Source organism: Photobacterium ganghwense (genome assembly GCF_003025595.1).
GTDB lineage: Bacteria > Pseudomonadota > Gammaproteobacteria > Enterobacterales > Vibrionaceae > Photobacterium > Photobacterium ganghwense.
The window spans coordinates 345,737-461,079 of record NZ_PYMI01000004.1 but is presented as its reverse complement, the minus strand read 5'-3'; the positions used below and the strand labels follow the sequence as shown (position 1 = coordinate 461,079).

The window sequence follows — 115,343 nt, the reverse complement described above, 5'->3', positions numbered from 1 at the left end:
GCGCATAATAGACCCCGGCATGGATGACTCCGCTGTTATGTCCGGTCTGATGGCGGGCGAGAGTATCCTCTTTTTCGACCACCAGAATACGTTTATCCGGGCAGCGTTGCTGCAGTTGCCACGCGGTGGAGATACCGACGATCCCGCCGCCGATAATGATGTAATCGTAAATCTGTTCCATAGTTATCCTTCTTTGTCAGCAGTAGTTGTAAGACATAACATTATGAATTTGCTTTAGATACTGCCGAAACCTGTGAGGCATCATGCCGTCGGGTGATAAAAAATAGTGTGATAAAGACAGCAACTCAGGCGATTCTGATCACCAGCCCGATTCCGATCAGTAGTAACGCTGTGGTCGACATGTTGCGGTCTCCCTGAAACTCTCTAAAATCCTTAATATATTCTGCTGCTTAGACTTTACTGAAGGTCTTTTCCGTGAGTTTTTTTATTGTGATGAGTCAGGCGGTAAAGCGTGGAAAACGATGAGGAAACTGTGAGAAATCTAACAGCCGATAGTTGAATAAATAGACTGGGATCAGTCTGTGACTATGGTCGTATTGCAATACGGGGATATCAGGTTATGGGCTTAGCTCAGCATGTGGTGGGTGCTTGGTCATTGTCCGGAAAATGTATGTCCAGACATAAATTGTTACAGCATCATGGCAGGTCACACCAAGGCCGCACATACTCAAAATAGCCCGCTAAGGATTATCCGGTATGGGGGAATGCGGCCATGTTAAGAAATCTGAACGATAGTCATCTGTACAAGCTGTTCATTGTGATTTCACTGTATTTTGTGTTGTTTTATAGCGGTTACCTTCTGTTTCATAACAGTCAGTACGGAGAGATGTTGCTGTATATCTTTGTGGTTGCCACGGTTGCCGTTGCCTCGGTATTACTGATGGTACTGTACAAATTGCGCCGTAAACACTGAGAGGGAACCCGAAATGGAGCACAGGAGAAGCACTGAGAAGACGCTCAGAGATGATGTGCTTAAGAGTGAAGTGTGAACGGAACAAGTTATTATGACGCACGAAAAAGGGCCCGGAGGCCCTTCAGGTTATGCGAAGATAGAATTCAAACAATATTGAAATCAGAATCTTAGAATGCGTTGTTAAGAGTATAACCAGTGAGTTCCAGTACTGCCGATTGCTGACGGCTGGCGTTAGTTTCTACGGCTTTAACAATTCCGATGGCTGGGTGGACCCAGATGGCCATGCCTTCGAGATTGTCATTGGCAAACTGACCAAATTCGATCTCATCGCCATCAAAAAGTCGACATTTGCCTTCAATCCGGTCGATAACATGCATTTTCATCGTCTCGATGCCTTTACCATTCACCATCACGACCTCTGTGCTGTTGTTCTCAACTTGCAGAGTGCGGGTCACATCGAGCGTTGAACAAGTATTAATAGCGGCGGTTTCACTGTTATCAATCTCTTTATCTTCCATAAAATCAATAACTTCTGCTCGGGTCATTGCGCTGAGATCCATGTGGAACACTTCGCGACCACTTTCAGCCAGTTGTTTTGCGGCTTCGCTGGTGGCAGGAAACTCCGGCAGGGCCCAAGGCTGGCGGAATAAAGAGGTATTGTCCAGGAATGTCAGGAAGCGACCATTTTCAATTCGGGCCCCAAAATGAGTGTCACGTTCCTTTTCTTGTGTCAGTTCGGCGTTGTTGTAATCGATGCTGGTCACTTCAAACAAATCGGTCCCGAGCCCCTGGTTTTCCAGCTCGTTTAACACGCCAATGCCTGCTACCTCATCAGCCGCTAGCTTGCGATATACCTCTTTGAAAAATATGGTATTATCTGGCTTTGTAGTGTCAGTGGACTGCGGTGGAAACGCCGAACTGTACTCGCTCACCCGGTACTGTAAAGAAGCCAGTGTCGCCGCGTCGAAGGCGGCGCCCTTAAAGGCGACATCGATGGTGGCTTCCGGTTTGACTGGAGGCGGGGGTGTGATTTTTCCCGGCTCAGACGGCTGACCGGAGCCCCCGCCGCCGCAGGCTGTAAGTGAAATAGCAAGAGAAAGTGCGATAACGGTTTTGTTCATGACATTGCTCTGAAAAATATGCGTATAAGAATAGGATGAGCGATTGCAACAGAGATTTAAAAAACACCTAGCAATTGAGGTGGATTGTAATGGCTCGGCATTGTCGTTTTTGTATTGATGTGTATGGCGATGTCAGTGATGAGAGGAAACAGCGATGAACCGTATTCACCCTAAAGCCTTGTACGGCAGCAAATGGACCAAGGTGGAAGTCAGTGACAAAGAGCGCCACTTCATGGTGATTGACGTGGAATTTGATGAGCACCAAAAGGTGACGCGCTGTGTAATTCAGGCTGTGATGAACCACCGTATGTGTGAAATCAACTGGCGGGAACTGAAAGACAGCAGCCAGTGGTTAATTGGATGGAAATAGCCCGTTTTTACTGAAGGCGGGTCAGGATGGAAGTGTAGACTATGAGCCCCTTTACTTTGCTCAAACAGGGAAGAACAATTCCCCTCGGTACTGAATATACAGCCCGTCTTATCCGTAGTGATGACGTGAATGACCTGATTGCGATGTTGGATAACCCGAACGTTGCGGAGTATCTGTTTTTCGCACCGGCACCAGAAGAAGTCTACCGGGCTTATTTTGAATCGATGATTACGGATACCGAGGAATCCATTGCAACGGCAACCTGGCCGGAAAGCCCGACAGTGATTGTGCGCGATCAGCAAGGGCGGTTCATGGGTATGGGCGGTCTGGCACAAGTCCTGATGCTGGAGGGCAATTATGACGTTGGTTATCAACTGCCGGAATACGCCTGGGGGAAAGGGATTGCGACCGCGCTGTGTCATTTTCTAACTACGCTGGGCTTTGAAGCACTCGGTGCACACAAGCTGGCAGCTGATTGTTACAGCCGAAATGTCGGCTCCTATAAAACTCTGGAAAAATGCGGGTATCTTAAGGAAGGCTGTTCTCCGGCGTATTACAAGCTGGAAAACGGGTTTGATGACCGCCTGTACTACGGTTTATCACAGGCGGACTATCACAATCTGAAACAGACGGTTTCAGATAAATTTCAGCATTCGCAGCACGAGTACCTCAAGCGCAATAGTGCCCATAAGACCTAATGTGAACCACAGGAAGGCATAAGGATTTTCAGTGCCAGGCATACCGGCAATGTTGACCCCCAGTAATCCGGTCAGGAAACCCGCAGGTAGGAAAATCCCGGCGACGACTGAAAACAGGTAGGTGTTTTTGTTCATGCGCTCTGATTGGTGCTGTGACAGGGCGATAAAGAATCCGTTGATTTGCTCAATGTAAAACTCCACCGATTCCAGGGTACGCTGAGCCACGTCGTTGCAGTTTTTCATGATCAACCGCTGTTCATGCAAGCAGGGTAGCTTGGCATTGAGCAGATCCTGCAGCGCGTACTGCTGAGGTTTCAGGTAGCGTCGGATCCGTTGCAAACGGTGTAAATTGTGGTTCAGGTTTTCGGCTTCCTTTTTCGCATTGCCGATGTTCAGAACATCCAGTTCATCAATTGTGTCTTCAATCGGATCCAGAAAGTTGGCAATCAGCTGGTGCACTTCCAGCAGCAAGGTGCTCAGAATGGCCGGTAAGGTCTTCGGTCCGCTGCCGGCTTTCAGCAGATCCAATACCATAGAAACTGCACGGGATGAGACTTTTCGGGTGCTGATCAGCATGCCTTTGTACCATAAAAAGCGCAGGCTCAGCATATCGTCGGGTTTGGCATCCTGATTTAAATTGATACCACGTACGATGATTAAGAAGACGTCCTCGTCGATTTTCTCAAAACGAGGGCGGGTGTCATTGGCCAGCAAAGTATGCACAAGAGGCACGGGAATTTGTAAGCTGGTCAGCCAGGCGGGCAAATCGGGGTGGTCACGCTGACAGTGAAACCAGATACCGGGCTTGAGCTGTGGGGAATCATCCTGATTCGGGGAGGGTGTCGATTGGGTAAAGTCCCAGCTCGCAATGATAAAGTCTTTCATAGTTCTTCCCTTGCAGTGTGGCGGCGCAATGACTGACGGTCAACATGGCTTGGTATATTTGATGGATTATTGTTTGTGGCTTCAGGTTGTTATCAAACCGGACTTTTTGTAATTAACCATATATTTGCGTAATTAACCATATAACAGCAGGTTAGCAAAATCATTTCTTAATGGTTTAACACGGAAGACGAAGATAAACATCGGGGAATTGCATGGGGAGTAAGAGATAAAACAGAGAAGTAAAACCGATACAGCTCATGGGTATGAGCTGAATAATGTTAATTCAGATTCGGCGTGCCCCAGCCTGATTGTGCAACCGGCTGGAATCAACCCGGTTCACCAGGCTGCTACTGAATCCAGAATCCGGCCAGTGTTTCTCCTTCCAATACCATGCGGTACTGATTGCTCGCACCACCTTGAAAATAAGAAACTTTCCAGGAATATACGTCGTAACCTTTTTGTTCAGTCACACCTTGGTATTCCACCTGATAACCGCCGGTCAGTTTTTTTCCGTAGATTTTAGTCAGCATGTTGAAGCGGGACTCTGCCAACGCTTTTTTAAATTCAGGCGTGGTCTGGTCAGTAAATTGCTGGTAGTCACTGGTCATAAGAGCTTGAATCTGACGTTCAAAAAGTTGCTGTGTTTGGGTAATTTCATTGGCCTGCACTGCGCTTGAAGCCATTATGGCAACCGACGTTATGATGGTACCTGATGCCAGTATCCCATTGGCCAGCAAGGCAGCAGTTGCAAGTTTCGACCGCTTTATTAACCGTATTGGTTTTAGCATATTGCTCTCCTGAACCGATTCCCAATCAGATAATAAAATTGAAATAAGTTTCATATCATTGCGGATAATCTACCATTGCCTTTCAAGGAATGAAAGGGCAAGACGCGGCATGAGGGCCTGACAAATTAAATGGCAGTCTAGTTAAAGCATAAAATTGTTATCTTAAGCCAGTAATCTCCTGAATTTTTTGACTTATTACGGCTAATCATCACTATTAGCAGCGATATTAATCAAACAGTAAATAACAATAAATACAGGAGCAAATATGCAACTGAGGTTGGCAATAAAGCAGTTGTTACTTCTCGGGGCGCTGACTCCTCTGGCCGCATGTGGTGGCGGGGGTGGAGACGAGCCGGTGACAACGGATAAAGAAACGGGTGGAATTGTTCAGAACGGTAACGAGTCAGAAAATCAGGGCGATAATCAGCCGGAAACGCCATCAGAACCTGAGACTACACCTGATCCGGATACCACTCCAGAGCCCTCTTATCTGATCTCGGTAAAGGTGTCTGATAAGGTCACTATCACGCCGGAATCAGTAAAGGCGAAAGCGGGAGAACGCTACACGTTTGATGTTGCTGTTGATGAAGGCTACAAACTGAATGGTATTGCAGGCTGCAACGGTCAGTGGCAACCGGATAGCCAGCAGTATGTGACCGGTGCAATTGCCGGTGATTGTGAAATCACCCCTTCACTGACATCGCTGGTTGAACAGGCGATTTCCCAGGAAGATCATACGCTGGCATCGGCAGATGCATTGATTGAATACAGCCTTGACCAGCTAAAGCTTGCGACGGCTCGTCAGGCGTCACTGATTCCACAGTTTTACCAAGGTGTCGGCGACACCATCTCCTGGCATCCGACCCATGACAGTATTACTTTCACTTCTTTCCTGCCGGAGTCTAACGTCGAAGTATTGCGATCAACGCAGAATGAAGCCGGTAAGCCCTCAGCGAAAGGGCTGATTTATGCGGGTGAGCAAAATGGTCATCGCTATATGGCAATGGCTGGCAACATGTTTTCGGTCGACCGGAATGCGCAAACCGATACGTTACTGAATAATTTGGTCGTTTGGCTGACTCATCGCAATGAAATGACTACCGAACCGTTGAAAGTGATAACCAGCCACGTTTCGAGCCGTGCTGACAGCTGGTACTTTCCGCACAATGAGAACATCCGTAAATGGCTGAATGAGTTTTACCCGAATAACCACACGATAAATACGTCTAACAGCTGCGAATATGAAGCGCTGTCAGCCTGCATTGATACCCAGCAACCGGATATGATCATTTTCAGCGATATTGATCGGGACGGCAGGGGTTACGCAGGCGTGGCTGCGGCGATAGAAAAGGCCAAGCAGCGGCAGATCCCGATTATCGTGGTGAACCATGAACGCTTTGCTAGCCCGATGGCTTCGCCGCTATACAGCTACATGGGCCTTGCCGGGGAAGGGAATTACTGGAGCGAGCACCATGCTGCCAACGCGTCAGTTGAAGAGCAAAAATCACTGCCGGCAACTCTTCGCGCAGTCTCTGAACTGTTACCGCGACTGGAGCAGGGCGCGTTTGATATCTCGGTACTGGATAGCTGTAACAAAAACTTCCTGTATTGTGATGACGTGGCCTTCAATCAGGCATTTAAAACTGCAGCAGACTGGTACCGTCAGTCTGTCTCTGCCATGGACAGCTATGGCTTGGATGCATTTACCAAAGACGAGTTTCGGTTGATCAGTGCCGGGCTGTTGTTGGCCGATAAGTACCGTGCATCGATTGATTACCCGATTGACCAGTCAGAGCAGGGAGCCTGGCAACAGGCAATGTTCGCTGACTGGGTGGTCAGCTACAAACGGGCTCATAACCTGGCGCAACCGGATCTGGGAGAGTTTGTCACCGATAAAAGTCAGGTTGTAAAAGGTGCAAATGCTCATTACCGCTACCCTGCAGTCGTGAATACCCAACAAACTTTTTCGGTACCTTATACGAAACAGTGGACAACCACAGGCTGGTACGCGCTGCCGGGGCAGACAATTACTCTGACCCGTCAGGACAATTCTTCTGCTACTGCCAGCATTAAGCTGAATTATCACCGCAGCAATACAAACCGTGCTTACCAGCAGAAAGTGTACCGTGGTCCGCTAGAACTGGCACAGCAGCGTTTGTCCATTGCTTCTGGTGAAACTGTCACCTTTTCTACACCTTACGGTGGTCCGGTCTACCTGTATCTGGAAGGCTCGGCTTCTCCGGTCAGTGTCACAATTGCAGCGCAAGGTGTCGCAAAGCATCCGACGATCATGGATTTCAGTGATCCGCACGAAATTGCCCGCTTCAATGACACGCTGAACACGACTGAACTGCCGCACGTTGATCTGCGTACCGATGGTGCAGAGCAGCATTTACGTCGAGATCGTTTTCTTGATGCCTTGGGCGGCCAGATGCCAACCGTTGATGACTTACTCAAAGCGATTGAAGAAGATCACCTCAATGCCGTTTATACACTGGCAGGGTACAAGGTACAGGGGAAAACATTGGAGCAGTCGTTACCTGTTGACGTACGTATGAACTGTGAAGCCCTGTTTGGCCGCGATGATTGCTATGACACCAAAATGCATACTCGCACCATTATTCAGCATGCCAACTACGATCAGAACGCGCACTGTGGCAGTGGGTGTAGCGGCAACCCGTGGGATGCTGCTTGGGAGATTGATCCGACCGGCTGGGGTGACAACCATGAACTCGGCCATAATCTGCAAACCAAGCGTCTCAATGTGCACTATGTGACTGAGGGAAATCGTGATACCTGGTCGGAGTATGGTTCCCGTGCCGGTGAAAACTCCAACAACATTTTTCCTTATTTCGTGAAGTGGAAAACGCATTACGAGCGTGATGGGCAAAGTACGACAATCACTGATGGCCACATGAATCATAAAGACCTGTTTTATGTGTTCATGTCTGATGCTGCTGGTGTCACGAATACCCAGGGTGAGCGAGTGGTTGTGGATAGCCGTTGTCAAGTCATGGACAGTGGAGCGGATCGGTTCACTGTACCTTGGCAAAGCAATGATTATGCCGTTCACAATGGCTACCGGATGGCTTTCTACATTCAGATGGCACTGCGGCTTGATAAGCAATTGCTGACAGGCGGTGCCCGTCTGGATAACGGCTTCCATGTCTTTACTTTGCTCTACCAGCACAGCCGTATTTTTGGTCAGTTTGCCGGTAACGAAAATGACTGGCTGGCCAACCGTGAACGCCTCGGATTCAGTCTGTTCCCGTATTCGGGGCATCTGACCTACGGTAATAAGACGGTGCAGGAGATACCGGGTAATGACTTCATGCTGGTGGCCCTGAGTCAACTGACCGATCAGGATTGGCGGCCATATTTTGACATGTTCGGCTTGCGCTACAGCAGTCTGGCGGCCTCACAGGTTGCGTTGAATGCGAAATCTGGAGCGGTCACACCGGGAATGTACGTGCTGGAAACCGATCTGCCATCGGCAGGGATGAGCGCAGACCTGGAGTTTTTGCCGCTGAACATTACCGACGGAACAACACGCTGGCCGCGTGACCTGTCATCTCCGACGCAATGTCAATTATGATAATGTACCTCAGCTGTCTGTAAATTTTGAAAAAAGCCGGAAGTGTTCTTCCGGCTTTTTTGTGTAATGTTGTACCGAATGATAGGCAGAGTGAGTCGGGTAGCAGAAGCACCAGATTTTAATCCGCGGGAAGGAAGTAGCGGCAAGTCAAAAACTGGGAACGTATGAGTAAATAGACAGTCGTACTCATATTGGCGAGCAACAGAATACTGGCAACACATGTTAGCCATTGTTGTAAAACTGGATTTGCAAAACAGGGTTTGTGGGCACGAGTTGATTAGTAAATGCTGCTAAAATGTCTGAATAGGAAGACAAGGCTAACTGTCTATTCACCCGTTTTTTCTCGGAGCTAGCCAACTCCGTTGAACCAGATGGAGAAAGGATAATGGAAGGAAAAACACACCTGAGCGGCCACTGTTTGTGTGGAAAAGTCGGGGTTGCAACGCGCAGTGGTACACTGCATGTTGGTGCTTGCCATTGTGGTATGTGCCGTAAGTGGGGCGGTGGTCCGTTACTGGCGGTTGATGGCGGGCAGAATGTTTCTTTCACCGGAGAAGAGTATATCACCCGTTATTCCTCGTCAGAGTGGGCAGAACGTGCTTTTTGTAAGGAGTGTGGTACCCACCTTTTTTACAAATTGAAGGCAAATGGTCAGCATATTTTGTCTGCCGGGTTATTAGACCAAGAGCCGGAACTTGTCATGGATCATCAGATCTTCATCGACAAAAAACCGCAATATTACACATTTAGCAATGAAACTGAGGTCATGACGGAAGCCGAAGTTTTCGCCAAGTTCGCCCCGAATTAAGGGAAATTTTGCAGAATCCTGACGTAGTTTTACATTGGGCAAACATTGTTTTTCACTAGGGCCGCTATCCTATCGTTATAACGTTAGGAGTAGTCGTATGAAACCTTGGTTTACTATCAACCGGAGCCAGCATGACCCGAGCAAATCCAGCTCTGCAGGTCGCTCAGTGCTGAAAGGCGGTATGCTGGCCACAATGATTCTGACATTCGGTTTGGCGGTTCCTGGTGAGGCGATGGCGAAAGGAAATCATCACCACAAGCACCATAAAAAACACCACCATAATTACCATCATAGTCACCATGATCACTACCGTCATCGTGATGTTATTGTGGTAAAAGAGCGTCCACGACATTATCACTATCACCGTAGTCGTTTACCGGAAATTGCGACATTTGCAATTATAGCCGGAGCCACTTACGCAATTATTGATAATCATTATTACAAAAAACGTGGCGATAATTACGAGTACGTAAACCGCCCAAGATAATTTTTTAGCTCGTTCTTTTAAGGTATCTCTTAAAGACAGCTTATTTAAATCGCTCTTTAGAAACAGTCTTTTCAGACAGCCTCTACAGACAACGTCAGCATGAACAACGCCCGGTATCAGCCGGGCGTTTTCATTTGTGATTTGTTATCTGTACAACTCGCTATCTATATAAATCGCGACCGCGTCATGGCGCCAATGCTCATATTCACAGTCAATGATTGTGCCATGCTGGTTGTAGTTGATACGGCGTATCTTCAGTACCATTTGCCCTTCGGCCAGGTTCAGCTTTTTGGCAACAATACCTTTGGCGGCCGTGGGGAAGACGTCAAATCGCGAACGGCAGGTCGTATAGCCATATCGCTCCCGATAGAGTTCAGTCAGTGAGCGGGTCAGGTCTTCATTCAGAACATCGGGAAAGTGGCTGGCAATCAGGCAGTTTTCAACATACAGCACCGGCCTATTGTCGAGGAAACGGAGCCGGTGGACATGGTGAATTTTTGTCAGCCCGTGCAGTTCCATCGCGGTCATCAGCTCTTGGTTAGCAGGGGATGAACTGACAGAAAGCAACTCGGTTCGGGCATCCCGGTTTTGTTCCGTTACCATCTTATGAAAGTGAGAACGGCTAAGCGGGTTATAGCGAAGACGTTCTGACGATGCCACAAACCAGCCGCGTCGTTCCTCCCGGTAAATGCGACCCTCGGCTTCAAGCGCCATCAGTGCATCTTTGACGGTGATACGGCTGGTTTCGAATATATCGCTGAGCTCTCGTTCCGAAGGCAGCTTAGCACTTGCCGCGAAGAAACCACTGTCGATTTGCTGCGTTAAGGTATCCCGAATCGTGGCCAGTTGTGACGTGCCGTTTTTTTTCATCATGTCTCCGTGCGTGGCTCAGGGTAAGGTTTTGTCTTTAGTCAGGAAGGTCATCGCATAAAGGAAGCCGTGGTGCGGCTGTAAAGACCGTGGAATCGAATGTGTCTGCAGAAAAGCGTGTGTGGACTAGTCCAGAGCGTTTTATTCATTCGTAAATTGGGACTTATTTATACCTGCTTAATGTAACGAAGGGATGTCAGTTGTATGACAACGTTTATATTGAACCCTGCGTTATTTTCGGGGTGATGCCGCTCACTCATAACTTACCCGCTTTTAAAATCCGTTATTATAATCAACTCTGACGTCATGCTTCTTTTAAGGCATTTTCTTTAGATGTTTTCTGCGTCAGCGCCTTATCCATCAAGACAAGATCCCAATTTTTACCTCGAAATGATCGGGTTCCTATTTCAATGGATACGGTTTTGAATCCCAAGGATTCATAACAATGTTTGGCGGCTATATTATGTTCAAAGACAGCCAGACTCAGGTGCGTTGCTTTGAATTCTGTTCTGGCCTTTGCTATGAGCTGGTTAAGCATTTTTGCCGACAATCCTTGCCCACGGTATTGATGAGCGATGAATACCCGGCAGATACGAAAATGGTGATCAGTCTTTTTGATTAATTCCACAAAGCCAACGTTTTGCCCTTTGAACGTACACAGAAAAGGAAAAACATCTTGTTTGCTACAATGCTGGCGGATCTTTTGATGGGTCAGCGGGAATGTATAGTTTGGACCGCCCCATAAATAATTTAATTCTTCTGAATTGATCCATTGAATGAGTTGGTCAAAATTCTGTTCAGTAAACTCATCTAAGCGCATCGATTCCCTCTTCACGAAAGTTAATTCACAGAAACAAAATGGCGAAATCGCCAGGCGGATTTATCATAGCGAATGACAGGAATAAAGTAAGACTTTGTCTCTGATCTTGGCGTTAAATTTGTGTCTCGATGATTGTTGTGTATGAAACCTTATTTAAAGAATGGTCATACAGACAGTCAGGTTCCGATCAGTTATCGGGCATCTGTAAGTTGAAAAAACAATCATAAAAGAGAGGGGAACTGCATAATTATTGGTTGTTTTTTCAGCGGTTAGATGGTCGGGGATGCATTTTTGCCTGCTAAACGTCGTTTAAGTCACTAAAAAATAATAATTAGCTGTCTACACTGATCGAAAAGAATGTAATGGAGGGAGCCATATGACAATTAAAACACTGAGCAGTGACAAACTGTATCGGGTATCAGAATTACATGGCTTACCTGAAGATTGTAAGTCGACCAAGAATTTAACGCCGTTGGACGAGATAGTCGGGCAGGAACGTGCGCAGCAAGCGGTTGAGTTTGCCATGTCCATTAAGGAGAAGGGCTACAACATTTACGCGATTGGGCGCAATGGTCTGGGCAAGCGTACGATGGTGCTGCGTTACCTCAATCGCCACGATCCTAATGGCAGCGGTCATCCGCAGCATGATTGGTGTTATGTCGCCAACTTTGAAGAATCACGCAATCCTAAAGTCCTGAAGATGCCGGCTGGCCGTGGTACGCAGTTCAAAAAAGATGTCGAAAAAATGATGACCAAGCTGGTAAAAGCTTTGCCGCTCGCATTCGACAATGAGGTGTACTATAGCCGTTCTGAAAAGCTGAAAAACCAGCTTGATCAGAAACAACAAGGTGCATTGCTGGCCCTGACTCAGGAAGCCAAGGAACACAGTATCAGCCTGACCGTGACTATGGCCGGTGAATACCAGCTGGTTGCGCTGAACGGTGAAGAGCCGCATACCGAAGAATCATTTGCCCAGCTGTCAGATAAAGAGCAAAAGGTGTTTGAAGACACGATCAACGCGCTGGAGAAAAAGCTGCGCAGTATTGTTCGAGAGCTGACGGAACTGGAAGAAGATTTCTCTGAGAAAATGCAAAAGCTAAATGAAGAAATCGCACTGGAAGTGGTGTCGCATTTTATTCATGATTTGCTGATTGAATACAAATCCTTACCGGAGGTGAAAAACTACCTTAAGGCGATGCGTAAGGATATTCTGGAAAACCTCGATATCTTCCTGGAAGAAAGTGAGGAAGATGTGGCACTGGCGTATGCAACGCTGGATAAGAAAATGCCGCGGCGCTATCAGGTGAATGTGCTGGTGGCGAATGATACAGAAACCAAATTCCCGATTGTGGTGGAAGAGAGTCCGAACTATCACTCGATTTTTGGTTATGTGGAAAATGCGACATACAAAGGCACCATTTTTACGGACTTTTCATTGATTCGCTCTGGCAGTCTGCACCGCGCAAATGGTGGGGTATTGTTGATGGACGCGGTAAAAGTACTGGAGCGTCCGTATGTGTGGGATGGCCTGAAACGGGCGCTGCGTTCGCGTAAATTGAGTGTCAGTTCGTTGGAAAAAGAGGTGACATTGTCCGGTACAATCTCGCTGGATCCTGAGCCTATTCCACTGTCGGTAAAAATTATTCTGTTCGGCGATTATCAGACTTACCAGTTGCTGCAACATTATGATCCGGAATTCAGTGAACTGTTTCGGGTCACGGCGGATTTTGAAGATGAGATGTGTCGTACTGATGAGTCCGAAGCGCAATATGCGAAGTTCATTTCCAGCATTGTGAATGACAACAACATGCTGCATTGTGATCGTAAAGCGATTGCCCGAATCATCGAGTACAGCTCTCGTCAGGCGGATGATCAGAATAAACTCTCACTGCATTCTGCAGATATTGCTAATCTGCTGCGCGAATCTAACTATGCGGCGAAGTCGTCGAATGCCACCATGATTCGTGCGAACCATGTTGAACAGGCGTTGCACAGTCAGGAAAAGCGGGTAAGTCGTCTTAAAGATCATGTAATGCAGACGTTTACCAACGGTACCACCTTGATTGACACGGAAGGGGCAGTTGTCGGGCAAATTAATGGTTTGTCTGTTATTTCTACCTCTGACTATCAGTTTGGTGCACCGAATCGGATCACGGCAACAACCTCCTACGGTGAAGGCGGGGTGTTTGATATTGAACGCAGTGTCGATCTTGGCGGGCGGATCCACTCCAAAGGCGTCATGATTCTCTCTGCTTACCTGGCCTCTATTTTTGGCCGCAGCAGCCGGGTGCCGTTGACGACTCACCTTACGTTTGAGCAGTCTTATGGTGGGGTAGACGGTGACAGTGCCTCAATGGCAGAATTGTGTGCAATTGTGTCAGCATACTCGCAAATCCCGCTTCGTCAGGATGTGGCGATTACCGGCTCGATGAACCAGTTTGGTCAGGCTCAGCCAATTGGCGGCGTGAATGAGAAGATTGAGGGCTTCTTTGATGTTTGTACCATTAAAGGGCGACATGCCGCACAAGGCGTCATTATTCCACAGTCGAACGCGCACAATTTAATGCTGCGTAAGGATGTGGTTGAGGCTGTAGAGAAAGGCGAGTTCCATATTTGGGCAATCAGCCATGTGACTGACGCTATCGAAATCATGACCGGGAAACAGGCGGGGCAGGCATCGTTGGATGGCACCTATCCGGTCGAGTCGGTGTTGGGGCAGGCACAGATGAAACTGAATGCTCTGAGACGTTGATCCTTTGGTACGTCACTGACTTTCTCTGAGTGAGATGAAACGAAAAGGTTCTGGAGCTGCTCCGGAACCTTTTTTAATGTTTCTTTCCGCCAAATAGCTAAGGCTATTTATGAATAGCGTTAATTGAATAGTGTTAAATGATGAGCTTTTATGCTCAGATTTCTAAGACGGAAACAGGTCAAAACTCGGTAAATCATCAAGATGTGCCGCCCAGCCAGGTTTTCTGCTGGTAAAAATAGCCGCTGTGGGCCGAAGCTCAACATTTGTGTCAAGGCACCCCGCCGGAACCACAATGCCCAATGTTTCAGATTGATAGGGTAACGCTGAGCCACATCTACGGCAAAAGCACTTTATATGTTGCGTATCTGGCAGTTGAAAGGTCGTTGTTGAGTCAGCACCTTGCAACCAGTTCAACGTGGCAGTATTGGAAAATAAGTTGGATGCATGCCCTGAGCCTGTGTCTTTCCGGCAATGTTGACAGTAGCAAAGATAAAATGACTGAAAGCTACCCGTTATTTCAAATTGCACATCGCCGCACAAACAGGAACCTTTATATGCTATACGAACCAAATTGCCTCCTGTCTAAACACCCATGATAAATAAGTATTAGAAAGCTATTGCAGAAAGCGACGTCTAGGCATGCTTTTTTAGATGTTACTCACAAATTTTCAAATGAAAAATAAAGTGTGATCAGAGTTTGGTTAATTTCGATGATTATATTGCTTTGTTTGAAAATAAAAAAAGGCAGCCATTTGGCTACCTTTAATAAATAAAGCAGGTAATGAAATTATGCTTTCTGTAGATCTTTTGCAGGATAAGTCAGCGTCATGCCTTCAACATTAACATGCACGTAGTAGCCGCCACTGCTCAGGCCAGCAACAACCATTTTACCAAGATCAACGCCTTTAGTTGCAACAACAACTTCATCAATAGAAAACATTTTATCACCTTGATTAAGAAAATAGATTATATGAAGTATCTATTCGCGCATTTAATCAGAAGTTATATTTCTTATCTAATCAATGTATTTATCACGGTGATGAAATTAATTTATCTGATTTTTGTTTTTGTCTTTTATGAATAAAATAATCGGTAATAAAAGGATGAGCTCTAATTAATTTAAAGCTTTATTAATACATATTCGCTGTTTCTGGGAAGCATAATTTCGCTGTATTTTGTCATTTTCTATAGTGTACACAGTGTCTTAGTGGTATGGTGTGAGATGATTAAATATCAATGATAACAGGCACTAACCGTTACTAAAGTAAGATGGTTAGTCGTTACTGAGGAAGGTAATATGGATCCAGTATTCCAAATTCTCGACGTTGTTCTGAATGTTGAGGTGTTCCTATTAATTTTTGTTTTAGTTCTACTAAAAAATAGCGTTAAGTTTGTGCCACAGAACCGGGCATGGTTAATCGAACGTTTCGGGAAGTATCAGTCGACCAAGGAAGCCGGACTAAACTTCATTGTACCGTTTATCGACCGGGTTGCCGCAGACCGCAGCCTGAAAGAGCAGGCGCAGGACGTGCCGTCGCAATCAGCAATCACCAAAGACAACATTTCACTGATCGTCGATGGCGTGCTCTATTTCCGAGTGCTTGACCCATACAAAGCGACTTACGGTGTCGACGATTATGTGTTTGCCGTTACGCAACTGGCGCAAACGACGATGCGTTCTGAGTTGGGTAAGATGGAACTGGATAAAACCTTTGAAGAACGTGACATGTTGAATACCAACATTGTGACAGCAATAAACTCAGCCTCTGAGCCTTGGGGGATTCAGGTATTGCGTTATGAAATCAAAGATATAGTGCCGCCAAACTCAGTTATGGAAGCCATGGAAGCGCAAATGAAAGCTGAGCGGGTCAAACGTGCCCAAATTCTTGAATCAGAAGGTGACAGACAAGCAGCTATTAACGTCGCTGAAGGTAAGAAACAGGCGCAAGTGCTAGCGGCAGAGGCTGATAAAGCAGAGCAAATTCTGCGGGCAGAAGGTGAAGCCAAAGCTATTCTTGCGGTTGCTGAAGCTCAGGCGGATGCGTTGCGAAAAGTAGGTGAAGCGGCTAACACAGAGGAAGGCCAGAAAGCGATTCAGTTGGATCTCGCGACCAAAGCGATTGCGGCGAAAGAAGCGATTGCCAAAGAGTCTTCCGTTGTTCTGCTGCCAGATAGCGGCACAGACGCCAGTGCACTAGTGGCACAAGGTATGTCGATTATTAACTCGATTAATCAGAAACAGAAACAGTAAGTCTCTGGAGTAAGCGATGGAATTCATAACCAACAATTTACCCGAAGTATTAATGATCTTGGGCGTGATCGCCTTAATCATTGAGGTAGCGGTGCTGGGTATGTCGACCTTTATCTTACTTTTCCTCGGGCTCTCGTTGCTTATATCCGGGTTGCTGATGAACTTCTCTGTACTAGACAGTTCATTGACTACAGCGCTCTGGAGCAATTCCGTGATCACCGCCGTGTTGGCTGTGATTCTGTGGAAACCGTTAAAACGGCTGCAAGAGAACCGGGGGACACAAGATATTCAAACGGATTTTGCTGAGTTGACCTTTACACTGGAAAGTGATGTTGATGATAAAGGGCTGAGCCATTACGCCTACTCTGGCATTAACTGGCAACTGAAAAGCCGCTCTCCTCTGAAAGCGGGAACGCAGGTCACCGTCATCAAAAAAGAGGTGGGGGTGATGTGGGTGGATGCGACTAAGTAAATCCTGAACCGATATTGTAATTAAGCGCGTTAGAGAGACATTTTTAACGCGCTTATTTATTTTTTTAAAACAGTCTGGAGTGATTTGGACGTTTTATCTACCTGAATGTGGAGTTTTATGTCTATTAGAAACGTATTAAGCACGTTTTATCGCGACAACGGAATAAATGTGCCAATGTTTTGATTCGCCTAACATTGTTGTTCCGTCCTCATCGCGTTCGTGAAGTTGAATAATGTCAAAGTTTGTGAAGAGTGCAGCGATATCTTCTTTAGTGAGTGACGTGATAGCCTGGTTGTAATGAGAAGACCATGAGTCATTTTTACCCATAAAATCACCGACAAATACACCGCCTATTTCTAGACAAGAGGTTATCTTTTTCCAAGTAGTTTGAAAATGCACTTTCTCTACGAAAAACAGACTGGCATTTGCGATTACCGCTCCGGACTTTGGGTAGTTGAAGCGATCGAATGATGACTCATAAAGATGAACTTGTGAATTACCCTCGAAGCGTTCTCGACAAATGGCTATTGAATCCGGATTGAGGTCAAATCCATGAACCAGATATCCCTGACTGTTCAAATATTCTATATCACTGCCGGTTCCACAGCCGCAGTCAACGGCAACCTTTTGTGATGACATATTCAATTTAACCGCTTGTTCAGTTCTTTTTGAATGAGGACGGTTTAAAGCTTTTTCGTAGAACTTTCGTCATTTATCTCTATGTTCATCCATGTTAATACATTCCTGAGTTAACCATGACATTATTGTCGTTATGAGCGTGTCCATCGCATTGGCACAAACCTGATGCCATTAACTTCAGATTCAGGAGCCGTTGCTTCGAAACCTTGAGCTTGATAAAAATTGACGGCGTTCACGGAAGCCCTTAACCGCACTTCACCGGACGGTGACTGTTTCAATAGGTGGTGAAGCAGTCGTTTACCTAACCCGGTTCCCTGATAATCATCATCAATGAACAAATGCGTAATATAGTCATGGTCTCTCATTGCCCCATAGCCGATTAGTTGATTATGTTCAGTGAGTTTGAAGCGTTGAAATCGAGTATCGTCAAAAGTCGTTTTGATGTCAGGGAGCACTTTTGATGTAAAAAACAGTCGTCCTTCTTCACTAAAATGCGGGAGGATGTTTGAGTTAGATACCCGCTCGACAAGCTCAACGATTGAATCTAAATCTGAGATTTTTGCTGCCTCGATGTTTGTATCATCGATGTTTATTTCTTTGATGTTCTGTTTTTCGATGTCCATTTGTTCCTTCCCGGAGCAGGGGCCGTATTCAATGGCTTTGAGGTAGATATGCCAGCCAAGAGTGGCTACATCCCTTCTTTTGCCCGAGAAATAGCGGCTTCAATTGCTGCTTTAGCTTGTGGACTATTTTTCCAACACGTTGTTCTCAACATGGACGCCACTCTTTCTGTAATTTCATCAGCCTGATAAGTAGCTAAGTCAGAAAGAGTATCTATTCCAATTTCTTCAAATCTTTTCAATACGGTAGGGCCAACGCCCTTGACCGCTAATAGTGCCTCTCTTTCGGTATCTGAAAACGCCATATGCTCTCCTTAAGAACAGATAAAATGGGTTAGACGACTGCACTCGATTCGCCTGTCATAAAATGATGCCTGACCATCGGCGATAATTTAAATTTTTGTGTGGCAGTAAGCAGTAATACAGGAATAACGGATGCTGGTCATTATAAAAAAGACCTTTGCAGAGCCACTTCAAAAAATAGTGATTAACTTGACCTGTTGCCAATAAAACCTCTGAGAAGTTTCGGTTTAGATCAATTAATCATCTGCGGAGCCACGCATTTATATAGCATTGAAATGGGAGAGGAGAGTCAGGCGTTTTAGATGGCCAGTAGGTATCAGCCTGCTGGTATAAGTCGGTAAGTCTTAGTCGGCGTATTTCCTTATATCGAGGCAGTCCCCCAATTTAATTATTACGCTAATTGTAAATAAAGGGAGATGCCACCAAGCGGAGACAACCCCTGTTTAAGTGGCGAACAGGGGCTGAAAGGTAGCGCTAAAACAGGATCAGACCACCATATTGGCGCTGTGCGAAAAGGCACAACGCGCTCAGTGAATCAATGATTTCTCTTTGAGCCACTCAGCGGCAATCCAGGCTGCTTTGGAAAAGACAGCTTCGTCGGCAGAGCTCAGATAACGTAATTCTTCAATTTCAGCATCAGGCTTGAGTTCGCCGCTGAAATTGGCAAAGTAACAGGTCAGCTGAACAGAAACATCGTCGGCTTTTCCGTCGGCCGGACCGACAAAGGTATCGGCATAACGGATACTGTCTGGGAGCAACTCAACAGACAGTTCTTCGCGAATTTCACGGATTAGCGCCTGCTCATCGCTTTCACCTGGCTCGCGTTTACCGCCTGGCAGATAAAAGAGGGTTTTGCCCTTTGATCGCACTGTCAGTAATTTACCGTCCTGAATAATGATCCAGGCCAGTTTATCAATCAGTTTACTCATCGTGTGTTTTCTCTCTTTCTTTTATATTTCAGCCAGTTACCAGCACTTAGTCGGCCAGGTATTCTTCACCGGCTGCAGCAACAAAAGCAATTTCTACTAGATAGTTCGGATCAGCCAGCTCGGCTTTCACACAAGCGCGGCTTGGCGCACAGCCTTCCGGCAACCAGGCTTCCCATGCTTCGTTTAGTGCATCAAAGTTAGCAAAGTCAGTCAGGTAAATAGTAACTGACAGGATACGAGATTTATCACTGCCGATTTTGGCCAGCATTGCTTCTGCTTGCTGGAAAATTTGCTGTGCCTGACCGCTTACGTCGGCACTGGTGTCAGAGTCCGCCACTTCTACAAAGTGAGCAATGCCGTTATAGACTGTGATATCTGACCAGCGTTTTGAAGGGTTAATACGGTGAATCTTCATGGGAACTTCCTTTTGTGTTTTTAGATGTCGCCAATTTGGCAAAACTTATCAGCGGCTTATCTCTGAATAGGGGGAGAAGGATAATTCAACCAGCCCGGGTTCCGTTTGGCAGGGAGGATTCCGGCATGGCCAGACAAGGGATGACACCGTCGGCATACCCAATGTCAAAAAGCATGCCCTGCGATAATTCCCCCGCCATTTTGCGTTCCGGTAGGTTAACCACAAACAATGCCTGTTTACCGGTGATTTCTGCCGGATTGGCGCGTTCTTGTTTGATTCCGGCTAGAATCGAACGGGTGTGATCGCCGAAATCGACAGTCAATTTCATCAGCTTGTCTGATTTGGCAACGTCGGCGACGGCGGTGATTGTACCGACGCGGATATCCAGCTTGTCGAGGTCATTGATGGTAACAAGGGGTTTGACCGGGGCGGGTGTCATCAGAATATCCTTCTTCCAAAATTGCATTATGCGCCATTATCTTATACCCAATGGGGCGCCGGTTAGAAGACCTGCGGTACAAATTGGAACAAAACGAACGTTTACCTTTACTTCAATGATAATGTTTGATGTGTGATCTCGGGCTCACTCGGGTTCGTCCTGTTTGGCCAGTTGCAGAAACGTTGCCATGCCCTGAATATCGAGATAGCCATCGGCTTTCTTGTGGGTGCGTAAATACTGATAGCCGGTCACCATTTTTATTATCTTTTCGGCTTCTGTTTCGCTGGGCTCTCGGCCATACAAGTGCGAAAAGGCAGCATACAGCGCGATTTTATCTACCACTTCAGCCTGACGATAAAGATACCCGCAGCCGGTTGCCAGCCACTCCAGGGAGCAATTGGCTTTCATTGCAATCTGGTTGGCTTTGGCGAGGCTTGGCTCACTGCCCTTTAGGTATTTTCGGATCAGCGCTTCGCTGATATCCACACGTCGGGCAAAGCCACTGACACTTTCTTCACCAATGAGGGATTTAAGGCGTTCGGCAAAAGACATAATTCGTACTCCGGTTCGAAGCTGAAGGGTTATAGCATTGCGACACGGCCGAAACAAGCCTAGGATGAGGGCAAGATTTATCTGCGAGTTCATCCCGAGAGGGTCGGGTGTGGACTCACTGACAAGGAGTTTACCAACATGGTAGCAAAGGTTGAGATTGCGCCTCAGGGGCCGCAATTTTCTGAACTGGTGCAGGGTTACTGGCGTACGGCGGAATGGGGAATGTCGCCTCAGGAGCGACTGACATTCTTAAAACAACACATTGAGCTGGGCATTACGACTGTTGATCATGCGGATATCTATGGTGACTACAGCTGTGAGCGTCTGTTTGGTGAGGCGCTGGCGTTAGAGCCGTCAGTGCGTGATCAGATTGAGATCGTGACTAAATGCGATATCAAGCTGTGCAGTGCTGCGTTTCCGGAGCGCAAAATTAATCACTATGACACCAGCAAGGCGCACATTCTGGCATCTGTCGATAATTCGTTATCCCGTCTGAATGTTGATCACATCGATGTGCTGCTTATTCATCGACCGGATGTGCTGATGGATGCGGATGAAGTTGCTGAGGCGTTTGCTGAACTGAAGCAGCAGGGGAAAGTCAGCCACTTTGGTGTGTCTAACTTTACGCCCGCTCAGTTTGACCTGCTGCAATCACGCTGGGATGCACCTCTGGTGACTAATCAGGTTGAAATTAATCCGCTGAATTTTGAGGTGTGCCACGACGGAACGCTGGATCAATTGCAAATGAAGCGCATCAAACCGATGGCCTGGTCTTGTCTGGGGGGCGGTGCGATTTTCTCCGGCCAGACTGAGCAACAAATTCGGGTGCGTGACGAACTGGAAGCCATTCGTGAAGAAACCGGTGCGGCCAGTATCGATCAGGTGATTTTTGCCTGGGTACGTCGACTGCCGTCTCGTCCGTTACCGATCATTGGTTCGGGCAAAATTGAACGTGTTCAGGCTGCCGTGGATGCGCTCGACATTGAGCTGACCCGCGAGCAATGGTTCCGCGTCTGGGCGGCCTCTAAAGGCCATGGTGTGCCTTAAGCCTGATTCATGGCGGTTGGCCAATCCGATGTCTAAGTATGCCGGTAACTGACCGGACAAAGAAAAGGGCCAGCAGGCCCTTTTTATTTATGTCAATCAAAGAGAGCGGTTTCAGCGTGTTCGTGGCAGCATCAATAACACAGTTTGTAACTCTTCTTCTGCGCACATTCAGCAGTTTTTAACGCATCCTGGAATCGTTCATCGTAAGGGTAGGCCTCAACCAGTTTGCGGAAGGTCTCTACAGCTTTGGTGTTTTGCTTCTGGTTGTAATATGCCCAGCCTTTAATCTCAGTCAGTCCTACTTCTTTGCCAAAACTGTCCTCAAAGGCTTCACTGTGTTCTATTACGAACTGATAATTCTGCTGCTCGTACGCGTTAAGAATGGCCTTGGATTCACGCTGCTTGGCATACAGCATCTTGCGCTGCGGATCTGCCAGTTTGTTCGCAAGGAACTCAGCATGTTGCTCAAAGCCAGCTTTGTTGAGGGCAAGCGTGTAGCCGTATTGTGTATCTTGAAACTGTTTGTCGCTGCCCGGCATCGCTTCAAGGGCTTGTTCAAAAGCACGTTTGGCTGTCAACGGGCGATCGAGCTTGTACCACTGCCAACCGGCCAGTGCGTACTGACTGGCGGTCATTGACGGTTGCTGATACAGCAGTTCCAGACAAGCCTGAGGTTCACTTTTGCACACTTTGGTGAGTTGTGGTGAGCCCTCGCCGGCATTGAGCTTTTTCAACGCCGGATACCGGCTGGCCCATTGTTGCTGCAACCGGGACGCGTCTTCGCTGCGACCCAGCTGTTGCAGGGTCAGAATTTTCCCTTCAATCTGCTTTTTGTTGGGTTGTCCCGTCCCCGCTGAACCCGACCGGGTCCATTGTATGGATTGGTCAAACCACATCAGCGCCTGACTGTATTGTTTCTGACGGTAATACTGCCAGCCCAGCATTTCTGCGCCTTTTGCATCACGGAGCTGTGTGATCTGTTTTCCGGCCGCGTCGGCATCTGCGGTGCTGAGTCTGGCCTGCCCGAGTTGCGTTAAATGCAACTGATAGGCCAGTTTGTTGTACGCCTCGGGTTGATAGCCAGCACTTTGGCGGTAGCGGGCCAGAATATCACTGCCATTGGTATTGCGGGTCCAGCCGAGCAATTTTTGTGTGGTACTCAGGCCGTGATCCGGGCAGGCCGTCAGAATTTGGGTGAACTTCTGTTTGGCTTTCGGGCCATATCCGGTTGCGACCTCCTGCTGCAGATCCAGCCACGCCCATTGGATTCGCTGGCAGCTGGCCCAGTCAGGATGGGCAGCCAGCAGTTGGCGGGCTTGCTCATTCTGATGAGTTTTGACGGCCTGAGTCAGTTGGTTAAGCGCCTCCTGATAGCTGATTTCAGTGTTCAGCTTTTCAGATGTTTTATTGTTTGCCGCTGCCTGCTGTGCGGCCTGCCAACCTTCTTTTTCCAGAATTTTCCAGATAGGTGTTTCATCAAACTGGGATTGAGTACGCTGCGGGGCGACTTCCACCGACACCTGGCGTTCCAGCAGTTGGACCTGAGCTTGCTCGGCGGCCATTACCGGAGTGGCCGCGAGCAACGCGAGAGTCAAAGGTTTCATTGGCAATACCTCTCGTGAAAAGCGATATGAGAAAAAATGATCAGGCTGGCAGAGTAATAATCGTCATTCGCGTCCGGATGGGGGAGTGCGTTGCGATGCTTGTATTTCTCCTGGCTGATTTGCACCAGTGTTGCAATGGCATTGGCCCCGTTAGGGGCTTTGTAGTCGGCCATCTGAGCGGAGTTAACATCTACCCAGGCGCGGTTATTTTGTTGCAACCAGCTGCGGTAATGGTCGTTAATCGCGCTGTCGTAGCCGCCCCAAATGAGATAAAGGGGGATTCGATAGCTGGAATAGCTGAACCGGGAAGGGAACTGCTGTGCCGGTTGCCAGCTGTCATTCTGAAATTCGAGCCAGTCTGCCGGCAGGTGATACTTCCCGAACTGATTTTTATCCAGTAATGCCAACCCACCTTCGCTGAGTGCGGACCAGCGCGGGCTGAATTGTCTGAACGCATTAAATGCCGGGAAAATCCAGTATGACGGATTGACCACTGTTGAGGTCGGGTGAGCAAACCCGTAGCTTGCCGGCAGTAAAGCCAGTTCATTATCCAGTGTCACAATATGGCTTTTCGCCAGAGCATCAATGATGGCTTTGGCCTGTTCCCGATATTGATAGTCCGGCCAGGCTTCATCGGCTTTCAGCAATGCCCATGCGATAAAAATGTCGCCATCACTGGCATTGTTCGGATCGGGGATATGGGGTGGTTGAGGCTGCCACTTCCAGGCAAACAGGGCATCCTCATCACGCTGCAAGGTAGAACGAGTCCACTGCCAGAGCTGTTTAAAGGTGTCGTGATCGTGGAAGAAGGCGGCCATTAACATGCCGTATCCCTGGCTTTCGCTGTGGCTGATACTGTCATTGCCGTTGTCCACGACTCGTCCCTGAGGCGTGATGTAACGTTGCTTATAATACGTCCAGAGCTTTTGATCGCCCTGAATGTTACAACCGTGCACCTTCGCTTCAACCGATGAGTGCGTCAGCATTGGTAACGTGGCCAGCACAAGCGGAAACCATTTCATCGCGTCTTCTCCAGGCTACGGTGCATCAGCAATGCCAGTGGCAGGATAAGCAGCAGCAACAGCAGTGGCAGCATGTACGGATAAGCAATGAAACCGGCCCGCGCCAGTTGCAGATCGTCCTGATAGCGGTGAACGGCCAGTTCAATACTGCCAGATGAAGCCGGATGTTCCTGGCTGAGATATAGCGCCATTTCTTCATTCAGTGCGGCTTCATTCATTGCGCTGAAGAAAATGTTGCGCCAGCCGTTGATGTCGGTGGTAAGACGAGCCATGGAATCCGCTTGTCCCTGCATACTCAGTGCTGGCTGCGACTGTGAAAACTGGTAGAAGGCCGCAGGCTGAACCCGATTGTCTGCATCAACGCTGCCTGCATCAACGCTGTCGGCTTCCCCTGTGCTATCTGCATTCATGGTGTGAAGTAGGAACTGGCGCAGACGACTGAACACACCGGTTTGATCTGTAACGGATGATTCAGTGCCCCGGTTTTCCCTGCCCACATCAAACGTCAGGTTCACTGGCCGGACTTGTTGCAACGTGGTGGTCAGCAGCAAGTCTGTCATTGGTTGCCGTGCCTGATGGGTCAGGTGACTCAGCAGTTGCCACACCGCTGACAGGGTGCTGTCTTGTTCATAGTGGAGAGTGAATTGTGCATCACGACCGTTGTTGGCACTGAGGAACAGCAGTTGTTCCGGCGGCAGCTGATGTTCATATTCCGCCAGATAATTTACCCAGGCACCCAATTTCAGGGTGGAATGGCTGTCAATCTGCGCGATAAACGGCGTATAGCTTGAGCCCTGATTGTATGTGACCCGTTGTTCGGGGCCGTACAGCTCGACGCTGACAGTGTTGAGTCCCGGACGCAGCTGGCGCATTGGGAACGTCAGGCGATAGTGCTGAGTGTGGCGCCAGAAACTGGCTCGGATAGGCATGCTGTTAGCATATTCACCATTGACTCGGATGATCATGGCGGCTTCACCGGGATCAACTTTCGGATGGCGCAGCACCAGATTGATCTGCGCGTTTTCGTCCTGATTGACCAGCATGTTGGCCGGCATCATCAGGGGCAGCATTAAAGGTTCGTCCCCAAACTGTTTTTGCTGAGTAAACATGCCGATGCGGAAATGATCCTGACTTGCCATTTGCATTGGGCGGACCAGCGGCTGTTCACTGATCTGAGTGAATGCCTGAGGGGGCAGGATGTAGTCAGGGGTCGCGAAATACCGTGATGCCTGTAACAGCTCCGCTGCATTGCGGCCAGAGATTATCAGCCGCCATTGGCGGGTTTCAGGCTGGCGGAAAACCGCCAGAAATGGCCCGTGGATACTGTCAGTCATGGTATCCGGGATGGCATGCTGATGTCGCAGGTTTTCTGGTAACCCGAAGACCAACTGGACTTTATCGCTGTCTGACAGTGCTGAACTGTTGTTCGACAGGCCAGAGTCTGAGCCGATCAGGTTGTCGTAGGCATACTGGTACTGGTCGCTACCGCTGCGTAGTGTCCAACCCTGAACCAAGTGAGAAGCGACAGTAAGCGCGGCCTGCGGGTTATCCTCCAGCAGATTGACGATCGTCAGTGTCTGACCATGCAGCTGGCCGCTTTTTATCAGCCCGGCCAACGTGGCCAGTGTCGGTGAGCTATTCGTGTCGCGGTAATCCAGTTCATAGAATGACTGCGATGCCAGAATTTCGGTTACAGCTTCTGATGCATCAATTCGCTGCTCGGTCATTGTCAGTGACGCAGGTAGCTGGTGGCGCACCGAAATAGTCATCATGTTGCCATACCGACTCAGCAGTTCGGGTGGCAGTGTCACCTTAATTTGCTGTGGCTCGCCGCTGGGGTGCAACTGAATATTGGCAAGTGGCTTCTCACCAAGATTGAGCCATAAATTAGCCAGATCAATATTGCCCGAATGACTGAGGGTCAGCGATAGCTGAATGGCGTTTGCTTGCTGGTGATCCAGCACCGTGATCGGGAAACTGATCTTATCCCATTGCCCGCGCAGCATCGGATCCCGGCCATCCGGTAACAGATATTGAAACGGCACCCGAATGGTTTCAGCCTGACTGGCGGCAGTGATCAGGAAACAGACAAGAAAAAGCAATATGCGTTTCATTGGCGTACATCCTGTGTTGGGTTGTCGTGGTGAACTGCTGAGCCGGAAGAGTCCTGACGATTGCCCGCTGAAGTGATGGCCTGGGTGAGCCCGAGGAAGGCCAGCTTGCAGAAACTGGCAAATGCATGGGGCAGACTTTTGCGCTGTTGAGCTTCAAACTCGCGGCGTTTCTCCCAGCGTTGGCTGTGGCCGAAGGTCATGCTGGTAAAAATCTGCGCGGCTTTGGCATCGGCATCCATCAACTCGCAATTGACGGTTTGTCCGGTTGCCAGGGCTTGAACTCGATGCACCCGTAGTGTCAGGCGATGCGGTTTCAGGTGCATTTTGTCTGAGCTTTTACCGGCGGTGTTGCCGTGAATGTTGTCACTTATCGGATAGCTCTCGGTATCAGGTTGAGGTGAAGACTTAGGCTGGGGTGAAGATTTCGGCTGAGGTAAAGACCTCGGCTGCTCAGCCAGACAAACTAGCTGGATTACATCGTTCGGTTGCAGCGGCTGACTCAGCGAAGGAATGGTCAGCCGGGCACCGCTGATCGATGCGTCTTCAATCAGTGCATCGGATGATTCTCCGTTGATGCTGACCGATGCCCGGGTTTCACAGCGAGTCCGGGGTTCAAAACGACGCTGACGTTTTTCCACCATGGCACCAAGGCAGACCAGGCACATCAGCAGGTTGAAGGTGTTGAAGACCAGTACGACTGTGAGTTGCCCTTGCTCGACCGGGTACTGGTAGATCCGATAAATCCCCCAGGCTTCTGCGGTACCGATGATCGCGATCAGTGCCAGTACCACAGGAGTTAATGACGAAAAGTGGGTATGGTCAGTGGTTTCGCCTTTCGGAGTTACGGTAAAGCTTGGTTTTCTCGGGTTCACCAGTACCGACAGCACTGGTAACAGCAGGAAAAGCGCCAGTATGGTCTCGTACAGCTCGGAGAAAAAGGCGTTACGCGAGTTGCCGAATAAGTGCTGGTTGATAGCCATGCTGATGATCAGATGAGGGATGGCGTAAGCGATAAAGTCGTTCGCGTTACCCACGAAAATTTGCAGGTCAAACAGCAGGTAGCACAAGGGGGCCAGTAGGTAAATGACCCTGAATAGCGGGAAAAACCAGAATAGGGTTGAGTTCAGGTAGCAGAGCTTCTGCGGCAGGCTCAGCCCACGCTTCAGCAGGGGATTGTTGCGCATGAAAATTTGCAGCATGCCTTGTGCCCAGCGGGTACGCTGGGTCACATACGCCCCGAATGTGTCAGGCGAGAGGCCTGCGATCATGGCCTTGTTGATATAGGCGCTGTCCCATCCGTTGGCGTGAATATTAATCGCGGTATCGGCATCTTCAGTGATGGTTTTGCTTGAGATCCCCCCAGCTTCAACCAGTGCCTTGCGGCGAATGATGGCGGCTGAACCACAGAAAAAACTGGCATTCCAGAAGTCCATACCTTTCAGAATGCGGTTATAGAACATTTCGTTTTCTGCCGGCACCTTGTTCTCTATGCCCAGATTGCGCTCAATGGGGTTTGGGGTGACAAAAAAATGCGGTGTCTGGAGAAATCCTAAACGGGGTTGCTGCTGAAACATGCCGACAGTATTGACCAGAAAATCACGGGTGGGCACATGGTCAGCATCCAGAATCAGAATCAGCTCTCCGGAGCTGTGTTTGAGCGCGTGATTGATATTCCCGGCTTTGGCGTTCAGGTTAGCCGGTCTGGTCAGGTAGTTGGCTCCCAATTCCAGGCACAGTTGTTTTAGGTCATTGGTCCGCTGACGAGCCGCATTGGCACGCTGAAGATTCGGGTCGTTCAGCTTTTGCGCCGTGCCGCCATCGTCCAACACCCAGACATTAACCGTCCCCGGATAGCGAAGCTGCATCGCTGCCGAGATTGTTGGCCGTACCACGCGAGGCGATTCGTTGTAGGTTGGAATGAATACATCAATGACGGGAAGAGGCTTGCTTTCGTCAATTGGTACGATGTCCCGCTCACGCTGGCGTACGTTCACGAACATACCTAGCAGGTAGATGGTGATGCCGTAAATTTCGGTGATGAATAGCGCCAGCGCAAAAGGCATATCAATGCTGCTTTCCCATGGCAGAGTTTGGTCGTAGCGCCACCAGATATAGCGCAGCGAAATCAGCGCGCCTGTGATCAACATGATCAGGTTCAGCATGTTTCTGTCGCTGCGGTTCATCCCCAGCATCACAATGACAAACGTAGAGGCTGACAGCCAGAGGTGAGTTTCCGTTGAGACGTTCACGGTTGCCAGGCCGGTAATCGCGACAAACAGCAGAATGGCAGCGAACCACTTCATTCCGGACAGTGCATTCGGGGTTTTCATGACGGAAAGTCCTCCAGATAGAAACTGGGTTTCAGCTCATCCAGCCAGGTGAGACTGTGACGGTTTTCAGGGGCGCAATAATGGATAAAGATGGATAACCACTGCTCCATCTTGCGGGTGTGCTGTTGGGCATAAACGCAGCGGTCACCGTTGGGCATGACGTTGACCCAACGCTGGTAGGGGCCGACTGCGTTGTACTTACGCTCACCGGGGTTTGACGGCATGGCAAAGGCGAAAAGCGAGGGAGGCTGTTCCAGTGGTTTTTTCGACACCACCTGTACGATCAGGTTTTCACCGCGCTGAAAAGTTGTATTGTCCAGCTCAGACCAGAACCATAGCTCTTCGTTTCTGCGCTGCCGGTAATTGGTCAGCAGTTTTTGCCCTTCTGGATAGACAGGTAGCTGATAGTCATGGATTGTGACGGGATCATTGAACGTATGACTGACTGTCTGGGACTGAGTCAGCTGACACCCGGTCAGACTGAGCGCCCCAACAACAATGCCAAGGATACTGCGTAAACTCATAAGTGCCTCCTTGATGCTCCTGAACGGGGCTATGCAAGAACGCCACCATATTTTCAATCCTGACTAGCCGACTGATTTATGAGAATTTTTCTTAATGCTGAACACGTTGATGACAGAAAGTGTAAAAGATACTGACATTTGAATCAGTAGAGAGAGGGGAGCTCGAAAGCCACGGAACATAACGAGTCGAAAAGTGGATAGCAAGAAAACAGCAGTTTAAACAAAATGGTTCAAGCAAAACAGTTTATGCAAAACGGTTCAAAGAAAACAGAGAGATGAAACAGCAGGCAGAGAGATGACAGGCAGCTTCAATAAAATACGTATTAAAAGCTGCCTGATGGCGGGTGCTTGATAGATCCAGTCTGATAGCAGCCTAATGACAGGCGCATCGGGCATGTACCGTACCGGGTAAGGCGTACTCAGTTTGGAGTTTGACCTGAAGTTTCTGACGCGCAAGAGCGTCTTGGTGACTAAATCGTCTTGCTAAACCGAACTTCCAGGCCAGAGTTTCAAGGCCAGACGCTCGAGGCCTGTAAACACGCCTTTAAGTCACTGTAGCTGACTCAGGAAAACCTGATTAACGCTCAGATCACCACTCGCCGGTGTTTTCCATGGATGCCCATGGTTCAGCCGGTGCCAGTGCTTCGCCTTTTTGCAGTAGCTCAATGGAAATGCCATCCGGAGAGCGGACAAATGCCATGTAGCCATCACGCGGAGGACGGTTGATTGTCACACCGTTGTCCTGAAGATGGGCGCACAGGTCGTAAATATTATCGACACGGAAAGCCAGGTGGCCAAAGTTACGGCCACCGGTGTACGCTTCAGGATCCCAGTTATAGGTCAGCTCAAGTAGCGGCGCATGATGTGCTTTTGCGTAGTCTGCGTCACCCGGTGCAGCCAAAAACACCAGCGTAAAGCGGCCTTTCTCACTCTCTTTTCGGTTAACTTCAACCAATCCCAGCTTGTTGCAGTAAAAGTCCAGAGAAGCGTCAAGGTCGCTGACGCGCACCATAGTGTGTAGATATTCCATTGTATTTCCTGTGGTTATCCAAATGGTTTTGATGTCTATTCTAACAGTATTTCGGCGACTGCTTCACCTACTCCGAAAGCGGACTGTGGGTTCTGGCCGGTGACCAGTTTGCCATCCACGACCACGTTCTTGGTCCAGGGGCTGGTTTTGACAAACACGGCGCTGGCTGCTTTCAGCTGATCTTCAAGGAGGAAAGGCACCACATCGGTCAGTTCCACCTCTTTTTCTTCCTCGTTAGTAAATCCGGTCACGCGTTTGTTGGCAATCAGGTACGTTCCGTCAGGGAGGGTCACATTCACCAATGCGGCGGGCCCGTGACAGATGGCTGCGACTACGCCGCCTTGCTGAGCCATATTTACCGCCGCTTGCTGGACGGTGCTGCTGTCAGGAAAGTCCCACATGGTGCCGTGGCCACCGGCGAACACAATCGCCTGATATTCGCCGATATCCACACTGGCAAGAGAGTCGCTGTTCTTCAGGTGTTCGACCAGTTCAGGCGTGGCGAGAAAACGTGCATTGGCGTGATCCTCTTCATCCCAGCTTTTGGGATCAACCGGTGTTTCGCCGCCGTCAATCGAGACCACATCGACCCGAATCCCCTGATCGGCCATGGCATAGTAAGGGTGGGTCAGTTCAGAAAGCCAGAAGCCGGTCTGTGTACCGGTATCGCCCATGTGAGCATGGCTAGTAAGGACTATCAGTGCTTTTTTCATGTTTGACATCCCTTCTTCGAGTGAGATACAGCGAAAGCTTAGTTGATCACGGCTGGGTTCGTTACTTTGAAGGACAACTCTGTGAACATCACGCAAGTAAATACTTACCTTTATCATCAGGATATGCTTGAGAAGAAAGGGCAAGTCTTGCAAAATAAAGCCAGTTTATACCCTCATAGTGAATGATTAAGGTAACGAGCATGATTTCTAAGTGGGCTGTGCGCTTTTTTCAGATGGCCGAGCTGGTTGGTTCATGGAGTAAAGATCCCTCGACGCAGGTTGGTGCAGTGATCACCCAGGGAAATCGCATTGTTTCTGTTGGCTTCAACGGTTATCCGCACGGTATTTCAGACAGTGCCGACACCGATGAGCGCGAAATGAAGTACCTGAAAACCCTGCACGCCGAAGAGAACGCAATTCTGTTTGCGAAACGTGATTTGGCCGGTTGTGATATCTGGGTGACGCATTTCCCTTGCCCGAACTGCGCCGCCAAAATTATCCAGACGGGGATTTCAACGGTGCATTGTCCTGAGCAGACGGACGATTTCCTGTCTCGCTGGGGTGAGAAAATCAAAGTCAGCGAAGAAATGTTCCAGCAAGCGGGTGTTGCGATTGACTGGCTGCCGCTGGAAGGACTGGCACTCAAGAGCCCGCAATAAACGTTTCACGGGCTTGGTCAGATAAATGACTGAGCCATCTCTTGTCAGTATGAAAGCCACCTTATGCCTCAGTAAGCAAAGGTGGCTTTTTTGTCGCACTGTTTTGCTGCTGTTAAAAGCAAAAGTGACAGTTTTCACGGGTCAGCCCGTATTTTCCCCGTAAGTTCGTGATGTGATCCTGCCCGGCTTTTATTCCCATCTGGTAGCCTTCATCGAGTCGCTCACGTTTCATAGTGAGGCGTTTGACGGCGAAGTTTTCCGGTGGGGCAATGACTCTGACTGTCGCGTCTTGCGGCGGGGTCCGAATAAACTCCAGTGATGCATTGTAGCGTTCAGCACGGTGTGCCATAGCCTCCGCTACACCCGGATACCGGGATAGCAGCGTTTTCATGACCCACGGGTGGCGGTTCGGCGGCATGTGATAACTGAGCGGATGAGATAACACCACGGTGATATCTCGTGCTCCGCGTCGGTAGGCTTCTTTAACCGGAATAGAATCAGCGACACCCCCATCGGTAAAACACCCCCCTGAAAAACAGGGTGTCGTTTTAAAAGCAATCGGTAGCGCTGCTGTCGCCACCATGGCTTGATGCATGTTGTGCTCGGTAATACGGTAGTAGTTGGCCTTACCGGTATTCACATCTGTCATGGTTGCCCAGAATGGAATTGCGCTAAACAGTTGCTGCTTGTCGAGTGGAAAGCGGCGATTAGACTCTGTCCACAGCCATTCCACGTCCACCAGATCGCCGCCTTTCAGAAAACGACGCGGATTGTAGAACCGTCGGCTGGTAGCCAGTTCAGTAATAACCTGATAACTGCGCTGAGGCGCATCGGCGACATAGCCCAACAGATTAGATGCCCCGGCTGAAACACCAATCGCAAAATCATAGGGTCGATGCCCTTCTGACATAAAGGCATCCAGGACGCCGCTGGCAAAAATTCCCCGCATTGCGCCACCTTCGACAATAAGCGCTCGGCTGTTTTCAAACTGCATACTGACCTCATATTCTTGTAATGCGAGAAGAATACGCACGAACTGCGGGCAGGAAAAATTGGTCGTGTTTATTGATTTGATAGGTAAAAACAAACAGCCATCAATCGATGGCTGTTGTGATAGAAAAGAGGGGGGGATCAGAAAGTTTTCAACGGTATTACACGCAAGGAATGACTTCTGTTGTTGGGCGGTCACCCACCTTCATTGCTCGGGTGTATTTGATGTAACAGCGCTTTTCTTTCAGTACTTCCTGGTTACTTGAATCTGTTTCTACATTATGACGGAAGGTAATGTAGGCGGATTCTATATCTTGGCTGTCGCCGTAGATCGCGACGAAATCATAATCGTCTGAACGGTAATCGCGAATCCCTTTCACCAGGTTCGATAAGGACACTGGGTCGGAATCAGGGTAACCAAACCGGAACACACAGTAGGTGTTGGATGTCATTTTGCAGAGGCTGAAAGGTAGGTCTGTAACCAATGCGTTCTCATGCCCGGCATTGTCATGGGTTGTGACATAAGGGTGATTTTCCAGCCCTTCGATAGCCATTTTTCCGTAAGTCGTTTCAGCGGTCGATTTGATGGTTCCTGCCATGCTTGCAAGTACCGCGTTTCTGGCATCGTCTTGTGCGTCCAAAAATTTAGGTGCGGCAACTACGGCAACAATACCGAGAATCACAACAACAGTGACCAGTTCTATTAATGTGAAACCTTTAGCTTTCATTCGGGGTTTATATCATACAAAAAATCAGTGGCCGGATTATACGCCACAAATACCATATGGCAATCAAATATGTATTAAGAGGAACTTAATCGCTTTTGTATGCAAGATATCGGTATTTACTGGGTTTTAACGCCAAAATATGCAGCGTCGGAATGAAAGTGAGGGATGGCCGATGATCTGATAAGTTAACCAGTTGATTTAATTGGTTGAGTAAGTGTTTGTAGATGGAAATGCCAGCTGATTCCCAACTTGCCGACATTGTCAGCGAGTCGCTTCTGCTAATGTCAAAACATTCAGGATAACAATGAAAGCAGGGCAGAGAAAGGTGAGTGGATGAGCCAAATCATGATCATTGAGGGAGACATCACCAAAGCGAAGGTGGATGCCATCGTCAATGCCGCGAATCCAGTTATGTTGGGAGGAGGCGGAGTTGATGGCGCGATTCATCAGGCTGCAGGCTCTGCATTGCGGCAAGCCTGCTTGCAAGTACCCGCCTATGGGGGTGTCCGATGCCCGACCGGGGAGGCGCGCATTACCAGTGCCGGCAATTTATCTGCCAAGTACGTGATTCACACCGTTGGCCCGGTCTATGATCGTGTCTCCAATCCTGCAGCGCTACTGGGAGCCGCCTACGAGCACAGCCTTCAACTGGCTCTGGAGCATCAGTGCCAGACCATCGCCTTTCCCGCGATTTCTTGTGGTGTGTATGGTTATCCTCACGATGAAGCCGCTGAAGTGGCATTCTCCGTCTGTCGTCGTGAGGCGTACAGTCATCTGCAAATCTATTTTTATTTGATGGGAAAATCGATGGTATCACTTTGGAAACAGATCCTGAGTTCGCAGCCCTGAACAAACAACAGACAGTTGTTAGGCTTGTATTATGAAATGGTGAACCTGAATTGGCCTAAAGCCTGAAAGCCTGAAAGCCTGAAAGCCTGAAAGCCTGAAAGTCTGAATGTATAAGAGGTTAAATCTGCAGGTGGGTGAAACGCGGAGTATATCATCGCGGATGAAAAATGCTGGTGGTGCTGACTGTCAGACAAATCAAGTGTGACGAAAAATGGGGAAGACCTGATGAGAATTACGTTTCTTGGTGGTACTGAAACCGTTACCGGATCCAAGTTTCTTGTCGAAACCAAAAATACGAGCGTACTGGTCGATTGTGGACTTTTTCAGGGGTACAAATGGTTACGGGAAAGAAACTGGCAAACGCTGCCGATGGATATCAATTCGCTGGATGCCGTCATCCTCACGCACGCGCACCTGGATCATTCAGGCTATATTCCGGTGCTCTATAAACGTGGTTTTCGTGGTCCGGTGTTTACTCATCATGCGACACAAGCACTGTGCCAAATCTTGCTGGTTGACAGCGGCCATATTCAGGAAGAAGACGCCCGTTATTTAAGCAAGCACAAGCTCGGTAAACACGAACACCCTGAACCGCTTTACGACCGTCAAACTGCCGAAGAGTGTATGACACTCTTTCAGCCAGTGGATTTCGATGAGCAGGTGGAAGTCGGCGATATCCGATTTCATCTGCAACCGGCCGGGCATATCCTTGGCGCGGCAAGTATTATTCTGGAAGCAGAGGGAAAGCGCGTCGGCTTTTCCGGCGATGTTGGGCGTTACAACGATGTGTTGATGCGACCCCCCCGGCCGTTACCGGAGCTGGATTTGTTATTGATGGAGTCCACCTATGGTAATCGCCTGCACGACAATCAGGACCCTGCCGAGCAACTTGCTGCGGTGGTAAACCGTGTCGCTAAAAACGGGGGAGTGTTACTGGTGCCCGTTTTTGCCGTGGGAAGGGCGCAGGCCTTTCAGCATTTGCTGGCAAAACTGATGGATAACGGGGAAATTCCCAGAATGCCGATCTATCTCGACAGCCCGATGGCCATCGAAGTGTCAGATATATTTTGCCGCTTCAGCGATCAACACAAGCTGAGTCATAATGAATGTCACCGTATGAGCCATTCCATTATTTATACCCGCACAGTGGATGAGTCGAAAGCAATCGAAGGGCAGGCGTTTCCTCATATTATTATTGCCGGCAGTGGCATGGCGACAGGGGGGCGCATTTTACACCACTTCAAGCGCTGGCTGTCGAGTCCGAAATGTACGGTCCTGTTCACTGGGTATCAGGTGGGGGGGACCCGCGGCGCGAAAATGCTTGAAGGGGTGGAATCAGTAAAAATTCACGGCGAGTGGATTCCGCTTCGAGCCTCGGTCACTGCGATATCCAGTTTGTCCGGCCATGCTGATTACCTGGAGCTTACCAAATGGCTGCAGGAATCCTCTATGGCGAAGAAAACGCAAATTAAGTTGATTCATGGTGACCATGAAGCGCTTGAAAGCCTGCGGGTGTATTTGCAGGAGCATACGAAATTTAATGTCAGCGTAGCGGGGTACTGGGATATTTTGCGCCTGTAGTTTATGTGTGCAGAGCGTTGTGCCAGTTACTTTTTATCTATCGCTTCAGGGGGAAGCTAAAACAGAGAGAGCGAAAGTCTGGCCACCTCTGTTCTATCTTCATAACAGCTGCACTTTTTAGTGTTAATTGATTGAATATATTCTGATTTGGCAGATATAGTGTCCAGGTACGGGTTATTTAATCTGCTGAAAGACAAAAGGATGTTATGAAGCTATCTGAGCTACAAAGTCACATTAAGGAATTCGATTACGCCCCAGAGCACTCTGAGCATTATTTTCTGAAGTTAATCGAGGAAGTGGGCGAACTGGCTGAGTCTATTCGTGCCGGAAAGGGTGGGCAGCCAGATTTGGCCGCATTAAAAGGAACGATTGCTGAAGAACTGTATGATGTTCTTTATTATGTTTGTGCGCTTGCCAATATCTATGACGTGAATTTGGAAAAGACGCACGAGTTAAAAGAAGTCTTAAACAAAGCCAAATATAACCGCTAATTGCCTATCGTAAAAAGCGTGTGAGTAAAACGAAATTCGGCATTCCATCCAATCTTTAACACGATGGTTAAAAGGGATGGTTGGTTTGTCATCGCACACTGGTTTAGCTCTCGTGCTTTGTTCTCACGCTTTGCTCTCCGCGATCTCTTTTTGCAGCAAGACGTAGAAAAGCACGAGTCTTGCTCGCCCTTTCTATACTCAAAGCTGTGAGCCTCATTATTCTGAGTCACTCCAGGACAAGTCACGGCCGACGAAGGCACTTAACTATAGCGATAAATGATAATTATCTGCTTTACCCTTCCTTTTTGGTGGTTTTTATATATAGGAATACGGTTTTAGGTTGTGCTTTTACCGTATCCTCATTACCATCTGGCACAAAATTCTTTCCTGGGTGAATTTAATGGAAGTACTTGCTGAAGTGCTGGGCTGGACCAGTGTTGCCTTCTATATCTCATTGACTATTTTCAACAGCATGAAAGCCACGCGGTTTGCCGCGTTTGCTTCAGCAGCGAATGACATCATCTGGTCGGTTCTGATGGGCTGGCATGCCAAGGTGATCCTGAATTTGTCTGTCGCCAGTATTAATGCCTACCGTTACGCTAAAGACTTTATGAATGTGCCAAAGTCTTGGTTGGCTGCATTGGGAGCCGCCATGGCTGCCGGCATTGGTTACATCTTGTACTTTGCGGTCACGGCGTTCATCGCGGAGCCATCGTTGGCGGTTGCCTTCCAGTTCGCAGATCTGGCGGTCATTCTGGCTGCGATTTACATGACGACCCTGCGTAAATACCGGGTGCTGATGTTGATTTCCGGGTTTGTCGGTATGGTGGGATATTACGGTAATCCGCAAATGATGATCATCAAAGCGATGGTGATTGGCATCATGTCATACAAGTTGATCAAAAATCCTGAAGAATCACAGTCTGCGCCTGCTGAGACGACTCAAGCGTAATTGACGGTTTGCTTACTATGACGCCCCGGTTTTCCCGGGGCGTTTTTGTTTGTGCTGACAATCCGTTGAATTGACAGGCCGAACATGGAGTAAGCGATGTTTATTGGGCGATATGTTTGAGTTTTTAACGGGTTAGGTGGATTTTATCCGGCTTCAACGCTACCTTCAGCTCATCACAATAGGATGATGCAAGGATAGGGATAGATGAAAGTTGCAGTGCTTGATGATTACCAGAATGCAGTGAAAGGATTGTCCTGTTTTGCGATGCTTGAAGGACATCAGGTGAAAGTGCTTAACAGTACTATTGCTGATCCTGCGTCACTGGCTCCGTTACTGGTTGATGTTGATGCTCTGGTGTTAATCAGAGAACGTACCCTAATCAATGAGGCTTTGTTGTCACGCTTGCCAAACCTGAAATTGATCAGCCAGACGGGCAAGATCAGTCATCATCTTGATCTGGAAGCTTGTACCCGTCACGGTGTGGCAGTAGCAGAAGGGATTGGATCGCCGGTGGCTCCTGCGGAATTATGTTGGGGACTGATGATGGCTGCGTCGCGCTATATTCCGCAATACAGTGCCAACCAGCAGCTTGGGCAATGGCAGCAATCTGGCACGCTAGGATTAGGTCGCACCCTCCATGGCCAAGTGATGGGGATTTGGGGTTATGGAAAGATTGGCCAGCGCATTGCTCGTTATGCACAGGTATTCGGGATGGACGTGCAGATATGGGGCAGTGAGTCATCGCGTATCCGAGCGATACAGGACGGTTTTAAAGCGGCAGACTCGAAAAAGGTGTTCTTTGCTTCCTCTGATATTGTGTCATTGCACTTACGACTCAATGCGGCAACGTGTGGGATTGTTACAGAAGAGGATTTGTTGGCCATGAAACCGGACTCGTTACTGGTGAACACATCTCGGGCCGAACTGATTCAGCCCGGAGCCTTGCATAACGTGCTGTCTGCCCATCCTTCACGTCGTGCCGCGGTTGATGTTTTTGAGCAGGAACCGGCCCTGCCTTCGAATGAACAACTGCTGGCGTTGCCAAATGTGTTGTGTACACCTCATTTGGGATACGTTGAACAAAATAGCTACGAGCTGTATTTCCGTAAGGCGTTTGAGAATGTCATTGCCTTTGCGAATGGACACCCTGAAAACATTGCTAATTCCGAAGTGCTTGTCTGAAATCAGGCGCTAAAGTCAATGTAAGCGAATGAATAGCCAGCGAGCCAACTCGGATGACTGATTCTAGGTGCTAGGTGCTAGGTGTCGGCTGTTAACTATCGGCTGTTAACCATCGATTGTTAACCATCAGCTATTTGACGTTAGCTGTCAGACGCCTTCCCGCTGGCCAGAGATGGCATGGGAAAGCGTCTGAGCGTAGAGGGGGCGGATAGAAAAGAAAGGGTGATTAATCTAGCCTTTTAAAAATCCGCTTCTACCTGAAATCGCATACGATCGTGGGTGATTGGGTGATCCAGTTCCAGCGTTTCCGCATGCAGGTGTAAGCGGTTTGCTTTCACGCCATACAGATCATCGCCGATAATCGGCATATTCAAGCCCAGGTTGTGGGCACAATGTACTCGTAACTGGTGAGTACGGCCGGTTTTTGGATAAAGATGAACTTTAGTATGGCGGTCAGTACGAGCAATAACTTCCCATTTTGTTTCAGCCGGTTTTCCGTGTTCGAAGCAGACCAGTTGGCGCGGGCGATCGTGCAAATCACCTCGCATTGGCAGGTTTATCATACCTTCGTCGGCGGTCAGTACCCCATCAATCAACGCGGTGTAGCGCTTTTGAACGGTACGCTGAATGAATTGTTTCTGTAGGCTCTTGTTAGCACGCTTGGTCAGCGCAATCACCATCAGCCCTGAGGTCGACATATCCAGCCGATGCACGATAAGCGGACCGGTTGCGTGTGGAAAGGCCAGCTGCATTCTGGTGAAGACCGAGTCATCAATGGTTTTCCCCGGTACCGACAGAAATTCGGCAGGCTTATTTACCACCGCCATATGCTCGTCCTGATAGATAATGTCTATGGATTTACCTTCTGCCGGATTGTTTAGCAGGGGATTGTCATCCACCTCCATGCCGTCAAGCATGTGAGTCAGAATCGGCTGGCATTTACCCTGGCACGCCGGGTAGTAATGCTGGTGGCGGCGAATTTCGGATTTCGGTGACTGTCCCCACCAGAACTCTGCCAGTGCCAGCGGTTTCATCCTGTTCAGAAACGCATATTGCAGCAGTTTTGGTGCTGCACATTCACCGGCACCCGCAGGCGGTATGCCCTGCGTCGTGGGTGCAAAAAGAGTGCCCAGCCCTTTGCTTTCACCTTTAATGTTGGAAAAACGGTATTGCTCGAACAGCTGCTGCTGTAAGGCTGAAGACATCGCCTTGCGTTTCTCTTTCAGAGGGGAAATGACAGCAAGATGTGCATCCAATGCAGCCTGAAGCTCAGCCAGTCGAGATTCCCAGTACAGTTTGAGATCCCGCAGTTGCAGTTTTTCAATCACACTTTCCTGGCTCAACTGTTTTTTCAGTGCATTGCGTTCGTCAGGTGTCATCTCCGCCGAGGCGGCGCGTTTGGCTTTACGGACTTTTCTGCCTTCTACCATGTTGCTGCGATGTGCCTGCAAAGCTTGCTCCGCAGCTTGCGTTTCCGAAGTAAGTAGAGCTTTGCATTCCGCTAACGCCGGGTCTGCTTCCAGCGCTTTTATTTCCGTCGTCAGTTGGTTGATTTCCTTCTGACCCGTCAGGAAAAAACTGTCTTCGGCCAGCATGTCGAACACCGGCGGGACAAAACCCGGCAACAGATTCTGATCTGCCATTTTCCCGGAAAAGGCGGATAGATAGCCGATTTCTCCGTCCTGATTTTCAACCAGCAGTACCCCAAACATTTTGCCGATGGCTGTGTCAGTATCGCCCGTCAGCCCAAAGTTATGCTGCCAGTTTGTCTGGTTGGCCAGATGTGCCTGAAGTTCTTCCGCAGCCAGCACACATAGAGGGTGAGGCTGATAATAAAACGGAAAGGTAAAACGTTCAGGCAGGGGGTAATCTGCAATGGAAGTTTTAAATCGGGTAAACAGTTTTTCCGGAGAATGCATAGGATTTCTGAATTCTGAGACGTAAAGCCGCGAGTGAGGCACTAAAAGGTGCACATTCTACCGCTTAGATGAGAAATTGGCACCAAATGACCAAAAGATTTTTAATGTCTCAGAGGACAATACAGGTGTCTCATTTGTGAGACATTAGCGAAACACTCTGCTTTTTTATTGATAAATAGATAAAATAATGGAAAATCCTGCTTCTATTCAGTTGGAATGTTGGCCTTGGCACAAAAAATTGTGACCTGTCCTATACTGTTGATGAGTGAGACTTCCTATGTGTGGTGTAGCGTTTATGGTTAGATTAACTATGTTCATGGAATGAATGTTTAGTGAATAACATACTAAGAGCCGGTCAGGAACTGGACCCCTATATCCGGCGCTCCGAAGACGGTGCTTTTTTCGCCACTTACAAGGATTTTGTGTTAAAAAGTGCGTTTCAGCCAATCGTAACGCCTGATGGTGAAATTTTTGCCTTCGAAGCACTGTTGCGCGTTGAGCATGCTTCTGGTTTTTGTCTGGATACCGGCAGCGTGATTGAAAGCTATCTGGAGCACACCGTTGATCTCATTAACGTTGACCGTCTGTCACGGAATGTGCATCTCCGAAACTTTGCCCGCCTTGGCCTGCCAACCAATTTGTTCATTAATGTCACGCCTATCGCGCTGCTCGACAGTGCAGCCAGGCAGGATACCGAATCCCTTCTTCTGACAACATTGTCTGCGATGAATCTTAACCCGTCGTGTATTTACCTTGAGGTTCTGGAACATCCGTGTGATGACGAACACTGCCTTACTCGCACATTGCATTCACTGCGCCGTCATGGTGTGAAAGTCGCGGTGGATGATTATGGAATGGGCGCTTCCTCAATGTCACGAACCACAGCGATGCGTCCGGATGTGCTGAAAATCAGTAAGCCTTTGCTTGATAGCTACGTGGCAGGAGACACGCAACCGATGATCGAAGCCCTGAGTGTGGCGGCTGCGATATCGGCTCAAGTACTGATTGAAGGGATTGAAGACCAACCGTCGTGTGAGTTAGCGAAAGCATTGGGAGCCGATTTATTACAAGGGTATTTTACCGGCCGTCCGTGCTCGATACCGGCGTATCGTCCGCAAACTGACTGCAAACTTTTGCCGTCGGGATCAGTTTCAGGAGGGGCTGTTACGGGATCGGTTTCGTCGTTAACGGTACCAAAATCTCCGTTCTATCCTTGCTGACAGATGCTTTTATGGATTCCTGTCACCCAGGCAGCCCGAGTACCCGGATACCCGCGTTGTGCTGAGGATCGCCGCGCTGTTTGGTACATATGGTGACGAGCAGGTGCCAATAGAAGCAGATAATAGACGTATGAGACAGGCAGCTTACGCGCTGCCTGTTAATGAAGTTATTTGATGGTGTTGATGTTAATACTGTCACCGAAGCCACTGAAACTGACGACATGCCGAGGTTTCTTTTAGGTGTCAAATTGGCATCTGTATGGCTAATGCTTACCGTCTTTCACCCCGCCTTGCGTCAGTAATGTTGGATTCAGCCACTGCTCAAGTTCTTCCCGTGAATACTCGGTCTCTTCAACCGCCACATCCAGAATATCCCGTTGTTCCTTGTAGGCTTTTTTCGCAATCTCTGCCGCTTTCAGGTAGCCGATTAACGGATTCAGAGCCGTCACCAGAATCGGATTTTTCGCCAGGGCACGTTGCAGGTTATCGTCCCGAACCCGAAAGCTGGCAATGGCTTTGTCTGCCAGCAAATGCAGTGCGCTGGTCAGTAACTCAATGCTTTGCAGCAGGTTCATCACAATAACCGGCAGCATCACGTTCAGCTGAAAGTTACCGGACTGGCCAGCAATGGTGATCGTCATGTCGTTACCAATCACTTGTGCTGCAACCATGGCTGATGCTTCGGGAACAACAGGGTTGACCTTACCTGGCATAATGGATGAACCAGGTTGTAACGATTCCAGTTCAATTTCTCCTAATCCGGCCAGAGGGCCAGAATTCATCCAGCGTAAGTCATTGGAAATTTTCATTAAAGCTGTAGCCGTTGTTTTCAGCTGGCCAGAAAGACTGACGATGGCATCCTGGCTGCTCAGGTTATAAAAGAAGTTGTCACTGACCGTGAAATCAACTTCGGTTGAAACTGAAATATTGTTGGCAAAAACCGCGGCAAATTCCGGGGCGGTATTGATTCCTGTACCCACTGCGGTGCCTCCCTGAGCAAGAGCCTTTACCGATTCCAATGATTGGCAAATGCCGTATTGCGCTTTTTCCAGCTGCGTTTTCCAGCCTTCCAGTTCTTGCCCCAACGTTACCGGCATAGCATCCATTAAATGGGTTCGTCCGGTTTTGACCACATGGCCCACGTCCGAGATTTTTTTATCCAGTGTTGCAATGATGTGTTCAAACGCCGGGAACAGGTGGTGGTGGCAAGCGAGTGCCGCACTGACTTGAATGGCCGTAGGAATCACATCATTACTGCTTTGTCCCATGTTGACATCGTCATTGGCGCTAACCGGCGCGTTGAGTTTTTCAGCGGCCAGAGTGGCGACGACTTCATTCATGTTCATGTTGGAGCTGGTTCCCGAGCCGGTTTGGAAGACATCGATAGGGAACTGATCTGCGTATTGTCCGTCAATGATTTCCTGACAACTGTCAATGATGGCGTGCGCGGTGTCGTGGGGTAATTGGGCCAACTCCAGGTTACTACGCGCGGCTGCCTGCTTGATAAAAGCCAATGCCTGAATAAAACGGGCGGGCATGGGAATGCCGCTGACAGGGAAGTTATTGATGGCACGCTGAGTTTGCGCTTTATACAAGGCATTTTCCGGAACCTGAACATCACCCATGCTGTCAGTTTCTGTACGAAAGCCGGATGTCATGTTGCCTCCCCGCCAAAGTGAACGCTTTGGCAATGTTGTTGTGGTTGTCATGAGCTTAGTGGAATTCGCCCGGAATAGAGAAGCTTGTCTTAGTAATTGGCTTTATTGACAGCGATTTTAGTGAGTTCATGTTTATTTATGCATGTTCTAAGAAATAAATCACTGGTCCTTACCAATGCGAGCCATGCTATTACTGTCTGCTTTGTATCAATATACCTCTGCAGCAGGGAGCTGCTGAAGAAAAGGTGAGGGGGAATGAAAGGGATAAAGGGTCAAGGATTAACCTTTTAGTGGACATGGATGTGATACGAATCAAAGAAAGCGCGTGCTTAGCAACATTTGGCTTTCATTTTGATATGATGAAGCGACATGAAGTACGGATGCAGGTGGAACATGACTATGAAGAACGTTGTAATGCCCGTCCTGATTTCTGCATGCATAGTAGCGGTACCGGCCATGGCGGATCCGATTGAGCCTTCAGTCGCACCAGAGCTGACGGTACCCAAAGCGATGAGACTGCTACAAAATCAGGGATACCATGATTTTCGCTCGATCAAAATCGAGCGGGATGACCATGAAATTGAGGTCGAAGCACGAAACCCTGAGGGAAAACGTGTTGAAATAGAGATGGATTTATTTAGCGGAAAAATTCTGGCTGTAGAAAGCGACTAGCCTGCAACGATGATGACGTTGTGCTGGGCGTATTCCGGTATTCCTATTCACGGCTTTGGATTTGGTATAAGTCCGTGATCGTTGAGTCTTTTGAAAAGCTGCGCTTTGGCGCAGCTTTTTTTCGCCTTTAGCTTTTATGTTGGCCAGCCGGTTTTGTGGTCGCAGGCGCTCCGCATTCAGTGCTGAAGATAGCGTTTCACTGCTTTTTCATCATCATCGCACAGCTTCCACCGGGAAGCAGTAAAACGTTTTTACTATCAGTTGATTGTAGAAACCTTTCAGTTTTTATGGGTAAATTATCTTCATTGGTCAGTTGTGCTTGTCGATCCTGCGACGTTGTCATTTCGACTCCGGGCAATGAGAGGCAATCCAGATAGTTGCCTTCCGGTAACTCAACGCAAACGGGTTGTTGTCCCCGGTTTATGGCGACGATGCCTTCGTTTCCCCTGGAGAAAACCAAGTGATCATCTCCGGCTTCCAGGATTTGCATAGGCAGGCTGTGCATCTGGTGATGGAAAGTAATCATGCGGCTTAGTATCGGATCCTGCCAGCAATCCAGCCAGCGTGGTTGTCCCGACTCATCAGTTATGCCACTGGTGTTCAGATCGCTGTATACCAGCGGTACACCACCGTCTCTCCCTAGTAGGTAACAGTAGGCCAGCCGCTCGCTGACAGGGGACATGACCTGATCCAGGAAGACATCGTTATTGGGAATATCATGGGTAATGGCAAAAGTGATTGCCCGGTCATATGCCAGTGCTTGCCCCACTGAATAGGGGTTGATTAATTCTGTCATTGGACGGCTTTTCTCCAGCACATTGAAGACTGAATGGAACAGTGGGAAGTCATATGCCCCGAGCGAAGTGCTTTTCAGATACGGCTCCAGAAATAATTCATACTCGTCACGGCTGGCTCCGCCATCGGTGATGATTTCACCAAAAATATGCATGCCTTTACTGACGTCTTCGTCCCACACTCGCTGAATATGTTCTAAAGTTAAATGCTTAGCAGCATCAATTCTGAACCCTTTTATGCCTAATTGTTTTAGCGCGCGCAGGTATTTCTGTTGTTGCTTTACTACATTTTCTGCGCATTTTAGCGTTGGAAGACCGGGATCATTGCTATCACCACTGATTCTTCCGTGCTGAACTTCCCAGGGATTGTGCCAATCCTTAATTGGGAAGGCGTTAACGAAGTCTTGTTCGGTAAATAAGGCTTTTGATAAATCACCAAATAAACGGATTTTTTCAAAATACTCTTCTTCATCCTTATATTGATTAAGGATTTTTTCTGAAGGGTAGTTCAGGTCTGTCCGATGGTCTGACTCGTTAGCCATGTGATTAAAGACCACATCGACATAAATGTGCAGATCATGCTTTTTTAATGCCTCTGTCATTAGGATGAAATCATGGGTGTTGCCTAATTGATTGTCTATCACCCGGTAATCCTGAGGCTGGTATCTCTGCCACCAGGGAGACCCGTTCCGGTGGTGGAGGGATTTCATCGGTGGGGAGACAAGAACGCTTTTAAATCCGGCATTTGCAATAGCTTCGGCATAGTGTGCAATCCGGGCGTATGGCCAGTCAAATGCGTGCAGGATGACATTACTGGCGCAGGTATTGTCCATATGTGAAACAGGGTTGCTCATTCTATATGTCCTTCTGATGAACTGAGCGCAGTCTACCCACTCAGTTTGCGAAAGTATTCAGCTTTTGCAATGGTTCAAGGGGGAGGAGGCTGGGGGAGTAGGGATTGCAAGCAAGAAAATACGTGGCAAACAGACGAAAGTGACAAAATTATAAAATTTTGTATCGGTTATTTTTTGTACTTGCTCGCAGTTTTATGTTTCGAATGATGCGCGTGTTCAAAAAGTCTGACGAAAAAAGATGTAACCCACATCGCTGGGTTTGAAAGAAAACAATATTTTTGAAAATACCTATCAATTTATACTGCATAGCCATTCTCCTCAGGTATGGCCGTGTGTTATATATGGCACAAGTTGCTTACTCACAAGGAGGTACACCATGGCAGGTGTCTTAGGAATGATTTTGGCTGGTGGTGAAGGTTCTCGTCTCAGGCCACTCACGGATTCACGCAGCAAACCGGCAGTGCCTTTTGGTGGCAGTTACCGTTTGATCGACTTTGCACTGAATAACTTTCTGAATGCGGATTTGATGCGGATTTTCGTGTTGACTCAGTTTAAGTCTCAGTCGCTGTATGTGCACATGAAAAAAGGGTGGAATGTTTCTGGGATCACAGGGCGTTTTATTGATCCTATCCCAGCGCAAATGCGGATGGGTAAGCGTTGGTATGACGGGACAGCTGACGCCATCTACCAGAATATTCGCTTTATTGAGCTGGAATCACCAGATCAGGTGTGTATCTTCGGCAGTGACCACATCTACAAAATGGATGTGAAGCAGATGCTGGATTTCCACCATGCTCACGAAGCGGATTTAACGGTATCAGCACTGCGTATGCCGATCAGCGAAGCGTCTGCCTTTGGCGTGATCGAAGTGGATCAGAACGGGCGGATGATAGGTTTTGAAGAGAAACCGGCAAATCCAAAGGCGATCCCCGGGGATCCTGAGCATGCTCTGGTGTCGATGGGTAACTACATCTTCGAAACCGGTGTGCTGTGTAAAGAACTGGAAGAAGATGCGATGAATGAATCGTCCAGCCATGATTTCGGTAAGGACATCATTCCAAAACTGTTCCCGCAAGGGAAAGTGTACGTTTACGATTTTACAACGAATATTATCCCGGGTGAGAAAACAGCAGGTTACTGGCGTGATGTCGGCACGATTGAATCTTACTGGCAGGCGCACATGGATTTATTGTCTGAAGATGCGCCGTTCTCACTGTATAACCGCCAGTGGCAATTGCATACCTATTACCCGCCACTGCCTCCGGCCACCGTTCTGGACGGTGACAACTGCAAGGTTGATATCAATAACTGCATGATTTCGGCTGGTAGTTACATTCGCGGTGCGCGGGTTTACAAGTCAGTACTGGGGTTCCGTACTAATGTGGATCATTGCACGACAATCAGCGAATCAATCATCCTGGGGGATGTGAAAATCGGCGCTAACTGCTCCATTCGCCGTGCTATTATCGATAAAAACGTGCAAATCGCACCGGGAACTGTCATTGGTGAGAATCCTGAAGAGGATCGTAAAAAGTACCATGTATCAGACGAAGGGATTGTCGTGATACCGAAAGGAGCGAAAATTGGCTACTAAGACTACACCTTCTTCTCAGCCTCTGAAAATTCTGTTTGTGGCTTCTGAGGTTGAGGGACTTGTTAAAACCGGTGGCCTGGCGGATGTGGCCAAGTCGCTGCCGGCTTCACTGAAAGCGATGGGGCATGATGTGCGTATTGCCATGCCGTACTATCGCAAAGTGGCAGAACGTGAGCAGGGTGACACCCTGCTGGAAACGGTACTCTATGTACCAACACAGCCTGAACCGGTGGGGTATGCGGTGAAGCGGCTGTACAGCGGTGAAGTTCCTGTGTACGCATTAGACGCGCCACAGTATTTTGACCGTGCTGAACTCTATGCGGAAAATAACGAAGGCTATGCCGATAACGGCGAGCGCTTTGCTTTTTTCAGTGCAGCTACGCTGGATATATGCGAAAAGCTCGGCTTTCAGCCGGATATTGTGCACTGTAATGACTGGCATACCGGTCTGGTTCCGTTTTTGCTGCGTACCCGCTATGCAGCAGATGACGCTTTTTTTGCCAACACGAAAAGTGTTATCACGATTCATAACGCCGTCTTCAAAGGCAATTTCGATTATGAGCAGTTCCGTTTAATTCCTGAACTGATCCAAAAGCGCTACGTTCAGGCTGAAATGGACAGTGCCCATATCAGTATGCTGAAAGCAGGCGTGGCTTTTGCCGATAAAATCAATGCAGTTAGTCCTAACTACGCGGCTGAGTTACTGACTGAGCTGGGTTCACATGGTATGGCAGCCGATTTTCGCAACCGGTCAGATGATCTCTACGGTATCGTCAACGGGTGTGATTACGGCGACTGGAACCCGGAAACTGATCCGTACATCGCCCAGAATTACAAAGCCAATAAAGTCAGTGTCACCCGTGGCAAGAAGGCCTGTAAGCGGGATCTGCAACAGCAGGTGAATCTGCCGGTTAAAGATGTGCCGGTCTATGGCATGGTTTGTCGTCTGACGGAGCAGAAAGGCATCCATTATCTGCTGCCGATTCTGGCTGATTTTCTGGTTCATGATGTACAGGTGGTGATTGTCGGGAGCGGTGATCCGGTTCTGGCGGCAAAACTGCGATCAATCAGTGACGCACATCCTGAAAAATTGGCGTTCGTGGAAGCTTACAATAATCCGCTGGCACATTGTGTCGAAGCGGGGGCCGATTTCTTCATGATGCCGTCCGAGTTTGAGCCATGTGGCTTGAACCAGCTTTACAGCCTGGTTTATGGGACATTACCGATTGTTAGGGCAGTGGGTGGGCTGATTGATACTGTGATTGACTATGATCAGACACCGCAGGTGGCAACAGGCTTTATTTTTAAAGCTCCGACACCGGAAGCTTTGCTGATCAAGCTGCAGCGAAGCTTACTGCTGTACTGCCAGCGCCCGCAGGAGTTTAAACGTCTGCAGCAAAATGCGATGGCTTGTCGGTTTGAATGGGATGAAGCGGCTGAACTCTACGTTCAGATGTATAACGGTCAGGAGCATATCACTGCCGTAAAAAAGCACCATCCTGAAACGGTCTGACTGGCCAGCCAGCATGCCAGCTTGAACTGAAATGAGTTGAAAACAAAAAGCCCTCATGATGAGGGCTTTTTCTATGGGTACGTGAAGAACGGAAGAAAGTGCTGATAACCGGTGGTATTGGGCAACCCACGTTCTCAGCGAAAAACGGACTCTGTTCGACAAGCTCGATTCAGCAAGGGGGATTTAATCAGCACTTGTTACCGGATTTTGTTATCGCTTTTTTGCTGTCGTTCGATGCCAATTTGTCATTGTTGGCTGTCATTGTCTGTCGTTGCGCTTAAAGCACGATAACATCATTCGCGAATTCGTCATCACCGTCATTCAGAAACAGATCATCCGGGCAACTGGCCAACAAATCTTCTTCTGTCGGGACAACAAAGGTTGTGAGGTGTAATGTATCCATACTGTCGTCTCAATGCTTTTCTTGTTTCTCCGAGTGCCAGAGCAAACTCATCGGTGTTTAAGTTGTAGTAGCAACACTAGCCTTGATAAATGACATTATGATGAAAGCGGGATCACGATCTCAGCCCTGCAAAATTTTGCGTATTAATCGCTGAATTATTCAACGATACACATCAGCAGGCTTATCGACTGAGTTTGTAATGAAGGCGGTGAATGCGCGCCGTTTCGCTTTGCGCGGCAGTTTGCATCGACATCAGTTGTTTGTAGATGGTGAAGTAACGGTTGATATTACCCACATAAGTGACAGGCTCCATACCGACCTCTTCTTTTACCACTTTCTCGACATTGTTAAACCATTTGGTCGGATCATAGCCTTGTTCCTTTGCGACTCCCCGTAGGCGGTTAATCCGGTTGGGACCGGCATTGTAGCTGGCGAGGGTAAAATACAGCTGGTTCAGCTCATCCGTTTCCTCATCCTGGAAGTAATTATTACGAATGTAGTCCATGTATTTCACCCCCGCGTGGATGTTGTTTTCAATATTCTGAATATGGCGGATGTTGATATATGGCTCATTGGCGGTCTGGGGAAGAACCTGCATGATGCCGATTGCACCGGCATGTGAACGTTTCGACTGATCAAACTGCGATTCCTGGTATGCCTGCGCTGCAATGATCAGCCAGTTAATGTCATACATGTTGCCGTAGCGAATGAATTTGTCCTGTAAATTCTTAAATTGCTTGATGCTGCTTGGGCTGATCACCTGTTTGAACCATTCTTTGCTGTTAAGGTAGCGGTTGAAGATCACGTTGCCGTTCAGGGTGCCGCGTCGGTTCTTTTCAATAAAGCTGTTGATGAGTTTGCTCAGTTTCGGACTGTTTTTGCGAAAAGCCCAACCAATCGAACCATGTTCGCGGATCGGATAACGGGTATGAAGCCGCAGATTACCAGTAACCAATGACCAGAACTCAGCTTTGTGAGAATCCAGTACGGTCATTTGGATCAACCCTTCCTGAATCATCTGTACCAACTCATAGTCTTCCAGTGTTTCTTCTAGAAAATGCACGTACATGGGCTCAAGATGCTTTTTGGCCAGTTGTTCATTGATTTTTCGGATGCTCTGGTAATAACTGGAACTGGCCCGAACCCAGACACTCTTTTCAGATAGCTGCCGAAGCCGGGTAATCCGGCGGCGCTTTTTCTCGGTCACAAACAGTTCGCTGACCTCAGTCAGGAAGGGGTCACTGAAATCCACTTTTTGCAATCGCTGTGGAGTAATGGTCAGATTTGCGGCAGCGATGTCGCCAACTCCGGCAATCAGAGACGGAAAGAGCTGATCCCGATCGATCGGAATGATCTGGAGGCGGTATTTCTGGCCGGTGGCTTCTGCAATGTAAGCTTCAAACAGCTCCAAGAGTTCAGAAGTTAAACCGCGGGGCTTACCCTGATCTAGGTAATAGAAGCCAAGATCCGCTGAAACCAGAACGCGAATGACGCCTTTTTCGAGTAAAACAGGTAAATCGCCGGTGTATTTGGTGCTGGGAATCGGGGTGATTTCAAACGTAAAACCGAATGAAGACAGGACGATGCTCAGACAGCAGCACAACCGCAGTACTGTTTTCATGGCCCATACTCAACAGCGTATTGCATTGAGTATAGGCTTTTCCCGGTCTGAACGGCCGGGAAAAGGGCGGGTGACGGGGGGATGATAAGGAAAGGGGATAAACAGAAATGGCTATGCTGCATTACTACGAGCAGGCCTGGTTTCTCCCTCGGGCTTTGGCTTGATACAGATTACTGTCGGCTCGTTGCAGTAATTGGTGGGTAATTTGTTCGTTCCCCACAGTGGCAATACCCTGGCTGACAGTGACATACGGGCTGACATCTGAAGCGGGATGAAGAATTTTTGCATCCGCCAGGCTTTTGCATATTCTGGCGGAGACAACCTTGGCGCCGTCTGCCGATGTCGCAGGTAATATTGCGATGAACTCCTCGCCGCCGAATCGCGACACACTGTCAGTTGGTCTCTTCAGGCTGGTTTTCAGTACTTGGGCTACCCGTTTCAGGCATTCATCGCCCGCCGGATGGCCAAGGGCATCATTCAGGGGCTTGAAATAATCAATGTCAATCATAATCAGTGACAAGGGCTGCTGTTCCCGTCGACACTGGTGAAACTGTTTTTCCAACTCATATTCGAAGAACCGGCGGTTGTTGAGCCCGGTTAGTTGGTCTTGCGACACCATCTGGTTGAGTTGTTTGACCAGTTGTTCTTTGTCGTACTCCTTGCTCACACTGCTGTTGAACCAATGCATCAGGGTTTGTCGCCCTGTATAAATAATCAGCAGCATGGCCAGCAGCTTGAGGAGGGGAATTTGTAAGCTCTCATGAACACTAAGATAGTTGATGTAAGTGCTCAAAAGGAGCATAGGCACAATGGCAAACGACGTGGCCTTTACCGAGGCGAAAAATCCAAGCAGACACAACATGATGACCAACTCAGACAGCACTTCCGCGCTGGTATAGAGCCGGGCATAGTGGATCAGGTGAAACACTGACATCATCCAGCTCATGCTAAACAGCAGCGAAAGTACGCAAAAGAGCAGATGCCAGTAGGGAAAAGGGCGACTACCGGGACGAAAAATGATCAGTCCCGTCATGTAACACAGTGATTGTATACCGTAGAGACTGAGTGCAGGGTGCAGCAGCACGGTAGGATCTCGTAGTGCATTGCCTAAAAATGTCGCGACAATAATGAACAACAAGATCAGTGACAAGGTGCATACCCAGCGCCAGCCACGGGTCAGTAGTTGATATAAAGCCTCTTCCTGAAAGGCTTCTCGAGAGAGCGTAGACATAAAAATACCGTTTTTTATCCGGTTAATAAGTCTACCTGATTGCGCAAGAATTCCCGCCGAATTTTTGTAAATATTCAGATTTGATGAATGTTTAATGTTGACTTTGTGAGCCAGGTAGGAATCAAAAGCAGAATTTTGAGAGCCTGTAGGAAACATCGGTTGCAACCTGTACGGTCATGGTAAAACCCTGACTCAGATCAATGTATTCAAAACTGAATTCTCGCTTAATACCCCACATCTTGTATTCCGCTTGTTATTGAATCCACTACATTTTGTGTTTTTCGTGACAGTGTCATTTTTAGGAGCCTTGTGTGAACCCGGTTGTGATTAAGCGTGACGGATGCCGCGTACCATTTAATACTCAGCGTATTAAGGAAGCTGTACTCAGTGCAGCTGAGTCTGTAGAAGCCATGGACGAAGCGTATGCACAGGATGTCTCTGAAGCCGTGCTGGCCCAGTTTTCAGAGCAAGCACTGGTCGATATTCATCAGATTCAGGACGCCGTTGAAAATCACCTGATGATGGGCCCTCACAAAGAAGTTGCGCGCGCGTATATTGAATATCGTCACGATCGGGACATTGCTCGCGAGAAAAAAAGTCACCTGAACAATGAGATACGTGGTCTGATAGAGCAGAGTAATGCCTCGCTGCTGAACGAAAACGCCAACAAAGACAGCAAAGTGATTCCAACACAGCGCGACTTATTGGCGGGTATTGTGGCTAAACATTATGCGAAGCAGCATATGTTGCCACGTGACATCGTCACGGCGCATGAGCGAGGGGATTTGCACTTTCACGATTTGGACTACTCACCCTTTTTCCCTATGTTCAACTGCATGTTGATTGATCTTAATGGCATGCTGACCCATGGTTTCAAAATGGGTAACGCCGAAATTGATACTCCGAAGTCGATTTCAACCGCAACAGCTGTTACGGCACAGATCATTGCGCAGGTGGCGAGCCATATTTACGGCGGCACAACCATAAACCGAATTGATGAGGTGCTGGCACCTTATGTAACGGTCAGCTATGAAAAGCAACTCAAGATTGCCCGTGAGTGGGATATTCCTGAACCAGAGAAATTTGCCCGCGCACGAACGGAAAAAGAGTGTTACGACGCGTTCCAGTCCTTGGAATATGAAGTCAACACGCTGCACACTGCGAATGGGCATTATGTAGTAAAGAACTTTATGAAACTACTATGTGTGTGTGCGTACTACTTCTCTCAAGGAAACTTTTCACTTGCACTACAAGCCTCTAAACTAGTGGGTTCAATGACACTACAGAATTCATTTCACCTTGCTGAACTGGCTGTTTTTTCACGAGAGCGCTCTCGTGATTTTGCGAAAAAGCAAAACCTTCAAAAACAAGCCTTTCAAATTGCAGCTTAAAAACTAAAACTATAAGGAGAAATGAACATGATTATGAAGCAACACGAATCAGCAGTTGTGGTTAAACGTGACGGTGCAAAAGCAACCTTTAACGCACAACTAATTAAGAATGCTGTTCAATCAGCAGCAAAAAGCATCAACTGCCCTAAGCGCGACCTTGGCGATATTGTTGCCGCAAACGTATGCGAGAAGATGAATGGCAGAACCGAGATCGAGATTTGTGAGATCCAATCTCTAGTAGAAAAAGAACTAATGCATGTCGATGAAGATGTGGCTCGTGCTTACATTGAGTATCGCCATGACCGTGATATACAACGTGAAAAAGCAAGTGCATTAAGTGCTGAAATTTCTGGTTTGGTAGAGCAAAGCAACGCTGACCTACTGAATGAAAATGCAAATAAGGACAGCAAGGTAATTCCGACACAGCGCGATCTTCTTGCTGGTATCATCTCTAAGCATTACGCAAAGCACCATATGCTACCGCGTGAAATCGTACAAGCACATGAGAATGGTGAAATCCATTATCATGATCTGGATTACTCTCCATTCTTCCCGATGTTCAACTGCATGATTGTAGATCTAGAGAACATGCTGAAGAACGGTTTCCGCATGGGTAACGCAGAAATCGACACACCTAAGTCAATCCAAACAGCTACAGCAGTTACTGCCCAAATAGTAGCGCAAGTAGCTAGCCATACTTATGGTGGTACTACATTGAACCGATTAGATGAGGTACTAGCACCTTACGTTACAGTAAGTCATGAGAAGCACCTTGCTACGGCAAAAGAGTGGGACGTGCCGAATCCTGAGGCTTATGCACGTAAACTTACAGAGAAAGAGGTCTATGATGCATTCCAATCTCTTGAGTACGAGATCAACACGCTTTTCTCAAGTAATGGGCAGACCCCGTTCTTGAGTGTGAACCTTGGTCTAGGGACAAGCTGGGAATCTAAACTCATTCAAAAGTCTATTTTCCAGAATAGAATAAAGGGATTAGGTAAAAATAAGAAGACTGCGGTTTTCCCTAAACTGCTGTTCACAATCAAAGATGGCATCAACCTTAAGAAAGAAGATCCAAACTACGATATTAAGGAACTTGCTTTAGAGTGTGCTTCAAAACGCATGTATCCAGACATTCTGAACTACGACAAAGTTGTAGAAGTTACTGGATCATTTAAGGCACCAATGGGCTGTCGTAGTTTCCTAGGTCGTTACGTAGATGAGAATGGCAATGAAATTCATGAAGGGCGTAATAACCTTGGCGTAGTGAGCCTTAACCTGCCACGTATTGCTATTGAGGCAAATGGTGACGAAGCTAAGTTTTACGAAATCTTGGAAGAGCGTACTGAACTTGTTCGCCGTGCACTAGAGACACGTATTGATCGACTTCGTGGTGTGAAAGCTCGCGTTGCACCGATTCTATACACCGAAGGTGCTCTAGGTGTTCGCCTAAACCCAGATGATGAAGTACTAGACATCTTCAAGAATGGCCGTGCCTCTATCTCGATGGGCTATATCGGTATTCACGAGACTATCAACGCACTATATGCCAAAGATGGTGAGCACATTTTCGATAATGAAGTTCTGCGCCAGAAAGGTATCGATATCGTTAAGTTCCTGAAGAACAAAGTTGATGACTGGAAAGAACAAAGCGGTTGGGGCTACAGCTTGTACAGCACTCCTTCTGAAAACTTGTGTACACGATTCTGCTCACTAGATACCAAGGAGTTTGGTGTGCTAGATAGCGTTACGGACAAAGGTTACTACACGAACAGCTTCCATCTTGATGTGCAGAAGAAAGTTAACCCATATGACAAGATCGATTTCGAGATGCCATACCCAGAACTAGCGAGTGGAGGTTTCATTTGTTACGGCGAGTTCCCTAACATGCAGCGCAATATCGAAGCTCTGGAGAATGTATGGGATTACAGCTACGACCGAGTTCCTTACTACGGTACTAATACTCCGATTGATGAGTGTTACGAGTGTGGTTTTGCAGGTGAGTTCGAGTGTACGAGCAAAGGCTTCACTTGCCCGAAATGTGGAAACCATGATCCTAAAAAGGTATCAGTTACACGTCGTGTTTGTGGATACTTGGGTTCTCCTGACGCTCGACCATTTAACTCTGGTAAGCAAGAAGAAGTAATTAGACGTGTTAAACACATGTGAAAACTAATGAATTACCATAAATATCAGCAAGTTGATGTTGTTAATGGTGAAGGTACACGTTGCACCCTGTTTGTAGCAGGGTGCGAACATAACTGCCGAGGCTGTTACAACAAATCAACGTTAAATCCTAACTCTGGCCACCCATTTACCCAAGAGATGGAAGACCAGATAATCAAAGACCTTAAAGATACACGTATTAAGAGGCGCGGATTATCACTATCAGGTGGTGACCCTCTACACCCTGCAAACACTGCGAGCATATATAAACTGGTGGTTAGAGTGAAAGAGGAATGTCCTGATAAAGATATTTGGATGTGGACTGGTTATACCATCGATGAACTGTCTTCAGAGCAAAGATCCATAGTAGAGCATATAGATGTTCTAATTGATGGTAAGTTTGAGCAAGATAAGTACGATCCTGAACTGTTATGGCGTGGAAGCTCGAATCAAATCATACATAAGTTTAATATTTAGTGCCAAAATTCTGAAATGTCGTTGTAGTTCCCGACCCCAGAAAAATTAGGGCGAATTTTTTCGAGCGGCATGCGAGGGTTGTAGACCTTGTTAAAGGCCTGGTAGTATCATTGCTCAGCCAACAGACGATACGGCATCGGCAGCGTGCGAATACTGGCGAAAATAAGCCTTTCGATTTGTAATTCCAAGTTGTACCTCCGATTGAACTTATAGTAGAAATTCAGCGAGATACCTTGGCAAGTGCTTTAGCCCTGTCGCGGATAAGTCTCATGGATTGAGTTTTTACATTGCTAATCATCGTCTCGACCCACTTAAAATAGAGCAACTCGACGCTAGTGGGGACAGCGCCTGTAATGAAGGCTTTGTGGAATGTCTGAGTATCTTCAATGCCTCTGAAGCATGCTAAACCGTCTGAAATTACGAGAGCTTGTGGCCTGAGGTGTTCTTGTGCCCAACGGCTTATCTCGCTTGTTTTGAAAACAATCAGTGCGCTAAACCGCATCGCGATCAGGTGAGTTTCCTCGTCCATGGCTACTGCGGCAACGAGGGCTTTTGCCCGAAAATGGGCCCATATTAGAAGACAAACTCTTATTCACCATAAGTAAGAGACTTCAAATAACATGGGCGACTACAGAAGTTCATCACACGCCTATTGGCGTTGCAAATATCATATTGTTCGGACTGGGTAGGAGGGAATTTACCACTTGTCGTTATAATCCGATATTCTTCAAAGCAAAGCCAGGCTAAAGAGGACACTCCCGAGTACGTTCGCGCAATCATGAAGAGCTATTCTGATGGAGGATGGTGCATGAACTCTCGAATTTTCCTAAATTACTGGGATAGAGCGTTAGTGTTCAAAGTTGTTAAAGATAGAACAATAGAAGATGTTACGTCACAGCAGCCTAGTTCAATAGACAATTACGTTTAAAGTCAATGAAGAAAGAGCCTTTGCAACAGCAGAGGTGAGTTGAATGTCGAGCAAGTAACTTTTTTATTCAAAATGAAGCTTTAGGTTTTTTGTCAAAATATTAACTAATTGCCTAATAAGTATCATTACTGAAGTTTTTTGCTTATTTTCACAAAAACATTTTAATGTACATAACTAATAGAATGTATCCAGAGATTTCTGACGTAGATGTATAACCTAACTAACACGAATCCAGTGATTGGAGCCGTAGGCATAACAAGAGAAAAAGGGGGCATTTATGCTGGAAAGTCGTAATTTTAATGGTGTTGAAATCTTTCGGCCCAGTAAAGAGCATGAAAAAAGAGTTTATAAAAGAATAAAAGAGTCAGTATTTAAACGCTTCAGTCCTGGAACATACACCGACAAGACCCAGGTTGTAAAAATCGTTAACTTTCTTTACCAAGAATACTACAAAATACTGGATGAAAACCTTCCTAGGGTTGCCCCTAGAGAGTTTGCAGCATTTCTAGCCACCGAATATGAACTCTACGGAAAGGTTTCAGATATGTATAAGCAAAAAAAACTTTCAGAGAAAGATCAAGAATTGTGGTTATCTTATGCTAGCTATGCAAGGAGGGGCATAAAGCATCTATTTGAGCTTCTTTGTCGCTCAAAGATGGACTACAGCGAAGTTGAGAGAACGCAAGAGAAGCAAGAAGATGCGATTTCAATGGCTTTCATTGCTGCTGAAGAGCTAGTAAGCTTATACATGCGAAGTGAAACTTACCGCAGTTTCTTAGATAGCATCACCCTAAGACTCGACCCCACCAAACACATATATTTTCATGTCGAAGAAGACAGTAGCATAAATCTCGACATCAGAAGTTCTGTACTGGATTTTAACAAGTACGTCCCTAGCAATATGCTACATAATGATATCAATGCTCAAGAGGAAATATTGGGCCAAAGCTTTGTTGAAACGCTAGGCTTGGGCTTTAAAGACACTATTGGTACGATAAAATGGCTCATCGTAACTTATAGTGATGAAAGCAACCCTGAACGCCTCGGGTTCTTTGAGTTGAAGGAGGCGGTTAGTATAATGATTAACCACTTTAGGCTTACAGCAGAACAGGCTATGCGTATTCTTGAAGGATTTTGCCTATCCAGTGAGACAATGATTGAACGTGAACTCTACAAGCCTAAACAGGAGTACCGCGCATATAAACGTGCATTTTTCAAAGATCAATGTGATGGTAAGGAACTTGTGTTCTTTTCCCGTAGAATGGCATTAGAATGCCTAGACTTATTGATATCAGATGTTCCATTTAAAAAACTACCAGTGGAGTGGAAATCAATTAATATCAAATCAGCTCTTGATGTGATGTCCTTGAAAGCTGGTCGCTGGTTTGAACATATAGTGACACAAAACTTAGAAATGCTAGGCATAATCGGCTCATCTTCAGTAAAAACACTTAGGCTTAGTGCCACCGAAAAGCTGAACGTTCCACCAGAGGTTGGTGAAATCGATTTTCTAGGCTTTCATGAAAAGCAAGAGTTACTCGTCATCATCGAAATTAAGCAAGTTGGATTTACGACTGAACCTAGAATGTACCTTGATGATTTGTCAAAATTTGTAACTAAATCAAAAAGCTACAGTGAACAATTCAGAAAGAAGTTCAACTGGGCAAGGAAAAACGTAGAAAGTATCGAAAAACACTTTTCACACAATTTTAATGTTGACGCGAAGTTAAATACTGCTGGTTATGCAATGATCACGCTTTACCCTACTGTGGCATCAACAAAAATTCATGATTTCACGTGCATTTCTATTACAGATTTCATGAATCAAAGCCTGGAAAGCACAGCTTGGCCGTTCAGCAAGGGTAGCGTCCATAAATCTGCGTCATTTCAGTATGATGTATAAAACAGGAATGACACATGACCAAAGACTTCTATCTAGGACAAGCTATTAATCAGGCAAAGGCGGCTTTTTAACTCCTCTTATCAAACAGTTCACCGAAGCTGCCTTGAGGGCAGTGTTGGTACAACATTTGGAAGAAGATGAGCAACCAAACCCTCCAGCAAGAAAACTCTTAAGTCTTCCATAGGCACTTTCGAACTGGATACCCCGCGTGATCGTCTGGTGTCATTTGGTTAAGAAGAATCAGACCAAATTAACTGACGAGATTGACCGTAAGATCTTATCCATTTTCTCGCTCGGTATGAGCTACCGTGATATCCGTGGTCATGTGGAAGACATGTACGATATTGATGTCTCTGAGGCCACTATCTCGGGTGTTACCGAGCGTTTGATACTTCTGAGCTAAAGGAATGGCAGCAGAGGCGCTCTATCCCTTAGTCTGGCTTGATGCTATTCACTATAAAATTAAAGAAGACGGGCGCTATGTCAGTAAAGCGATATACACGATCTTAGGGTTAAACGTGAAAGGTAAATGAAACATCCAAACGGAAAAATACGAGGAGAGTGGATCATGTTGTGTCTTGATAAGTCAAGTCAGACGATTTGTGAACACCGTAGAAATAAAATCTTTTGTTCCCGCTAAAGACTTTGAATGCTCCAAGCTCTTTTATCAGATGATTGGCTTGGAGTGCAGTTGCCTACTGAATTTGGGCATCTGAATTTGAAGGTATCGCTTATTTTACATATGGTTCTTGTTCTTTCTTACTTCAAGATTTCTACGAACCTGTTCACGGCAACAACGTCATGATGCACTTTTTAGTTGAAGATACTCGAATTTTGCCTTGTAGAACCAAGTAGTGTGTTGTTGCGCATAGCCGAGAATCTGTAGCCTAACAGCGACTATGGCCTCAACACCTTTCCTAATCTCACATCCCACAGAAACGCTGTAGATCATCTGACCTAGCTAATTTCTGTCCATAACATTCAAAGTTGGCACTAAGAAAAAATATGCTGCAAGTGTCTAGTTTTTAGAGTTATTTTCTGATGAATAGAAGGTATAGAGGATAAACTAAGCAAATTAAGATTTGATGATTAGTGAATTGCAACGCATAAATCAAAAGTATACGGGCGAATTATGAGCGCAAAAAAACAAACAACAGCTCAAAGTAAGTTAATCGGTGAACATCCTAAGTCGGGTTTGTTTTTTGATTGGTTCGAGTGTGAAGATACACCTGCAACAGCTAACAAAAAACATAGAAAGCTTACAAATAAAGGTATAAGCAGCGATACTCTAGTTGAGCATTTGTCGCAATGGGTAATTAAACATCATGCAACCGAAGCTCGTATCGCTAGGATAGAGAGGAAAAAACAAATCCTAGCTAAGCATGGCTTCGCTCAGTACATGGAAGGAAAAGTACCTTTTCCTATTAAGTCTGCAACTACGCAAAAAGGTAATCTAGGCGAAATAATCCTTGCAGAATACCTTACTGAAACATCAGGTTTAGAAATCCTTGTGTACAAATTGAGGTACAACCCGAATGTAGAGCAGTCGATGAAAGGAGACGATTTATTACTATTTGAAAAACAGAATATTCAAAATAGAGTAATAATGGGAGAAGCAAAGTTCCGTTCGACTAAAAACAAAAAAGCTTTAGATGATATTGTTCAATCGTTATCGAATAAGAATTTACCCATATCTTTGACATTTGTTAGTGACAGGCTGGAAGAAATGGGAGATGAACTTTTAGCAAACGAAATTGATGATTTGATCACGAACCTTCATGCCCAAAAAACTCCAGTTACATATGTTGGCTTTTATCACAGTGAATCTTCTGCATATCAGACCATAGAGAAACACTTAAACTCTAATAATAAAAACCTCGTCATAGTATCTTATGGTGAAGATAACCCAGCTAAGCTTATTAAAAGTAGCTTTGACAAAGCACTAAAAATGGTGATGGAGTAGAAATGGATACCGTAAAAGCTCGTAAGCTGTTTGATAAGCTTGAAAACGATGAATTCGCTCAGAACTTAATTGCACAATCCAACGCTAAGAATATTCTTTTAGCTGTCAAAGAAGACGAAGCTAACTTTCCAAATTTTACAGAAGGATTAACGGATAGGGTTAATAGTATTGCATTCGCATATTTGTCTATAGGTTGCGCCATAACTGAAAAAAGTAAAATTGATGATGTTGCTCTGCAAGCATTTGAGAAAGCGGGCGACATTATACATTACATTCACGCCCCTAATACTGAGCTTAGCAAGAAAAGTAGCTTTTACTTGGTTGTTAGTAGTTTATCTTTTTACCTAGCTTCTCAATATTCAAAATCGTTTATAGCGATTAAAAATGTCAAAGCTGGAACGCCATTAATTGGTCTGTTTAGTAGTTTTCTGAGAAAAGACCTACAAGCACTTATTCATGAAATTAACAATATTCAGTTTGACGATGAATATGATAAAGTTTCTGAGGATGAACTAGAGCAGAATAACAAGCATTATGCAATTATCTTATCTAAATCCCTTAATTTAGTGTTGGAATACATTTACTCGGGCAAAGATGAATATCTTTATCTCGGGAAAGAATCATTAGCTGACTTGAAAGAATTGGCTTCTATTGATGACGAACCCGCTATTTGGTGGTTGTCGAGGTTGTTAATAATATTACTTGATGTATTTAAACAGTACTCATTTTGGAATGTGATACCAAAATTAATCGAGAGTAATATTACAAATGATTATGTAGCACAACTAGCATTACGAACACCACCAATTACGGAGTTATTCTTTGCTCAATATAATGCACTACAGGCAATGCAAGATAAAAATGATATTGTCCTGAGTCTACCAACAAGTAGTGGCAAAACCAGAATAGCTGAGATCGCTATTTTGGAAGCTTTGATTGATAACCCTTTTTCCAAAGTACTATACCTTGCTCCTTTCCGTTCATTATCTTACGAGGTAGAGGCATCAATGGAGAAAACATTAGCCCCATTGGGGTTTTCTACTACATTCCTATATGGCGGTGGACAATTTAGTAAGCTAGATAAGGCACTAATCGAAAACTCAAATGTGATTATTGCAACCCCTGAAAAGGCCAAGGCGATAGTGAGGGCTGATGAAGATATCGCCAATGGTATTAGTTTGCTTATTATTGATGAGGGTCACCTGCTTGGGGCTGAAGAAAGGTTGATTAAAATTGAGTTGTTTATCGAAGAGCTAAAGCATCACGTACGTAAAAATGATGGCAAGATTATGCTTCTTTCTGCTGTCCTACCGAATACAAATGATATTGCCCAATGGATAGCCGAGGATGGTAGCAGTGTTTATCAAACCGATAAGACAATTGCAGACAAGCGATTTGGAATAATTAAGTGGACTCACGCTAAAAATGTAACAATAGAATGGTTTGGTGAACCAACCTCATTTAACAAAAATTTTGTCGATAAGTTCTTACCAGCTCGCGCAAGAACTAAATATTTTCCGAATGACAAAAATGAAGGAATTGCAGCTACAGCATTAAAGCTATCGCAACTTGGGACTGTCTTGATGTTTATTGCTCAGGCCAGATATGTTGTATCTTCAGCTAATAGGGTACTGAGAGCAATGGGAGGTACTCCCGAATTACATAACTATAACAATGAAGTACTTTTCGAGTCATTTAGGCTTGCTTGCGATGAAGCTGGTGTTAGTGACATATACGATCTGGCTCGATATGGAATTCTATGTCATTTCGGAAAATTACCTACCGATGTACGAATTTTGACTGAGCAACTAATGCGAACGGAGAATGTTAAAGTTATTGTTTCGACCACTAGTCTTGGGCAAGGAGTTAATATAGGCATATCAACAGTTATTTTTGCTGATGTTTTTATGAATCACCAAGACGAAGTTAAAATAGATTCAAAAGATTTTTGGAATATTGCTGGTCGAGCAGGGAGAGCCTTTACAGATATTGAAGGGAAAGTCTTGTATTGTATTGATGAGACTAATTGGAGTTATAAAAGGGATCTTGGATTTTGCCGTGAATATTTTGACTCTTCTAAAATGGAACATGCAAAGAGTGGATTGCTGGATCTAGTAAAATATTTAAAGAATATATCAACACGATGTAATGTTAGTTTTGAATTATTGCTAGATCTAGTCGCTTCTAATGATTTTACTCAGTTTAAATCTGATAATAAAGATTACTCAAATATATTTCCTCAAGTATTCGACTGGGTTGATGACACACTGTTAGCATTAGACTACAAAAATAAAGCATACGAATTACAAGATCCTTCGAACTGGATTGACACAGTTTTTAGGAACTCATTGGCTTATATTCAAGCAGGAGAGGATGAGATGGTATCTCAAGAAGATATCATTAATTTTCTCAAAAGTAGAAATAGAGCAGTGATCAACATGGCTGGTGATTATGTGAATTGGGAAGGTATGGTTAAGTCTGGCATTCCATTAAGCTCATCAAAAGCATTAGACGATTATATTGATCAAATAACAGAGAGCATAAAACTTTACAAGGAGTCAGAAGGTTGTGCTACTGATCTAGCAGAATTTTCAAAAAGTATTGAAAAGTTAGTTCAACAACTACCAACAGTTACTTTTAAGCATGGTTATGAAGAAGCCGAATTGGATGAAGTCCGATTGAAATGGTTTAGCGCAAAACCACTGTCAGAAATAGCTATTCACGAGAATGGTCAAGAGATATGTGTTTCTTATCTTTCAATGACGCTACCTTGGGCTATTAATGCAATTACAAGAAAGTTATTTGATTTAGAACTGGATGACGAAGCTAAATTACTCGAAGAATTGGCGCTTTATTGCGAAATAGGCGTTCCTAATATGGATTCGGTGAAGATCTATTTGGCGGGATTAAAATCACGAGTAGCAGCATTCGAACTTTCTAATGTACTCTTAGGAAAACTTACCAGTTTAAACAAACTAAAGTTAGTCAAGTTGCTGAAAGATAATTCAGTAAACATTGAATTACTCTGCGATGAACGGACAAAACAATGGGTAGAGTTGTTTACTAGGGAGCAAGATGGCAAAGTAGAAGATGAATTGACTAAAATTAGTAATTTTGTTTTAAAAAATACTGAGCCTGAAAGCGACCAGCTAAATGTTCGTAGTTTCAATGGTAGCCTATATTTATGCAATGCAGATTTGACTGAGAAAATTTTGATATCTTCCAGTAAAAAGTTCCCGTTTAAATCCATCGCAGACAATCCTAAAGTCTACTTTGAAAAAGAAGCTTCGCACTGGGCTATGAGAGTCAGAGCCAGTCGGAACTAATACACTTAAATGTATTAGTTCCGACTAGATCTGACACTTCAATTTGAAAAGAAGAGAGTTACCCACTTTGATTAAAGGTGCTTAATCACTAATCAAAGACAAAAAGAGGTAACTCTCATGCTTCATACTAGCAATCCAATCATCAAACACAAAGCTGGCCTTCTCTATCTTGCAGAAGAACTCGGTAATGTATCTAGAGCCTGTAAGGTTATGGGGGTATCAAGAGATACTTTCTACCGTTATCAAGAGTTGTTTGAGACTGGGGGTGTTGATGCTCTGATTAACCAGAGCCGAAGAGCACCGAATTTAAAGAACCGTGTTGATAGTGAGACTGAGCAAGCCGTTATCAAATACGCCATCGACTTCCCAGTTCATGGACAAGTTAGAACGAGTAATGAATTACGTAAACTGGGAGTGTTTATCTCTCCAAGTGGAGTACGCTCAATCTGGCTTCGCAATGACCTAGAGAACTTCAAGAAACGTCTTATCGCATTGGAGAAACAGGTCGCAGAGAACGGTATTATCCTAACGGACGAGCAAGTTGCGGCTCTTGAGCGTAAGAAGCACGATGATGAGGTTTGTGGTGAGATAGAAACAGCGCATCCAGGTTATCTCGGCTCCCAAGACACGTTCTATGTTGGCAACTTGAAAGGTGTTGGGCGCATCTATCAACAAACCTTCGTTGATACCTACAGTAAAGTCGCCTTTGCCAAGCTCTACACAACGAAAACACCAATCACCGCAGCGGATATATTGAATGATAAGGTTCTACCGTTCTTTGAGGCGCATGAACTGCCAATGCTGCGAATCTTGACTTACCGAGGCACTGAATACTGTGGTCGTGTTGAGCAGCACGATTACCAGCTCTACCTATCAATATCCTGGTTCTCCACGAAGTTTCTGTTAGACCACTGCTCTTTTCTTTTTAACGCTTCATTGCTGGCTACTTCCGTTTTTTATTGACGCAATCACTTTTAATAAATCGGTCGTGATCGCTGGACATTTGTCGTTCATAAAAACTGTTAATTCATCACCAAATTTCATCGTTACGATACCGCTCTTATCGACACTTAACAGAGCAAAAGACTTCCTTAAATCAAGAGCAGTGTTACTTTCATTAGTAGTTGTTTCAGACATATATCGTCCCATTACCAGCTATTATGTTTACAGAAAGGATAACAATTATTACCTCAAGTGCTTATTTGATTGATCTGTTTAGCCTATCTACGGTTTCAATGGCATGTTGAAATATGGCGTCCTTTACTATCGAGAACTCCTTTCCAAGAAATCGTTTATCTATAGAACTAAGTGTATTACTAAATTGAGCGAGAAAGCTCGAGACGATTTCATGGCATTCAGCCTTACTGATACCGAACTGACTCGCTGTCTGCTCTATGTGTCGTAAGTAAATTTTGCAGATATGGTATTTGTATCCTCGTGATGCTTTCAGTCCCATTGCTAGCTTTAGCTTTCGCTTATTTAATCCAGTGGCACCGACGGCGGGATAAGCTGATAGCAAATCGTAGAACGGTGCGATCTGATAGTGTCCGCCTGGATCAATATGCACGGAAAAGTTCTTGAGATGACCGTCAGTGGCACCAAGAAGACACTGTAAAACCATGAACTTAAAAAAGTCATGGTTGTTTGTCTTGCTTTTCGCAGAGAAACTTAAAACATCAACAATGTTGGAGACACCTAAGTTGTTCTCCGATTGATATTTTTGATGTTCAGGCACACCGAAAATCTGGCAGAAATCTTCTTGGTGCCTACGAGTCACAACTCCGTCACCAAAACATCGGTCGAACCTTTTTACTGCAAGGGCTTTAGATCCTGATTCAGTCGTTATTATCTCCATATTTGGAACGTTAAAACCAAGTTCCTTCGCAATTTGATTACAGATGAATTCATTCTCAACACTGCTGCTCATATCTAGTATTGAGTTGCTTTGCACAATCGCATCCATCGGATATTTGATAATGTGGCTACTGATTGATTTCCCTTGAGGTACGTACCATTTACCATTCAACCTAGTTAGCGTTGTTTTTCGCTGAGTGCCTGAAATACAAGGTCGATATTCCCCAAAATAAGGAAGAAATGACTTACGCTGAGTAAAGAGTTCATTTAATTCACTTGCCGAGATCTCTCGAAATTCCCATCCTATGTTTGGTTGCTCTCTACTCTCAGTAAATGAAATGCCGCCCGTGCAATCATGACCAACCTTGGAGAGTAAATTGAATGCATCGTTGGATTGCACACCTACTGAGTGAGCAAGACTTAATCGTTCTTCTTTCAAGTCAGGAAGCAGGTTGTGAATAAAATTCAGTGCATTCAATGATGAGCATTCTCCCCTTACGAGCGGTAGGCTTAACGAAAGAGGGAAAGCTGAATCATATGCTAACCACTCATCAGAGTATGAAAATGAGAAGTTGGTCTTCGACCGTTGGACAAACTGCCCCACGAGCATGTTGTTGTTTGTGGCATGTGCGTAAAGAATAGGATTGTGCAAATTAGCTCCCACTTTCTACTGGGTGGGCTGCGTTTTTGTAGAAGGTAATTGCGTTTTCTACTGCCTGCATTTCGGCTTTGAGATCCAATCTACGATTGTCATACTCGGATATATACTCGTCTAAACACAGCCGAAGTTCTGAGTGTTGAGCACACAACTGATTGAAATGCTTCCATGTCCTTTTGTGAAGAGAATAGGACTCTGACAGCTCTGAGTGTTTATCTTGCAAAATCGTCAAAAGACTTTCTCTTTTGAAAGAACGGTAGTTGGAGTCCTCACTGTAATTGTCGTAATCCACGACCTCCCAGTCGATATGGTTAAACATAAAACCTTTGGAGAATTCTTCATCACCATGCTTATCGAAACCGCACGAAATGACTGCGCCGATCAACGACATTTCCTTCAATTTTTTTTCGACGTATTCATCCGATAAGTATTCTTTTTCATCACTGTCTAATGGAAAGGATTTTAGGTCGTTGGCAGAGAAGTGTTCATTGTAATAAATGGCGAGAAATAGCTCTTTTCTGATTTTTACCTTCGTTTGCATAAAAAATGACCGATTGTGTTGATTTTGAGGATTATAATCCGTGGTCAAATAGTCCGCAAGTGTGCATTGTTCAGGAAATTAATTTCATAAATAAAAAACATGAACACGAAACTTGCCGAAGCTGTAGGCCAACGTATTGTACAAATGAGAAGATCCAAAGGTTTACCTCAAGAGAAACTAGCCCTTCTCGCTGAGATAGATAGAAGCTATATGAGCCGCATCGAACGCGGTAAAATCAATATCACGCTTGAAAAGTTGTATAAGATTGCAGACACTTTGGGCTGTGATGTGAAGGAGTTATTGCCGTAATTATTTAGCATTATACTCAATGGGTTAGTGAATAAAATATGCTGTTGTGACCTATTCAAAGGGTTAGGTATAGAAACGGATACGTCATTTTCCCTTGGTAATTAGTCAACAGACAAAATCGGTTGGTAGTTAAGGTACGACAGAATCGCTTGGTGATCACACTAATTTAGGAAAACCGCTGATAAACATTTGCCCCATTGTTGCTTAAACCTTTTACTCATTCACACCCTGTTCACGTTTTTTTGCAATACTAAAAGTTATCTATTCTTCCCATGCTGTTGGCTGTTAATCCCCCGAGATGTATCACGGGGGTAGATTCCACCAAACTCCAAAGCTTCAGCTTGTCTTTTCCACTATCGAGCTATTTTCCTTTCTTGCAGGCAAGAAAATGCCGCCTAAGTCGGCGGCCATTCATTGCAAGCAAAGGTGTCTTTCATCTTGAATCTATCGTTCATCGCAAACACTAAACGACAGACTTGCGGCACACAATACTCTTCTGTATAGAACGCGATGGGCAACAAAGTGCTTATGCAGTTATTGGTGTTATTAGTTGCATTTCAATCATGGCAGCGAGACCGTTGGTGGACTTTCTGAAATCGACGCTTTCACGATAGAGATAGATTTCGGGAGCACTGAGCATGCGTTTCATGACAGCGCACCGATAAGTTCTGCAAGATAGGTCGCTGGCGTGCCTTGTGGGATGCTCAGTTCAACATTGTTTACAAGTAGTGTAATGTTGGCAACGACAACGTCAGTGGCTTGATACTTTGTGGTCTTTTCAACGACTTCTACTTTAATAAAGCCAACCGTGTTCGGTTTTTCGATGTGCTTTAACTGTTGGCGCTTAGCGTAAAAAGTGGAGAGGCTCAGTCCGTTACGTTCACAAAATAATCGTTGTTATAACTGGCTGGATTCATAGTGTTCGAACAGGGTTCGCTATTCTTGGTTAGTGCGTCGTTTGGCCATTTCAAATCTCCTTTGGGTCGGAGGTTTGATCTTATTATTCGGGCTAGACGATTAGAATGCGGGTTTTATGACGCGCTTACGTTCAACGTATGCTCTCCACCGTCAAGCTCGACGGCGATCTTCCGCTTAATTGGCTCACCCTCATAATCAGAACAAATGGTAAACTCCACATGCTCACACAGCGTGTCGTCGTCATACGTGGAGGTGATAACAACGTTGCTGAAACCGTCGATGTTGTACTCGCACATTCGCTTTGCTTCCTGTAACTATGGACACTAGACAGTCTAACGCAATCGCCACACTGTAGCCGTCCCATATTCCGTTAACGTCAGGAAAAGAGAGACAGAATCCAATCCCATAAATAGTGGGTGTCCCTGATGCGAACAGGCTTTGGATTCGATAACTGGCGATGAAGGCGGAGTACAAAAAGGGGGAGAGCCAATGGTAAAAAGGGCGATGCAAGCCAGCAGTAGAGAACAAAGCAGACGCATTGAATAACGATGGCTGGTGTAACGGTACATTGAGCTTTTTTCATAGTTTTCCTTATTTTAGGTAATAGGTATCCCTCCGCAGCCGAGGCAGATAGATACGCTATTTTTATGTGGGTTTATTCTTTTTAAGAGATGGATTTATTGCAGTTAAAAGGCGCAACGCACCTATAGAAAAGCTACATGGTGTACCTCCTTGTGGTTTCCTAATTTTTGGTAATGGTTATCTCTCCGCAGTCAAAGGCAGATAAAAACAGACATGTATTTTTTGCTGGAACAGAAAGGATTTGGAGACGTGAAAGGCAGAGCTACCCCACTTATTCTAATTTAACATTTTTCCCTCTCACTGTCAAGTAAATGATAATTATTATCATATGAGTAATTGCTAATTATCTCTCTTCCATTTTCCGAGAAACCCGCATTCAGAAAGGATTCAGTAGCAATTTTTATTGTTGCTGTCTGATTGTCAGTATTTCATGAATATGGTCGCAATTTCAGACATTGTTTGAACTGTGATGCGTATTTATACTAGACATATTTGACAGGTAAGGTGATTACAGAATTCCAGCGTATTGCTAACGCAAAAAGTTGGGAATTATACACGAGTAAAAAAGTATCATACTCGTATCCATCTAACCTATTGAGTTTCTGTTAATGAAAAACACTTTGGAAGAATAAAGTATCATACTGAATCGAGTATCACTGCCCAAATCGAGGTGAAACGAAGTAATAAAGTTTCATACTATTCAAGTCTATTTAAGGTTATTCCTGTCTCATTTATTGCCCCTTTTCTTCTTAGAGTTGTTGCTCGTAACAGTTCGAACCACTGCCATTTGACCCAATTTATCTAATCCTTCAATATGTATGTAGTTGATTATCACCCAATGACTAGATAGGTCTTACCAACGGCTTTTTGCATTACACTTGGTAGTTTGAGGAACAAAATGGAAACTGATAATACGATTAGATTTTTATCTTCAGATCTAAAGAAGAACTCTATATCAAACGAAAGAGAACCTATCGAAATTGTTCTAAGTAGCGATGATTTGGATGAAGAATTGGCTCCTTTTTATCGATTTACGAACAAAATCCTTGATACAGATAATCTAGTTATACTAGCAGGATCTGGCACATCGCTTACATTCAATAAGCAATCTCAACAAGGTTACCCCCCAATCGCTCCTAGCATGTGGCACCTTTGGCATTATTGCCAAAAAGCAGATGAAAATTTATTTGATCTGACATTAAAAGCAACAAAGTACGACAGCCTCCAGAAACAGAGAGAAAAAAACGGTAAGGCAAAACCTGACATCGAATTGTTGTTGTCTCTTTGCGATTCTTCTTTAGCTGTTGGAAATCTTTCAAATCAAAGAGTCAATCAAGTCAGTAGATTTCTTGAACAGGCAAAACAAATCATTTTGGAAAAAACTAGCTTTACTGAAGCCGTCCAAGAATCAGGATGGGCTAGTCATGACAAATTTATACGAGCAGTGGGAAGAAGAAGTGTTCAGCAACAACGTCTTAAACTTTTCACTACTAATTACGATTTAGCTTTTGAGCAAGCCGCATCAAATACAGGGTTCGTCGTTATCGACGGTTTTGAATACTCTAATCCGTCTTACTTTAATCCGATGTGGTTTAATTATGACATTGTAAACAGAAGTCACTCCAAGAACAGTGAAGGTGCGTACATTCCGAATGTGCTCCAACTATACAAGATGCATGGTTCTGTAGATTGGAGAAAAGTTAATGGAAGGGTGAGAAAACTAGGTGCGGATAGCCAGATAGGTGAACCCGTATTTATCTACCCAAGCAGTAGCAAGTACCAGACATCATATGACTCACCTTACTTGGATATGATGACCTCCTTCTTAGAGGTAGTGAAGCAACCTAGAACGGCGGTGCTCTGCCTTGGGTTCGGTTTCAACGATAAACATATAAATAACGCATTAACAATGGCACTTAGAACAAATCCTGAGTTTATGTTGATGGTTGCAACAAAAGATCCATTTAATGCATCTGGCTCATTCAATGCTGAAATCAGAAATCTACTAACGGCTGCAATAAATCATGGGGATGGAAGAATCGCAATAGTTGACTCAACGTTTGAACAGTTTTCAAACTTGTTGCCTGAACGAAGATCTACAACTCCTGAGGATGAACTCTTCAAAGCGTTTGAAAAAATCACAGCAAGCATGAAGTAGGAGCGGATATAGATGGAACAAAAAAAATGGTTCTCCCCATATGACCCAAATAGGCGTATTGGAAGCGTAATTAATGTCTCCGCCACGGAGCTAATCGTTAATTTATCTAAAGCTGGATCTGGTGAGCCTAGTTGGTCATTTGGAAATAGAATTGCAGCGGGAGAAGTCAATGAATTTGTATTCATCGATATAGGTGAAACGGCAATACTTGGACGTTTAGTAAAAGTATGGATTGAAGGTGGAGAGAGGCTAAGTGTCGATGGCTTAGCTGATAAACCTTCTGATAACCATCCAATTGGGCTTGTTCAATTATTAGTTAGTTTAAATCCAGCAAATGGGCGTAACTACAAGGGGATTAAGCAACATCCAAGGTTAGGCAGTCAAATTTATTCTGCACATCCGAATTTGGTATCAATACTTGCGGAAGGCAAACAGGATGATGCGCCCGAACAAATACACTTACCACTCGCCTCGTTACCTCATGACGATTCAGTAACTGTGCATGTGACACCTGAAAAACTATTTTCCCGACATTGTGCAATCCTTGGAGCTACTGGTGGTGGTAAAAGTTACTCGATGACAAATATCATCGAGCAAGTGATTAATGTTGGAGGTAAAGCCATTGTTATTGACCCAACAGGAGAATACGAATCTCTTGACTGTGAAAGTTACTATGTTGGAAATCATGTAAATTCAACCACTGATAACCAGTTAACCTTTCCACATTGGCAATTTACTGACTCTGATATTCGAGCATTTCTAAGACCATCAGCGCAAAGTCAAACACCTAAGTTAGAGGCAGCTATCGAAAGTCAGAAAATAGTTTGGCAATTTTGGCAGCAGAAAAATCATGGCCTTGATATCACTACAAACCATCTTTTAAACAAATCAGGTCAAGCAAAGTCACCATACGAAACAGCCCTGCTATCTATGAATCATTTTATTCAGACTGCACCATGGTTGTTTAGAAATATAGCCGATCAGATAGTAAATGAATGTGTTTGGCCAACTGGTGGAACTGCCAATAATCCTAATCCTACCATTTGGGGTGGCAGAGCTGATAATGATGTTGGTCATTGTTTAAACCTGATAGCTCGAATCAAAGCATATGCGAACAACCCCAGTTTAAAATGGATGATTGACCCTGATGAAAAACTAAAAACAGTCCCAAATCTAATTGATGAATTTTGTTCATCAGGCAATAAAAAAAATGTTCTTAGATTGGATCTTTCTGAAGTTCCATTCGAAGCAAATTCTAGAGAAATACTTGTAAATGCAATTGGTAGAAAGCTGCTATCTGTTGCAAGAAAAGGAGAAATTAGCCACCAAGCGCCTCTATTGGTATTCATTGATGAAGCTCACCAATTTCTTAACAAGCGTATCGGTGAAGAAACGAATAGGTTTGAATTGGATGCCTTTGGAAATATTGCTAAAGAGGGGAGGAAATATGGTTTAAATGCGATCATTGCTACTCAGCGTCCACGTGATATTCCTGAAGATGTATTGAGTCAAATTGGTACTCTGATAGTACACAGATTGACCAACCAGCTTGATCAAGAGATCGTTAAGAAAGCCGTAGGGGCGATCGATCAACGCTCGGCCTCTTTTCTTCCTGTTTTGGGACAAGGTGAAGCATTGTTATTAGGAGTAGATTTCCCATTTCCTATGACGGTGAAGATGAAAAAACCTGTAAATGTTCCAACATCGAAAAGTGCTAGTTTCTCTACAAGCTGGAGATCGGCGTCTACAGGAGTAACTCCAATGCAGAATTCAGAGCAATGTTATGAAGGTAACTGCACTGAGTAACTACTAATCATCAATATTAGTATTCCAAATCACATATAAGGTTATACAGTGGATATATCTGGCTTTCTTACGTTTCTGCCCCCGTGAGTTTCAATAGCCTCCCTTTCAGTGGAGTAAAAATTGTACAAGTGTAAGCCTTTTTACAAAGTCCCATAACTACACCGCTCAATATTCAACAGGTTTTACTTGCATTCATGGAGTATTTGTACAGAATTAATCCATTCTAACCGTATGGTAACTATGGTGATTTTATTTGCTTCGACCTAACATGGTGGTGAAATTGATTTCGAGAACATACCGAGATCGCGAGTTTTTCCCAGTGCGCGAAGTTAATGTAGAGTGAATCTAGGAGTAATCGACACGATGACAGAAGGTTTTGCCAACAACGCTACACCAAAGTATTTAGGCTATGTTTACCAAGTTTTAATCGCCATTGAGAAGTGCTTTGAAGCAAAACCCAATGAGACTATCTGGATAGAGTGCTTTGGGGATGTCTATGATGGTAAGACATTCACAGAGGTAAAACACCATGTAGAAGAGCATAATTTAGCTAGTAACTCAAAAGATTTCTGGAACACTTTGAAGAACTTGGTGGTTGAAGACTCCTCTATGTTTGAGCAAATTGTGTTACACACGACATCTTTCATTTCCGAGAGATCAATATTTCATGGTTGGAACACACGAAGTGCCCATGAAAAACTCAACATCATAAAGTCTCACGTACCATCATCCTCAATTAAGCCTCTCTATGAAAAAATTTTTGAAGATGCATCGGATGCCGAGCTATTGAGCATATTGTCTAGATTTACAATTGATCAATCTCGGGAACATGTAGAAGAGAAATGGAAGAGCTTATTGGAAGCTCGCAAATTGAAGTGCGTGTTAGAGCCATACAGAGAAAGTATTTTCCATTGGATATACTCATACGTTAATAAAAATGCAATCGTAGACCACCGACATTGGAAGGTTAATATCAATGATTTTGATGATGCTTTCCAGTTTCAGGTTAACAGGTGGAGTGGAGATAGCATTCCTTTCCCTGTAGACCGCACGGAGTATGATACGGAGCAGCAGCATGCTGACGGTTACTTGTTTTTATTAGAGTATAGAGATATTGGTTTGAAAGGCAGAGATAGAGGTGTTGCTCTCAATGATTACTTCAAAGCTAAAAACAGTGAAGAGAGCCTTGTAGATCTTAAACCAGACATTATGCCCGAAATTATTGATAACTATTTATTAGATGTGGTAGAGAAAGCTACAGGATATAAAAGACAATATTCTTACGAAATAGATTATGAAGATTTAGGTTCATCTAAATCTAACAAGGCAGCTTGTAAAGCATATTTTGAATTTCATAATAGTTCGGTGTTAGAAGTGCCTGAGGTAAGTGGTACGAAACCTTACTTCATGAGAGGTAAAGTACACGAGGCTATTAATAACACCGCTTATACTTGGAAATATAATGAAGAGGATATTGACTAATGAATCCTCAGGTTATTAGAGATTTGAAGTATTCTCCCTCTTTTGTTGCTGAAATACTATATTCATTTATTCAAGGAGCTAGGCGAGTTGATGAGCGAGGCGCGAAGTTTGAGTTGATTTATCTTGTTGTTCCTTTTGTTATGGATGATGTTTTAAGGGATAAACTAAATAGGTCTAATGCTAGTAGTACATTTCAAACGGCATTTCTAAAAGATGATGAAATTAAAGAACGATTGTTTTTTATAAATGATAAAGTTCAATACTCAAAGTCTGTGACAAATTGTGGGGTAATCTACCTCAGTTCAATTTGTGAAATTATAATTAGTTCTTTCATTTTGAATGGGAATAATTTAGAAAAAACGTCAATAACAAATGATTATAAAAAAGAGTTTATAAAGGCATCTTATAACTTAGGTATTATTTTTGCGAAAGAAGGATATGTTAATGTTCTTCTTAAATCCAGGGTCACAAATATATGAAAGCTTATTTAAAAAATATAATTCTCATTGGTCATGATGGTGATTTGAAACGTCTTGGCTTTGACCGAGGGTTAAACATAATAACAGGTGACTCTAAAACAGGGAAAAGTGCTTTAATAGAGATTGTAGATTTTTGTTTGTTTTCAAAGCGCTCTACAATCCCTGTGGGAAAAGTTACTGATTTCACAGATATATTCTGTTGTGTATTTGAACACAATAATAAAAAGATAATCATTGGACGCTCAAATAATCAACCAACAAAGTGTTATTTTTCTGTTGAATATTCGGTAGATTTCAATGTTGATAATGAAATTAACTCTAACTATTTTAAGTCCAAGAAAACTAGAACTAGATTCGAGGTTCAAAAGGATTTCGAAGAGCACTTAGGATTATCGGTTGAAGATACATCGTTGAATGATGATGACGATTATAAACTTAATAAAGGGAAAGTCTCAATTCGGAATGCTACTTCACTATTCTTTCAGCATCAAAATTTAATAGCTAACAAGCATAGTTTGTTTTACAGGTTTGATAACTTCATTAAAAGTAGAATAGTAATTGATCAATTTCCTATATTTATGGGCTGGGTTGATAGCAGATACTACAGATTGAAGAAAAGATCTGAAGATTTAGAAAAGCAGATAAAAAAGATAGAGGCAGAAGAAAAGAAAGCTTTGCTAGGTATTAAAGAAAAAAGAGAAAAATTACTTATACCAATTAGGCAGTATTATAGAGTGTTAAATCTTAAATTTCTGGATGAAGATGCATCACTGGAAAAGCTTAAAAATTTAGCGAGAAACCTGCCTTCTGTACCATTGAATGCAGAGCAAAATGTTGATTTCAATAAACAGCTAAATGCCTTAGAGAAAGCAAAAGATAAAGAGCTAACGTCTTTATATGAATGTAATCAATTGATAAGTCTTATTAAGGCAAACGAGGAGGAGTCAATAGATTACTCCAACTCGATGGCACGCCTTGCAGAAGTATCGCAAGATGAGTCTGTATCTAAAAACAGTCTTAGTTGCCCGTTATGTAGCACACCAGTAACTAGTGTTGTTTCTAAAGTGGAAGAGGTTAAGCGCTCTAGAGCGCTACTTCTTGATGAACTGTCCCGAATTGGTAGTTACAAACAGGACAGTTCTAAGTCTCTTAACTCATTACTTTTAAAGCGAGACAAGCAAAAACAGGTCGTAGCTAATATAGATAATGAAATAAGACAATTAAGAAAATTATTCAGAGTTAAAAATAATCTAGATATAAGGGACTCACTAAATAATATTCGTGGAAGAATAGAGAACACCTTAGAATTCTTTATTGAAGGGCAAAATTTAGAAAAAGCTAACCACGATCTTTCAACTATGAAAGAGGAGTTGGAAACCTGTATCAGACTGATTCGAGGCTATGGTCTTGAACATAAATTTTCCGAGGCCAATGCACTTATCAATGAGACAATGAATGAGCTTAAAAAAGACTTAGATTTTGAAGATGATTTACGAAATGGTGAAATGAAATTCAAAACAGAAGACTTCACATTTGCTTACTACTTTAAAAAGCAAGAAATACTACTATCAGAAATGGGCAGTGGTGCTAACTGGTTAGCTTGTCATCTAGCGGTTTTCTTGTCAATTTTAAAATTAATCTCAAGCTCAAACTCTGTAATACCAGCAATATTATTTCTAGACCAACCTAGTCAGGTGTATTTTCCAAAAGTAACAAGAAGATTTTCTTCTAATAATAAACAAGAGTTATTGGGTGAAGAAGAAATTGATGAGAATATCAAACAAGTAATAAATATATTTAAGGTTTTTGAGCGGTTCTTAAATGAACTTGAAAGAGATCCAAAAATTGGATTTAAGCCACAAATTATAGTTTTAGAACATGCAGATGAACCTGAGTTTGATCAGTATGTTAGATATAGATGGTCTTCAAATGGTCAAAAGTTGATATAATTTTACTAAGGTCAAATAGTAACGTTTGACCTTAATATTAACTGCTGTTACCGCCGATGTAAAAATGACCCACTAGCGCCGATTCAAAATTGACCCACCTGAGGCAAACTATCCGTTCGTTATCATGGATAAAACGGCGGATTATAATTAATCAGGAGCAACTAGTGGATATACACGTTTTACATCGACAAGGATTTAGCATCCGCCGAATAGCCAAGCAACTGGGCATTTCCAGAAATACGGTACGAACGTACCTCCGCAATAAAGAAAAACTCTCTGTTTACCCTGAACGCCAGTCTCGGCCTACAAAGTTAGGGCCATACCATGACTACTTACTCAGTCGCATAGAGGCGGCAAAGCCGCACTGGATACCCGCCACGGTTCTTCTGCGTGAGATTAAAGTGCTGGGCTATGAGTGTGGGATCACCATGCTCAAAGAGCACATCAAACAATACCGACCAACTATGCCTGCCGATCCAGTCGTTCGCTTTGAGACCGAGCCTGGTGAGCAGATGCAAGTGGACTTCACCACGATCACCCATCATGGCAAACGTATCAAAGCCTTCGTTGCAACACTGGGCTACAGCCGCGCCACCTTCGTTCGCTTTACTGAACGCGAGCGGCAAGGAGACTGGATAGCGGGCCTTGAAGAAGCCTTCGAATACTTCGGCGGCGTACCTAAAGAAGTGCTGTTCGACAACGAAAAAGCCATCATAATAGAGCGTGATGCCTATGGTGAAGGTCAACATCGCTGGAACTCCGCACTGCTGGCCGCCGCCAAGAAATACAACTTTAAACCGAAAGCCTGTCGCCCTTATCGGGCCAAAACCAAAGGGAAAGTCGAGCGCTTTACTCTTCAGGCTCTGCCAAAGCCAACAGCCGAAGTTCGGTGATTAGTTCTCACCGACAGTGTTGTGCCGCTTGAAAGCTTCCAGCATCCGCTGTCCACTTACGACGCTCTTCTGGAGGTACGCGCATGAACCTTCAGATGAGCCGTATTGAAGCCGCCTGTGCTGTACTCAAGTTGCAAGCCGTTGGGCAAGAATGGCCAAGGCTAGCTGAAGTGGCACTCAATCAGGAACTTAGCCTGGCGGATTACTTAGAATCACTGCTCAATGTGGAACTGGAGGCCAGAGCGGAAAGAACACGAGCAACGCTGACTAAGTTCGCTGGCTTCCCAATGGATAAAACGTTCGAGGAATATGACTTCAAGTTCGTGAGAGGTGCGCCAAGAAAGCAGCTCAAAGAGCTGACAGGGCTAGTCTTCATCGAGCGTAAAGAGAATGTGGTTCTGCTTGGCCCAAGTGGTGTGGGTAAAAGCCATCTTGCCGTGAGTCTTGGACAACTGGCGGTTCAAAAAGGGCTGAAAACCCGTTTTATTACTGCCGCCGACCTGATGTTACAACTGCCATTAGCAAAGAAACAAGACAGGTTGGAAAGCTATCTCAAGCGCAGCGTACTTGGGCCAAAACTTCTAATCATCGATGAGATCGGCTATCTGCCCTTCGGCAGGGAAGAAGCGAATCTGTTCTTTAACGTTATCGCCAAACGGTATGAGCGAGGTAGTGTCATCGTAACCAGCAACTTACCGTTCTCTCAATGGTCAACTGCGTTCGCTGATGACACAACGCTCACAGCTGCTTTACTAGATCGATTACTGCATCACTCACACATCGTACAGATCAGCGGAGAGAGTTATCGGTTAAGGGGCAAAAATGCCATTGGGACAGTTCCAACTGTCTTACAGAATTAATTACAAAGAACAGACTAATTACGTGGGTGGGTCAATTTTACTTCGGCGATCACGCCGATAAGTGGGTCAGTTTTAAGGCGGCGTTGACACTGCTAATGCTATCTATGACATAAAGGCTAATAATACTCGGGTCAGGTCTTTCTTTTTGCCCCAGCAAAATTTATCTGAGAGTCCTACGTTCGCCAGAAATCGTAACACGGAAATGTCCGTGCGACCTGAAGTCGTATGAAGCGCTGTTCACCGCTATATGAGTGAACCATCTGTATCACCAGATTACCCTAAGGCTCTGAATAAAGCAGCGAGCCTGACAATGTAACGAAGTTCAGTGAACCACTGAACGGGAACAGAATCGCGAGAAGATGTTCCTCCTGAAAACCACAATTTGGGTAAGTGCTAGGGTGTCAGCATGATGAATGAAAGTGAATCCATGTAAGATGCGTTATACGATGAAACAGCGGAAGTGGTTAATACGCTGTGACCAAAAGGTACGAGAGTAGGAAAGAGGTTGGACAATACTCTTTCGTGATCGATACGCTCTCCGCATTATAGTGGGCATCTAAACTGATATTGCGTGACATACGGAACAGGGTAAGCCTGTATTACTCCCTCTGGGAAAGTGGTCTGTGAACACTGCCAATAGTTGTGCAGGTAGAGGATACTGGAGAAAGCGAATGCTGTATTGTAATGATGCAGATATAGACTTATGTCTGGCACGAAAGTGGGCCCACTTCCAGTTGGTCTCCCGTTGCAAGAAAACTTGAAGAACTTTATTTATGAAGAAACGCAAATGATGACTTCATTTGAAGTTAGTGCATCTTCTTACTGCGCTCTATGGTAATCCTGTAATTGGAAAGCTGTTGATTGCACGTATTAAAGCTTTGGGTGTGTATTGCAAAATCTGCCTTAATGGCAGGTGGGTAACTTAGTACGCCTTTGTGGAGGCTTGAGCCGTATGCAGTGAAAGTTGCACGTACGGTTCTAAGGAGGGCGGCACTCGGTAACGGGTGTCGCCTATCCGCCAGAGGGGTGTCTGCGCCGATCACGGTAAACTCACCTTTGCCCCAAAATGTGTCGAAGCCTTTTTCAGAGGAAATAATGAGAATTCTATGTTGGGATATTTTAACTAACGACCAAGTACTTTGTGCCAGCCTCGCCGTATAACGTAGCCTTACCACTTATATTAACTTGGATATGTATGAGTTTTTGTTCATTGCTTATCTCTTCTATGGCATCATAGTTACTGTGTAGCGATGCAAGAATATTAAATGCCTCAGAAGATCATAAAATCAAGAGTCAACTTACTTGGTAAGTACAAAGGAGTGGTGTTCGGGAAGCACTCCCTAAGGGTGGTGGATAAGTTATCCTCGAGAACAATCAAGTACTCTGACATCCTTGGTTTCTGTACCATAAAGCGTTCAATCTTTGGTCACAATCTTCAAGTCACTACTGATAACGGGGTGGTTGTTATTAGTGGTCTGAGTCATAGAAAGATCATTCCACAATTCCACGCAATTAATCGAACAATTCAAGTAGCAATCGAATCCAAAATAACAGACACATACACTCGATTTTCAAAAGCCGCAGTAGGTCAATATCTGCGTGAGTCGACTATCCCTGACGTTCAAGCGATCATTGAACCAATGGTTCGGTTATTTAACAAGACACCTGATGCTTGGGAAATATACCTATCAGGCGAACCGCTACAAAAGATTAAGAAGCTATCTGAGTTAAGTCCAATCTCAAGCTCTGCAAACTATCTGAGAGAGTTGCATGTTAGTAGAGTGCTCAATGCCCGTAAAAACTTCTACGATAGCATTGAGAGCAATCCACTTACTGAAGAACAACGATTATCAGTAGTTCAGCACGATGACTTCAATATGGTTCTTGCTGCCGCAGGAACAGGCAAAACATCTGTTATAGTCGCAAAAACAACGGATATTCTTGAAAGACAATTGGCTAAGCCTGAAGAAGTAATGGTGTTGGCATATGGTAATGCCGCTGCCGAAGAACTTCGTATTCGCTCCAAAGAACGACTGAAAGCTGCGAATATCCACCATTATGACCTCGACAAGCAGATCTCCACGTTTCATAGCCGTGGCTTCCAAGTTATCGCCGCAGCTCAGAAGCAATCTGTGGAAGAGTTCCGTAAATTGAACATGAGTTGGTTGGTAAAAAAGCCAGCATTGCTTGAATTTATCAATAATTGGCTTGTTACTTTCATCGAAGAGAGTGAGGAAAATCTTAACACTTTCATTGAGACGGTATATTACGCATACAACCCATTCCTATCTGAGTCTGAAGAAGCCCACCAAGAAGCTTTGAAAGGTAAGAAGTACATCACGTTGAATGGTGTTGAGGTAAAAGGCTATCAAGAGGTATTGATTGGCAACTGGCTATTCAAGAATGGCATTGAATATGTGTATGAGCCTGATTATAGCAATCGTCTTGGTATCAATATTGGTTTTCCATACCGTCCAGATTTCTATGTGAAACCTGTTGAGGGAGCAATAAGCGATCAGATTTACATTGAGCACTTTGGTATCGATAGAGAGGAAAACACAAGAGCTGATATCAATAAAGCTAAATACAATCAGGGAATCAAAGACAAAAAAGCTCTTCACGAAAAGATGGAGACTGATCTGGTTGATACTTATCACTATGACTGGTGTGAGGGCAATCTTGAAGCCGTATTAGAAGCTAAGTTGAGGGCATTAAATGTAGTGCCTAAGCCAATATCGAAGGAAGAGATTCTTGACGCTGTAAGAAAGCAAGACTTCATCAAAAATGCTGTTAATGAGCTTTCCGAAACGCTATCAGCCGTTCGTTCAGAGGCGATTGAGGGTTATGAAATCCAGCGTCGTTTGGAAGTAGCAGATATTCAAAATGCACGCAGTCATATGGAATTGATTGAGGGATTAAGACAAGCCTATGTTGGTGAGTTGCGTAGCCGAAACCACCTTGATTTCGATGACATGATCCTTTTGGCAACTCAGTACTTGAAAGAGGGCATGTTTAAGCCTGAGTGGAAGTACATTCTTGTTGATGAATTTCAAGATATCTCAGTTTCTAGGTGGAATTTCTTGATGGAGCTGTTGAAAGCGTCAGGAACAAGTCTCACTGTGGTGGGGGATGACTGGCAGGCTATCTATGCGTTTGTTGGTGGTAAGCTCGAATACACGACACGATTCCAAAATAACGTTGGTAATCATGCCCTGACCAAATTGCAAAAGACCTTTCGATACAACAATAGTATTGCTGACACTGCTGGCGGCTTTGTAATGAAGAATCCAGAGCAATACCAGAAGCAGATCGTCACGCATACTCAAGTTGATTCATCAGAAGTCTTTCTGATTGATAATCATGATGCCAATGAAAAAGATCCTAATGAGGCTACTTTGAATGCTGTTGAGAAAGCGATAAAGGAAATCTATGCAGATGATGCTGATGCTTCAATTGGTATCCTGACCCGTTACCGTAAGAGTCAAACAGCAGCAGCTCAGCGCTTCACGAAGAAACGTGGGTTCAAGAATATGAAGTTTTGGACGTTGCATGGTTCAAAAGGTTTAGAGGCGGATTACTGCTTTATTTTAGATTTAAACCAAGGATACTTCGGCTTCCCGACTGAAAGAAAAGAGAACGAGGTTGTAAGTGCGTTGATGCCAACAGTTGATATGTATCCGCATGCTGAAGAACGACGTTTGTTTTATGTAGCAATCACTCGTTCAAAGAAGCGTTGCTATTTGGTTGCTGACCCGAAAGAGCCTTCAGAATTTGTCCTTGAGTTACTTAGTCCTGAATATAAAATCAATATAGTGTCAGAACACTTCACTCCTGAAAAATTGGCTGCAAGGAAATGCCCCAACTGTAAAACAGGATACCTCAAGCCAAAGAAAGGTGAGCGTGGTACTTACGTGTGCTCTACAGGATTAGGCTGTCTGACGGAAGCTGTTGAATGCGAATGCTGTGCTGATGGTCTAGCGGTTAAGAAATCGAGGTATGGTGAGTGTTTAACTTGTAAGGCTAAGTTCCAGCTATGCCCTCGTTGCAAATCACCCAAAATTACAAGACTAGGCAGGTATGGTGTGTATGTAGCTTGTTCTGGCTACAAAGGTGAGGAGAACGAGGATTCGTGTAAGTTCAGGGATAAACTGTCTCCTAAAGTGAAAGGCAAAATTGGGGCGAATGAACGTATTCCTTACTCTGGAATTTTGTAGACTAATCATAAGATTATGCGATTATTGCTTGTTATACTATGTAACTTGTAACTTGTAACTTTGAGATATTATCTGTAGGGGAGTATTGGCGTGACAACTTTAGTCATAATCGGTAATGGTTTTGATATTCAGAATGGATTACCTACAAGTTATTGGCATTTCCATCAAAACCATCATGATGATCTAAACGAGCATTTTGTCTTTTTCCCTGAGTTTTACGATGATCAAGAGTGGTCTAACTTTGAAGAAAACTTAGGTGTTTTCAATGAGGGTGATTTCAGCGAGCAAGCCGTATTACAGCCAAGCTTAGATGAGCTGGCGGACTCTTCAAGTAGCTTACTGTATGGCTATGAAGATGAGATGACTATAAAAGTAGATGAATTGGTGGATGCAGTAACAGATACGTTCAAAACTTGGATAAGAGCAATAGAGGTAACCACAGCCACGCAATTATTTGAATTTCCTAATGGATCTAAGTTCATTAACTTCAACTATACATCTACTCTCCAAGACATATATTCAGTTCCTGACGAAGATGTTCTGCATATTCATGGTAAAGCCAGATCGAATGTCATTTTTGGTCATGGAATCGGGAACGGCAACCAATCTACATCGATGCCATGGAATGAAGACGAGCCTTGGTTTGATGAGTCCCAAAGAACAGTTGCTTCAGTTACAGATAAGTTTCACAAGCCAGTAGCTGAGATACTAGAACGTCATCGTGCTCAACTAGAAGGCTACGGAGATGTTACAAAAATCATTGTAATAGGCCATTCGGTCAATGATATTGATGTTGCGTACTTTAAATGCATCTTGGAAGCTTATCCTGATGCTGTTTGGGAGAACTGGAATTATGGTGATGGCATATCGTATACCCAAGATAAATTGATAGCTCTTGGTGTGCCTCAACATCGGTTAAGTTCATCACCTTCTAGTGATCTCGAGATAACCTATCCAATAACGGGATAGGCGAGTGTTTGAGATTACTTGAGTTATATAGCGAACTCAGTTTGATCTGCTCTTGTAAGACTGGACATCGACTTAAGCGAGTTTTGTAATACTTTAAGCAATCAAAATTTTGCTAAATTAGCAATTGCGATAAAACATGTCCATTTGGAAGTTACGATACAAGCAGGCCGACTGTACGATCTAGTTGCGACCAATCAGCGGATGTGTAAGATCGACTATGAGTTATTACACTTTAGCCTTTGATAACTCTGCGTCAAGATCAAACCCCGAACAAATTCTCATGTATGCGGGTTTGCTGTTAATTGCCATTGTTAATATTTCCATGTCACCGATAAAAATGGTGGCAGTTTTAGAACGCGTTAGCGCTGTATAAATCATACTGTTTTCCACAAAAGATGTGGAGGTGGATTTGGGCAATAGAACTATCGTGAAGGTAAACTCTGAGCCTTGTGTTTTATGAATGGTGATACCATAAGAATGTTCTAACCCAGCATCAAAACAAGTGTTCTCATCTATAGTGACAGTCCTTTGACTAAACTGGCAGACAAGTTTCTTTTGTATATCTCCGCCAGCTTCAACTTGTTCGTAGTGAATGTCAGTGACAGTTGCAATGTCACCATTGTATAGATCAAGTGGTGCAAAGTTTTTTGTGACAATAACTCGTTCACCTGTACCAAATCCCCATAAAGTTTGGGAGTCGCCACACTTTCGTTCATTTATTATGAACTGGTTATTTATCGATACAGTAGAAAGTAGGTTATCTGCATTTGAAAAAGGTGTGATGATTTGGGAACTATCTAACCCAAGCTTTTTGGATAACGCATATGCATTTGCAATGATTTGTGAGTCATTAACTTGCAGGTAGTAGACGCCAGCTTGACCTTTAAATGAACTGAGGTGGGTTAGGGCGCTTAGTGGATTGCTTGAAAACTCATATGTTCTGTCATCCCATTTATCCTGTTTGAGATGGCCTACGGCTCTTACAAGTTTCGCAACATCTCTGATCGGATTGTCAGATTCCTGCCTATGGACAGTACTAAGCTCACTGTATGGCAAAATATCAGGCTTCAATCTGCCTAGGTTTACGAGATGTTGCCAAATAACCCCAAAACCAACAGGAGCGATTTGAGCAATATCTCCCACCATTGAGATACTGTAATCAATAGCATGTTTATCGAACAGAGATGCAAACTCAACTATAAGTGATAAATCCAGCATTGAAGATTCATCAAACACAATTAGTGGCTTCTGGTGTAGCTGTATTGCTTTATTTATATTTGGATTTTCTACGGTTAGTTCGACCTGACGAATTATCCCTCGCACCGTATAACAACATACCTCATCTTCGCTGTCTCCGAAAAGATTTATGTTTGATTTTCGAATGACTCGCATTCGTTCCAACTCATCCTTAACACGTTTTTTGGCTATGCCTGAAACTGCAACAAAATATACAGCTCTGTCTAGACGGTTACACACGTACTTAATGCATGCCAGAGCAGTACTTTTACCAGTTCCCCCCTCTCCCTGAGTAACTGAAAGATTATGGCTCAGCGAGTTGAGTGCGAGTGTTTTTTGCTCTTCTGTAAGGTGGAATCCCTTAATTTTAAATAAGTATCCATCAAACTCGTTTATCAGTGTGACGATTCTTTCATCTGATGGTTTTGCTTCAATTGAATTGACTAATTTCTTCGCCATTGATTTTTCGACGATGTTTTCAAGATAGGCTAATCCGACACCTTGATAGTTTCCTTTACTAGTTCTGCATAGAACCATTTGTGACAGTCCTGTGTTAATAGCCACATCAACTAATTTTTCTCCAATCAACGATGATAGTGCTACCCTGAATTTTTCTTTACTTATAGCTGTATGGTTTTGCTTTAGTGAGCGATATACCACGTAGTCAATTGCACCAATCAATCTAAAAGGGGAGTTGTCTGGAATATTAATTTCTTTGGTCTTTCTTAATCGTTCGGCAACCCCCCATGCATTATTAAATCTACAGCCGAAGCGAATAGGAGCGTAAGGATTACTCGTCAATAAAGCCTTTGTGTTTCGCCCTAATAACCTGATGAGTCTATGCGCCGTACGTTTGTCATACCCAGCCATTTCGATAAATTCAATAGATTCAAATTCAGCCTGAACGGAGTTGTATGCTGTTAGAAACGCGAGTCCACGTTCGGTACTATTAAATGCATCAACAATAGCAGCTAGATTGTTGTTTTTTAGTTCATTTAAGAACAGTCTTGCAGATCCAACTCTCCGAATTGCTGTTTTTATTCGTTGCTCTCCACAACCAATTCCTCGGAATTCGGGATGCTTGAAGAATAGTTGCTTTGTAAGGGTAGGTAACTCATGTTGACGTAATGCACGTTCTAGAACACTAAGATCGTGCTCGACATCATGAAAGGCAGATAAAAGTAACCTGCCTGATATAGCAGAGTATTGAGAACGGTAATTGACCAGATTATTTTTGTTTGTGCAAGAAAATATCCATACTTCACCTTCACAAGGTGTCTTATATATATCTTCGTTCTTGATAAGTACAGCCAGTCTTTTATTGTTCGCAGTGCTATTACCATAAACAATATAAGAATTCCTTAATTTACTAGTACTTGTTACCAATAATCTAAGCTCGTTCAAATGTCCGCCCTCCGCTGAGAATAGAATTAGCGATCTGCTCTGCATGGCACTCCATATGGTTTTTTACAGTTTGCTCAGAGCCTGCCAAACTCACTTCCAAATTAGATATTATTGAATCCTTCTCTTTCAATTGCTGCTCAAGCATTTGTATGCGGGCATTGAGAGTCAGTATTAAAGCGCCTTGTTCATTTATATCTCTTGCTTGATCAGCAACTAAATTTTCATGTTTTTTTTCTATTATTGACTTTGGTTCTTGATCCTCAATTCCAATATCTCGTATGTCTCCAGGAAGTGCCTTCCTGATAGTAGAGTTGTTATACAATGTTGCGCGATCCTTAAAAGCACACCATGTAGCCAGTTTGGTCACATTAATTCCCAGCTCATTCGTACCACGTTTGTCGCGTGGGAATTTGATCCCTTTATCACGCATCTGACTAACCACTTGTTTATAACATTGGACGTATAGCGAAGATTTGGCAACACCACGCAGCTTCTCTTGCTCTGCTGTCAGTTTGATTGGTTCAATGTTCATCTTTATCCTTTGAGAGGAGCAGGTTTGGTACGTTCCTGCCAAGCTAAGTAGGGTTGAGCCTGATCTGAACTAACAAGAGTTTCACCGAAATACTCAATACTCCCGTCGGGCATTAAGTCTAATCCTACTTCTTCATGGTCCAGGATTCGGGCAAGTGCTCTACATAGCATTTCAACTCCAATGTCCGCTTGTCTGATATCAGATACCTCATGTAGTGTCAGTTTGGACTGAGACACAGTAGAAAGTGCTAGTTCGACCTGTTGTAGATTCAATCTCAGTTTGTTTATCTTTTCGTTTAAAATTCCAATTTTGGACTCATATATAGCCTTTTGGTGTACCCAATTTTTTGGTTCAGGTTGCGCCAATGAGCCTATTTTACTCATGCTAGGTGCAATTTTTAGTAATGCACTATCGAGGTATTCACGATAGTAACCACCTTTAGCCGTGCTCTTAAGCAACGTGGAGTATCCAATTCCCGTTTCCCTAGCTAATTTACTCGCTAGCTGATCCATATTTGATATACTGACCTTGAGGCTTGGGGTCTTGATATATGTATCAAGTATCTCAACAACGCGTTCTATTCGATCTGCGAGACACTCCGTTCTCTTCTTTTTATTACCCATTAGATAACGCCTCTAGCACATTACTTTGCAATGGGCTTCTTATTAAAGGTTGAGTATTAGATAAATCATTCTCAATCACGTCTATGAGTTGTTCTTTAGTGATAATTTTGGCATCCAACATGCTCATAATTGGAGACATAATGTGTCGAGGATCTAGAGAATGATTTACGAAACAGCTTTCGACTCCTCTCATAACTTCTTCACTAGCACGCTTAGATTCCAGCAGAATACGTTTCTCAATTTTCGCGACAATTTTTTCAACTGCTGAGCTGTTTAGTGACGGAACATCACTCATAGTGGTCATATGATTTAAAAATAACTCTGGGACTGACATCTTAAATGTCTCGCAAGATATTGTCTCTGATAACATGTGTGGTGCAGAAACAATAAACTTGCTGGTATTCTTTTTTTCCAGTAACTTTAAACGTGTTTGTTCTACGATACGCAGAGCAGCTTGCCAACCAAGCAATTCACTTTTCAAAACAGATTGCTCTCGTTTAAGCTGAGTAACCTCGATTTTATGAACAACCTGATCATCAACTTTACTTCTGTTCAGATTAATTAGGGAAGTTACGTTGCTCTTTAAATCTAGCTCCAACCGTTGAACTATACGCGAAATTGATATCAGGTTGTCTACATGGCAGATCTTAATTCGGCATACTCCACATCGTTGATAACCACCGTTTTCAGTTATTATTTCTGATGGGCATTCCATGTTGTGAACACAGATATGGGTTGATGAAAATGCAATCATCGACATTGGAGTTGTAGTTACAAGATCCATACCTGTAGGGTTAATGATCTCATTACCGTCATCATCAACAGTTACAATTGGAATTGATGTAAAACCGTATAAGCTCATTGTCTCATAAGGGCTATGTTTGAATGATTCCTTCACTTGAGATTGGGATACATCACTAGTGTGGATAGGAACGATTTTATCTGTGTTCTTGTTGCCACGTACTAGCATCAGATTGGCTCTACGGTATTCACCAACCTTACGTGCTCTTTCTTCCTCCGTCTCCTTGAAGTAATAGATGGTTGTACCTACCTTCATATGACCAATGTTTTTACTAACAGTCTCTAAAGGAATGTAGCCAACTCGGTGGCTAACGTACGTTGTTCGAGTTGAGTGGGGAGACAATAAAGCCAGTAGTTTTACACGATGCCCCTGAGCATCAAACCCAAGTTTGGGGCTTTTCCCTGGAACCTTTGCTCGGGCAACGTACTCACTATCAGCTGAGATTACTTTTTCAACCGTTTGAAATGTCATACTATCTTTACTTGATAATGGAACTATTTTTACAAACTCGCATTCCTCCATGATATGGTTGAAAGAGTGATTGATGATTCCTTGTGAGATATTCAGAAATGCCTTCCAGATATCTGACCACACCATTTCTGAAAATGGTTGTCCTGATGCGTTCCGAAATAGTACGTCGATTTCCAAACCTGTATCATTATAACAAATTAGATTGTTAACATCTGCTCTCAAATTTTGAAAGTCCCTTTCAGCTCTAAGCATTGTTATGACGTCGATGTGTGAACTTGCCTTCCATGGTTTTCTTCGGCTTTTGTCAGTACTTATCAATAGTTGAACAATACCATCCTCACTTTTCAGATCTACGAACTGATCAAAAAAACGTTTATCTAGGTAACGGATATGTTTATGCCGTATACCTTGTTCAAGTGCCACGATAATCCCTCTGATGGGCCCCAAAAGCGGTGCGATTATCTGCTCTGTTTTCGTTTCTATGGTCCCAAAATTAGTCATCGAGAACAGGTTTTCTATGATTTTTGAGGGGCTATCTAACCGAACGTAGGAGTATTTAAGTTCATCATTAACATACCAAACTATTGGAGAAAAGCCTGCACGATCATGGGAATAAACTGTACGTTTAAGAGCTTTAATATTATTTTCGCCAATGCGTATAACATCATCGTAATACGCCAAAGGTATAGCCCAATGAAACACATTAGCAATCTGATTTTTCTCTATAATGTCACCATTTAGCGGTGAGTTATGTAATTGATATTTTAGTATACCAACAGGAGTTTCAATCTTTGCTCCTATTTCAACCAATCTATATTGATTATCAGTGTGGTATGATGTTGCAGGCCTGAAACCAAGTAGTTGATAATTATATCCTTCTAGCACCCGCTCTTGGAGATAAGCACCATATTTTTCAATGGCATAGGCGATTTGTAAAACTACGGCGTATTCATCTCTTGTAAATACCTTTTTGACAGACTCGCTCAGAGATCCTAACTTGACGCCTCGTTGTGATTTATGCCAAGCGTTAGTGAATTCCATTGGTAATAGCAGTTTACCTCCTGAGCCAACGTGTTCGGTATTAAAACGAAAATTATCCTCAACTGAATTAATTGCAGCCTTTACCCATGTCGCCACCGAAGCTGATTTGCGTAGTAAAAAATCGCTCAGTGTGCGTGGCCATTGGTCAGTATCTTTGTCTTGATTGGAATGCGAGCGAACAACGAATGTTTCTCTATCCATATCCCTAAATCTCGTTGGAGTGAATATGCCTTCTATTTCTGCTTGTTCTGGAAACATATCGCACCAACAAGATAGATAACCAATGTATTGGTAAATTACATTCCATCCCCATTGGGCATTCGCGAAAGAAGGTTTAGAAAGAGCTTTTAGGTGGTTGTCCTTATACGTGTCCCATGCTCTGAAGTCAGGTTTCTCAATCAAACCGCGACTGTAAAATTCTTGAGTTACTTGGTAATCATTGTCAGCGAAGAACTGAAAAAGAGCTTCTTCATCCTTCTCGTACATGACCTCATCAAAATTAAATTGCGATACAGACTGGAGTTGGAGTAATTCAGATTTGTAGGAAACGGTGAGAGCACGTGTATGGCCACTTAATATGTCTTTTTTATGACAACCTAATTTGGTTACAAAGGCTCGGAAATCCTTTAGCCTAGAACGTAGAGCTTTAAATGGGATTACTCCACGTGATAGTTCCTTGAGCAGGCTGGCATCAGCAGGCCTCTTTATATCAAAAGTGTCATATAGGCAGAGTAGTTTTATAACATCATCGTAAGATTTTATATTAATCTTTTCAGGTGTATATAGAGTACTACAATAGAGGATACTTGAAATTGCATCGTAACATCTTCCTTCTTCATGTTCGATAACTAGTGCCTCTAGTGGAGTAGCGCTCTGAATGTCGTTAATAAGCTGTGTAAACTCATTTTGTAACAACACGCAGTAATCTTTAGACGCTCCATACATTGGAGGTTTTGACCTGTGGTTACTCGGTTTAAACTGAGTAAACTCTTCAAAACGTTTCGATCCTAGCTCAAAATCGGCTGTAACTGGTAATACAACTAAGCCCTCTCTCCAAAGTTTGATCAATATTAACCTAGAATATAATATTACTGCTTGATATGCCCCTTTACTAATTTGTTCAGGCTTAATTCCAATTGATAGAAATAATTTCTCAGTCTGTTTTATGAATGCGACCGCACCAATATTTCCCTTGTGATTATGTTTGTTTGCGTTGCTCTTTCTGGTTGCAAAGTTGGAAGCGCTAGCTGTTTGAGTTGCGATTGAAAATAGTTTTTCTGTATCCGTGACATTTTCAGCTATTTCACAGATTACACATCGTACATCAGCCTTGCCTATACTAATGTTTGAGCTTCGATCTAATATTTCCATCTCTGGAATACAAAACTTTTTGTCAACACCGACATTAGAAAAAAACGCAGATACACGAGTCTTAAGATCTAGAGAAATTTCTTTACAACGCTTATTAGCCTTGTCTTTACCAGCGGGGTAATAAAGTGAATTTGTTGTATTGAATATCATTTTTTATGATCCTCTAATTTCAATAGCATCCCCTCTAATTTTTTTGCTTGAGCTAGATGATAGTGTTGTTCTTTCAGTAATTCAGCCTGTTGTTCATTTAAGTTCAGGCGTGTAACCTCACGAGCAAGCTTGTGCTCTTGATTTAATTTTTCTGAATTGTCTCTGTTGTATTTTTCTGTGCTAAGAGGGTTTGTATGACCTATCAATTTGCTGATGTCGTTAAGTTCATAACCGTAAATTAGCTTTCCATCTTCAGTTAGGCGAGGACATTCAGTATTTAAATAGAAAACTAGTGCATGTCGAGCAAAATGCGGCCCGTGTAGTAGTTCTTCTGAAATGCCAGCATCCATTAAAGCTTTTTTGAATCGGGTAACTATATTAGAGTGACTTCGTTTTTCATCGGCTCTTTGAGTCAGTAGGTAAGGACGACCTTTATTAATACCTTTCTCAAATGTGAACAAAAAATCATGGCTATAATCAGTGATCATAGATGTTAGGAGTTCGTGCAGTGAATTCCAGAAAATTTCTTCAGCTACACCAAACAGGTTTACTTCGTTGTTCAGAGTTCTACGCCCTTTCCATGCAGAACATAATCTAATTTCTTCTAAGGTTAAACCACGTTTTGATATGTTTGGGGTTAAAAAAATCCTTCGCTCTGTAAAATCAATATGTGCTAATTGGAGTAGCAATGCTTCACTAATCCGTAATCCGCTAGCGAATAGCAGGGCATATAACGTTCTATCACGAACCGATAAGGATTCCTGATTGAGCAAGGTTTTTATTTCTTCCTGCGTAATCGTAACTTTATCGCGAACATGCGACTCATCAGAAGGCTGACGTGAGAATATTTGATTCATTTCTCCTTTAATATTATGCGCACCGAGAATTCCACCCAGAGCGGTATTATTCTGCCAATATAATTTTTGTGAATGTGAAAGTTCCGATGAATTCCAAACTTGATCAAACAACGGCTGGTATTCGGTCTCTGATGGAGAGATTCCCACTGCGCGGCAGGCTCTGGTATGAGCTGCCCTAGCATAACGTTCAGATATTTTGATGTAGTGCTCAATTGCATTTAAATGCACATTCATTGCGTTATTACCAAGCTTGGGGCGGAAGCTTTCCATTAACTCTCGCAGAACTAGAACTTCATGCGTGGCATTCTTTCTTGGCTCTTTTTGGATGTATGCTGGGTAGCTAGTAATTACTTTATGTGCATGAGTTAAATTTAAAGGGATATCAGATCCCATAACACCAGCTTCATGGAGGTAATCTATAAATTTAATGACAGCTCCTCTGTATGAATTGAGAGTGTTAGGACTCAAATTTTGCTTTTTAGTTGTAGTTTCTGCTAGACGTACCACTTCCTCTTCGTAAGACCGAAATTCCTCGATTTCACAACCATCACTAATCCTGTAGAGGTGATGAGAGGTCGTTTCGACTACTCGAGACTTAACAATCGTCGTTTGTCTATTGGTTACGTATCTGACATTTTTTAACTTCATGAGAGTAGTCAAAATCCTGAATTATAATTAATATAACAATAACTCATTGTTATATAAGGCTCAATGTTATATTTCTATTAAAAGTTGCGTGAGAGTGACTAATATAATACATAATGGGCAAACACCGTTTGTTACTTTTGGATTTGGTTTAGGCACCTCATGGGAATCGCGCCTGATTCAGTCGTCTATCCTGAAAAACCGTATCGCCGGACTGGGCAAAAATCGTAAAACGGCGGTTTTCCCGAAATTGGTGTTTGCGATAAAAGACGGGTTGAACCACAAGCAAGGGGATCCGAATTACGACATCAAGCAGTTGGCGCTGGAATGTGCGTCAAAACGTATGTATCCGGATATTCTGAACTACGACAAAGTGGTGGAAGTCACCGGTTCTTTCAAAACCCCAATGGGCTGTCGTAGCTTTCTTGGGCCGTATGAAGAAAAAGGCGAGCTGGTTCATGAAGGGCGTAACAACCTGGGAGTGGTCAGCCTTAACTTGCCTCGCATTGCGTTGCAGGCGAAAGGGGATGAAACCCGTTTTTATCGTCTTCTGGATGAAAAACTGGACTTGGCCCGCCGCGCACTTGAAACCCGCATTAGTCGTCTCGAAGGGGTGAAGGCACGGGTAGCTCCGATTCTCTATATGGAAGGGGCGTGTGGCGTGCGTCTGAAAGCTGATGATAACGTGGCGGAAATCTTTAAGCATGGCCGTGCTTCTATTTCGCTGGGTTATATTGGTATTCATGAAACAATGAACGCGCTGTATGGGGCTGAGCGTCATGTCTACGATAGCGATGAGTTGCGCCAGAAAGCCATTGCGATAGTGCAGCACCTGAGAGCGGCAACGGATCGCTGGAAGGCAGAAACCGGTTATGGCTTTAGCCTGTACAGCACACCGAGTGAAAACCTGTGTAGCCGTTTCTGTGCAATTGACACGAAAGAGTTCGGCGTCGTTGAAGGTGTAACCGACAAAGGTTATTACACCAACAGTTTCCATCTGGATGTAGAAAAGCAGGTCAATCCTTACGATAAGATTGATTTTGAAATGCCGTATCCGGAAATCGCTAATGGTGGGTTTATCTGTTACGGGGAATACCCGAATATCCAGCATAACCTTGAAGCACTCGAAAACGTCTGGGATTACAGTTACAGCCGCGTCCCGTACTACGGCACCAACACCCCAATTGATGAGTGTTATGAGTGTGGCTTTACCGGCGAATTTGCCTGTACCAGTAAAGGGTTTACCTGCCCGAAATGCGGTAACCATAATCCGGCCAAGGTGTCGGTTACACGTAGGGTCTGTGGTTATCTGGGGAGCCCGGATGCGCGCCCGTTCAACTTTGGTAAACAGGAAGAAGTGAAACGCCGCGTTAAGCATATGTAGCGACTTTTACTGTGGTGCTGTGGTGCTGTGGTGTCGTGATGGCGATATGGCAGAATAGGCCGAATCACGGCAGTTCTTGGGTACCCTGAAATTTTGAAAGCGCTGTTTTTCGGCGCTTTGTTATTTTGCTTAGTAGCTTAGTAGCTTAGTAGCTTAGTAGCTTAGTAGCTTAGTTTTAAACCCGTTTTGTTAATATCTGGTTTTTACACGTTCGTTGTTTTGGCTCAGTAGTAGCAGGCAGGGGTGACAGACGGATGGGTAGAGTAAAGTCATGCATTATCAAAAATATTACCCGGTAGATGTGGTGAATGGGCCGGGAACGCGGTGTACCCTGTTTGTTTCCGGCTGTGAGCATCAGTGTAAAGGGTGTTATAACCAGAGCACCTGGCGGACGGACTCGGGCCATTTGTTTACGCAGGCGATGGAAGATCAGGTTATTAAGGATCTGAATGATTCCCGAATTAAACGTCGTGGCTTGTCACTTTCAGGCGGGGATCCTTTGCATCCGGTGAACGTTGCCGCGATACAACGCCTGGTTGAACGTGTAAGACGAGAATGTCCGGACAAGGATATCTGGCTCTGGACTGGGTATACACTGGCTAAACTTAATGACGCGCAGCAAGCCGTTATCCGTCATGTTGATGTTGTGATTGACGGGAAATTCGAACAGGAACACTACGATCCATCGTTGTTATGGCGCGGAAGTGCTAATCAGGTTATCCACTATTTGAATGAGCCAGAATCCGCTTGGTCAAAGAGCTAAAGTCGCGGTCAAATCGCCCCCAAAACCCCAGAAGAGCCATTGACGAACTAACGGCGAAAATCCTAGTACAGTGATATCGTCATTGGCTATTGTGACGGTACAGCTGAAAGTAGAATGTGCTTTGGCTCTGAAACGGTGCTGGCTTTTAATTCCGGGTTATTGAGCGTAGCGTTTATGCAAGCTTCAAGCTGTAAACACAGCGCCTTTTTCCAGAAAGCGGCTTTTTCCTTTCTCATTTTCTGACGTACTTACTTTTCCACTTTTCCACTTTTCCACTTTTTCGCGATTGTCATTCCCTTCATTTTTTCACATTGCTGTTCCATCGCATTGTTGTTTGATTCAGGTCGGTGTCTTTAATACTCGGATACTGATTAAGGCAGCGCTTATATTGTACTGATATAACCTATCGCTATGGATAATAAGATAATTAGCTAATCAAATTTGAAATTTGTGGCTACATTTTCAGAGGTATTTTTTATGCTGTAAAAACACTAGAAGCGTTGCGAATATGTGTTATATGACTCGCAGAGTCAGTGAATGTTCGGGATAAAACCCCATAATAAAAATGGATTTTGTTATGATTCACTAGCACGTCGGCCGTCCGTTACAACGCCATCGGAATAAGCAAAGTCGTATAAAAATAACGCCTTATGGACAGGGAATGTTAAAAAAAATAGTGTCTCTGCTTTCAGAGAATCCGTACACCGTTGCGGTCAGTCATGTCTTTATTCTGGCTTTACCCATTACTATGCTGGCAGCCTGCCTGTTTCTGATGGCAGAACTGGCGGGTGTATTCGGGTGGCAGTCGGCCAGTGTTATTCTTAATTATATGGGGGAAGTGACCAGTTATCTTTTCCCTATACTGGTCAATTTCTATTTGGCCAGTTACTACGCCTCCATGCACAGAATCCACAAAGGGTGCGCCATTTTTTGTGCGCTGCTTGGATACATGTTCGTCTCATATCAGTGGGGACTGCTGGCCATTAAAGTGCCGATACCCAACAGTTTGGTTGTGGCATTGTTGACGGCGTATGCGTCCTGTCTGATATTGCATCGGTTCAAGCGATGCGCTCAGTTTCAACGGCTGACCGGCATGTGCGATATTTGGCTGAATGAGGATGGCCAGCAGTTGTACCGATTTGTAATACTGGCGGCTAGCACTCTGACAGCCCTGCTCCTTGGCAGTACCGCTCTTTCTCTGGTGCTATCGAGCGTCATCTCCCCCTCACTCAACTTGCCGTTACTGAATCCGTTGTCATTTCATGACGGGTTGATCTACGAGTTGGTACGCGGTTTCTTGTGGGGAATGGGCATTCATGGTCATGATTTCCTGCAATCTTATCAATCAGGATTATATGATCTGAGTGTTGCTAATATGGCAGATTGGCGGAATCTGGGTGATGAACTCAATATCATCAGCACCAACTTTTATGACTTTTTCACCGGAATTGGTGGAGCTGGCAATACCCTTGGGCTGGTATTGTGTATTTTGCTGTTTGGACGTTGTGAAGGGTATCGGCTGCTGGCAAAAATCGTACTGATCTTTAGCTTGTTTAATATTAATGAGCCAATTCTGTTTGGGATCCCGGTCATCCTCAACCCGATCATGCTGATTCCTTTCATGCTGACACCTTTATTGAGTTATCTGTTGGCGTATAGCGCGATTTCTTCTGGTCTGATTGCTCCACTCACCGAAGTGCAACCCTGGATCACGCCACCGGTACTGAGTGGTTATTTTGCCAGCGGCGGAGAGTGGTCTGTTGCTTTGTTTCAACTGGGGCTGATTGGCCTGAGTATGCTGTTTTACTACCCATTTTTTAGAATCATGGACAATCAGGCGGCCGGACACAGCATCACAGTACTGATGACAAACCGGATGATGAAAAATGATGGCGTCGATAGTCTTAATCGGGTAACCGGGCACTTTCCGTCGATGCAGTTGCACATGATGGCGCAGCGCGAGATAGACATGCTCAGAAAGCAGGGACAATTTGCACTGTATTATCAGCCTCAGGTGGATAGTCACAGCGGCAGGATTGTGGCTGTGGAAGCATTGCTCAGGCATATAGGGGCGGATGGTGCTGTGACGCCTCCGTCCTTCTTATCCTCGTATGAGCGGCTGGGGTTGATGGCCGAGGTTGATGACTGGGTACTGAAACACGCAATAGCTGATTTTGTGAAATTAGGGCGGCCATCCGGTTGTCGTCTTTGTATTAATGTTTCTTCTGCCAGTCTTGCTCAACCGGCGTTTGCTGATCGGGTCTGTCAGACGGTGGTTGAAAACGGACTGATCTTTTCCGATCTCTGTCTGGAAATTCGCGAAGAAGGCTTAGTACAGGATCCGCGTGAAACGGCGAAAATGATTGCTAAATTGCGGGCGAGGGGCATTGCGATTGCGCTGGATAATTTTGGCTCAGGCTATGCCTCTCTGGCGCATTTATCCCATTTTACCTTTGATCGCATCAAGATTGATCGCTCGTTGATTGGCAACAGTGGCAGTGACAAAGGAAAGAGCCTTTTTTCTGTCGCGGTTCAGCTGGGGGCAATGAGTGAAGCAGAAGTGGTGGTGGAAGGCATTGAAAAAGCTGAACAGCTTATGTTGGCCAGGGAGCAGGGTGCCGGCTGCGTGCAGGGCTATTATTTCTTTCAACCGATGCCGGTTCAGGCATTGTCGGCATTGAAGACATGGGATGCTGGCGAAGTGGCACTTTCATCTTGAGAAGAAACAGGGTAAATTCGCCCTCTTCATTCTGCAGTCGGAGGCGTTATGTCGCGCACTATTATCTACACCTATAAGAACCAAGAGAAGACACTGTCGTTTTCCTACTCACAATACCGCACAATTCATGAAGCCGTTGCTGCAGCAGAAGGCATTGATCTGAAGGAATTTCTAAAAATGGAGCAGCAGGTGGAAGCTGTTTCGACCCAGAAGGCGGCGCGTGATTATCGCGACAGCCATTTCCGGAAGCTGGGCTTTGGCAAAATCGCATTGGCTCAGAAAGAAAATCGTGGTGTTGGCCACAAGTAAGGGCCTGGGAACCTGGCTCCCTGCTTTCTATACTTTTTCTATTATTTATGACTATGTTATTGCCCGAGTGACATTTTCAGTCGGCAGTGCATGAGAAAAGTCCTGTCCTTATTGACGGGACTTTTTGTTATCTGCTTTAATTTGCTCTTTTAATTTAGCGTTTTTAATCCGCTGTTTTATAACTGCTGCCAGCATATCTCTTTCCTTTATCAGTGTGTTCGCCGGGCTCTTATTCGCCAGCCAACATACACCAGATAGCCCGCCCCAGCCGCAAGAAGATGTTTCAGACTGTGGCCACTAAATCCCAATAGATCGTAGATTTCCCGGTCGGCTACCTCTGCCAGTTTGGCCAGCAGATATAGTCCCAGTGCCATGAAGTAATATCGTGTGGTTGCAGGTTCAGCACTCGGGTAAAACCATAAAATCATCGGTATATGAATAATGGGTAATAGTTGGACCAGAATGTACGGCGCCAGGTTGCCTTGCCCTGCAGGAATGTCTGTCATGTACCAGTAATTGACAGACAGGACACCGTAGCCAAGCAGCGGCCAGATCATCGCTTTAGCCAATTGGAGGGAAAGGTGTTCAGCCACAACAATGCCATAGAGGCTGATGAAACTGATCGCAATAGGGATACGGTCAAGGACCAACGTGAGAGGACCAGGTTGATAATGGTAAACCGCAGACCCCAGTGATGTGAGTAATAACCCGATAAAAAACAACTGATAGGCTTGTCCGAAGGTAGGAATAATTGTGAGGTGGCTTGTGTACAGGTGCCATAACCCCGTCAAGGCCACCAGGGCAAACCCGAGATTAGTGAGTACGTTCAGGAAATTGGGGATGCCAGCAAACGTGCGTTGGTCTGCATAGTCATAAAAATCAGCGGGTTGATACACAGGAGAGAAAAGCAGCGTGAGCAATCCCAGAATAACGGCAACAGAGACCAGCAGGCCGTAGCGCCAGTCATAAATCTGGGTGGATTTCGCTGGTGGAAGTTTGTTCATCGGCACGACGGCTTACCGTTTCACATTCTTCCTTCATTATAGCGATACCCGACGCAAAACAATGTCTCCAGGCTGCAGCGACCGATTCATCAAATTTGGGATCACACAGTTCCACCGTGTCAATCAGGCAGTCGAGCCAGATATCATAATCGGCGGCGGTCGCACCAATACCGCCCGGGCCACTTGAACCGTGACGGCAGCCGTATAAGCGAATCGCTTCTCTGGCATTGGCCGAGGTGGCGCAGAGCATGAGCATGGAAATGGAGAATTTCAGCATTTTGATTTGCCTTGCCATGTCCACGCCTTTGAACATCTTCCGGAACCTCTCATCCCGGCACCAGAAAATGTTATAGAACACGTCAAAAAAACGCTCGTGCTTGAGGCAGCGGCGGTAGCTGTCATTAAAAATTTGGTGAGAATGCACTTTCACTCCCTGGGAAAGCGTCAGCCCATGCTATGAGTATGGCAATGCAATAACGATATGCAACTGAATCCACTTAGTGCAACTGAATCTATTTGGTGCAACTGAATTCACTGCGTGCAACTGAACAAGTTTTATTCTAACAGCGAAATGAACCGAAAAGAGTGAGCCAGCTCCGGCCTTAAGGCCGGAGTGGGAAGGCTTAAGTAATACGCCCAATTGGCAGGTTTTTAGCTGGCGCGGAGTTTGTGGTGGAGGTGGCCACCTAAAGCTTCCAGGCTGCAAATCACAAGCCCCAGCCAGATCAAACCGAAACTGATCGCCTTTGCGGGTTCAAACATTTCACCAAAAAGCCAGACTGCCAGCATAAACTGCAACGATGGCTCAATGTACTGCATCAGTCCGACCATGGTCAGGCTGGTTCGCTGAATGGCCAGGGCAAAAAAGATCAGCGGCAGCAAAGTGACAGGTGCAGAGCCTATGTATAGCAGCAAGGTTGTGGTGTCAGACGACAGCGCTGTGCTGGTTCCCTGGAACCCGGAGAACAGCAGAAACAACAACGCAAACGGTGATAGCAGCGCGGATTCCAGGGTAACGGATGTCAGCGCATCGTACCGGATGAATTTCTTGCATAGCCCGTACAGGGCAAAAAAACTACCCATGATGAGTGACAGCCATGGCAGCTCACCGTAGTACCAGACCTGATAGCCGATGCCCGCAATAGCCAGCAGTACCGCAACGAACTGGGCGGCTGATAACCGTTCCTTGAGGAAGATGACACCCAGAGTGACGGCAAAGAGTGGGTTGATAAAGAAACCCAGGCTGGCGGCCAGAACCTGTCCGTGGGTCAATGACCAGGTGAAGGCATACCATGATATGCACATGATAAGACCGGCAAGGCCGGAAACCGCCAGTGAACGTTTGTCCTGCCATAAAGTATGGAGGCTTGGGAACGGGCGCTTTAGCATCCCCATTACCAGTAACATAAAGGGAACGGAAAACAGGATACGCAGCGCCAGCAGATCATTGATATCTGCTTCCGGTAAAAACTGGTAGTAAAGGGGAAGAATGCCCCATAGCACAAACGAAAAAGCGGCCAGCGCATTGCCGACACGTTGAGTACGCATAAACGGTGAACCAAACAGAACAGGGGGAGGAAAGTGGCGTTATTCTGACATGAAAAAAGTCAGAGACAAAGCTGTACGCCCAGAACGAAAACGCCAGAGCTGGCAAGTTTTCTGGTCAGGTGAAATCACTTTTTCATGGCAATGATAGTATGAACAAGCCACAAACGTCGTTTACCGGTCAGGTTGGCTGAGTATTCCTGTTTTTTCTTCCACGAAATGATATAGAAATCAGACAATATCCGTTCCAGCTCTTTGGTACTGTGGGTCAGGATAGGCAGTTTCTCGTTTTCTTCCAATGTATCACTACCCAGGAAATGACCGCAGAAAATCCCGTCTTTATGAAGGCTTTTACAGATGTTGCGCCACAGAATGTCAAAGTCGGCCTGTGTACTGAAAAACAGGCAGGCGCTGGCATTGATCAGATGGGCTTTAGGAAAGCGGTATTCGGCAAAACTGCTGATTTGAATATCCAGATTCGGATTGGCGCCGGTGAGTGGGTGCTCAGATAATGTTTCCAACCGAGGGATATCATTGTCAAAGGCAAAAACCCGGTATCCTTTTTCAAGCAGGTAGACTGTATCGCGCCCGGATCCACAACCACAATCCACTGCTACCTGGCCATCGCCATTCCCGCCTATGAACTCGAGTGCTTCAACCAGATGCGACCGAGGTGTTAACAGCGTTTGATTGTTCAGGTTTGTTAGCCAATCAATGGTTGCCATAGACTTACTACTCCAGCACGGCCTGAAATTGCTGTGAAATGATGTTGCCAAATCAAGTATAGCGAATTGGCAGTCTGCAACGCTGATTTCCTGCGCGATTACTATAAACAACAAAGAGTGTTGTACATGTTGAACAGGAAAGTCTGATAAACTTACACCGCATCAGGCTGTTGATGCCTATAGATTATCAAGAGAGAAGAGAATGACTAAGCTAACCGCAGATCTGAAAGCAAACGATGAACTGTTTGTGACTGAAACGAAAGAGACTCAGCAGGTGTGGGGCCTTTGTAATGAAGAAGGTGACTGGCTGTCTGTTGACTCAAGCGAGTTCGAGGAATCTGAAGTGATGCCGTTCTGGTCAAACGAAGCGGACGCTGCGGTGCATTGTGTAGATGAGTGGACAGAATTTACTGCGGTAATGATCCCACTGGATGTATTTGTTGAAGACTGGATGATCACTCTGGCTGAAGATGGTGTACTGGTTGGCCTGAATTGGACTGCTCAGCTGGAAGGTAGTGAGCATGAGCCATCAGACGTAGCGAAGATGTACCTGTAAGGTATCTGAGGCATACGTATTTCCGAATGCATGCATTCTGCAAGAGGCTACCGAAAGGTAGCCTCTTTTGTTTGCGGCGGAGAGTGAATTTTTTATCGCTATGAAGGCTGACTTCAACTAGTGAGGAACAGACCATTGCTATAATTGATCTGACTACACTAGTAATGACTAGTTTGTCATTTGGAGGTGACTATGGTTCTTTCAGAATGTCGTCAGCTTATGTCTCAGCATTCATTTGTTGAAGCACGTCTGGTGCATGATTTTCTGAGTGCGGGGTGGAGCATCCATTTCATTGATTATGAAGGGAATGATGTCCCGCTGACTGATACTTACGGTATTCCATGCAGTTTTGATTCGCTGAAACAGGCTGAAGATCAGGTAAATCAGGTTGGTGAATGTCCTGTTCGTATTGACAGCCTGTTCCGGTTTGCCGAACGCTAATCCAAAACGTTCGTAGCTAAAGAAAACGGTGGAAGAGATTCCAGACAAAGAAGCGAAAGGGTAGAGAGCATCTTCACTGTGCCGGAGAAATGTAACGACATTGGAAATGTCTCTTTTTGTAATCGCAATGCCACGGAAAAGCGGACAGCGACGGGAAGAGCATCCAGAGAATGATTATCGACACAGTGAAGATTTTTCTTGAGTTAAAAAGTACGATCGTGCTAAAAGATGCTAAGTTATTTCTGCCGCGAATGATAATGAACAAGAAGCAAGCAACACGCGAACATATCTTACAGACAGCCTTTGAGTTGGCGAGTACAGATGGTCTGGATAGTCTGACTATCGGACAACTGGCCAAAGCATCAGGAATGTCAAAAAGCGGGTTGTTCGCACATTTTAATTCCAAAGAGAATTTGCAAATCGCGGTATTGGAATATGCTGGGCAGCTTTTTGCCGAGCGCGTTATTCAACCAGCCCGACAAGCCGTACCTATGGGCATTGAGAAGAAGCTACGCTTTCTGCTCCGCCTGTGGCTGGAATGGAATCAGTCGTTTCAGGGCAGTTGCATGTTCCTTGATGCCTGGAAGGAGCGGGGGGATGACGACAACGCCGTACAGGCGGCGCTGACTCAAGTGACCCGCCGCTGGCTCGATTATCTTCACCGTCAGATTGAACGGGCTAAAGCAGAGGGAGAGTTTGTCTCGACGTTGGATAGCTGGCAGTGTGTCTATCGCTTGTATGGCGTTTATCTGAGCAGCCATTTATTCCGTTCTATGGGGCTGGAAACCGCGGAACATTTACGCTTCTGGCAGGGAATTGATGATCTGTTCGTACAATGGCGTGCCGATCGCAACGAGTGATCTGATAGATCGCGATGTAATGTTTTTCAATGCCCGTTTATTAAGCATCAACTATTAATCATCAACGGGTAATTTCATGGATTTAAAAAGCACGACCGTTCGTTTTATTTCGGTTGTGAGGAGACAATGCGATGAGCAGCAAAATCTATTTCAGTCAGCGTCAGGCTTTCAGTTTTCGCCGTCAGTTGATCAACCTGACGACACGGCTTCACCACACGCTGGCTCCCGGTCATGCATGTAAAGTGGCCAAAAAAGTGTTACTGACCCCGGATCGCAGTAAACGTAAAGTGGATGAGCCAGCAGGGCTTATCCGCCGTAAAGTAAAAACCTCAGAAGGTAACATGATGACATATAGCCTGGGTACGGGACCGACCTGGGTACTGGGCCATGGGTGGTCAGGGTCATCCAGCCAGTTCTTCAGTCTGATGGAACACATTGCCGCATCCGGTTTTACTGCTCTGGCGTTTGATAATCCGGCACATGGTGAGAGTGAAGGGCAGTATGGCCACCTGCCAGGTTTTGTGGCTGCTCTGAATGATATTCTGGCCCAGCAGGAAGCCATTGTTGGGGTGATCGCTCACAGTATGGGAGGAGCAATGGTGCTGGAAAGCCGTCATCCGTTATTGGAAGATAAACCAGTGTTGCTGGTCGCTCCTGTACTCAACTATACCGAGAACCTGTTTAGCACTGTGGAGCGCTCCGGGTATTCAATGAAATTGTTTAATGCGGTGGTCGACGACATTGCACAGGCTTACCAGTACCCACTGGATCGTATTAACCCAGCGGCTCGTCTGGAACAACGTCTGGCTGATGTGGTGATTGTTCATGATCGTAAAGACCGGTTCGCGTCATTCAGCCATTCCGAAAAGATCGGCGAGTTGGAGCATGTTACTTTGTTTCCGACCGATGGCCTAGGACATGGCCGTATTTTGCAAAGCGACCAGCTTAAACGTGGTTTTGATCATCTGGTGGCACTCACGGAGGCTTCCCGAGCCGCATAAGTCCTTGACTTTTCTACCGACCCCGCTGTGTAACAAAGTGATATCTGGATACAGGATCTTGATTAGCAAGGCTTCACTAAACGTCAGGTAATAAACACCAGGTGCAAAGCGCCAGTTAAGATGAATCAGCCAAGCGCCATTTGTAAAAAACACGAGGCATGCTCGAACAGGGCATGCCTCGTGTTATTGATAGACTTTGTGTTGCTGCGCCCGACACCACACTAGGGCGTGGATCCTATCTCACGCTCATCAAGGATAAGTTAGGCAGCCCTGTTAGCTGACCCGAACTTCTTCTCGGTTACGTGCCTGCTCAATCTTCTCGACTTCTTTATCTAGCTCAGCAATTTTAGCTTCCATCATTGCATGGCACATATCGGCCAACTGACGGGCATCCTGCAGGGTGTACCCGGAAACATCAATCGGCGCCATCATTTCGGCAATCACTGTGCCGTTGTCGCGGTTAGAGAGCGCAATTTTGTTGTGTGTGGAGCTGACACAGACCGGCACAATGGGTACGCCGGCTTCAATGGCCATGCGAAATGCTCCGGTTTTAAAAGGCAGCAGACCGCGACCTTTACTGCGCGTGCCTTCCGGATACATCCAGACAGAGAGATTACGCTGGTGGATGGCTTCGACCACTTGCTGGATGGTACTCCGGGCTTTCGATTTGTTTTCCCGATCGATAAGTATATTGCCGGTGATCCAGTACAGCTGACCAAAAAAGGGGATCCAGAGCAGGCTTTTCTTACCTATGGATACCGTGCGCGGCATGATCATACCCGGCGATGTGACGAAGTCGAAAATATTCTGGTGGTTGGAAATATAGACCGCTCGCGGTACATCGGCGACTTGTTCTTTGCCGCGGTGAATCAGCCTCAGGCCGATGATGTTATGCAACTGGGCAAACCAACGACTGAAGGTGTACACATGACGAGGATTGCGGGGTGTAAACAGGCAGCAATAAGGCAAGGCACACAGCGTTGTAACGATAATAAAGCAGGCGGCGAGGAAAATGCGGACAATAGAAAGCACACTGACTCCTTGACGGAAAATACAAAACTTTGTTCATTATGGGATCATTTAACTCATAAGACCAGTTGCTAACGTTTTGATTTATTGTTTTCATAGCTGAAGTGTCAGTTATTGACCGCTTTGCGTGAAGCCTTGCAGAAAATATGTATGAATGTCTCAATTTGAGAATCCGGACTTTTGGCAAGCTGTGTAAAAAACGGGGTTTTTCATTACCCTAGAGTGAGGAAAGTCATGGACGAGTTACGAATGGAATCAAAAGGTTCGCGCTGGATAACCGTGTTGGCACTGGCCGCCAGTTGTTTCTGGGGTGTCAGTGGTGCAACACAAGCCAGAGAAACGTTGGATATGTTGATCACCGGCGGCAAGGTGTACAAACAGGCACCCGGTACAGTGGTTGGCATCAGCGACGGAAAAATCAGTTACCTTGGTCCCATGATTGGCGCTGAGCCAATGGTGACCAAACAGACCCGTATCGTGGATGCGGAAAAATCGGGTGTCTATCCCGGTTTTATCGAGTTACATACCCACTACCTTGATACCGTTGCCTTCACTCATATTGCCTGTGAAATCAATCCGGAAGCTGGTGATGCCGGTACTCAGGCGTGTAAGAAAGTCGCGCGCCGACTGAAATCCAACCAGTGGCTGGTAGGTTTCAGCGCTGGGCTGTTTGATAAACCATTGAAACAGCAATCCCCACGCGAATGGCTGGATACACATTTTCCGAACGTCCCAACTGTGGTGATTGAGCCTCATGCGTCACTGGTATGGGTCAACAGTAAAGGACTGGATGAAATGCTGGTGACACGCCACGGGCTGGATCCTATTGGTGGTAAAATTCTTCGTGGTGGCGATCAGCAACCCACAGGCGTGATTCTGGGATCTGTCGCTGAAGTTGTGATGGAAAAAGCGCTGGAGTCTCACCGTGCCACGCTGACTCAGTTATACAGTCAGGTCGCAAAAACCGCTTCCTGTTTTGAGCGGCACGGAGTGACCAGCTTAGGCGATGCAGGAAGCCTTTGGTTTTATGGCGGCATCGATTTCTGGCAACAACTGGCTCGTGATAACCGGCTGAATGTTAGGGTGTCGGTGCGGCCAAAACTGTCACCCTATAAAGGTGTCAATGCGCAACTGGAAGGACTGAAGGAACTGTATCGGAACGATTTGAGTGATCGGTTGCTGATCAACCAGGTCAAGCTACATGTTGACGGACAATACCATCTGGGCACTGCTCGGTTATCGGTGCCATACAGTGAACCGTCCATAGACAGTGAGCCTTACGGGTTATTTTTCTTTTCGCCGACGGAATTGAATACCTGGCTGATGAGGTTGAATGAAATCGGATATGGAGCATATATTCACGCACAGGGGGATGAAGCCATCAAGGCTGCTCTTTACTCCATTCAGAACGTTCGTCGTGAAAATGATGACAGTCGCTTTACGTTAAGCAATATGCGGTTCATCCATGAGCCGCTATATAAATTGCTGCATGATCTGGATGTGACCGCCAATTTTTATCTGCTGAATCCGGAGTTTTCTCGCCAGCAACCACCATCACACATTTTGGATAAAAAAGAAGCAGTTTCGATCTCCGAGTTACTCAAACACAAAGTGAGCGTGGCACTGGGCAGTGCCGGGTTATACACCAACAAAGTTGTTCCATTAGCCAGGATCAGTGAATCATTGCAGAAGCCAGAGATTGGGATTGACGATATTTATCAGGCTATCGACAGCTATACTATTGAACCCGCTAAGGCGCTTGGGATTGAATCGATCACTGGTAGCCTCGTGGTCGGAAAATCGGCTGATCTGGTGATCATCAATCAGGATTTGACGGCGATTCCGGCGGAAAAAATTGCTCAGGCAAAAGTCATGATGACGGTTTTACAGGGGCAGGTGACATTTGAACGCGGTAACGCTGGTGCTTCAAATCAAACAGCAGGGTTACATAAATCGGTGAAGAGAGATAAAACCGATGAGCCTAATAAAGTCGCTGCATTGAAAAATAACAGTTGAGACGTATTTTGACCGATTTGAGAGATAATTGGACGTTTTTCTCGTGAAGCCAATCGCAGTTGTTAGATAAGCGTTAATAAACAACTGGATATGAAAAGTTATAACAGCGATAAAGAGCGGGAGGGATAATTTGTCTTCTCAGACACATGCATTGATGATGCTATCTTTCTCTTCTGTTGTGTGGAATTTTAAGGCTGACTGACGTCGGCCTCTTTTTTTTGGTCGTATTCTGCGCACTGAATGTCAAATCTTCCCCTAAATCATGGTTGCCGGCCGCCTGAATTGCTATTATTCACTTTGACCAACAAAAAAATGCAATAAAATAGTCATTACTGACTGATAGCCAGTTGAGGACATTGGTTCGTGAAATATGCTGTATTCCCTATATTGGTGGCTCTAATCGCGTCAGGCTGCTCATCAACACCTGAGACAACCGCAGAAGCCGAAACAGAAGTCAGCCAATCACAAAACGGGTATGATTTCGTCCCGATGAACGTACCGCTCAATAACAATCCGTCGTTTGACGCTGTATACCGCGAGTGGCGGGGAACGCCTTATCGTCTCGGTGGCTCCACCCGCCGAGGAATCGACTGCTCTGCCTTTGTTCAGGTTGGTTTTGCCAATGTCATGAAAGTGAATCTGCCGCGAACAACGGAAGAGCAGGTGCGCCGGGGAAAATGGGTTGATATTTCTGACTTAAAGAAAGGGGATCTGGTGTTCTTTAAGACAGGTCGCCGTTTGCGTCATGTTGGTATCTACCTGGGCGAATCTCGCTTTCTACACGCCTCTACCTCCCAGGGTGTTACCATTTCTAACCTGAATAACCCTTACTGGCGCAGCGTCTACTGGCAGGCCAGACGAATTACGACGAACGGCCCATACCGCACCCAATAATGTGTGACATAAAGTTTACGGTATTTTTACTGTGTTTTAAGTCGCGAAATGACCCATCCCCTCCCATAATGAGGCTATAGCTAGCCACCGGATATACCTTCTGTCTGGTGGCGTTCGACACGGGAGGTGACCCATGGCTATGGCAACTCGAGTCGGGCAATTCCTGAATAGTCACAATATCGACTTCAGTCTGACCCGACACAGACATACCGATACATCATTCAGCTCTGCCATCTCGGCGCATGTGCCTACAGCGCAAGTCGCAAAAGCCGTTATGCTCAAAGATCAGAATGGTGATTTGTTAATGGCGGTTGTACCGTCTAACCGACGTGTGATGATTGATAAAATCAATCGGATGATGGGACGACAGTTCTTCCTCATCGGTGAACATGAACTCTCCAAACTCTTCCAGGATTGTGAACCGGGTGCGGTGCCGAGTATCGGACAGGCATACGGTGTGAATATGCTGGTGGATGATATGCTGCTTGACCAAAACGAGCTGTATATTGAGTCCGGTGACCATGAAAACCTGATTCATCTGGATAAAAAACAGTTCGGTAAAATCATGCACGACATTCCCCATCAGAACATCAGCGGCTATCGCATGATGTTTGCACAAGGGCATGAAGGCCGTCACTGGGAATGGGAATAGCGAGTAAAGTGGGGATATCGAGATATACGAAGTAATCGGTACGGATTAAACCAGTCAACAATGAGCCGGACGTCAGCTCATCTGCTGAAGTTAATCGATTAGTAAGCTCATAAATCAGTAAGCCCATCACGATTGATGGGCTTACTGGTTTTATCTCACTGGTTTACATAGGGATCAAAGCCCTATGCAGTGGGAACGGCTACTGCTTTTATTGATTCACCGCCATTCTCAGCCACAATCCCGGCGGTGAACTGAAACCGGTTGTGACTGTTTGTACCTTGCCGTTTTTGATGATGGCTACGGTCGGTAACGCAGTGATCCCCCATGCCTGCATCAACTGGCCGCGGTTGTCATTGATAACAGGAAAACGGTAGCCATGATGATTCATGTAGCCGTTTATCCGTCGGTCATCACCGGAACTTACCGCGACCGAAACCACAGCATGGCTGTTGTTTAGCCAGTTAATGGATGGGCTCACAAAGCGACAGACCTGACACCAACTGCCCCAGAAGTAGACCAGTACAGGCTTTTCTGAACTGAGGTCTACCAGATCAATACTTTCTCCGAGTGTCGACTGTAGCGGGACAGCCGGTACAGGATCGGAGGGTATCGTGCGGCTTCTCCAGACATCCATCGCCACGCTGACGGCAATCACTATTGCCGTCATCCACAGTATCTCTTTCAGCCAGCGGCGAACCTTGGGCTTGGCCGTTTTTTCCGGTTGCTTCGGCATTACGAACGCTCTCCACTGGCTTTCTGGATCGCCTGTAACACCTCGTCGCTGGTCAGAATAACAGGCAGGGCAATGCCCTGTGGTGCTGCTGGGCCATAGACAATATTAAACGGCACACCATAACGGCCATGTGAACGCAGATACCCGGTGACGTATTCAGATGGTTTGGTCCAGTCGCCACGCATCAGAACGATATTCTCGGCATCCAGCGCACTGTAAGCAGGCTCTCGCAATATGACGCTGACTTTGTTGACTTTACAGGTGATACACCATTCCGCCGTGACATCGACAAAGACAGTCTGTCCATTGCTGACTGCCTTGCTGATGGCATCGGTATTGAGTGGCTGCCAGTGATGATCGGTCGCAAGTGGTGTTGACCAGCGATCAGCGGTCATACTTCCGGCGATTAATCCGCCGCCCGAGGCGAGCACCAGAAAAGCCAGTGTATAAATTACCGGTTTACGGCCTTTTACCCGTCCAAGTTGCCATAGCAGGGTAAGCAATAGGGCGGCCGCGAATGCAGCCACCATGGCTGGGCTGAAGAAGCTGGTCATCAGGCTGATAAGCCAAAGACTGGTGGCAAGCATCATCAGGCCAAACAGGGTTTTGACCTTGTTCATCCACATGCCAGGTTTCGGAAACAAGCCGGCTAGGTGGGGGAAGGCCGCAATCAGTAGCCAAGGCGCTGCCATACCTACCGCCAGCGCAGTAAAGATGGCGATCAGGGTAAGAAAATCCGCGCCCAGCGCAAAGGCAACAGCCGCGCCCAGAAACGGTGCACTGCAAGGTGTCGCAAGCAGGGTTGCAAACATCCCCTGAACAAAATGTCCCAGATAAGAGTCATCCCCTTTGGTCGCCATCCAGGTGTTGGTGTCGCTGGACAAACGAATCTCAAACAAGCCCAGCATGTTTGCGGCAAACAGTCCGGTGATAACTACCATGGCGCCGATAAAATACGGACTCTGGAACTGTACCCCCCATCCTAAAGCCTGTCCGGACAGTTTCAGGGCAATCAGGAATCCTGCCAGTAGCCAGAAAGAGACCAGAATTCCTAGTGCCGAAGCCATAAACTGGGCACGGATCTGGCGGCGAGCCAGGCCCTGAGCGGTGATTACACTGCTCAGTTTCATTCCCAGTACGGGTAATACACAAGGCATCACGTTGAGGATCAGGCCCCCAAGCAGAGCGATAGCAATGATCTCCGGCAGGTTTTTGCTGCCTGCGATGGTAATGGCCAATGGCTGGTCGCTCACAATAGCGGTTTCTTCGCTGGCAAAATCCTTGTCTGTCAGCGTGATATTGACTGTTTCACCAAGCAGTTTCGGTACCCCGAACCAGCTATTTACCTTCATTGTTGCGATCAGGGTTTGACCATCAACTTGTACGGTAGGTTGAAGGAATGATGCATCCTGGACATTTTGTGACTGACCATCAACAAAAACATCAGGTTGCTGCCAACCTAGTGTATTTGTCGCGACCAGAGACAGCGTTTGTTTATCCGGGTCCCATGAGACGTTGTTAATTGAAACGGCTTCCTGATTCCGTGGAACATGGCTCATGCCCTGGTTATACAGGTGCATAGCTTCTTCGGACGCGACCAGCTGGGAAGGGGTAAAACTCAGCGATACATCATAATCGGTCAGTACACAAATATTGGTGCAGGAGGACATTGTTAGCGTGCCAGCCAGAAAGACCGCTTTGTCCATGTCTTCGACATGAAGCGTCATCGGGAACAGAATATGGTGTTTGTACCCCAGAGTTTCTACCCCCAGAAACTCATAGCGTTGAGGCAGAGGCCAGTGCCAGTCTGTTGCTGTCAGATTGTCAGCCAGATCCCACTTGAGCGACGGAGCAACACCGCCTTCGCCTGGCGTTCTCCAGTACGTTTTCCAGTCTTCAGCAAGTTTGACTTCCAGTAGCGCTTCTACCGTTTTGGCATCAGCATCAGTCTGGCCCGTCAGCATAAACCGTAGTTCGACTGGGGGATGATCAGGGTTTGTCAGCCAGCCGGTTGAATAGTCAACAGCCCGGGCTGGAAAGGTGAACAAAAAACCGATAAGCACCAGCAGGCTCATCAGCGTAGTAAACAGGGAATAAGGTGCTTTTTTCACAATCAATCTCCAAGGATAAACACAACAAAAGTGCCGGCGGGTGCCGGAGTAACTCAAGCCGGTGTCATTCCCGGAATACACATAATGTCAGGTGGCGCCTTCGTGTTGGCGGAATCGGCTCCGTCAATACCGGCGTGATCAGGCTGGGCCCTGCCAGGATTGCAAAAGCCAGAAAAATTACAAAGGATTGCAGAATGGCAAAATCCAGTTGGTGCTGATGAAGCTGCAACAGGTGATCGGCTAGCGAGCAAGGTTCATGGGGCTCATGATCCGATGTTGCCTGAATGGCGGTCTGGACGGAAATGGCAGCCTTTGCTGAAAGCTCACTCACCAGATTTTCAGACGGGTGGCCAGCCGCTTGCTTTGCCGGGCACGACGTTACCAGCCCCATTCTCTGCCCGGAGCAGATGAAGAGCACGATCATGACCAGACACAATGCTACTCTGGCATGTTGGTAACGGCTGGTGTGGCTACGCATGCATGGGTCCTGTTAATGGCCAATAGAAATCAGCGGATTACGCTCATCATTACCCGATAGGGCAGAACAATCAGACCGGATTACTCAGGATAAGTTTCCGTGTCACAGGCATTTTCTTTGATTGGGCCTGATATAACAACCCCCGATGAAAACCGGGGGCAGGTAAAACGGCAAGCATAGTGCTGACATATCATTGTTAGCTGAAAGACAGAGCAACTTCGTGTCAGGTTTCAGGCAGCCGAATCAATTAACAAATGTCAGAAACTTATCGTTTATTACGCAGGTAACGTTTACGGCGCTCTTCTTTCTGTTTGGCTTTTTCTTCTGCTTTACGCTCAGCTTCAACGGCTACGTCGATCAATTCCTGAGTGATCATCTCCGGACGCTCCATTGTGATGCGTCCCAGCGTACCGTTGCGAAGCTCATTGATCAGGATCTCAGAGGCTTTGTGCAGATCAACACGGCCACCAGCCTTCAGGCAACCACGCTTACGACCAATGGCTTCCATCATTTCGATATCTGATTCCGGCAGGTCGTCATCCAGATCGTAACGTGCTTTAATCAGCTCAGGGTAGGCTTGTGCCAGATACTCAATGGTAAAAAACGCCACATCCACATAATCCATCGCAGTGTCTTTAACGGCACCGGTAGCAGCCAGACGAAAACCACTGTGCGGGTTTTCCACTTTTGGCCACAGGATTCCCGGTGTATCAGACAGCACAATACCGTTTTGCAGGTTAATACGCTGTTGTTGACGTGTCACCGCAGGTTGGTTACCGGTGACGGCGACACTTCGACCTGCCAGCGTATTGATGATGGTTGATTTGCCCACATTCGGAATACCCATGATCATAGTGCGAATGTTTTTGCCCATATCTTCACGGTTTGGCGCCAGTTTACGGCAAAGCTCCATAATCTGGTGCACTTCATTCACGTTTTCCGTCGTGATGGCAATGGCTTTTACGCCTTGCTCTTTTTCTAGATGCGCAATCCATAACTGGGTCATCTCCGGATCAGCCAGGTCACGTTTGTTCAGTACTTTCACCACTGGCTTATTCGATTTTTCGCGGAAAGTTTTTATTAACGGGTTTTCACTGCTGAATGGAATGCGGGCGTCCAGTACTTCGATGATCACATCGACTTTTGGCAGAACTTCTTCAATCTCTTTACGTGCTTTGTGCATGTGGCCCGGAAACCACTGAATAGTGTTGCTCATTGGGAAAACTCTTATTGTGCTGTCATTACACTGCCTTAAGCCAAAGCGGCAGAGACAGGCTATGTCAGTAAGCCACGGCCAGTTATGGCATCGCAGCTGACCAACGGATTATGAATAACTTGTGCCAAGTTTAACGTACCGTGCGAAATACATAAACGCTTTTGCGAGATTGAAGGTAACGTGACCACTTCATGTCCACTTTACCCGCAGTGGACCCATGCCTGATACGCCGCTGGTCAGCCCGTTCTGTTGGTTAACAATGAAATTGCTCAAGGTGATAAAAATTTTTTATTAAAAATACCCCTTGAACTTGTTTTAAATGACCTTATTTTCTTTCATCGAGAGCATCGGACTGGCTCTTACTAATCACTATTCAATCTGTCTTTTATTTTTCGGTATTTAAGTAGGAGGCACCTTAATGAACATTCGTCCTTTAAATGACAAGCTGATTGTTGAAAGACAAGAGGTGGAAAATAAATCTGAAGGAGGAATCGTTTTAACCTCTCAATCGGTCAAGAAATCTAATCGAGGAAAAGTGCTTGCGGTTGGTAAGGGGAAACGGCTGGAAAACGGTGAACACGCGGTCATGGAAGTGAAAGTGGGCGACGTGGTTATATTCAATGACGGCTACGGTGTAAAAACTGAAAAAATTGATGGCTCAGAATACCTGATTTTGTCTGAGTCTGATGTGTTAGCGATTGTCGAATAATCTATTTTGTAGTGATTTTCAGAGGAGTTTTTTATGACTGCAAAAGACGTTTTATTTGCTGATGACGCACGTCAAAAAATGCTGAAAGGGGTGAATTTGCTGGCGGATGCAGTGAAGGTTACTCTGGGTCCTAAAGGACGTAATGTCATACTGGACAAATCCTACGGTGCGCCGACCATTACAAAAGATGGCGTCTCTGTTGCGAAAGAGATCGAACTGCGAGACAAGTTCGAGAACATGGGCGCACAAATGGTGAAACAAGTCGCCTCCAAAGCCAACGACGAAGCAGGTGACGGTACTACCACCGCAACCGTACTGGCTCAGTCTTTCATTAACGAAGGTTTGAAAGCGGTGGCGTCTGGTATGAACCCAATGGACCTGAAACGCGGTATCGACAAAGCAGTTGATGCGGCGGTTGAAAAGCTGCGTGAAATGTCACAACCGTGCAGCGATAAAGAGTCTATCACTCAGGTCGGTAGCATTTCTGCAAACAGTGACCGTGAAATTGGTGAAATCATTGCTGAGGCCATGGAAAAAGTGGGGCGCAACGGTGTAATTACCGTTGAAGAAGGTCAGGGGCTGAAGAATGAACTGTCTGTTGTTGAAGGTATGCAGTTCGACCGTGGCTATTTATCGCCATATTTCATTACCAATCAGGATGCCGGTTCTGTTGAGTTGGACAATCCGTACATCCTGCTGGTGGACAAAAAAGTCAGCAATATTCGGGAATTGTTGCCAGTACTAGAAGCCGTAGCTAAATCTGGCCGTTCACTGTTGATTATTGCCGAAGATATTGAAGGCGAAGCACTGGCAACGCTGGTGGTGAACAACATGCGCGGTATTGTTCGTGCGACTGCGGTGAAAGCGCCTGGCTTTGGTGACAACCGTAAAGCGATGCTGGGTGATATCGCTACTCTGACTGCCGGTACGGTAATTTCAGAGGAAATTGGCCTCGAGCTGGAAAAAGCAACGCTGGAGCAATTGGGTAGCGCAACGAAAGTCACCATCACGAAAGACACCACAACCATCGTTGGTGGTGCCGCAGATGAAGATGCCATCAAAGATCGTGTTGCCTCGATTGAGAAAGCGTTGGAAAACACCACTTCTCAATACGACAAAGAAAAACTGCAACAGCGGATTGCCAAACTGTCTGGCGGCGTAGCCGTGATTAAAATCGGGGCTGCGACAGAAGTCGAG

General features: G+C 45.4%; 94 protein-coding genes and 9 pseudogenes (2 of these 103 running past the window's edge). 53 read left to right on the top strand and 50 right to left on the bottom strand.

Features of this window, described 5'->3' with window-relative positions:
* Positions 1-181, bottom strand: a pseudogene (gene lhgO, locus C9I92_RS16475) (L-2-hydroxyglutarate oxidase) (its annotated part extends 1,016 nt beyond the left edge of the window); the annotation flags it as partial.
* Between the two features lie 552 nt (positions 182-733).
* On the opposite strand from lhgO, the gene C9I92_RS16470 reads away from it, so the two are divergent.
* Complete coding sequence (locus tag C9I92_RS16470) at positions 734-934, top strand: hypothetical protein (protein WP_047886072.1); 201 nt, start codon at positions 734-736, stop codon at positions 932-934.
* Between the two features lie 167 nt (positions 935-1,101).
* Here the strand turns inward: C9I92_RS16470 and C9I92_RS16465 are convergent, their stop codons facing one another.
* On the bottom strand, positions 1,102-2,055 hold the full coding sequence (locus C9I92_RS16465) for a hypothetical protein (RefSeq protein WP_047886071.1): 954 nt from the start codon (positions 2,053-2,055) through the stop codon (positions 1,102-1,104).
* Between the two features lie 154 nt (positions 2,056-2,209).
* Here C9I92_RS16465 and C9I92_RS16460 point away from each other — a divergent pair, with 154 nt between their 5' ends.
* Entirely contained in the window at positions 2,210-2,425 is a 216-nt protein-coding gene (locus C9I92_RS16460) for a TIGR02450 family Trp-rich protein (RefSeq protein ID WP_047886070.1), read from the top strand.
* Between the two features lie 41 nt (positions 2,426-2,466).
* Positions 2,467-3,123 (top strand): GNAT family N-acetyltransferase, encoded by a 657-nt coding sequence (locus C9I92_RS16455; RefSeq protein WP_084712618.1) that lies wholly within the window; start codon positions 2,467-2,469, stop codon positions 3,121-3,123.
* On the opposite strand, the gene C9I92_RS16450 is transcribed toward C9I92_RS16455, so the two are convergent.
* Together C9I92_RS16450 and C9I92_RS16445 are read right to left on the bottom strand one after the other, a co-directional pair.
* A complete protein-coding gene (locus C9I92_RS16450; RefSeq protein WP_047886069.1) occupies positions 3,061-4,008 on the bottom strand; it encodes a CorA family divalent cation transporter in 948 nt (315 codons plus the stop codon). The two genes, C9I92_RS16455 and C9I92_RS16450, sit on opposite strands and share 63 nt — an antisense overlap.
* A gap of 347 nt (positions 4,009-4,355) precedes the next feature.
* A complete protein-coding gene (locus tag C9I92_RS16445) occupies positions 4,356-4,850 on the bottom strand; it encodes a hypothetical protein (RefSeq protein WP_146149702.1) in 495 nt (164 codons plus the stop codon).
* 211 nt (positions 4,851-5,061) lie between these two features.
* Between C9I92_RS16445 and C9I92_RS16440 the strand changes: the two genes are divergently transcribed.
* From C9I92_RS16440 to C9I92_RS16430, 3 genes are all read left to right on the top strand, one after another.
* Entirely contained in the window at positions 5,062-8,391 is a 3,330-nt protein-coding gene (locus tag C9I92_RS16440) for an ImpA family metalloprotease (protein ID WP_047886067.1), read from the top strand.
* A gap of 385 nt (positions 8,392-8,776) precedes the next feature.
* On the top strand, positions 8,777-9,199 hold the full coding sequence (locus tag C9I92_RS16435) for a GFA family protein (RefSeq protein ID WP_047886066.1): 423 nt from the start codon (positions 8,777-8,779) through the stop codon (positions 9,197-9,199).
* Between the two features lie 97 nt (positions 9,200-9,296).
* Positions 9,297-9,686: a hypothetical protein gene (locus C9I92_RS16430; RefSeq protein ID WP_053061886.1), complete on the top strand. Its 390-nt coding sequence runs from the start codon at positions 9,297-9,299 to the stop codon at positions 9,684-9,686.
* Between the two features lie 144 nt (positions 9,687-9,830).
* Here the strand turns inward: C9I92_RS16430 and C9I92_RS16425 are convergent, their stop codons facing one another.
* A complete protein-coding gene (locus C9I92_RS16425; protein WP_047886065.1) occupies positions 9,831-10,556 on the bottom strand; it encodes a UTRA domain-containing protein in 726 nt (241 codons plus the stop codon).
* 304 nt (positions 10,557-10,860) lie between these two features.
* On the bottom strand, positions 10,861-11,376 hold the full coding sequence (locus tag C9I92_RS16420) for a GNAT family N-acetyltransferase (RefSeq protein WP_047886064.1): 516 nt from the start codon (positions 11,374-11,376) through the stop codon (positions 10,861-10,863).
* Positions 11,377-11,752: 376 nt separating this feature from the next.
* On the opposite strand from C9I92_RS16420, the gene C9I92_RS16415 reads away from it, so the two are divergent.
* Entirely contained in the window at positions 11,753-14,128 is a 2,376-nt protein-coding gene (locus C9I92_RS16415) for a Lon protease family protein (RefSeq protein ID WP_047886063.1), read from the top strand.
* 162 nt (positions 14,129-14,290) lie between these two features.
* On the opposite strand, the gene C9I92_RS25905 is transcribed toward C9I92_RS16415, so the two are convergent.
* Together C9I92_RS25905 and C9I92_RS25460 are read right to left on the bottom strand one after the other, a co-directional pair.
* On the bottom strand, positions 14,291-14,698 hold the full coding sequence (locus C9I92_RS25905; protein WP_207103783.1) for a GFA family protein: 408 nt from the start codon (positions 14,696-14,698) through the stop codon (positions 14,291-14,293).
* A 217-nt stretch (positions 14,699-14,915) separates the two neighbouring features.
* The gene (locus C9I92_RS25460) at positions 14,916-15,068 is read right to left on the bottom strand and encodes a hypothetical protein (protein ID WP_169776047.1); all 153 of its coding nucleotides are present in this window, start codon (positions 15,066-15,068) and stop codon (positions 14,916-14,918) included.
* A 357-nt stretch (positions 15,069-15,425) separates the two neighbouring features.
* Between C9I92_RS25460 and C9I92_RS16405 the strand changes: the two genes are divergently transcribed.
* Together C9I92_RS16405 and C9I92_RS16400 are read left to right on the top strand one after the other, a co-directional pair.
* Positions 15,426-16,379 (top strand): SPFH domain-containing protein, encoded by a 954-nt coding sequence (locus tag C9I92_RS16405; RefSeq protein ID WP_047886062.1) that lies wholly within the window; start codon positions 15,426-15,428, stop codon positions 16,377-16,379.
* 16 nt (positions 16,380-16,395) lie between these two features.
* Positions 16,396-16,851, top strand: a complete 456-nt coding sequence (locus C9I92_RS16400) for an NfeD family protein (protein WP_047886061.1) — start codon at positions 16,396-16,398, stop codon at positions 16,849-16,851.
* A gap of 135 nt (positions 16,852-16,986) precedes the next feature.
* Here C9I92_RS16400 and C9I92_RS16395 read toward each other — a convergent pair whose 3' ends face one another.
* From C9I92_RS16395 to C9I92_RS16365, 7 genes are all read right to left on the bottom strand, one after another.
* Positions 16,987-17,490 carry a class I SAM-dependent methyltransferase gene (locus C9I92_RS16395; protein WP_422894364.1) on the bottom strand — a complete coding sequence of 168 codons (504 nt, stop codon included), beginning with the start codon at positions 17,488-17,490 and terminating at the stop codon, positions 16,987-16,989.
* A gap of 131 nt (positions 17,491-17,621) precedes the next feature.
* Positions 17,622-18,113, bottom strand: coding sequence for a GNAT family N-acetyltransferase (locus tag C9I92_RS16390; RefSeq protein WP_053061885.1), 492 nt, complete (start codon positions 18,111-18,113; stop codon positions 17,622-17,624).
* A gap of 65 nt (positions 18,114-18,178) precedes the next feature.
* A complete protein-coding gene (locus C9I92_RS16385; protein WP_047886060.1) occupies positions 18,179-18,415 on the bottom strand; it encodes a hypothetical protein in 237 nt (78 codons plus the stop codon).
* 525 nt (positions 18,416-18,940) lie between these two features.
* A complete protein-coding gene (locus C9I92_RS16380; protein ID WP_047886059.1) occupies positions 18,941-19,342 on the bottom strand; it encodes an NUDIX hydrolase in 402 nt (133 codons plus the stop codon).
* Between the two features lie 46 nt (positions 19,343-19,388).
* Complete coding sequence (locus tag C9I92_RS16375) at positions 19,389-19,757, bottom strand: RidA family protein (protein WP_047886058.1); 369 nt, start codon at positions 19,755-19,757, stop codon at positions 19,389-19,391.
* Between the two features lie 85 nt (positions 19,758-19,842).
* Entirely contained in the window at positions 19,843-20,196 is a 354-nt protein-coding gene (locus C9I92_RS16370; RefSeq protein WP_047886057.1) for a tRNA-binding protein, read from the bottom strand.
* Positions 20,197-20,340: 144 nt separating this feature from the next.
* Entirely contained in the window at positions 20,341-20,748 is a 408-nt protein-coding gene (locus tag C9I92_RS16365) for a helix-turn-helix domain-containing protein (RefSeq protein WP_047886056.1), read from the bottom strand.
* A 138-nt stretch (positions 20,749-20,886) separates the two neighbouring features.
* On the opposite strand from C9I92_RS16365, the gene C9I92_RS16360 reads away from it, so the two are divergent.
* Positions 20,887-21,795, top strand: a complete 909-nt coding sequence (locus tag C9I92_RS16360; RefSeq protein ID WP_047886055.1) for an aldo/keto reductase — start codon at positions 20,887-20,889, stop codon at positions 21,793-21,795.
* Between the two features lie 131 nt (positions 21,796-21,926).
* On the opposite strand, the gene C9I92_RS16355 is transcribed toward C9I92_RS16360, so the two are convergent.
* The 7 genes from C9I92_RS16355 to C9I92_RS16325 form a co-directional block, all read right to left on the bottom strand.
* On the bottom strand, positions 21,927-23,399 hold the full coding sequence (locus C9I92_RS16355) for a tetratricopeptide repeat protein (protein WP_047886054.1): 1,473 nt from the start codon (positions 23,397-23,399) through the stop codon (positions 21,927-21,929).
* A complete protein-coding gene (locus tag C9I92_RS16350) occupies positions 23,396-24,421 on the bottom strand; it encodes a family 8 glycosyl hydrolase (RefSeq protein ID WP_047886053.1) in 1,026 nt (341 codons plus the stop codon). The genes C9I92_RS16355 and C9I92_RS16350 overlap by 4 nt, the downstream gene beginning before the upstream one ends.
* Entirely contained in the window at positions 24,418-26,535 is a 2,118-nt protein-coding gene (locus tag C9I92_RS16345; protein ID WP_047886052.1) for a cellulose biosynthesis cyclic di-GMP-binding regulatory protein BcsB, read from the bottom strand. The genes C9I92_RS16350 and C9I92_RS16345 overlap by 4 nt, the downstream gene beginning before the upstream one ends.
* Entirely contained in the window at positions 26,532-28,865 is a 2,334-nt protein-coding gene (gene bcsA, locus C9I92_RS16340) for a UDP-forming cellulose synthase catalytic subunit (RefSeq protein WP_047886051.1), read from the bottom strand. Before bcsA ends, C9I92_RS16345 begins: the two co-directional genes overlap by 4 nt.
* A complete protein-coding gene (locus C9I92_RS16335; protein WP_207103782.1) occupies positions 28,862-29,389 on the bottom strand; it encodes a hypothetical protein in 528 nt (175 codons plus the stop codon). Before C9I92_RS16335 ends, bcsA begins: the two co-directional genes overlap by 4 nt.
* Before the next feature lie 589 nt (positions 29,390-29,978).
* Positions 29,979-30,419 (bottom strand): VOC family protein, encoded by a 441-nt coding sequence (locus C9I92_RS16330; protein ID WP_047886050.1) that lies wholly within the window; start codon positions 30,417-30,419, stop codon positions 29,979-29,981.
* Between the two features lie 35 nt (positions 30,420-30,454).
* Entirely contained in the window at positions 30,455-31,132 is a 678-nt protein-coding gene (locus C9I92_RS16325) for a type 1 glutamine amidotransferase domain-containing protein (protein WP_047886049.1), read from the bottom strand.
* 200 nt (positions 31,133-31,332) lie between these two features.
* On the opposite strand from C9I92_RS16325, the gene C9I92_RS16320 reads away from it, so the two are divergent.
* Positions 31,333-31,791 carry a dCMP deaminase family protein gene (locus C9I92_RS16320; RefSeq protein WP_047886048.1) on the top strand — a complete coding sequence of 153 codons (459 nt, stop codon included), beginning with the start codon at positions 31,333-31,335 and terminating at the stop codon, positions 31,789-31,791.
* 112 nt (positions 31,792-31,903) lie between these two features.
* Here the strand turns inward: C9I92_RS16320 and C9I92_RS16315 are convergent, their stop codons facing one another.
* Together C9I92_RS16315 and C9I92_RS16310 are read right to left on the bottom strand one after the other, a co-directional pair.
* Positions 31,904-32,785, bottom strand: coding sequence for a patatin-like phospholipase family protein (locus tag C9I92_RS16315; protein ID WP_047886047.1), 882 nt, complete (start codon positions 32,783-32,785; stop codon positions 31,904-31,906).
* A 157-nt stretch (positions 32,786-32,942) separates the two neighbouring features.
* On the bottom strand, positions 32,943-33,509 hold the full coding sequence (locus tag C9I92_RS16310; protein WP_053061884.1) for a type II secretion system protein: 567 nt from the start codon (positions 33,507-33,509) through the stop codon (positions 32,943-32,945).
* A gap of 333 nt (positions 33,510-33,842) precedes the next feature.
* Here C9I92_RS16310 and C9I92_RS16305 point away from each other — a divergent pair, with 333 nt between their 5' ends.
* The 5 genes from C9I92_RS16305 to C9I92_RS16285 all read left to right on the top strand — a co-directional run bounded on the left by C9I92_RS16305 (position 33,843) and on the right by C9I92_RS16285 (position 38,564).
* Positions 33,843-34,358, top strand: coding sequence for a macro domain-containing protein (locus tag C9I92_RS16305; protein ID WP_047886046.1), 516 nt, complete (start codon positions 33,843-33,845; stop codon positions 34,356-34,358).
* Between the two features lie 225 nt (positions 34,359-34,583).
* A complete protein-coding gene (locus C9I92_RS16300; RefSeq protein ID WP_047886045.1) occupies positions 34,584-35,939 on the top strand; it encodes an MBL fold metallo-hydrolase in 1,356 nt (451 codons plus the stop codon).
* 206 nt (positions 35,940-36,145) lie between these two features.
* Entirely contained in the window at positions 36,146-36,430 is a 285-nt protein-coding gene (locus C9I92_RS16295) for a MazG nucleotide pyrophosphohydrolase domain-containing protein (RefSeq protein ID WP_047886044.1), read from the top strand.
* A gap of 400 nt (positions 36,431-36,830) precedes the next feature.
* Entirely contained in the window at positions 36,831-37,382 is a 552-nt protein-coding gene (locus tag C9I92_RS16290; protein WP_047886373.1) for a hypothetical protein, read from the top strand.
* Between the two features lie 204 nt (positions 37,383-37,586).
* Positions 37,587-38,564 carry a D-2-hydroxyacid dehydrogenase family protein gene (locus tag C9I92_RS16285; RefSeq protein WP_047886043.1) on the top strand — a complete coding sequence of 326 codons (978 nt, stop codon included), beginning with the start codon at positions 37,587-37,589 and terminating at the stop codon, positions 38,562-38,564.
* 239 nt (positions 38,565-38,803) lie between these two features.
* Here the strand turns inward: C9I92_RS16285 and C9I92_RS16280 are convergent, their stop codons facing one another.
* Positions 38,804-40,483: an RluA family pseudouridine synthase gene (locus tag C9I92_RS16280; RefSeq protein ID WP_047886042.1), complete on the bottom strand. Its 1,680-nt coding sequence runs from the start codon at positions 40,481-40,483 to the stop codon at positions 38,804-38,806.
* Between the two features lie 332 nt (positions 40,484-40,815).
* On the opposite strand from C9I92_RS16280, the gene C9I92_RS16275 reads away from it, so the two are divergent.
* Positions 40,816-41,703, top strand: a complete 888-nt coding sequence (locus C9I92_RS16275) for an EAL domain-containing protein (RefSeq protein ID WP_047886041.1) — start codon at positions 40,816-40,818, stop codon at positions 41,701-41,703.
* A gap of 263 nt (positions 41,704-41,966) precedes the next feature.
* On the opposite strand, the gene C9I92_RS16270 is transcribed toward C9I92_RS16275, so the two are convergent.
* Complete coding sequence (locus C9I92_RS16270) at positions 41,967-43,361, bottom strand: class II fumarate hydratase (RefSeq protein WP_047886040.1); 1,395 nt, start codon at positions 43,359-43,361, stop codon at positions 41,967-41,969.
* A 399-nt stretch (positions 43,362-43,760) separates the two neighbouring features.
* On the opposite strand from C9I92_RS16270, the gene C9I92_RS16265 reads away from it, so the two are divergent.
* On the top strand, positions 43,761-44,033 hold the full coding sequence (locus C9I92_RS16265; protein WP_047886372.1) for a PepSY domain-containing protein: 273 nt from the start codon (positions 43,761-43,763) through the stop codon (positions 44,031-44,033).
* Positions 44,034-44,229: 196 nt separating this feature from the next.
* Here the strand turns inward: C9I92_RS16265 and C9I92_RS16260 are convergent, their stop codons facing one another.
* Positions 44,230-45,681, bottom strand: coding sequence for an alpha-amylase family glycosyl hydrolase (locus C9I92_RS16260; protein WP_422894363.1), 1,452 nt, complete (start codon positions 45,679-45,681; stop codon positions 44,230-44,232).
* 376 nt (positions 45,682-46,057) lie between these two features.
* Here C9I92_RS16260 and glgC point away from each other — a divergent pair, with 376 nt between their 5' ends.
* On the top strand, positions 46,058-47,275 hold the full coding sequence (gene glgC, locus C9I92_RS16255) for a glucose-1-phosphate adenylyltransferase (RefSeq protein WP_047886039.1): 1,218 nt from the start codon (positions 46,058-46,060) through the stop codon (positions 47,273-47,275).
* A complete protein-coding gene (glgA, locus tag C9I92_RS16250; protein WP_047886038.1) occupies positions 47,265-48,788 on the top strand; it encodes a glycogen synthase GlgA in 1,524 nt (507 codons plus the stop codon). The genes glgC and glgA overlap by 11 nt, the downstream gene beginning before the upstream one ends.
* A 277-nt stretch (positions 48,789-49,065) precedes the next feature.
* On the opposite strand, the gene C9I92_RS25800 is transcribed toward glgA, so the two are convergent.
* The 3 genes from C9I92_RS25800 to C9I92_RS16240 form a co-directional block, all read right to left on the bottom strand.
* Complete coding sequence (locus C9I92_RS25800; protein ID WP_273859794.1) at positions 49,066-49,191, bottom strand: hypothetical protein; 126 nt, start codon at positions 49,189-49,191, stop codon at positions 49,066-49,068.
* Between the two features lie 181 nt (positions 49,192-49,372).
* Positions 49,373-50,812: an MltF family protein gene (locus C9I92_RS16245; protein ID WP_047886037.1), complete on the bottom strand. Its 1,440-nt coding sequence runs from the start codon at positions 50,810-50,812 to the stop codon at positions 49,373-49,375.
* A 124-nt stretch (positions 50,813-50,936) separates the two neighbouring features.
* On the bottom strand, positions 50,937-52,043 hold the full coding sequence (locus tag C9I92_RS16240; RefSeq protein WP_047886370.1) for a GGDEF domain-containing protein: 1,107 nt from the start codon (positions 52,041-52,043) through the stop codon (positions 50,937-50,939).
* 311 nt (positions 52,044-52,354) lie between these two features.
* Between C9I92_RS16240 and nrdD (C9I92_RS16235) the strand changes: the two are divergent.
* From nrdD (C9I92_RS16235) to nrdG (C9I92_RS16225), 3 genes and pseudogenes are all read left to right on the top strand, one after another.
* Positions 52,355-53,212: pseudogene (nrdD, locus tag C9I92_RS16235) on the top strand (anaerobic ribonucleoside-triphosphate reductase); the annotation flags it as partial.
* A gap of 249 nt (positions 53,213-53,461) precedes the next feature.
* Positions 53,462-55,603, top strand: a complete 2,142-nt coding sequence (gene nrdD, locus C9I92_RS16230; protein WP_107193884.1) for an anaerobic ribonucleoside-triphosphate reductase — start codon at positions 53,462-53,464, stop codon at positions 55,601-55,603.
* A 6-nt stretch (positions 55,604-55,609) separates the two neighbouring features.
* The gene (gene nrdG / locus C9I92_RS16225; RefSeq protein ID WP_047886036.1) at positions 55,610-56,077 is read left to right on the top strand and encodes an anaerobic ribonucleoside-triphosphate reductase-activating protein; all 468 of its coding nucleotides are present in this window, start codon (positions 55,610-55,612) and stop codon (positions 56,075-56,077) included.
* A gap of 220 nt (positions 56,078-56,297) precedes the next feature.
* On the opposite strand, the gene C9I92_RS16220 is transcribed toward nrdG (C9I92_RS16225), so the two are convergent.
* On the bottom strand, positions 56,298-56,606 hold the full coding sequence (locus tag C9I92_RS16220) for a transposase (protein ID WP_053061882.1): 309 nt from the start codon (positions 56,604-56,606) through the stop codon (positions 56,298-56,300).
* A 676-nt stretch (positions 56,607-57,282) separates the two neighbouring features.
* On the opposite strand from C9I92_RS16220, the gene C9I92_RS16210 reads away from it, so the two are divergent.
* The 7 genes and pseudogenes from C9I92_RS16210 to C9I92_RS16185 all read left to right on the top strand — a co-directional run.
* Positions 57,283-58,908: a hypothetical protein gene (locus tag C9I92_RS16210; RefSeq protein WP_047886035.1), complete on the top strand. Its 1,626-nt coding sequence runs from the start codon at positions 57,283-57,285 to the stop codon at positions 58,906-58,908.
* Positions 58,909-58,922: 14 nt separating this feature from the next.
* Positions 58,923-59,438, top strand: a pseudogene (locus tag C9I92_RS25705) (transposase); the annotation flags it as partial.
* Positions 59,434-59,512, top strand: a pseudogene (locus C9I92_RS25900) (glutathione S-transferase family protein); the annotation flags it as partial. The pseudogenes C9I92_RS25705 and C9I92_RS25900, both read left to right, overlap by 5 nt.
* Positions 59,511-59,733, top strand: a pseudogene (locus tag C9I92_RS25700) (VOC family protein); the annotation flags it as partial. The pseudogenes C9I92_RS25900 and C9I92_RS25700, both read left to right, overlap by 2 nt.
* A 307-nt stretch (positions 59,734-60,040) precedes the next feature.
* Positions 60,041-60,871 (top strand): Hachiman antiphage defense system protein HamA, encoded by an 831-nt coding sequence (locus C9I92_RS16195; protein WP_047886034.1) that lies wholly within the window; start codon positions 60,041-60,043, stop codon positions 60,869-60,871.
* A gap of 2 nt (positions 60,872-60,873) precedes the next feature.
* A complete protein-coding gene (locus C9I92_RS16190; protein ID WP_047886033.1) occupies positions 60,874-64,197 on the top strand; it encodes a DEAD/DEAH box helicase in 3,324 nt (1,107 codons plus the stop codon).
* Between the two features lie 117 nt (positions 64,198-64,314).
* Positions 64,315-65,079 (top strand): annotated as a pseudogene (locus tag C9I92_RS16185) (helix-turn-helix domain-containing protein); the annotation flags it as partial.
* A gap of 51 nt (positions 65,080-65,130) precedes the next feature.
* On the opposite strand, the gene C9I92_RS16180 reads toward C9I92_RS16185, so the two are convergent.
* The 3 genes from C9I92_RS16180 to C9I92_RS16170 form a co-directional block, all read right to left on the bottom strand.
* Positions 65,131-65,334 carry a hypothetical protein gene (locus tag C9I92_RS16180; protein WP_169776045.1) on the bottom strand — a complete coding sequence of 68 codons (204 nt, stop codon included), beginning with the start codon at positions 65,332-65,334 and terminating at the stop codon, positions 65,131-65,133.
* Positions 65,335-65,395: 61 nt separating this feature from the next.
* On the bottom strand, positions 65,396-66,703 hold the full coding sequence (locus tag C9I92_RS16175; protein ID WP_211263839.1) for a HipA domain-containing protein: 1,308 nt from the start codon (positions 66,701-66,703) through the stop codon (positions 65,396-65,398).
* A gap of 1 nt (position 66,704) precedes the next feature.
* Positions 66,705-67,250 carry a hypothetical protein gene (locus tag C9I92_RS16170; protein ID WP_047886031.1) on the bottom strand — a complete coding sequence of 182 codons (546 nt, stop codon included), beginning with the start codon at positions 67,248-67,250 and terminating at the stop codon, positions 66,705-66,707.
* A gap of 99 nt (positions 67,251-67,349) precedes the next feature.
* Between C9I92_RS16170 and C9I92_RS16165 the strand changes: the two genes are divergently transcribed.
* On the top strand, positions 67,350-67,559 hold the full coding sequence (locus C9I92_RS16165; RefSeq protein ID WP_020904088.1) for a helix-turn-helix domain-containing protein: 210 nt from the start codon (positions 67,350-67,352) through the stop codon (positions 67,557-67,559).
* Positions 67,560-68,204: 645 nt separating this feature from the next.
* Here the strand turns inward: C9I92_RS16165 and tnpA are convergent.
* A pseudogene (tnpA, locus tag C9I92_RS25695) lies at positions 68,205-68,489 on the bottom strand (IS66 family insertion sequence element accessory protein TnpA).
* 101 nt (positions 68,490-68,590) lie between these two features.
* A complete protein-coding gene (locus C9I92_RS25455) occupies positions 68,591-68,773 on the bottom strand; it encodes a hypothetical protein (RefSeq protein ID WP_047886030.1) in 183 nt (60 codons plus the stop codon).
* Positions 68,774-69,957: 1,184 nt separating this feature from the next.
* Here C9I92_RS25455 and C9I92_RS16155 point away from each other — a divergent pair.
* The 9 genes and pseudogenes from C9I92_RS16155 (at position 69,958) to C9I92_RS16110 (ending at position 83,869) form a co-directional block, all read left to right on the top strand.
* The gene (locus C9I92_RS16155; protein WP_047886029.1) at positions 69,958-71,217 is read left to right on the top strand and encodes an SIR2 family protein; all 1,260 of its coding nucleotides are present in this window, start codon (positions 69,958-69,960) and stop codon (positions 71,215-71,217) included.
* Positions 71,218-71,229: 12 nt separating this feature from the next.
* Positions 71,230-73,023: an ATP-binding protein gene (locus tag C9I92_RS16150; protein WP_084712613.1), complete on the top strand. Its 1,794-nt coding sequence runs from the start codon at positions 71,230-71,232 to the stop codon at positions 73,021-73,023.
* Between the two features lie 363 nt (positions 73,024-73,386).
* Positions 73,387-74,505, top strand: coding sequence for a hypothetical protein (locus C9I92_RS16145; RefSeq protein ID WP_047886028.1), 1,119 nt, complete (start codon positions 73,387-73,389; stop codon positions 74,503-74,505).
* A complete protein-coding gene (locus tag C9I92_RS16140; RefSeq protein ID WP_047886027.1) occupies positions 74,505-74,984 on the top strand; it encodes a three component ABC system middle component in 480 nt (159 codons plus the stop codon). The genes C9I92_RS16145 and C9I92_RS16140 overlap by 1 nt, the downstream gene beginning before the upstream one ends.
* Positions 74,981-76,933, top strand: coding sequence for a DUF3732 domain-containing protein (locus C9I92_RS16135; RefSeq protein ID WP_047886026.1), 1,953 nt, complete (start codon positions 74,981-74,983; stop codon positions 76,931-76,933). The genes C9I92_RS16140 and C9I92_RS16135 overlap by 4 nt, the downstream gene beginning before the upstream one ends.
* Positions 76,934-77,076: 143 nt before the next feature.
* Positions 77,077-77,784: pseudogene (gene istA, locus C9I92_RS16130) on the top strand (IS21 family transposase); the annotation flags it as partial.
* 125 nt (positions 77,785-77,909) lie between these two features.
* On the top strand, positions 77,910-78,686 hold the full coding sequence (gene istB, locus C9I92_RS16125) for an IS21-like element helper ATPase IstB (protein ID WP_047886025.1): 777 nt from the start codon (positions 77,910-77,912) through the stop codon (positions 78,684-78,686).
* Positions 78,687-79,951: 1,265 nt separating this feature from the next.
* Positions 79,952-82,900, top strand: a complete 2,949-nt coding sequence (locus tag C9I92_RS16115; RefSeq protein ID WP_047886024.1) for a UvrD-helicase domain-containing protein — start codon at positions 79,952-79,954, stop codon at positions 82,898-82,900.
* A 90-nt stretch (positions 82,901-82,990) separates the two neighbouring features.
* Positions 82,991-83,869, top strand: coding sequence for a bacteriophage abortive infection AbiH family protein (locus tag C9I92_RS16110; RefSeq protein ID WP_047886023.1), 879 nt, complete (start codon positions 82,991-82,993; stop codon positions 83,867-83,869).
* A 225-nt stretch (positions 83,870-84,094) separates the two neighbouring features.
* On the opposite strand, the gene C9I92_RS16105 is transcribed toward C9I92_RS16110, so the two are convergent.
* Genes C9I92_RS16105 through C9I92_RS16085 form a run of 5 tightly spaced genes read right to left on the bottom strand, consistent with a single transcriptional unit; the run spans position 84,095 to position 93,004 of the window.
* Complete coding sequence (locus C9I92_RS16105; RefSeq protein ID WP_047886022.1) at positions 84,095-86,509, bottom strand: AAA family ATPase; 2,415 nt, start codon at positions 86,507-86,509, stop codon at positions 84,095-84,097.
* Positions 86,496-87,041: a hypothetical protein gene (locus C9I92_RS16100; RefSeq protein ID WP_047886021.1), complete on the bottom strand. Its 546-nt coding sequence runs from the start codon at positions 87,039-87,041 to the stop codon at positions 86,496-86,498. Before C9I92_RS16100 ends, C9I92_RS16105 begins: the two co-directional genes overlap by 14 nt.
* Before the next feature lie 2 nt (positions 87,042-87,043).
* Positions 87,044-87,664 (bottom strand): hypothetical protein, encoded by a 621-nt coding sequence (locus tag C9I92_RS16095; protein ID WP_040122804.1) that lies wholly within the window; start codon positions 87,662-87,664, stop codon positions 87,044-87,046.
* Positions 87,657-91,499, bottom strand: a complete 3,843-nt coding sequence (locus tag C9I92_RS16090; RefSeq protein WP_047886020.1) for a hypothetical protein — start codon at positions 91,497-91,499, stop codon at positions 87,657-87,659. Before C9I92_RS16090 ends, C9I92_RS16095 begins: the two co-directional genes overlap by 8 nt.
* The gene (locus C9I92_RS16085; protein ID WP_047886019.1) at positions 91,496-93,004 is read right to left on the bottom strand and encodes a tyrosine-type recombinase/integrase; all 1,509 of its coding nucleotides are present in this window, start codon (positions 93,002-93,004) and stop codon (positions 91,496-91,498) included. The genes C9I92_RS16090 and C9I92_RS16085 overlap by 4 nt, the downstream gene beginning before the upstream one ends.
* A 109-nt stretch (positions 93,005-93,113) precedes the next feature.
* On the opposite strand from C9I92_RS16085, the pseudogene nrdD (C9I92_RS16080) reads away from it, so the two are divergent.
* From nrdD (C9I92_RS16080) to C9I92_RS16065, 4 genes and pseudogenes are all read left to right on the top strand, one after another.
* Positions 93,114-94,385: pseudogene (gene nrdD / locus C9I92_RS16080) on the top strand (anaerobic ribonucleoside-triphosphate reductase); the annotation flags it as partial.
* 271 nt (positions 94,386-94,656) lie between these two features.
* Positions 94,657-95,148: an anaerobic ribonucleoside-triphosphate reductase-activating protein gene (gene nrdG, locus C9I92_RS16075; protein WP_047886018.1), complete on the top strand. Its 492-nt coding sequence runs from the start codon at positions 94,657-94,659 to the stop codon at positions 95,146-95,148.
* Between the two features lie 661 nt (positions 95,149-95,809).
* Complete coding sequence (locus C9I92_RS16070; protein WP_047886017.1) at positions 95,810-97,867, top strand: EAL domain-containing protein; 2,058 nt, start codon at positions 95,810-95,812, stop codon at positions 97,865-97,867.
* A 48-nt stretch (positions 97,868-97,915) separates the two neighbouring features.
* Positions 97,916-98,176 carry a DUF2960 family protein gene (locus C9I92_RS16065; protein ID WP_047886016.1) on the top strand — a complete coding sequence of 87 codons (261 nt, stop codon included), beginning with the start codon at positions 97,916-97,918 and terminating at the stop codon, positions 98,174-98,176.
* A gap of 209 nt (positions 98,177-98,385) precedes the next feature.
* Here the strand turns inward: C9I92_RS16065 and C9I92_RS16060 are convergent, their stop codons facing one another.
* The 4 genes from C9I92_RS16060 to C9I92_RS16045 form a co-directional block, all read right to left on the bottom strand.
* Positions 98,386-99,180: a hypothetical protein gene (locus C9I92_RS16060; protein ID WP_047886015.1), complete on the bottom strand. Its 795-nt coding sequence runs from the start codon at positions 99,178-99,180 to the stop codon at positions 98,386-98,388.
* Positions 99,140-99,604 (bottom strand): globin family protein, encoded by a 465-nt coding sequence (locus tag C9I92_RS16055; RefSeq protein ID WP_047886014.1) that lies wholly within the window; start codon positions 99,602-99,604, stop codon positions 99,140-99,142. The genes C9I92_RS16060 and C9I92_RS16055 overlap by 41 nt, the downstream gene beginning before the upstream one ends.
* A gap of 227 nt (positions 99,605-99,831) precedes the next feature.
* Positions 99,832-100,728 carry an EamA family transporter RarD gene (rarD, locus tag C9I92_RS16050; protein WP_047886013.1) on the bottom strand — a complete coding sequence of 299 codons (897 nt, stop codon included), beginning with the start codon at positions 100,726-100,728 and terminating at the stop codon, positions 99,832-99,834.
* A 125-nt stretch (positions 100,729-100,853) separates the two neighbouring features.
* Positions 100,854-101,450: a class I SAM-dependent methyltransferase gene (locus C9I92_RS16045; RefSeq protein WP_047886012.1), complete on the bottom strand. Its 597-nt coding sequence runs from the start codon at positions 101,448-101,450 to the stop codon at positions 100,854-100,856.
* A 202-nt stretch (positions 101,451-101,652) separates the two neighbouring features.
* Between C9I92_RS16045 and C9I92_RS16040 the strand changes: the two genes are divergently transcribed.
* The 4 genes from C9I92_RS16040 (at position 101,653) to C9I92_RS16025 (ending at position 104,308) form a co-directional block, all read left to right on the top strand.
* The gene (locus C9I92_RS16040) at positions 101,653-102,006 is read left to right on the top strand and encodes a DUF2750 domain-containing protein (protein ID WP_047886011.1); all 354 of its coding nucleotides are present in this window, start codon (positions 101,653-101,655) and stop codon (positions 102,004-102,006) included.
* A 192-nt stretch (positions 102,007-102,198) separates the two neighbouring features.
* Positions 102,199-102,447, top strand: a complete 249-nt coding sequence (locus C9I92_RS16035; protein ID WP_047886010.1) for a hypothetical protein — start codon at positions 102,199-102,201, stop codon at positions 102,445-102,447.
* Between the two features lie 257 nt (positions 102,448-102,704).
* Complete coding sequence (locus C9I92_RS16030) at positions 102,705-103,307, top strand: TetR/AcrR family transcriptional regulator (RefSeq protein WP_047886363.1); 603 nt, start codon at positions 102,705-102,707, stop codon at positions 103,305-103,307.
* A gap of 131 nt (positions 103,308-103,438) precedes the next feature.
* On the top strand, positions 103,439-104,308 hold the full coding sequence (locus C9I92_RS16025; RefSeq protein WP_047886009.1) for an alpha/beta hydrolase: 870 nt from the start codon (positions 103,439-103,441) through the stop codon (positions 104,306-104,308).
* Between the two features lie 273 nt (positions 104,309-104,581).
* Here the strand turns inward: C9I92_RS16025 and C9I92_RS16020 are convergent, their stop codons facing one another.
* A complete protein-coding gene (locus tag C9I92_RS16020; protein WP_047886008.1) occupies positions 104,582-105,340 on the bottom strand; it encodes a 1-acylglycerol-3-phosphate O-acyltransferase in 759 nt (252 codons plus the stop codon).
* Between the two features lie 231 nt (positions 105,341-105,571).
* On the opposite strand from C9I92_RS16020, the gene C9I92_RS16015 reads away from it, so the two are divergent.
* The 3 genes from C9I92_RS16015 (at position 105,572) to C9I92_RS16005 (ending at position 108,899) form a co-directional block, all read left to right on the top strand.
* A complete protein-coding gene (locus tag C9I92_RS16015; RefSeq protein ID WP_047886007.1) occupies positions 105,572-107,353 on the top strand; it encodes an amidohydrolase in 1,782 nt (593 codons plus the stop codon).
* Positions 107,354-107,716: 363 nt separating this feature from the next.
* Positions 107,717-108,247, top strand: coding sequence for an NlpC/P60 family protein (locus C9I92_RS16010; protein WP_047886006.1), 531 nt, complete (start codon positions 107,717-107,719; stop codon positions 108,245-108,247).
* A gap of 133 nt (positions 108,248-108,380) precedes the next feature.
* Positions 108,381-108,899, top strand: a complete 519-nt coding sequence (locus C9I92_RS16005; protein ID WP_047886005.1) for an aminoacyl-tRNA deacylase — start codon at positions 108,381-108,383, stop codon at positions 108,897-108,899.
* Positions 108,900-109,107: 208 nt separating this feature from the next.
* Here C9I92_RS16005 and C9I92_RS16000 read toward each other — a convergent pair whose 3' ends face one another.
* The 4 genes from C9I92_RS16000 to ylqF all read right to left on the bottom strand — a co-directional run bounded on the left by C9I92_RS16000 (position 109,108) and on the right by ylqF (position 113,437).
* The gene (locus tag C9I92_RS16000; protein ID WP_047886004.1) at positions 109,108-109,632 is read right to left on the bottom strand and encodes a protein disulfide oxidoreductase; all 525 of its coding nucleotides are present in this window, start codon (positions 109,630-109,632) and stop codon (positions 109,108-109,110) included.
* Complete coding sequence (locus tag C9I92_RS15995) at positions 109,632-111,707, bottom strand: protein-disulfide reductase DsbD family protein (RefSeq protein ID WP_053061896.1); 2,076 nt, start codon at positions 111,705-111,707, stop codon at positions 109,632-109,634. Before C9I92_RS15995 ends, C9I92_RS16000 begins: the two co-directional genes overlap by 1 nt.
* A 100-nt stretch (positions 111,708-111,807) precedes the next feature.
* The gene (locus tag C9I92_RS15990; RefSeq protein ID WP_047886003.1) at positions 111,808-112,221 is read right to left on the bottom strand and encodes a hypothetical protein; all 414 of its coding nucleotides are present in this window, start codon (positions 112,219-112,221) and stop codon (positions 111,808-111,810) included.
* A gap of 265 nt (positions 112,222-112,486) precedes the next feature.
* Entirely contained in the window at positions 112,487-113,437 is a 951-nt protein-coding gene (gene ylqF, locus C9I92_RS15985; protein WP_047886002.1) for a ribosome biogenesis GTPase YlqF, read from the bottom strand.
* Positions 113,438-113,855: 418 nt separating this feature from the next.
* Here ylqF and C9I92_RS15980 point away from each other — a divergent pair, with 418 nt between their 5' ends.
* Both C9I92_RS15980 and groL read left to right on the top strand, forming a co-directional pair.
* On the top strand, positions 113,856-114,146 hold the full coding sequence (locus C9I92_RS15980) for a co-chaperone GroES (protein ID WP_047886001.1): 291 nt from the start codon (positions 113,856-113,858) through the stop codon (positions 114,144-114,146).
* Positions 114,147-114,179: 33 nt separating this feature from the next.
* A protein-coding gene (gene groL, locus C9I92_RS15975) for a chaperonin GroEL (protein WP_047886000.1) crosses the window boundary here: on the top strand, positions 114,180-115,343 show its 5' portion. It continues 432 nt past the right edge of the window; 1,164 of the gene's 1,596 nt are visible here — the first part of the coding sequence; its start codon is at positions 114,180-114,182; the stop codon falls past the right edge of the window.

Excerpts from the sequence above, each read along its gene's own strand:
- C9I92_RS16190 (WP_047886033.1), top strand. The coding sequence starts at position 60,874 with ATGGATACCGTAAAAGCTCGTAAGCTGTTTGATAAGCTTGAAAACGAT.
- C9I92_RS16085 (WP_047886019.1), bottom strand. The coding sequence starts at position 93,004 with ATGAAGTTAAAAAATGTCAGATACGTAACCAATAGACAAACGACGATT.
- C9I92_RS16290 (WP_047886373.1), top strand. The coding sequence starts at position 36,831 with ATGGAAGTACTTGCTGAAGTGCTGGGCTGGACCAGTGTTGCCTTCTAT.
- C9I92_RS16145 (WP_047886028.1), top strand. The coding sequence starts at position 73,387 with ATGACAGAAGGTTTTGCCAACAACGCTACACCAAAGTATTTAGGCTAT.
- C9I92_RS16065 (WP_047886016.1), top strand. The coding sequence starts at position 97,916 with ATGTCGCGCACTATTATCTACACCTATAAGAACCAAGAGAAGACACTG.
- C9I92_RS16150 (WP_084712613.1), top strand. The coding sequence starts at position 71,230 with ATGGAACAAAAAAAATGGTTCTCCCCATATGACCCAAATAGGCGTATT.
- C9I92_RS16210 (WP_047886035.1), top strand. The coding sequence starts at position 57,283 with ATGCTGGAAAGTCGTAATTTTAATGGTGTTGAAATCTTTCGGCCCAGT.
- rarD (WP_047886013.1), bottom strand. The coding sequence starts at position 100,728 with ATGCGTACTCAACGTGTCGGCAATGCGCTGGCCGCTTTTTCGTTTGTG.
- C9I92_RS16220 (WP_053061882.1), bottom strand. The coding sequence starts at position 56,606 with ATGGACGAGGAAACTCACCTGATCGCGATGCGGTTTAGCGCACTGATT.
- C9I92_RS16090 (WP_047886020.1), bottom strand. The coding sequence starts at position 91,499 with ATGATATTCAATACAACAAATTCACTTTATTACCCCGCTGGTAAAGAC.
- C9I92_RS16425 (WP_047886065.1), bottom strand. The coding sequence starts at position 10,556 with ATGAAAAAAAACGGCACGTCACAACTGGCCACGATTCGGGATACCTTA.
- C9I92_RS16045 (WP_047886012.1), bottom strand. The coding sequence starts at position 101,450 with ATGGCAACCATTGATTGGCTAACAAACCTGAACAATCAAACGCTGTTA.
- C9I92_RS16375 (WP_047886058.1), bottom strand. The coding sequence starts at position 19,757 with ATGAAGATTCACCGTATTAACCCTTCAAAACGCTGGTCAGATATCACA.
- C9I92_RS16420 (WP_047886064.1), bottom strand. The coding sequence starts at position 11,376 with ATGCGCTTAGATGAGTTTACTGAACAGAATTTTGACCAACTCATTCAA.
- C9I92_RS16415 (WP_047886063.1), top strand. The coding sequence starts at position 11,753 with ATGACAATTAAAACACTGAGCAGTGACAAACTGTATCGGGTATCAGAA.
- C9I92_RS16280 (WP_047886042.1), bottom strand. The coding sequence starts at position 40,483 with ATGCATTCTCCGGAAAAACTGTTTACCCGATTTAAAACTTCCATTGCA.
- C9I92_RS16325 (WP_047886049.1), bottom strand. The coding sequence starts at position 31,132 with ATGAAAAAAGCACTGATAGTCCTTACTAGCCATGCTCACATGGGCGAT.
- glgC (WP_047886039.1), top strand. The coding sequence starts at position 46,058 with ATGGCAGGTGTCTTAGGAATGATTTTGGCTGGTGGTGAAGGTTCTCGT.
- C9I92_RS16365 (WP_047886056.1), bottom strand. The coding sequence starts at position 20,748 with ATGTCTTTTGCCGAACGCCTTAAATCCCTCATTGGTGAAGAAAGTGTC.
- nrdD (WP_107193884.1), top strand. The coding sequence starts at position 53,462 with ATGATTATGAAGCAACACGAATCAGCAGTTGTGGTTAAACGTGACGGT.
- bcsA (WP_047886051.1), bottom strand. The coding sequence starts at position 28,865 with ATGAAAACCCCGAATGCACTGTCCGGAATGAAGTGGTTCGCTGCCATT.
- C9I92_RS16330 (WP_047886050.1), bottom strand. The coding sequence starts at position 30,419 with ATGGAATATCTACACACTATGGTGCGCGTCAGCGACCTTGACGCTTCT.
- C9I92_RS16135 (WP_047886026.1), top strand. The coding sequence starts at position 74,981 with ATGAAAGCTTATTTAAAAAATATAATTCTCATTGGTCATGATGGTGAT.
- C9I92_RS16245 (WP_047886037.1), bottom strand. The coding sequence starts at position 50,812 with ATGAAAACAGTACTGCGGTTGTGCTGCTGTCTGAGCATCGTCCTGTCT.
- C9I92_RS16005 (WP_047886005.1), top strand. The coding sequence starts at position 108,381 with ATGGCTATGGCAACTCGAGTCGGGCAATTCCTGAATAGTCACAATATC.
- nrdG (WP_047886018.1), top strand. The coding sequence starts at position 94,657 with ATGCATTATCAAAAATATTACCCGGTAGATGTGGTGAATGGGCCGGGA.
- C9I92_RS16435 (WP_047886066.1), top strand. The coding sequence starts at position 8,777 with ATGGAAGGAAAAACACACCTGAGCGGCCACTGTTTGTGTGGAAAAGTC.
- C9I92_RS16350 (WP_047886053.1), bottom strand. The coding sequence starts at position 24,421 with ATGAAATGGTTTCCGCTTGTGCTGGCCACGTTACCAATGCTGACGCAC.
- C9I92_RS16320 (WP_047886048.1), top strand. The coding sequence starts at position 31,333 with ATGATTTCTAAGTGGGCTGTGCGCTTTTTTCAGATGGCCGAGCTGGTT.
- istB (WP_047886025.1), top strand. The coding sequence starts at position 77,910 with ATGAACCTTCAGATGAGCCGTATTGAAGCCGCCTGTGCTGTACTCAAG.
- C9I92_RS16285 (WP_047886043.1), top strand. The coding sequence starts at position 37,587 with ATGAAAGTTGCAGTGCTTGATGATTACCAGAATGCAGTGAAAGGATTG.
- nrdG (WP_047886036.1), top strand. The coding sequence starts at position 55,610 with ATGAATTACCATAAATATCAGCAAGTTGATGTTGTTAATGGTGAAGGT.
- C9I92_RS16455 (WP_084712618.1), top strand. The coding sequence starts at position 2,467 with ATGAGCCCCTTTACTTTGCTCAAACAGGGAAGAACAATTCCCCTCGGT.
- C9I92_RS16300 (WP_047886045.1), top strand. The coding sequence starts at position 34,584 with ATGAGAATTACGTTTCTTGGTGGTACTGAAACCGTTACCGGATCCAAG.
- C9I92_RS16370 (WP_047886057.1), bottom strand. The coding sequence starts at position 20,196 with ATGACACCCGCCCCGGTCAAACCCCTTGTTACCATCAATGACCTCGAC.
- C9I92_RS16040 (WP_047886011.1), top strand. The coding sequence starts at position 101,653 with ATGACTAAGCTAACCGCAGATCTGAAAGCAAACGATGAACTGTTTGTG.
- C9I92_RS16465 (WP_047886071.1), bottom strand. The coding sequence starts at position 2,055 with ATGAACAAAACCGTTATCGCACTTTCTCTTGCTATTTCACTTACAGCC.
- C9I92_RS16180 (WP_169776045.1), bottom strand. The coding sequence starts at position 65,334 with ATGTCTGAAACAACTACTAATGAAAGTAACACTGCTCTTGATTTAAGG.
- C9I92_RS25460 (WP_169776047.1), bottom strand. The coding sequence starts at position 15,068 with ATGTTTTCTATTGATGAAGTTGTTGTTGCAACTAAAGGCGTTGATCTT.
- C9I92_RS16165 (WP_020904088.1), top strand. The coding sequence starts at position 67,350 with ATGAACACGAAACTTGCCGAAGCTGTAGGCCAACGTATTGTACAAATG.
- C9I92_RS25455 (WP_047886030.1), bottom strand. The coding sequence starts at position 68,773 with ATGTGCGAGTACAACATCGACGGTTTCAGCAACGTTGTTATCACCTCC.
- C9I92_RS16140 (WP_047886027.1), top strand. The coding sequence starts at position 74,505 with ATGAATCCTCAGGTTATTAGAGATTTGAAGTATTCTCCCTCTTTTGTT.
- C9I92_RS16405 (WP_047886062.1), top strand. The coding sequence starts at position 15,426 with ATGGATCCAGTATTCCAAATTCTCGACGTTGTTCTGAATGTTGAGGTG.
- C9I92_RS25800 (WP_273859794.1), bottom strand. The coding sequence starts at position 49,191 with ATGGATACATTACACCTCACAACCTTTGTTGTCCCGACAGAAGAAGAT.
- C9I92_RS16060 (WP_047886015.1), bottom strand. The coding sequence starts at position 99,180 with ATGAACAAACTTCCACCAGCGAAATCCACCCAGATTTATGACTGGCGC.
- C9I92_RS16460 (WP_047886070.1), top strand. The coding sequence starts at position 2,210 with ATGAACCGTATTCACCCTAAAGCCTTGTACGGCAGCAAATGGACCAAG.
- C9I92_RS16000 (WP_047886004.1), bottom strand. The coding sequence starts at position 109,632 with ATGCCGAAGCAACCGGAAAAAACGGCCAAGCCCAAGGTTCGCCGCTGG.
- C9I92_RS15980 (WP_047886001.1), top strand. The coding sequence starts at position 113,856 with ATGAACATTCGTCCTTTAAATGACAAGCTGATTGTTGAAAGACAAGAG.
- C9I92_RS16270 (WP_047886040.1), bottom strand. The coding sequence starts at position 43,361 with ATGACATCCGGCTTTCGTACAGAAACTGACAGCATGGGTGATGTTCAG.
- C9I92_RS16430 (WP_053061886.1), top strand. The coding sequence starts at position 9,297 with ATGAAACCTTGGTTTACTATCAACCGGAGCCAGCATGACCCGAGCAAA.
- C9I92_RS16305 (WP_047886046.1), top strand. The coding sequence starts at position 33,843 with ATGAGCCAAATCATGATCATTGAGGGAGACATCACCAAAGCGAAGGTG.
- C9I92_RS16195 (WP_047886034.1), top strand. The coding sequence starts at position 60,041 with ATGAGCGCAAAAAAACAAACAACAGCTCAAAGTAAGTTAATCGGTGAA.
- C9I92_RS16155 (WP_047886029.1), top strand. The coding sequence starts at position 69,958 with ATGGAAACTGATAATACGATTAGATTTTTATCTTCAGATCTAAAGAAG.
- ylqF (WP_047886002.1), bottom strand. The coding sequence starts at position 113,437 with ATGAGCAACACTATTCAGTGGTTTCCGGGCCACATGCACAAAGCACGT.
- C9I92_RS16390 (WP_053061885.1), bottom strand. The coding sequence starts at position 18,113 with ATGGACATCGAAAAACAGAACATCAAAGAAATAAACATCGATGATACA.
- C9I92_RS16440 (WP_047886067.1), top strand. The coding sequence starts at position 5,062 with ATGCAACTGAGGTTGGCAATAAAGCAGTTGTTACTTCTCGGGGCGCTG.
- C9I92_RS16470 (WP_047886072.1), top strand. The coding sequence starts at position 734 with ATGTTAAGAAATCTGAACGATAGTCATCTGTACAAGCTGTTCATTGTG.
- C9I92_RS16170 (WP_047886031.1), bottom strand. The coding sequence starts at position 67,250 with ATGCAAACGAAGGTAAAAATCAGAAAAGAGCTATTTCTCGCCATTTAT.
- C9I92_RS16335 (WP_207103782.1), bottom strand. The coding sequence starts at position 29,389 with ATGAGTTTACGCAGTATCCTTGGCATTGTTGTTGGGGCGCTCAGTCTG.
- C9I92_RS15990 (WP_047886003.1), bottom strand. The coding sequence starts at position 112,221 with ATGCGTAGCCACACCAGCCGTTACCAACATGCCAGAGTAGCATTGTGT.
- C9I92_RS16445 (WP_146149702.1), bottom strand. The coding sequence starts at position 4,850 with ATGAAACTTATTTCAATTTTATTATCTGATTGGGAATCGGTTCAGGAG.
- C9I92_RS16115 (WP_047886024.1), top strand. The coding sequence starts at position 79,952 with ATGCCTCAGAAGATCATAAAATCAAGAGTCAACTTACTTGGTAAGTAC.
- C9I92_RS16035 (WP_047886010.1), top strand. The coding sequence starts at position 102,199 with ATGGTTCTTTCAGAATGTCGTCAGCTTATGTCTCAGCATTCATTTGTT.
- C9I92_RS16400 (WP_047886061.1), top strand. The coding sequence starts at position 16,396 with ATGGAATTCATAACCAACAATTTACCCGAAGTATTAATGATCTTGGGC.
- C9I92_RS16385 (WP_047886060.1), bottom strand. The coding sequence starts at position 18,415 with ATGGCGTTTTCAGATACCGAAAGAGAGGCACTATTAGCGGTCAAGGGC.
- C9I92_RS16360 (WP_047886055.1), top strand. The coding sequence starts at position 20,887 with ATGGTAGCAAAGGTTGAGATTGCGCCTCAGGGGCCGCAATTTTCTGAA.
- C9I92_RS16450 (WP_047886069.1), bottom strand. The coding sequence starts at position 4,008 with ATGAAAGACTTTATCATTGCGAGCTGGGACTTTACCCAATCGACACCC.
- C9I92_RS16265 (WP_047886372.1), top strand. The coding sequence starts at position 43,761 with ATGAAGAACGTTGTAATGCCCGTCCTGATTTCTGCATGCATAGTAGCG.
- C9I92_RS16310 (WP_053061884.1), bottom strand. The coding sequence starts at position 33,509 with ATGAAAGCTAAAGGTTTCACATTAATAGAACTGGTCACTGTTGTTGTG.
- C9I92_RS16100 (WP_047886021.1), bottom strand. The coding sequence starts at position 87,041 with ATGAACATTGAACCAATCAAACTGACAGCAGAGCAAGAGAAGCTGCGT.
- C9I92_RS16015 (WP_047886007.1), top strand. The coding sequence starts at position 105,572 with ATGGACGAGTTACGAATGGAATCAAAAGGTTCGCGCTGGATAACCGTG.
- C9I92_RS16030 (WP_047886363.1), top strand. The coding sequence starts at position 102,705 with ATGAACAAGAAGCAAGCAACACGCGAACATATCTTACAGACAGCCTTT.
- C9I92_RS16240 (WP_047886370.1), bottom strand. The coding sequence starts at position 52,043 with ATGTCTACGCTCTCTCGAGAAGCCTTTCAGGAAGAGGCTTTATATCAA.
- C9I92_RS16345 (WP_047886052.1), bottom strand. The coding sequence starts at position 26,535 with ATGAAACGCATATTGCTTTTTCTTGTCTGTTTCCTGATCACTGCCGCC.
- C9I92_RS16095 (WP_040122804.1), bottom strand. The coding sequence starts at position 87,664 with ATGGGTAATAAAAAGAAGAGAACGGAGTGTCTCGCAGATCGAATAGAA.
- C9I92_RS16070 (WP_047886017.1), top strand. The coding sequence starts at position 95,810 with ATGTTAAAAAAAATAGTGTCTCTGCTTTCAGAGAATCCGTACACCGTT.
- C9I92_RS16315 (WP_047886047.1), bottom strand. The coding sequence starts at position 32,785 with ATGCAGTTTGAAAACAGCCGAGCGCTTATTGTCGAAGGTGGCGCAATG.
- C9I92_RS16295 (WP_047886044.1), top strand. The coding sequence starts at position 36,146 with ATGAAGCTATCTGAGCTACAAAGTCACATTAAGGAATTCGATTACGCC.
- C9I92_RS16025 (WP_047886009.1), top strand. The coding sequence starts at position 103,439 with ATGAGCAGCAAAATCTATTTCAGTCAGCGTCAGGCTTTCAGTTTTCGC.
- C9I92_RS16260 (WP_422894363.1), bottom strand. The coding sequence starts at position 45,681 with ATGAGCAACCCTGTTTCACATATGGACAATACCTGCGCCAGTAATGTC.
- C9I92_RS16380 (WP_047886059.1), bottom strand. The coding sequence starts at position 19,342 with ATGAGTAAACTGATTGATAAACTGGCCTGGATCATTATTCAGGACGGT.
- C9I92_RS16355 (WP_047886054.1), bottom strand. The coding sequence starts at position 23,399 with ATGAAACCTTTGACTCTCGCGTTGCTCGCGGCCACTCCGGTAATGGCC.
- C9I92_RS15995 (WP_053061896.1), bottom strand. The coding sequence starts at position 111,707 with ATGAGCCTGCTGGTGCTTATCGGTTTTTTGTTCACCTTTCCAGCCCGG.
- C9I92_RS16395 (WP_422894364.1), bottom strand. The coding sequence starts at position 17,490 with ATGTCATCACAAAAGGTTGCCGTTGACTGCGGCTGTGGAACCGGCAGT.